The 115,343-nt window shown below is 59.3% G+C and carries 101 protein-coding genes and 2 pseudogenes (1 of these 103 running past the window's edge); 53 read left to right on the plus strand and 50 right to left on the minus strand.

Going from position 1 to position 115,343, the window contains the following annotated elements; all coding sequences use genetic code 11:
- From ACQ4OE_RS10145 to ACQ4OE_RS10160, 4 genes and pseudogenes are all read left to right on the plus strand, one after another.
- Positions 1–163 (plus strand): annotated as a pseudogene (locus ACQ4OE_RS10145) (type VI secretion system tip protein VgrG); the annotation flags it as partial.
- Positions 150–1,049, plus strand: a complete 900-nt coding sequence (locus ACQ4OE_RS10150) for a DUF4123 domain-containing protein (RefSeq protein WP_430946564.1) — start codon at positions 150–152, stop codon at positions 1,047–1,049. The pseudogene ACQ4OE_RS10145 and the gene ACQ4OE_RS10150, both read left to right, overlap by 14 nt.
- The gene (locus ACQ4OE_RS10155) at positions 1,046–4,726 is read left to right on the plus strand and encodes a toxin VasX (protein ID WP_430946565.1); all 3,681 of its coding nucleotides are present in this window, start codon (positions 1,046–1,048) and stop codon (positions 4,724–4,726) included. The genes ACQ4OE_RS10150 and ACQ4OE_RS10155 overlap by 4 nt, the downstream gene beginning before the upstream one ends.
- On the plus strand, positions 4,719–5,849 hold the full coding sequence (locus ACQ4OE_RS10160; RefSeq protein WP_240999276.1) for a hypothetical protein: 1,131 nt from the start codon (positions 4,719–4,721) through the stop codon (positions 5,847–5,849). The genes ACQ4OE_RS10155 and ACQ4OE_RS10160 overlap by 8 nt, the downstream gene beginning before the upstream one ends.
- 52 nt (positions 5,850–5,901) lie before the next feature.
- Here the strand turns inward: ACQ4OE_RS10160 and ACQ4OE_RS10165 are convergent, their stop codons facing one another.
- The gene (locus tag ACQ4OE_RS10165; RefSeq protein ID WP_430946566.1) at positions 5,902–6,624 is read right to left on the minus strand and encodes a tellurite resistance TerB family protein; all 723 of its coding nucleotides are present in this window, start codon (positions 6,622–6,624) and stop codon (positions 5,902–5,904) included.
- 177 nt (positions 6,625–6,801) lie between these two features.
- On the opposite strand from ACQ4OE_RS10165, the gene ACQ4OE_RS10170 reads away from it, so the two are divergent.
- The 10 genes from ACQ4OE_RS10170 to ACQ4OE_RS10215 all read left to right on the plus strand — a co-directional run bounded on the left by ACQ4OE_RS10170 (position 6,802) and on the right by ACQ4OE_RS10215 (position 18,310).
- Positions 6,802–7,716, plus strand: a complete 915-nt coding sequence (locus ACQ4OE_RS10170; protein WP_430946567.1) for a LysR family transcriptional regulator — start codon at positions 6,802–6,804, stop codon at positions 7,714–7,716.
- Positions 7,717–7,847: 131 nt separating this feature from the next.
- Positions 7,848–9,305, plus strand: coding sequence for a gamma-aminobutyraldehyde dehydrogenase (locus tag ACQ4OE_RS10175; protein ID WP_430946568.1), 1,458 nt, complete (start codon positions 7,848–7,850; stop codon positions 9,303–9,305).
- Positions 9,306–9,388: 83 nt separating this feature from the next.
- A complete protein-coding gene (gene ydcS, locus ACQ4OE_RS10180) occupies positions 9,389–10,540 on the plus strand; it encodes a putative ABC transporter substrate-binding protein YdcS (RefSeq protein WP_122598075.1) in 1,152 nt (383 codons plus the stop codon).
- Between the two features lie 271 nt (positions 10,541–10,811).
- Positions 10,812–11,849, plus strand: coding sequence for an ABC transporter ATP-binding protein (locus ACQ4OE_RS10185; RefSeq protein ID WP_127925966.1), 1,038 nt, complete (start codon positions 10,812–10,814; stop codon positions 11,847–11,849).
- A 16-nt stretch (positions 11,850–11,865) separates the two neighbouring features.
- Entirely contained in the window at positions 11,866–12,786 is a 921-nt protein-coding gene (locus ACQ4OE_RS10190) for an ABC transporter permease (protein ID WP_400754107.1), read from the plus strand.
- Positions 12,776–13,603: an ABC transporter permease gene (locus ACQ4OE_RS10195; RefSeq protein WP_034154841.1), complete on the plus strand. Its 828-nt coding sequence runs from the start codon at positions 12,776–12,778 to the stop codon at positions 13,601–13,603. The genes ACQ4OE_RS10190 and ACQ4OE_RS10195 overlap by 11 nt, the downstream gene beginning before the upstream one ends.
- A gap of 165 nt (positions 13,604–13,768) precedes the next feature.
- Entirely contained in the window at positions 13,769–15,193 is a 1,425-nt protein-coding gene (locus ACQ4OE_RS10200) for a gamma-aminobutyraldehyde dehydrogenase (protein ID WP_430946569.1), read from the plus strand.
- Positions 15,194–15,430: 237 nt separating this feature from the next.
- Positions 15,431–16,915 carry an APC family permease gene (locus ACQ4OE_RS10205; protein ID WP_430946570.1) on the plus strand — a complete coding sequence of 495 codons (1,485 nt, stop codon included), beginning with the start codon at positions 15,431–15,433 and terminating at the stop codon, positions 16,913–16,915.
- A 598-nt stretch (positions 16,916–17,513) separates the two neighbouring features.
- Positions 17,514–18,020, plus strand: coding sequence for a BRO-N domain-containing protein (locus ACQ4OE_RS10210; protein WP_430946571.1), 507 nt, complete (start codon positions 17,514–17,516; stop codon positions 18,018–18,020).
- Between the two features lie 83 nt (positions 18,021–18,103).
- Complete coding sequence (locus tag ACQ4OE_RS10215) at positions 18,104–18,310, plus strand: hypothetical protein (protein WP_430946572.1); 207 nt, start codon at positions 18,104–18,106, stop codon at positions 18,308–18,310.
- Here ACQ4OE_RS10215 and ACQ4OE_RS10220 read toward each other — a convergent pair.
- Positions 18,307–18,492, minus strand: coding sequence for a hypothetical protein (locus tag ACQ4OE_RS10220; protein ID WP_053117475.1), 186 nt, complete (start codon positions 18,490–18,492; stop codon positions 18,307–18,309). The two genes, ACQ4OE_RS10215 and ACQ4OE_RS10220, sit on opposite strands and share 4 nt — an antisense overlap.
- 403 nt (positions 18,493–18,895) lie before the next feature.
- Between ACQ4OE_RS10220 and ACQ4OE_RS10225 the strand changes: the two genes are divergently transcribed.
- Positions 18,896–20,524: a glucan biosynthesis protein D gene (locus tag ACQ4OE_RS10225; RefSeq protein ID WP_122853546.1), complete on the plus strand. Its 1,629-nt coding sequence runs from the start codon at positions 18,896–18,898 to the stop codon at positions 20,522–20,524.
- 203 nt (positions 20,525–20,727) lie between these two features.
- Here the strand turns inward: ACQ4OE_RS10225 and ACQ4OE_RS10230 are convergent, their stop codons facing one another.
- The 3 genes from ACQ4OE_RS10230 to ACQ4OE_RS10240 all read right to left on the minus strand — a co-directional run bounded on the left by ACQ4OE_RS10230 (position 20,728) and on the right by ACQ4OE_RS10240 (position 24,410).
- A complete protein-coding gene (locus ACQ4OE_RS10230; RefSeq protein WP_430946573.1) occupies positions 20,728–21,834 on the minus strand; it encodes an NADH:flavin oxidoreductase/NADH oxidase in 1,107 nt (368 codons plus the stop codon).
- A 268-nt stretch (positions 21,835–22,102) separates the two neighbouring features.
- Positions 22,103–23,812, minus strand: a complete 1,710-nt coding sequence (gene recJ, locus ACQ4OE_RS10235; protein ID WP_430946574.1) for a single-stranded-DNA-specific exonuclease RecJ — start codon at positions 23,810–23,812, stop codon at positions 22,103–22,105.
- 55 nt (positions 23,813–23,867) lie between these two features.
- Positions 23,868–24,410 (minus strand): YaeQ family protein, encoded by a 543-nt coding sequence (locus tag ACQ4OE_RS10240; protein ID WP_007908961.1) that lies wholly within the window; start codon positions 24,408–24,410, stop codon positions 23,868–23,870.
- A gap of 146 nt (positions 24,411–24,556) precedes the next feature.
- Between ACQ4OE_RS10240 and ACQ4OE_RS10245 the strand changes: the two genes are divergently transcribed.
- The gene (locus tag ACQ4OE_RS10245; protein WP_430946575.1) at positions 24,557–25,756 is read left to right on the plus strand and encodes a CaiB/BaiF CoA transferase family protein; all 1,200 of its coding nucleotides are present in this window, start codon (positions 24,557–24,559) and stop codon (positions 25,754–25,756) included.
- Complete coding sequence (locus ACQ4OE_RS10250; RefSeq protein WP_430946576.1) at positions 25,683–26,663, plus strand: TIGR02285 family protein; 981 nt, start codon at positions 25,683–25,685, stop codon at positions 26,661–26,663. Before ACQ4OE_RS10245 ends, ACQ4OE_RS10250 begins: the two co-directional genes overlap by 74 nt.
- Before the next feature lie 177 nt (positions 26,664–26,840).
- Here the strand turns inward: ACQ4OE_RS10250 and ACQ4OE_RS10255 are convergent, their stop codons facing one another.
- The 7 genes from ACQ4OE_RS10255 to xerD form a co-directional block, all read right to left on the minus strand.
- The gene (locus ACQ4OE_RS10255) at positions 26,841–27,122 is read right to left on the minus strand and encodes a DUF3509 domain-containing protein (RefSeq protein WP_122595003.1); all 282 of its coding nucleotides are present in this window, start codon (positions 27,120–27,122) and stop codon (positions 26,841–26,843) included.
- A gap of 163 nt (positions 27,123–27,285) precedes the next feature.
- Positions 27,286–27,693, minus strand: coding sequence for a response regulator (locus tag ACQ4OE_RS10260; RefSeq protein ID WP_430946577.1), 408 nt, complete (start codon positions 27,691–27,693; stop codon positions 27,286–27,288).
- Between the two features lie 116 nt (positions 27,694–27,809).
- The gene (locus ACQ4OE_RS10265; protein ID WP_430946578.1) at positions 27,810–29,183 is read right to left on the minus strand and encodes a transporter substrate-binding domain-containing protein; all 1,374 of its coding nucleotides are present in this window, start codon (positions 29,181–29,183) and stop codon (positions 27,810–27,812) included.
- 120 nt (positions 29,184–29,303) lie between these two features.
- Entirely contained in the window at positions 29,304–30,713 is a 1,410-nt protein-coding gene (gene thrC / locus ACQ4OE_RS10270) for a threonine synthase (RefSeq protein WP_122595006.1), read from the minus strand.
- Between the two features lie 109 nt (positions 30,714–30,822).
- Entirely contained in the window at positions 30,823–32,127 is a 1,305-nt protein-coding gene (locus ACQ4OE_RS10275) for a homoserine dehydrogenase (protein WP_122595007.1), read from the minus strand.
- A 131-nt stretch (positions 32,128–32,258) separates the two neighbouring features.
- The gene (gene dsbC, locus ACQ4OE_RS10280) at positions 32,259–32,990 is read right to left on the minus strand and encodes a bifunctional protein-disulfide isomerase/oxidoreductase DsbC (RefSeq protein WP_064393252.1); all 732 of its coding nucleotides are present in this window, start codon (positions 32,988–32,990) and stop codon (positions 32,259–32,261) included.
- A 254-nt stretch (positions 32,991–33,244) separates the two neighbouring features.
- Positions 33,245–34,141: a site-specific tyrosine recombinase XerD gene (gene xerD, locus ACQ4OE_RS10285; RefSeq protein WP_430946579.1), complete on the minus strand. Its 897-nt coding sequence runs from the start codon at positions 34,139–34,141 to the stop codon at positions 33,245–33,247.
- A 108-nt stretch (positions 34,142–34,249) separates the two neighbouring features.
- On the opposite strand from xerD, the gene ACQ4OE_RS10290 reads away from it, so the two are divergent.
- Positions 34,250–36,058: a cation:proton antiporter gene (locus tag ACQ4OE_RS10290; protein WP_430946580.1), complete on the plus strand. Its 1,809-nt coding sequence runs from the start codon at positions 34,250–34,252 to the stop codon at positions 36,056–36,058.
- A 118-nt stretch (positions 36,059–36,176) separates the two neighbouring features.
- Here the strand turns inward: ACQ4OE_RS10290 and ACQ4OE_RS10295 are convergent, their stop codons facing one another.
- The 6 genes from ACQ4OE_RS10295 to ffh all read right to left on the minus strand — a co-directional run bounded on the left by ACQ4OE_RS10295 (position 36,177) and on the right by ffh (position 40,254).
- The gene (locus ACQ4OE_RS10295; protein ID WP_038357747.1) at positions 36,177–36,590 is read right to left on the minus strand and encodes an acyl-CoA thioesterase; all 414 of its coding nucleotides are present in this window, start codon (positions 36,588–36,590) and stop codon (positions 36,177–36,179) included.
- Between the two features lie 91 nt (positions 36,591–36,681).
- The gene (gene rplS / locus ACQ4OE_RS10300; protein WP_003175895.1) at positions 36,682–37,032 is read right to left on the minus strand and encodes a 50S ribosomal protein L19; all 351 of its coding nucleotides are present in this window, start codon (positions 37,030–37,032) and stop codon (positions 36,682–36,684) included.
- 45 nt (positions 37,033–37,077) lie between these two features.
- Positions 37,078–37,830: a tRNA (guanosine(37)-N1)-methyltransferase TrmD gene (gene trmD / locus ACQ4OE_RS10305; RefSeq protein ID WP_122598058.1), complete on the minus strand. Its 753-nt coding sequence runs from the start codon at positions 37,828–37,830 to the stop codon at positions 37,078–37,080.
- A gap of 2 nt (positions 37,831–37,832) precedes the next feature.
- Positions 37,833–38,369, minus strand: a complete 537-nt coding sequence (gene rimM / locus ACQ4OE_RS10310; RefSeq protein WP_077571259.1) for a ribosome maturation factor RimM — start codon at positions 38,367–38,369, stop codon at positions 37,833–37,835.
- Positions 38,370–38,374: 5 nt separating this feature from the next.
- Positions 38,375–38,626, minus strand: a complete 252-nt coding sequence (gene rpsP, locus ACQ4OE_RS10315) for a 30S ribosomal protein S16 (RefSeq protein WP_003185073.1) — start codon at positions 38,624–38,626, stop codon at positions 38,375–38,377.
- Between the two features lie 251 nt (positions 38,627–38,877).
- A complete protein-coding gene (ffh, locus tag ACQ4OE_RS10320; RefSeq protein ID WP_236427850.1) occupies positions 38,878–40,254 on the minus strand; it encodes a signal recognition particle protein in 1,377 nt (458 codons plus the stop codon).
- A 210-nt stretch (positions 40,255–40,464) separates the two neighbouring features.
- Between ffh and ACQ4OE_RS10325 the strand changes: the two genes are divergently transcribed.
- The 3 genes from ACQ4OE_RS10325 to ACQ4OE_RS10335 all read left to right on the plus strand — a co-directional run bounded on the left by ACQ4OE_RS10325 (position 40,465) and on the right by ACQ4OE_RS10335 (position 44,105).
- The gene (locus tag ACQ4OE_RS10325; RefSeq protein ID WP_430946581.1) at positions 40,465–41,277 is read left to right on the plus strand and encodes a cytochrome C assembly family protein; all 813 of its coding nucleotides are present in this window, start codon (positions 40,465–40,467) and stop codon (positions 41,275–41,277) included.
- Positions 41,278–41,289: 12 nt separating this feature from the next.
- Positions 41,290–42,531 (plus strand): transporter associated domain-containing protein, encoded by a 1,242-nt coding sequence (locus tag ACQ4OE_RS10330; protein ID WP_430946582.1) that lies wholly within the window; start codon positions 41,290–41,292, stop codon positions 42,529–42,531.
- A gap of 257 nt (positions 42,532–42,788) precedes the next feature.
- Complete coding sequence (locus tag ACQ4OE_RS10335) at positions 42,789–44,105, plus strand: MFS transporter (protein WP_430946583.1); 1,317 nt, start codon at positions 42,789–42,791, stop codon at positions 44,103–44,105.
- Positions 44,106–44,199: 94 nt separating this feature from the next.
- Here ACQ4OE_RS10335 and purT read toward each other — a convergent pair whose 3' ends face one another.
- The 5 genes from purT to ACQ4OE_RS10360 form a co-directional block, all read right to left on the minus strand.
- Entirely contained in the window at positions 44,200–45,381 is a 1,182-nt protein-coding gene (gene purT / locus ACQ4OE_RS10340; RefSeq protein WP_430946584.1) for a formate-dependent phosphoribosylglycinamide formyltransferase, read from the minus strand.
- Positions 45,382–45,481: 100 nt separating this feature from the next.
- Complete coding sequence (locus ACQ4OE_RS10345) at positions 45,482–45,949, minus strand: VUT family protein (RefSeq protein WP_122595013.1); 468 nt, start codon at positions 45,947–45,949, stop codon at positions 45,482–45,484.
- Between the two features lie 154 nt (positions 45,950–46,103).
- The gene (locus tag ACQ4OE_RS10350) at positions 46,104–46,319 is read right to left on the minus strand and encodes a DUF1289 domain-containing protein (protein ID WP_122595014.1); all 216 of its coding nucleotides are present in this window, start codon (positions 46,317–46,319) and stop codon (positions 46,104–46,106) included.
- On the minus strand, positions 46,316–46,840 hold the full coding sequence (locus ACQ4OE_RS10355) for a gamma carbonic anhydrase family protein (RefSeq protein WP_430946585.1): 525 nt from the start codon (positions 46,838–46,840) through the stop codon (positions 46,316–46,318). The genes ACQ4OE_RS10350 and ACQ4OE_RS10355 overlap by 4 nt, the downstream gene beginning before the upstream one ends.
- Before the next feature lie 44 nt (positions 46,841–46,884).
- A complete protein-coding gene (locus tag ACQ4OE_RS10360) occupies positions 46,885–47,484 on the minus strand; it encodes a CoA pyrophosphatase (RefSeq protein ID WP_430946586.1) in 600 nt (199 codons plus the stop codon).
- A 146-nt stretch (positions 47,485–47,630) separates the two neighbouring features.
- Here ACQ4OE_RS10360 and ACQ4OE_RS10365 point away from each other — a divergent pair, with 146 nt between their 5' ends.
- The 7 genes from ACQ4OE_RS10365 to nagE all read left to right on the plus strand — a co-directional run bounded on the left by ACQ4OE_RS10365 (position 47,631) and on the right by nagE (position 56,214).
- Positions 47,631–48,185 carry an NUDIX hydrolase gene (locus tag ACQ4OE_RS10365; protein WP_430946587.1) on the plus strand — a complete coding sequence of 185 codons (555 nt, stop codon included), beginning with the start codon at positions 47,631–47,633 and terminating at the stop codon, positions 48,183–48,185.
- 73 nt (positions 48,186–48,258) lie between these two features.
- Entirely contained in the window at positions 48,259–48,774 is a 516-nt protein-coding gene (locus ACQ4OE_RS10370) for a L,D-transpeptidase family protein (protein WP_430946588.1), read from the plus strand.
- Positions 48,775–49,058: 284 nt separating this feature from the next.
- Positions 49,059–49,790, plus strand: coding sequence for a GntR family transcriptional regulator (locus ACQ4OE_RS10375; RefSeq protein WP_339450008.1), 732 nt, complete (start codon positions 49,059–49,061; stop codon positions 49,788–49,790).
- Positions 49,791–49,820: 30 nt separating this feature from the next.
- A complete protein-coding gene (gene nagA / locus ACQ4OE_RS10380; protein WP_122595021.1) occupies positions 49,821–50,927 on the plus strand; it encodes an N-acetylglucosamine-6-phosphate deacetylase in 1,107 nt (368 codons plus the stop codon).
- Entirely contained in the window at positions 50,908–51,930 is a 1,023-nt protein-coding gene (locus ACQ4OE_RS10385) for an SIS domain-containing protein (RefSeq protein WP_122595022.1), read from the plus strand. Before nagA ends, ACQ4OE_RS10385 begins: the two co-directional genes overlap by 20 nt.
- Before the next feature lie 34 nt (positions 51,931–51,964).
- Complete coding sequence (ptsP, locus tag ACQ4OE_RS10390; protein WP_430946589.1) at positions 51,965–54,478, plus strand: phosphoenolpyruvate--protein phosphotransferase; 2,514 nt, start codon at positions 51,965–51,967, stop codon at positions 54,476–54,478.
- Between the two features lie 23 nt (positions 54,479–54,501).
- Positions 54,502–56,214: an N-acetylglucosamine-specific PTS transporter subunit IIBC gene (nagE, locus tag ACQ4OE_RS10395; protein ID WP_430946590.1), complete on the plus strand. Its 1,713-nt coding sequence runs from the start codon at positions 54,502–54,504 to the stop codon at positions 56,212–56,214.
- A 259-nt stretch (positions 56,215–56,473) separates the two neighbouring features.
- Here nagE and ACQ4OE_RS10400 read toward each other — a convergent pair.
- The 3 genes and pseudogenes from ACQ4OE_RS10400 to purL all read right to left on the minus strand — a co-directional run bounded on the left by ACQ4OE_RS10400 (position 56,474) and on the right by purL (position 62,159).
- A pseudogene (locus tag ACQ4OE_RS10400) lies at positions 56,474–56,835 on the minus strand (DUF6124 family protein).
- A gap of 1,095 nt (positions 56,836–57,930) precedes the next feature.
- Entirely contained in the window at positions 57,931–58,242 is a 312-nt protein-coding gene (locus ACQ4OE_RS10405; RefSeq protein WP_150617221.1) for a YqfO family protein, read from the minus strand.
- A gap of 20 nt (positions 58,243–58,262) precedes the next feature.
- Positions 58,263–62,159, minus strand: a complete 3,897-nt coding sequence (purL, locus tag ACQ4OE_RS10410; protein ID WP_430946591.1) for a phosphoribosylformylglycinamidine synthase — start codon at positions 62,157–62,159, stop codon at positions 58,263–58,265.
- Between the two features lie 285 nt (positions 62,160–62,444).
- Here purL and mltF point away from each other — a divergent pair, with 285 nt between their 5' ends.
- Positions 62,445–63,905: a membrane-bound lytic murein transglycosylase MltF gene (gene mltF, locus ACQ4OE_RS10415; RefSeq protein WP_122595028.1), complete on the plus strand. Its 1,461-nt coding sequence runs from the start codon at positions 62,445–62,447 to the stop codon at positions 63,903–63,905.
- Between the two features lie 127 nt (positions 63,906–64,032).
- Here the strand turns inward: mltF and pdxJ are convergent, their stop codons facing one another.
- From pdxJ to lptF, 8 genes are all read right to left on the minus strand, one after another.
- Positions 64,033–64,776, minus strand: coding sequence for a pyridoxine 5'-phosphate synthase (gene pdxJ, locus ACQ4OE_RS10420; protein WP_122595029.1), 744 nt, complete (start codon positions 64,774–64,776; stop codon positions 64,033–64,035).
- A 39-nt stretch (positions 64,777–64,815) separates the two neighbouring features.
- Entirely contained in the window at positions 64,816–65,505 is a 690-nt protein-coding gene (recO, locus tag ACQ4OE_RS10425) for a DNA repair protein RecO (RefSeq protein ID WP_430946592.1), read from the minus strand.
- A gap of 166 nt (positions 65,506–65,671) precedes the next feature.
- A complete protein-coding gene (era, locus tag ACQ4OE_RS10430) occupies positions 65,672–66,574 on the minus strand; it encodes a GTPase Era (protein ID WP_016771562.1) in 903 nt (300 codons plus the stop codon).
- Positions 66,567–67,256, minus strand: a complete 690-nt coding sequence (rnc, locus tag ACQ4OE_RS10435; protein WP_016986099.1) for a ribonuclease III — start codon at positions 67,254–67,256, stop codon at positions 66,567–66,569. The genes era and rnc overlap by 8 nt, the downstream gene beginning before the upstream one ends.
- Before the next feature lie 169 nt (positions 67,257–67,425).
- Positions 67,426–68,280, minus strand: a complete 855-nt coding sequence (lepB, locus tag ACQ4OE_RS10440; protein WP_122595031.1) for a signal peptidase I — start codon at positions 68,278–68,280, stop codon at positions 67,426–67,428.
- 5 nt (positions 68,281–68,285) lie between these two features.
- Complete coding sequence (gene lepA, locus ACQ4OE_RS10445) at positions 68,286–70,085, minus strand: translation elongation factor 4 (RefSeq protein WP_430946593.1); 1,800 nt, start codon at positions 70,083–70,085, stop codon at positions 68,286–68,288.
- A gap of 173 nt (positions 70,086–70,258) precedes the next feature.
- Positions 70,259–71,320, minus strand: coding sequence for an LPS export ABC transporter permease LptG (lptG, locus tag ACQ4OE_RS10450; protein WP_430946594.1), 1,062 nt, complete (start codon positions 71,318–71,320; stop codon positions 70,259–70,261).
- Positions 71,313–72,434 carry an LPS export ABC transporter permease LptF gene (gene lptF, locus ACQ4OE_RS10455; protein ID WP_430946595.1) on the minus strand — a complete coding sequence of 374 codons (1,122 nt, stop codon included), beginning with the start codon at positions 72,432–72,434 and terminating at the stop codon, positions 71,313–71,315. Before lptF ends, lptG begins: the two co-directional genes overlap by 8 nt.
- A 475-nt stretch (positions 72,435–72,909) precedes the next feature.
- Between lptF and ACQ4OE_RS10460 the strand changes: the two genes are divergently transcribed.
- The 6 genes from ACQ4OE_RS10460 (at position 72,910) to rlmF (ending at position 80,189) form a co-directional block, all read left to right on the plus strand.
- Entirely contained in the window at positions 72,910–74,400 is a 1,491-nt protein-coding gene (locus ACQ4OE_RS10460) for a leucyl aminopeptidase (protein ID WP_430946596.1), read from the plus strand.
- Positions 74,401–74,460: 60 nt separating this feature from the next.
- On the plus strand, positions 74,461–74,889 hold the full coding sequence (locus tag ACQ4OE_RS10465) for a DNA polymerase III subunit chi (protein WP_122595036.1): 429 nt from the start codon (positions 74,461–74,463) through the stop codon (positions 74,887–74,889).
- An 8-nt stretch (positions 74,890–74,897) separates the two neighbouring features.
- A complete protein-coding gene (locus ACQ4OE_RS10470) occupies positions 74,898–75,293 on the plus strand; it encodes a DNA polymerase III subunit chi (RefSeq protein WP_122595037.1) in 396 nt (131 codons plus the stop codon).
- Positions 75,294–75,490: 197 nt separating this feature from the next.
- Entirely contained in the window at positions 75,491–78,337 is a 2,847-nt protein-coding gene (locus ACQ4OE_RS10475) for a valine--tRNA ligase (RefSeq protein WP_430946597.1), read from the plus strand.
- Positions 78,338–78,500: 163 nt separating this feature from the next.
- Positions 78,501–78,977: a hypothetical protein gene (locus tag ACQ4OE_RS10480; protein ID WP_430946598.1), complete on the plus strand. Its 477-nt coding sequence runs from the start codon at positions 78,501–78,503 to the stop codon at positions 78,975–78,977.
- Positions 78,978–79,169: 192 nt separating this feature from the next.
- Positions 79,170–80,189 carry a 23S rRNA (adenine(1618)-N(6))-methyltransferase RlmF gene (gene rlmF, locus ACQ4OE_RS10485; protein WP_122595040.1) on the plus strand — a complete coding sequence of 340 codons (1,020 nt, stop codon included), beginning with the start codon at positions 79,170–79,172 and terminating at the stop codon, positions 80,187–80,189.
- 95 nt (positions 80,190–80,284) lie between these two features.
- Here the strand turns inward: rlmF and ACQ4OE_RS10490 are convergent, their stop codons facing one another.
- On the minus strand, positions 80,285–80,566 hold the full coding sequence (locus ACQ4OE_RS10490) for an HU family DNA-binding protein (RefSeq protein WP_003221909.1): 282 nt from the start codon (positions 80,564–80,566) through the stop codon (positions 80,285–80,287).
- A 395-nt stretch (positions 80,567–80,961) separates the two neighbouring features.
- On the opposite strand from ACQ4OE_RS10490, the gene yejK reads away from it, so the two are divergent.
- Both yejK and ACQ4OE_RS10500 read left to right on the plus strand, forming a co-directional pair.
- The gene (yejK, locus tag ACQ4OE_RS10495) at positions 80,962–81,966 is read left to right on the plus strand and encodes a nucleoid-associated protein YejK (RefSeq protein WP_007909053.1); all 1,005 of its coding nucleotides are present in this window, start codon (positions 80,962–80,964) and stop codon (positions 81,964–81,966) included.
- A complete protein-coding gene (locus tag ACQ4OE_RS10500; protein ID WP_430946599.1) occupies positions 81,966–82,316 on the plus strand; it encodes a glutaredoxin family protein in 351 nt (116 codons plus the stop codon). The genes yejK and ACQ4OE_RS10500 overlap by 1 nt, the downstream gene beginning before the upstream one ends.
- Before the next feature lie 116 nt (positions 82,317–82,432).
- Here ACQ4OE_RS10500 and ACQ4OE_RS10505 read toward each other — a convergent pair whose 3' ends face one another.
- The 5 genes from ACQ4OE_RS10505 to ACQ4OE_RS10525 form a co-directional block, all read right to left on the minus strand.
- Positions 82,433–83,368 (minus strand): glutathione S-transferase family protein, encoded by a 936-nt coding sequence (locus tag ACQ4OE_RS10505; protein ID WP_430946600.1) that lies wholly within the window; start codon positions 83,366–83,368, stop codon positions 82,433–82,435.
- Positions 83,369–83,452: 84 nt separating this feature from the next.
- A complete protein-coding gene (locus tag ACQ4OE_RS10510; protein WP_122595043.1) occupies positions 83,453–83,755 on the minus strand; it encodes a GIY-YIG nuclease family protein in 303 nt (100 codons plus the stop codon).
- Between the two features lie 39 nt (positions 83,756–83,794).
- Positions 83,795–84,265: a nuclear transport factor 2 family protein gene (locus ACQ4OE_RS10515; RefSeq protein ID WP_430946601.1), complete on the minus strand. Its 471-nt coding sequence runs from the start codon at positions 84,263–84,265 to the stop codon at positions 83,795–83,797.
- Positions 84,266–84,375: 110 nt separating this feature from the next.
- Positions 84,376–85,680 (minus strand): CynX/NimT family MFS transporter, encoded by a 1,305-nt coding sequence (locus ACQ4OE_RS10520; RefSeq protein ID WP_122595045.1) that lies wholly within the window; start codon positions 85,678–85,680, stop codon positions 84,376–84,378.
- Positions 85,670–86,329 carry a FadR/GntR family transcriptional regulator gene (locus ACQ4OE_RS10525; protein ID WP_430946602.1) on the minus strand — a complete coding sequence of 220 codons (660 nt, stop codon included), beginning with the start codon at positions 86,327–86,329 and terminating at the stop codon, positions 85,670–85,672. The genes ACQ4OE_RS10520 and ACQ4OE_RS10525 overlap by 11 nt, the downstream gene beginning before the upstream one ends.
- A gap of 166 nt (positions 86,330–86,495) precedes the next feature.
- Between ACQ4OE_RS10525 and ACQ4OE_RS10530 the strand changes: the two genes are divergently transcribed.
- Both ACQ4OE_RS10530 and ACQ4OE_RS10535 read left to right on the plus strand, forming a co-directional pair.
- Positions 86,496–86,807: a type II toxin-antitoxin system MqsR family toxin gene (locus ACQ4OE_RS10530; protein WP_430946603.1), complete on the plus strand. Its 312-nt coding sequence runs from the start codon at positions 86,496–86,498 to the stop codon at positions 86,805–86,807.
- Positions 86,804–87,289, plus strand: a complete 486-nt coding sequence (locus ACQ4OE_RS10535) for a type II TA system antitoxin MqsA family protein (RefSeq protein ID WP_430946604.1) — start codon at positions 86,804–86,806, stop codon at positions 87,287–87,289. The genes ACQ4OE_RS10530 and ACQ4OE_RS10535 overlap by 4 nt, the downstream gene beginning before the upstream one ends.
- Positions 87,290–87,339: 50 nt before the next feature.
- Here ACQ4OE_RS10535 and ACQ4OE_RS10540 read toward each other — a convergent pair whose 3' ends face one another.
- The 4 genes from ACQ4OE_RS10540 to ACQ4OE_RS10555 form a co-directional block, all read right to left on the minus strand.
- The gene (locus ACQ4OE_RS10540; RefSeq protein WP_008080191.1) at positions 87,340–88,104 is read right to left on the minus strand and encodes an amino acid ABC transporter ATP-binding protein; all 765 of its coding nucleotides are present in this window, start codon (positions 88,102–88,104) and stop codon (positions 87,340–87,342) included.
- 13 nt (positions 88,105–88,117) lie between these two features.
- Complete coding sequence (locus ACQ4OE_RS10545; protein ID WP_008080192.1) at positions 88,118–89,215, minus strand: amino acid ABC transporter permease; 1,098 nt, start codon at positions 89,213–89,215, stop codon at positions 88,118–88,120.
- A gap of 10 nt (positions 89,216–89,225) precedes the next feature.
- Positions 89,226–90,407 carry an amino acid ABC transporter permease gene (locus ACQ4OE_RS10550; protein ID WP_122595049.1) on the minus strand — a complete coding sequence of 394 codons (1,182 nt, stop codon included), beginning with the start codon at positions 90,405–90,407 and terminating at the stop codon, positions 89,226–89,228.
- Positions 90,408–90,473: 66 nt separating this feature from the next.
- Entirely contained in the window at positions 90,474–91,505 is a 1,032-nt protein-coding gene (locus ACQ4OE_RS10555; protein WP_064118413.1) for an amino acid ABC transporter substrate-binding protein, read from the minus strand.
- 468 nt (positions 91,506–91,973) lie between these two features.
- Here ACQ4OE_RS10555 and ACQ4OE_RS10560 point away from each other — a divergent pair, with 468 nt between their 5' ends.
- From ACQ4OE_RS10560 to ACQ4OE_RS10580, 5 genes are all read left to right on the plus strand, one after another.
- The gene (locus ACQ4OE_RS10560) at positions 91,974–92,630 is read left to right on the plus strand and encodes an alpha/beta hydrolase (protein WP_122595050.1); all 657 of its coding nucleotides are present in this window, start codon (positions 91,974–91,976) and stop codon (positions 92,628–92,630) included.
- A gap of 97 nt (positions 92,631–92,727) precedes the next feature.
- Positions 92,728–94,206 (plus strand): ATP-dependent RNA helicase RhlB, encoded by a 1,479-nt coding sequence (rhlB, locus tag ACQ4OE_RS10565; protein ID WP_430946605.1) that lies wholly within the window; start codon positions 92,728–92,730, stop codon positions 94,204–94,206.
- A gap of 135 nt (positions 94,207–94,341) precedes the next feature.
- On the plus strand, positions 94,342–95,286 hold the full coding sequence (locus ACQ4OE_RS10570) for an ornithine cyclodeaminase family protein (protein ID WP_430946606.1): 945 nt from the start codon (positions 94,342–94,344) through the stop codon (positions 95,284–95,286).
- Between the two features lie 164 nt (positions 95,287–95,450).
- Positions 95,451–96,578 (plus strand): NAD(P)/FAD-dependent oxidoreductase, encoded by a 1,128-nt coding sequence (locus ACQ4OE_RS10575; protein WP_430946607.1) that lies wholly within the window; start codon positions 95,451–95,453, stop codon positions 96,576–96,578.
- Between the two features lie 92 nt (positions 96,579–96,670).
- The gene (locus ACQ4OE_RS10580) at positions 96,671–97,297 is read left to right on the plus strand and encodes a helix-turn-helix transcriptional regulator (RefSeq protein ID WP_064393297.1); all 627 of its coding nucleotides are present in this window, start codon (positions 96,671–96,673) and stop codon (positions 97,295–97,297) included.
- A 106-nt stretch (positions 97,298–97,403) separates the two neighbouring features.
- Here ACQ4OE_RS10580 and ACQ4OE_RS10585 read toward each other — a convergent pair whose 3' ends face one another.
- The 6 genes from ACQ4OE_RS10585 to ACQ4OE_RS10610 all read right to left on the minus strand — a co-directional run bounded on the left by ACQ4OE_RS10585 (position 97,404) and on the right by ACQ4OE_RS10610 (position 102,737).
- Positions 97,404–98,180, minus strand: a complete 777-nt coding sequence (locus ACQ4OE_RS10585; protein WP_007914314.1) for an ABC transporter substrate-binding protein — start codon at positions 98,178–98,180, stop codon at positions 97,404–97,406.
- A gap of 291 nt (positions 98,181–98,471) precedes the next feature.
- Positions 98,472–98,924, minus strand: coding sequence for a molybdopterin synthase catalytic subunit MoaE (gene moaE / locus ACQ4OE_RS10590; RefSeq protein WP_038357637.1), 453 nt, complete (start codon positions 98,922–98,924; stop codon positions 98,472–98,474).
- Positions 98,925–98,927: 3 nt separating this feature from the next.
- Positions 98,928–99,170, minus strand: coding sequence for a MoaD/ThiS family protein (locus ACQ4OE_RS10595; protein ID WP_430946608.1), 243 nt, complete (start codon positions 99,168–99,170; stop codon positions 98,928–98,930).
- Positions 99,167–99,640, minus strand: a complete 474-nt coding sequence (gene moaC, locus ACQ4OE_RS10600; RefSeq protein WP_430946609.1) for a cyclic pyranopterin monophosphate synthase MoaC — start codon at positions 99,638–99,640, stop codon at positions 99,167–99,169. The genes ACQ4OE_RS10595 and moaC overlap by 4 nt, the downstream gene beginning before the upstream one ends.
- A 240-nt stretch (positions 99,641–99,880) precedes the next feature.
- Positions 99,881–101,275: a PhoH family protein gene (locus ACQ4OE_RS10605; protein ID WP_122595057.1), complete on the minus strand. Its 1,395-nt coding sequence runs from the start codon at positions 101,273–101,275 to the stop codon at positions 99,881–99,883.
- A gap of 337 nt (positions 101,276–101,612) precedes the next feature.
- Positions 101,613–102,737: a polysaccharide deacetylase family protein gene (locus tag ACQ4OE_RS10610; protein ID WP_430946610.1), complete on the minus strand. Its 1,125-nt coding sequence runs from the start codon at positions 102,735–102,737 to the stop codon at positions 101,613–101,615.
- Positions 102,738–103,010: 273 nt separating this feature from the next.
- Between ACQ4OE_RS10610 and yaaA the strand changes: the two genes are divergently transcribed.
- From yaaA to ACQ4OE_RS10655, 9 genes are all read left to right on the plus strand, one after another.
- A complete protein-coding gene (gene yaaA, locus ACQ4OE_RS10615; RefSeq protein WP_122595060.1) occupies positions 103,011–103,790 on the plus strand; it encodes a peroxide stress protein YaaA in 780 nt (259 codons plus the stop codon).
- An 809-nt stretch (positions 103,791–104,599) separates the two neighbouring features.
- The gene (locus ACQ4OE_RS10620; protein WP_008087506.1) at positions 104,600–105,916 is read left to right on the plus strand and encodes a nucleotide sugar dehydrogenase; all 1,317 of its coding nucleotides are present in this window, start codon (positions 104,600–104,602) and stop codon (positions 105,914–105,916) included.
- Between the two features lie 99 nt (positions 105,917–106,015).
- A complete protein-coding gene (gene alg8, locus ACQ4OE_RS10625) occupies positions 106,016–107,497 on the plus strand; it encodes a mannuronan synthase (RefSeq protein WP_163005317.1) in 1,482 nt (493 codons plus the stop codon).
- Between the two features lie 35 nt (positions 107,498–107,532).
- Positions 107,533–108,702 carry a PilZ domain-containing protein gene (locus tag ACQ4OE_RS10630; protein ID WP_430946611.1) on the plus strand — a complete coding sequence of 390 codons (1,170 nt, stop codon included), beginning with the start codon at positions 107,533–107,535 and terminating at the stop codon, positions 108,700–108,702.
- Between the two features lie 9 nt (positions 108,703–108,711).
- Entirely contained in the window at positions 108,712–110,220 is a 1,509-nt protein-coding gene (algK, locus tag ACQ4OE_RS10635) for an alginate biosynthesis TPR repeat lipoprotein AlgK (protein WP_430946612.1), read from the plus strand.
- The gene (locus ACQ4OE_RS10640) at positions 110,217–111,698 is read left to right on the plus strand and encodes an alginate export family protein (protein ID WP_430946613.1); all 1,482 of its coding nucleotides are present in this window, start codon (positions 110,217–110,219) and stop codon (positions 111,696–111,698) included. The genes algK and ACQ4OE_RS10640 overlap by 4 nt, the downstream gene beginning before the upstream one ends.
- A gap of 26 nt (positions 111,699–111,724) precedes the next feature.
- Positions 111,725–113,311 carry a mannuronan 5-epimerase AlgG gene (gene algG / locus ACQ4OE_RS10645; protein ID WP_430946614.1) on the plus strand — a complete coding sequence of 529 codons (1,587 nt, stop codon included), beginning with the start codon at positions 111,725–111,727 and terminating at the stop codon, positions 113,309–113,311.
- Positions 113,312–113,321: 10 nt separating this feature from the next.
- Positions 113,322–114,782 (plus strand): alginate O-acetyltransferase, encoded by a 1,461-nt coding sequence (locus tag ACQ4OE_RS10650; protein WP_430946615.1) that lies wholly within the window; start codon positions 113,322–113,324, stop codon positions 114,780–114,782.
- Between the two features lie 8 nt (positions 114,783–114,790).
- Positions 114,791–115,343, plus strand: the 5' portion of a protein-coding gene (locus ACQ4OE_RS10655) for a mannuronate-specific alginate lyase (RefSeq protein WP_122595066.1). 572 nt of this gene lie beyond the right edge of the window; the window shows 553 of its 1,125 coding nt (coding positions 1–553); its start codon is at positions 114,791–114,793; its stop codon lies off the right edge, out of view.

Consider the following 115,343-nt stretch of genomic DNA (forward strand, 5'->3'; position numbering starts at 1 on the left):
CACCGGCGCCGCGCCATTAATCCCCGGCATTCTGAAACAGGCCGATGCCGACAAGGCCGGGCAATTGTTGGTGCCGGCGCAGCGGCAGGCGTTGATGCAGAAGAAGCCGATTTGTGCGGTGTGCGAGAAGGCCCGGTTGGAGACATCAAATGCAAACGCCTGACAGGTCGCTAGCAGACCAACTGCCCCGTGACCTCCCTTGGGGAAAAACAGTCGCGTTGTTACTGGATGGCGTCAGTGTCGAACAGTTGCCCAGACAGCTGTATACGTGGTCGAGCTCACCGGATTTCGAGCCTCTTTACTTGGGCACTCGTTGGAGCGGGTTGAACGATATTTCGCCGTATCTCATACGTCTGAGCGGACAGAGCGACCCGATTTTTCAGCAATTTCTGACGTACGCAGATCAGGAGTGGGGTTATCTGGTATTCAGTGATCAATCTTTGGATTCCTTGGCGGATCACTTTCGTTGGCTGATCTGCGTCACCCACCCACAGGGCGCCGAAGTGCTCCTGCGCGTGGCCGACCCTGCCGTCGTGCACGCCTTGCTCGATCAAGCAGAACAGCATCAGGATGCCCGACTGTTCGGCCCCTGCTCAGAGATACTGACTGCGGATGCGGCGCTGCGATGCTGGCATCAACACCACAGACCCGCAAATTCCCCTACGATTTCTCATGCAAAACCGTATCCACTTAACGACTCACAAATCGCGCTGCTGGACGAAGTTAATTTCAGATCCGTGGTCTTGCGCCTTGACCAGCATATGAGTGAATACTTCCCAAGCTTTCAAGCGCATCTGCAAAAACCGCAACGCTGGATCTACTTGAACGAGCTTGCATCAGAGTCCTATGAGCGAGGTTTTTGTAGCGAACTGGACATCACCCTCTACGCCAACCTCCATGGATTTCTCGGAGTAACGGCTTTGACGGACCATCCGGACATCGATGTGTTGCTTCAAACGCCATCTTCGCAAACACCCACACAACGATTGGAACATATCGCCGATATTGCCAAGGAAAGGGCTGAACGCCTGCAAAGGAATCCAGGATGACGACCACAGCCTCCTCAGGAAAGAACCCGAATAACGTCAGTGTCAGCCGCGAAGATGCCAAGAGCTCCACAGGCACCTGTTGGCTGATGAAAGGCAAGATTCAATTGATTCCTTTGCGCTACGGGCTGGTCGACGGCAAAGCGTTGGATCCCTCAAGTGAAATACCTGTTCCTTACTCACTCGCCACCCGCCCTGTGGGCATACGTTTGTTGCGCGATGGCTGGCTCTATGTGATCGACAGCCAGAACGGCGAGCTGTCGGAATATCGAGTCGTTGATGGACTGATCAGCGCAATGCTGTGGCAAGGAGCTGACGTTCCAAGCGACACGCGGGACAAGCCGATCAAGAAGCCTGTATTGGCGTATTCAACCCGTAGCACGCTCTATGTCACGTACTCCGAAGTTCAATGGACGGCAAAAAAGTGTCGCCAGGTTTTAAACAGTGAATCTGAACGCAAGTTCTTCATGCAGGCTGTCAAACTGAGCCAAGCCAATTGCGAAACGGGCGGTCCAAGTCTATTGACGCCCGCGCTCGCCGAGCGTTGGCTTGCCGAGGTGGCGACCGCTCGCGTACAGAGCGAGCAGATTGCACAAGAAGAGGCCGAGTCAAACACCGCCGAGGATGCCGCAAACGCTGAGCGGCGCCAACGCAATGAGCCGGAGGAAAAAGCCACGTTCATTCCTACGGTCAAGGTCTACCCCTATCCGGAAGAGGAACGAATCCCATATCTGTGGGAAAAGCCTGCGCATTTTCGTGAATCGTCAATGAATCCTCTGAGCGGCTGTGTCGAAGCCGAATATCAGCAGGACGTCCTCTACCTAGTGGTCGAGGATCATATTGGAGTGCTTCGTGACCTGGCCAATTATCAAGATCAGGTCGCCGACTGGATAAACGCATGGGCCGAGGGTGGAACGCAGGCGCGAGCCAACGAGCGTGACTATCTGCTTGCCTGCTATATCGAATCCCTGACCCAACTGACCCGCGTGGATATGGGAAGCCTGGGAGACTCAAGCGACGATCCAGGCATCAAGCTGATGCTCGGCGATCTGGAGAGGATGAAAGAGCCAGAACAGGGCACTACACGCCAGGCCATGCTCGAATACCTTAATAAAGGGGGGCTAATGACCCCGCCAAAAGGAAGCCCGGTTCCGCCGAAACTTGCCAGCCTGCAACAGCAGGCGCTGGATCATGCGTCGCAAATTGCCATGTATGGTGGTTCCTCCGCTGGCCAGATCGTTGCCAGTCAAGGTATCGAGGACACCGATCGCAGTTACTACACACGTGAACACTTCAGCGGCTGTCCGCAAGACTTCGTCGATAAACACTTCGAAGCGCTGCTGAAACTCGGTAAAGAGCAAGATCGCCGAATCAAGGACGCCCTCAATGGCGCAAAAATGGGCCAACGTGGCATCAATGATCTGGTTGATCGTCAAGCAATGGAAAACGCGTTGTTCGAGCACCGTTCATCCATCCAGCGCTGGAACAAACTGTTAGAGCGCATTACCGCTGACCGAACGGCCATGCTGTGCGCCGGACGCTTTCACAAAAGTGCCTGGTATTACGATGCTCAGAACGCCAAACAGGTTGGCCAGTCGTTTGCGACCGAATACGCCTGCCTCAAAGATATTTGCCGAACCGATGAAGCCTGCGATGCGGTTCTCAAATTCCTTGAAACAGAACCACAATTCAGCCGCCCCATGTTTTACGCGTTGCCTTACAGTGAACAGACGGCTGTCTGGGTTCAGTATGCTTTCGCGCAGGCCGCGGGCATTACGTTGTTCAACAGCGTGCCCGAGTTTGTGAAAAGCCTCAAAAAGATCGAAGAGCATCGTTTGCCAGCCCTCGATCAGTTACCGGAGGATACTCGCGCGGTGGCCGATGCCGCCCAGCAAACGATGAGCCCGGCACTGAGCCGGGGGATCGAGAAGGTGCTGGCGGACTTTGATCAACTGCTCAAAGGTCAGGCGATGCCTGATCTTGATCAACTGTTCCGGCGCCTCCCCAAGGCACTGCCGACCCGAATTCTGGATGCCGCCAAGCGCGAGGGCGTGACCTTTACCGTTGCATCAGACGCCGAGAAAACTGCGCTCAGAAGCACGCTGAAGGATCTGTTTGAAGAACAGGCTCATCTACAAAAACTCAATCGCGAGCGCAACCGGGTCAAACGCCAGTCAGGTCACAAGTCGCCCAAAGCGCAACAACTGCAGGCTGAAATAGACCTCGCGCGAAACCAGCTGAAGGCCACCGAAGCTCGACTGGCAGGCGGACTCAGTCCTATTGGCGACTTATCGGATAACAGCGTTCGCTTGTATGGCGCGACTCCCGTACGCGCTGGCATCACTGTCGTATTTCCCCCGGCGAGCCAGCAAGAAATATCGGGGTTGATGAAGAACTTCAGAAACGGCGTAAAAGCTGCACACACACAGAGTGTGGTGGGTGATGGAGCGGCGTTATTGTTATTTGTTGTGCAGGCTCTGAATTTGCGGCAGGTGGCATCGGAGACCTTCGGCAAAGGTAAAAACCCGGAAACGTATTTACCTTTTTTCAATGCCTTCATGGCCACAGGCGCAGCTGGTTTCGCTGCAGCCCAAGGCATATTCGATACTGCATTGAGCGCGCGCAGCGCGGTTCTCGCCAAAGGATTGCAGAATTATGCCATCGGCCATCTACAGGTTCAGATGGGCAAGTTGCATATCGGTTTGGGAACGATGACCTACCTATTCGGGACTTACTCTGCCGGCGCTAGCTTTTATGGTTATCAAAGCAGCTGGGAGCAAGCTGTTCGCAGTGGGAATGAAGGTGCTCAGGCCGGCGCAATGATGTCACTGGCTGGTTCAGGTGGGTTGTTGGCAAGCAATCTGTACGGATTAGGCAATACACTTTACTCCACCTATACCGTAGTTGCGGCCGAGCAAGGGGCTGTGAGAACAGCTGCATGGGCCGCATCGGGTGTCAGATTATCTAGCGTCTTTTTCCGTGCGAATCTGGCCGGTGCTCTATTTACCGCACTGGAGCTAGGTGGAAACTATGCCTACAACTACTACAACACGACTCCGCATGACCAATGGCTACAAAGTACTCCATGGGGAAAGGACGCGAGCAAACGCAAATCTTTAAGTCTTGCTGAATATCAAAGCTCCCTGATATCCATAGTAAAAACACCTTCCGTACAAGTCGGTTCTGTCGAATATGACTCTTGGTGGAAGAACCTGCTGTTAAGGGCCAAAATCGGCGATATTCATTTGCTATTACCCGGACTTGACGCAGGAGCATTCACGGCCCCCTTGGGAATGAAGCCCAGTTACCAACTGAGAATTGGAGCGTACCGCATCAACACGATCCTTGTAGATGCCAGGCAAACCACAGAACGTTGGGAAATTCTAAGCGAGCCCGTCGACGCCAAGCTTCGTCGTATTGATGACAAACAGATTGTTCTCTGCGTCGGTTATCCAGAGACCAATGAACGGATTGTAGGTAAATCTCGAGAGGAGTTGATGCTGGTTGTGGCCATTCAAAACATTGATTCTAATGGACTAACTCAGGAGAAAACTCACTATATCCGCCTTGATCCAAGGGGAAGTGGCGCTTTTCCTTCGGTAGATAGAACCCCACCGCCCCCTCACGCACCTCTGCTCCAAGTAGAGCCTCTGATGCTGGAATTGGCTTCGCATGTCTAAAATTTTTGATATCCAATCGATGAATTCGGAAGCAACGAAAGTGCACTGTGCAGGAGATGTCGAACAGTTCTCTTCGGGCTACATAACGTACTTGGCGCCTTTACCTCTTCCTACAGAGACACCGCCACATAGCCCTTACGTGAGCGAACTCAATGATACGTATCTGGACTTTGGAGGCGGCAAACCGCAAGTATTTTCATGGCAGATGACGCTGGGTGGCCCTTTCACTGCTGCGATGTTGATGGTACTGGGAGGTCCGATTGTCATCGCGCTCTTTGGTGCGAGCTTCGGTTACGGTCGGGAGGATATTTGGGATGCGATGCAAGGCGTCTACCTCGTTGCTCGCCAACCCGCCATCTGGATGTTCCTAGGCGGTCTGAGCGTCGGCCTCGCCGTATGGCTCTACGCCCACAACAAATTTACCAGCGTCATTCCTACTCGATTCAACCGTCAACGTCGCGAAGTCTGCTTCATGCCCACGGGCGCTGAAGTGCCGGTCTTCGTCCCTTGGGAATCACTTTCCGCCTGGGTTGTCCAGGCACAAGGTGCTACCCAATACGGTGTGCGCCGCCAATACGGCATGGGCATGGGTTTTCAGCATCAAGGGCGATTGGTCAGTGTCGAATTCATGTGCGGTGGCATGCCCTTGGCGATTGCTCACTGGGAAGCGGTTCGCGCTTATATGGAGTACGAAGTCCACGACCTCAAAAGCATTCAAGACCCCATGGACTTGCAAGGCCCCAATGATCCCCCCCACGAAGGCCTCCACACTTTCCGCAATGCGCGAGCCGGCCTGCATCGCCGTATACGTGAAAAAGACGTGGGTTGGATTTACGCCTTTTTCTGGTACCTCTACCACGTCATGACGTTCTGGACCTTGCCCAATCTCCTTGTCGAATGGGAAATTCGTCGAATCGCAAAAGTCGGGCGTAGAGTGTTGCCCGATGCCATGCGTGCTTGGTCTGAGACATTGCCTCAAGCGCAATGGGCAAAGCCTGGGGAAGACCTGATTCGCCTGAGCAAGGAGGTCAGAACGCTGAAGCAGCGCTCGCCAAAACAAGCCATTACAGAGATCTTCGCCGAAGTTTATTTGAATGAGCGAAGTGGCAAGAAACGGGCATAGTCCGGCCCTTCAAAACAACAGGGCTGCACTGATGCAGCCCTGACTCATCGACCTAAACAGTCGCCAACCGCACCTGCTTCTCCAGCTCCACCTTCAACCCCGGCTCCAGCTTCAACTGCCGCGCCAGTTCATCCAGATAGCTCTTCTCCATAAAGTTCTCCTCGTCCACCAGCATCACACTGGCGATGTACATCTCCGCCGCCATTTCCGGCGTACTCGCGGCGCGGGCGACGTCGGTGGGGTCGAGGGGTTTGTTGAGTTCGGCGTGCAGCCAGTGCTGCAACTCTTGGTCGTTGTCGAGTTTGGTGAATTCGCCTTCGATCAATTGCCGTTCGCGGTCATCGATATGCCCGTCAGCCTTGGCGGCAGCGACCAGCGCTTTGAGAATGGCTTGGCTGTGTTCCTCGGCCTGCGCCGGTGGCAAGCGGTCGAGGGTCTGCGGTTCGCGTTGTGGGGCTGTGCCCTTCTGCGCGTTGTAGTTGCCGTAAGCCTTGTAAGCCAGCACCCCCAACGCCGCGAGGCCACCGTAGATCGCGACTTTGCCGCCGACCTTGCGCACTTTCTTGTTACCGAGCAGCAGGCCCATCGCGCCAGCCGCCAGCGCTCCGCCGCCCGCGCCTGACAACAGAACGCCGAGGCCACCAGAGCCAGCAGCGCCGCCGAGTAAACCGCCCAAGCCACCACCAGCCGATTTGTTCTGCGTTCCACCAGCCTTGTTCTGCAGCAGATCCTGGCCGGATTTGAGCAGTTGATCGAGCAATCCACGGGTGTTCATGTTCCGCCTCCAAAACAGGGGTTCTCTGGATCTATAAGGCCTCCAGCCTAGTTCGAAAGTGCCCCAGCCCTGTCTGCGAGTGTGCTTCCAGATGTTGCTCAGCAGGCGCAGGCCGTTCGCGAAAATAGATATACACTCAGGGCAATCTATAAAAACCGCCCACTGGGTACCCTTGTCATGATGACCCTGCGTCAGATTCGTCACTTTATCGCCGTGGCCGAGACCGGCTCGATCTCCGCCGCTGCACAAACCGCGTTTATTTCTCAGTCGACCCTGACCCTGGCGATCCAGCAACTGGAAGAAGAAATCGGCGTCAGCCTGTTTAGCCGCCACGCCAAGGGCATGACCCTTACGCATCAGGGTCATCAATTCCTACGTCAGGCGCACCTGATTCTCGCGACCGTGGACAACGCCAAACGCAGCCTGCAGCAGAGCACTGACCAAGTTGCCGGGCAGTTGATCGTCGGCGTGACCAGTCTGGTCGCCGGTTATTACCTCGCGGATCTGCTCACCCGTTTTCAACGCGCCTATCCCAACGTCGAGATCCGCGTGATGGAAGACGAGCGCCCGTATATCGAACATTTGCTGGTCAGCGGCGAGATCGATGTCGGCGTGTTGATCCTCTCCAACCTCGAAGATCGCCATGCCTTGCAGACGGAAGTGTTGACTCACTCGCCGCACCGTTTGTGGCTCCCGGCCCAGCATCCGCTGCTGGAACACGACAGCATCAACCTCGCCGACGTCGCCCGCGAGCCGTTGATTCAACTCAACGTCGATGAAATGGATCGCAACGCCCAACGCCTGTGGCGTGGCGCCGGGCTGCAACCCAAAATCACCCTGAGAACCGCGTCCACCGAGGCTGTGCGAAGTCTGGTCGCCGCCGGGTTGGGCGTGTCGATCCAGCCGGACATGACGTATCGCCCATGGTCACTGGAGGGCGACATCATCGAAGCGCGGCCCATCGCCGACCTCAACCAGACCCTCGACGTCGGCCTGGCTTGGCGCCGTGGCACCGCGCGCCCGCCTCTCGTCGATCCATTCCTGACCGTGGCCCGCGAACAGCCCCACGGTGGACGCAAGCCATCTATTTAATCGAACGCAGCCTTCAGTATTTAGAATTTGTCGACCTCGGAGCCGCGCACTAGTCTTGCTGCATCTATAAGACGGTCGGCTCCTGGTTCAAGGGAGCAACAATGGCCACACAAGAAAAGAGATCGCGGAAAATGGCTGGCGCGCAGACCCCGATGTGTACCGCGTTGTTGATCGATGGCGAATTGGTCGCCGGGGAAGGTTTCGTCGAGCCGATTCTCAATCCGGCCACCGGCGAAATCCTCACGCACATCGCCGAGGCCAGCACCGAGCAAGTCGAAGCCGCCATTCTTGCCGCCCACCGCGCCTTCGCCGAATGGTCGCGCACCACGCCGCAGCAACGTTCGAATCTGTTGCTCGACATCGCCAACGCCGTCGAAAAACACGCCGACCACCTCGCCCGCCTCGAATCGCTGAACTGCGGCAAGCCGCTGCACCTGGCGCGCCAGGACGATGTGACCGCGACCGTCGATGTGTTCCGTTTCTTCGCCGGCGCCGTGCGATGCCAGACCGGCCAGCTCAGCGGCGAATATCTGCCCGGCTACACCAGCATGGTCCGTCGTGATCCGATTGGTGTGGTCGCCTCGATTGCGCCGTGGAATTACCCGATCATGATGGCCGCGTGGAAGATCGCACCGGCCCTCGCCGCCGGTAACACGCTGGTGTTCAAACCGTCCGAACACACGCCGCTGTCGATCCTTGCACTGGCGCCAGCGCTGGCCGAAATCCTCCCACGCGGGGTGATCAACATCATCTGCGGTGGCGGCGAAGGCGTCGGCAGCCATTTGGTTGGCCACGCCAAAGTGCGCATGGTTTCGCTGACCGGCGATATCGTCACCGGCCAGAAAATCCTCCAAGCCGCCGCGAAAACCCTGAAACGCACGCACCTTGAACTCGGCGGCAAAGCCCCGGTGATCGTCTGCAACGACGCTGACATTCAAGCCGTGGTCGACGGCGTGCGCACCTATGGTTACTACAACGCCGGGCAGGACTGCACCGCCGCGTGCCGGATCTACGCGCAGGCCGGGATTCACGACAAACTGGTCGCCGAACTCGGCGCCGCCGTCAGCAGCCTGCGCTTCGCCGGCAAACGTGACGCTGACAATGAAATCGGCCCGCTGATCAGCACCCGCCAACGCGACCGCGTGGCCAGTTTCGTCGAACGCGCCCTCGGACAGCCGCACATTGAACGGGTGACCGGTGCGGCCGTGCATTCCGGCGCCGGTTTCTACTATCAACCGACCCTGCTCGCCGGTTGCAAACAGAACGATGAAATCGTCCAGCGCGAAGTGTTCGGCCCGGTCGTCACGGTGACCCGTTTCGACGAACTCTCGCAGGCTGTCGACTGGGCCAACGATTCCGAGTACGGCCTCGCGTCGTCGGTGTGGACACAGAATCTGGACAAGGCCATGCAGGTTGCCGCGCGTTTGCAGTATGGCTGCACGTGGATCAACAGCCATTTCATGCTGGTCAGCGAAATGCCCCACGGTGGCCTGAAACGTTCGGGCTACGGCAAAGACTTATCCAGTGATTCGCTTCAGGACTACAGCGTGGTGCGGCACATCATGGCCCGCCACGGCCAGCATCTCTGACTACGCTAATAACAAGCCGCCAACGGCATGCTTCACCGCGTTCACAACTGCCCCGACCATAATTTAAAGAAGAGGGTTCAACCATGTTCGTGCACAAGACCGCACTGCTCAGTGCAATCACCACGGCCCTGCTGGCCAGCGCCAGCCTGCAAGCCGCCGAGCCGTTGAAGGCTGTCGGTGCCGGCGAAGGTCAGCTGGATATCGTTGCGTGGCCGGGTTACATCGAACGTGGCGAGAGCGATAAAGCCTACGACTGGGTAACCGGTTTCGAAAAAGAAACCGGCTGCAAGGTCAACGTGAAGACAGCGGCCACCTCTGACGAAATGGTCAGCCTGATGGCCAAGGGCGGCTACGACCTGGTCACCGCGTCGGGCGATGCGTCGTTGCGATTGATCGTCGGCAAGCGTGTGCAACCGATCAACACTGCGTTGATCCCGAACTGGAACACCCTCGACCCACGCCTCAAAGACGCGCCGTGGTACGTGGTCAACCAGCAGACTTACGGCACCCCGTACCAGTGGGGCCCGAACGTGCTGATGTACAACACCAACGTGTTCAAAACCGCGCCGACCAGCTGGAACGTGGTGTTCGCCGCGCAGGATCTGCCCGATGGCAAACCGAACAAGGGTCGCGTCCAGGCCTATGACGGCCCGATCTACATCGCCGATGCGGCGCTGTATCTGAAGTCGACCAAGCCTGAACTGGGCATCAAGGACCCGTACCAACTCACCGAAGATCAGTACAAAGCCGTGCTCGACCTGTTGCGCGCGCAGCAGCCGTTGATCCACCGCTACTGGCATGACACCACGGTGCAGATGAGCGACTTCAAAAACGAAGGCGTGGTGGCGTCGAGCGCGTGGCCGTATCAGGTCAACGGTTTGATGAACGAGAAGCAGCCGATCGCGTCGACCATTCCGAAAGAAGGCGCTACGGGTTGGGCCGATACCACCATGTTGCACGCCGAGGCCAAGCACCCGAACTGTGCGTACAAGTGGATGGACTGGTCGCTGAAACCGAAAGTCCAGGGCGATGTGGCGGCGTGGTTTGGCTCTTTGCCGGCGGTTCCGGCGGCGTGCAAGGAGAGCGAATTGCTCGGCGCTGAAGGGTGCAAGACCAACGGTTTCGACCAGTTCGACAAGATCGCCTTCTGGAAAACCCCTCAGGCTGAAGGTGGCAAGTTTGTGCCGTATAGCCGCTGGACGCAGGACTACATTGCGATCATGGGCGGTCGATAAGCCCGAGAGCATCTCGGTCGAGCTCCCTTTCCCCTTTCCCAGACGGAGAGGGAGCTAAAAGCGGATCGCATAACTGTTAGATGCCGATCGTTCCCACGCTCTGCGTGGGAATGCATCACCGGACGCTCCGCGTCCATTCGCACGAGTTGACGCAGAGCGTCACAGGCTGCATTCCCACGCAGAGCGTGGGAATGATCATTCGGAAGACTGTTTTTTCAAAAGGCTGGGCAGGGCCGCTGCGACGGCCTTCGCCTTTTTGGAGCACCGCACCATGACGCTTGCAGTCCAGTTCACCAACGTTTCCCGGCAGTTCGGCGAGGTAAAGGCCGTTGACCGGGTTTCCATCGATATCGAGGACGGCGAGTTCTTCTCCATGCTCGGCCCTTCCGGCTCGGGCAAAACCACCTGCCTGCGCCTGATCGCCGGGTTCGAACAACCGAGCGCTGGCTCGATTCGCATTCACGGCGCTGAAGCGGCCGGATTGCCCCCGTATCAACGCGACGTCAACACTGTGTTTCAGGATTACGCACTGTTCCCGCACATGAACGTCCTCGACAACGTCGCTTACGGATTAAAGGTCAAAGGCGTCGGCAAAACCGAACGGCACAAACGCGCCGAAGAAGCTTTGGACATGGTCGCCCTCGGCGGTTACGGCGCCCGCAAACCGGTGCAGTTGTCCGGCGGTCAGCGCCAGCGCGTGGCCCTCGCCCGCGCCCTGGTCAATCGTCCGCGCGTGCTGTTGCTGGATGAGCCTTTGGGCGCACTCGACTTGAAACTGCGCGAACAAATGCAAAGCGAACTGAAGAAGCTACAACGCCAGCTCGGCATCACTTTCATCTTTGTCACCCACGATCAAACCGAAGCGCTGTCGATGTCCGACCGCGTCGCCGTGTTCAACAAGGGCCGCATCGAACAGGTCGACACGCCGCGCAATCTGTACATGAAACCGACCACCACATTCGTCGCTGAATTCGTCGGCACCTCGAACGTGATTCGCGGCGATCTGGCCCGTGAGATCAGCGGCCATCCGCAGCCGTTTTCGATCCGCCCGGAACACGTGCGTTTCGCCGAAGGCCCGCTGGCCAGCCACGAAATCGAAGTCAGCGGCCTGCTCCACGACATCCAGTATCAGGGCAGCGCCACTCGCTATGAATTGAAGCTGGAGAACGGCCAGACCCTGAGCATCAGCCACGCCAACAATCAGTGGATCGACAGCAGCGCGCAGCATCAGACCGGCCAGCGCCTGAGCGCACGTTGGGCGCGGGAAGCGATGATTCCGCTGCACGACACCGTGGCGAGCGGGGTGTGATATGAGCACCATCGCGATGACAACATCGCCGCCGTTGCGCAGGTTTTCCAACCTGCTCTACCGCAAGCCGAACCTGTATCTGTCGATGCTGCTGGTGCCGCCATTGCTGTGGTTCGGCGCGATTTATCTCGGCTCGCTGCTGGTGCTGTTGTGGCAGGGTTTCTACACCTTCGACGACTTCACCATGGCGGTCACCCCTGACCTGACCCTGGCGAATTTCGCCGCGCTGTTTCAGCCATCGAACTTCGACATCATCCTGCGCACGCTGAGCATGGCCATCGTCGTGTCGATCGCCAGCGCCATCGTCGCGTTCCCGATTGCCTACTACATGGCGCGCTACACCACGGGTAAAACCAAGGCGTTTTTCTACATCGCGGTGATGATGCCGATGTGGGCCAGTTATATCGTCAAGGCGTATGCGTGGACGTTGCTGTTGGCCAAGGGCGGCGTGGCGCAGTGGTTCGTGCAGCACTTGGGATTGGAGCCGGTGTTGCAGTTCATTCTGGGGATTCCCGGCGTCGGTGGCAGCACGTTGTCGACCTCGCATCTGGGGCGATTCATGGTGTTTGTGTACATCTGGCTGCCGTTCATGATTCTGCCGATTCAGGCCTCGCTGGAACGTCTGCCGCCGTCGCTGTTGCAGGCCTCCGCTGACCTTGGCGCGAAGCCGCGTCAGACCTTTATGCAGGTGATTTTGCCGCTGTCGATTCCGGGCATTGCCGCCGGTTCGATCTTCACGTTTTCGCTGACCTTGGGCGACTTCATTGTGCCGCAACTGGTTGGGCCGCCGGGCTACTTCGTCGGCAGCATGGTCTACGCGCAGCAAGGGGCGATCGGCAACATGCCGATGGCGGCGGCGTTCACGCTGGTGCCGATTGTGCTGATCGCGGTGTACCTGTCCATCGTCAAACGACTGGGGGCCTTCGATGCGCTCTAATTCAGAAAAGCAGGGGGAGAAAGCCTCTCTAGGTTTGAAAATCGCGGCCTGGGGCGGGTTGGTGTTTCTGCACTTTCCGATCCTGATCATCTTCCTTTACGCCTTCAACACCGAAGAAGCTGCGTTCAGTTTTCCGCCGAAGGGCTTCACGCTTCATTGGTTCAGCGTGGCGTTTTCGCGGCCAGATGTGCTGGAGTCGATCAAGCTTTCATTGCAGATCGCCGCCATCGCCACGTTGATTGCGATGGTGCTCGGCACGCTCGCATCGGCCGCGTTGTATCGCCGTGATTTCTTCGGCAAACAGGGCATTTCGTTGATGCTGATTTTGCCGATTGCGTTGCCGGGGATCATTACCGGGATCGCGCTGCTGGCGACGTTCAAAACGCTGGGGATCGAGCCGGGGATGTTCACCATCATCGTCGGCCACGCGACCTTCTGCGTGGTGATCGTCTACAACAACGTCATCGCCCGCCTGCGCCGCACTTCGCACAGTTTGATTGAGGCTTCGATGGACCTCGGCGCCGATGGTTGGCAGACCTTTCGCTACATCATCCTGCCGAACCTTGGCTCGGCATTGCTAGCGGGCGGCATGTTGGCGTTTGCGCTGTCGTTCGACGAAATCATCGTCACCACGTTTACCGCCGGGCATGAACGCACGTTGCCGTTGTGGCTGCTCAATCAACTGAGCCGGCCACGGGATGTGCCGGTGACCAACGTCGTCGCGATGCTCGTGATGATGGTGACGATGCTGCCGATCCTTGGCGCGTATTACCTGACGCGTGGTGGCGAAAGCGTCGCCGGCAGCGGCGGCAAATAAATATCTAACAAACACCAAAAATCCCCGTGGGAGCGAGCCTGCTCGCGAAGAGGCCGTCACATCCGACATTGATGTCGACTGACACAGCGCTTTCGCGAGCAAGCTCGCTCCCACAGGGTTCTCGATTTGGCCAGAACAATAAAAGTGTTAGTGAGGACAACAGACATGCAAACCAAACTCTTGATCAACGGCCAACTGGTCACCGGCGAAGGCCCGGTGCAACCGGTGCTCAATCCTTCGCTTGGCGAAGTGCTGGTAGAAATCAACGAAGCCACTGAAGCCCAGGTCGACGCCGCCGTACGCGCTGCCGACAACGCCTTCGCCGAGTGGTCGCAAACCGCGCCGAAAGACCGCTCGCTGCTGCTGCTCAAACTCGCCGACGCCATCGAAGCCCACGGCGAAGAGCTGGCCAAACTCGAATCCGACAACTGCGGCAAACCCTACAGCGCTGCACTCAACGACGAGATTCCGGCGATTGCCGACGTGTTCCGTTTCTTCGCCGGTGCCAGCCGTTGCATGAGCGGTTCGGCCGGTGGCGAATACCTGCCCGGCCACACCTCGATGATCCGCCGCGATCCAGTCGGCGTGATCGCCTCCATCGCGCCGTGGAACTACCCGCTGATGATGGTCGCCTGGAAAATCGCCCCGGCGCTGGCCGCCGGTAATACCGTGGTGCTCAAGCCGTCAGAACAAACCCCGCTGACCGCGTTGCGTCTGGCCGAACTGGCGTCGGAAATCTTCCCGGCCGGTGTACTCAATCTGGTGTTTGGTCGTGGGCCTACTGTTGGTGGTCCGTTGGTCACCCACCCGAAAGTGCGCATGGTTTCGCTGACCGGCTCGATTGCGACTGGCGCCAACATCATTTCCAGCACTGCCGACAGCGTTAAACGCATGCACATGGAACTGGGCGGCAAGGCGCCGGTGATCATCTTCGATGACGCCGATATCGATGCGGCGGTGGAAGGTATTCGCACGTTTGGTTTCTACAACGCCGGGCAGGATTGCACTGCCGCGTGCAGGATTTATGCGCAACAGGGCATCTACGACAAGTTCGTCGAGAAGCTCGGCGCGGCGGTCAGCAGCATAAAGTACGGTTTGCAGGACGATCCTTCGACTGAGCTGGGGCCGTTGATCACTGCACAACATCGCGACCGTGTTGCCGGGTTTGTCGAGCGTGCTGTGGCGCAGCCGCACATTCGTTTGATCACTGGCGGCAAGGCTGTTGATGGCAATGGTTTCTTCTTCGAGCCGACCGTGTTGGCCGATGCGCAGCAGGACGACGAAATCGTTCGCCGCGAAGTGTTTGGGCCGGTGGTTTCCGTGACCAAATTCACCGATGAAGCGCAGGCGCTGGAATGGGCCAACGATTCGGACTACGGCCTCGCGTCCTCGGTGTGGACAGCGGATGTAGGACGCGCGCATCGCATGTCGGCACGCTTGCAGTACGGCTGCACGTGGGTGAACACGCACTTTATGCTCGTCAGCGAAATGCCCCATGGCGGTCAGAAATCGTCCGGGTACGGGAAAGACATGTCCATGTATGGGCTGGAGGACTACACCACGGTTCGGCATGTGATGTTCAAGCATTAAGCCTTTAAAAGCTTCGCGAGCAGGTCGAATCGTCGCACCGTCGCTCCCACAGGGGTAAGTATTCCAAATGTGGGAGCGAGCCTGCTCGCGAAGGCGTCACCCCGGTGTCAGGAAGGAAACCGGCACTACGCACCACCAGGATCCCAAAACAATAACTACCGAACCGGGCGGCGCCCACAAAGCCCCGCCACGGCCTCGGCCACCCGAAATCTGCCGATTTCACGGAGCAAAACACACATGAGTTCCTCACCCGATCTCGCCACAGCCGTTGCCGACAGCGATGCCGAACAACTGCGCCAACTGGGCTACACCTCGAACTTCAACCGCAGCATGAGCCTGTGGGAAAATTTCGCTTTGGGCTTCACTTATCTGTCACCGGTCGTAGGGGTTTATACCCTCTTCGGCCTGTGCCTCGCCGCTGGCGGGCCACCGATGTTCTGGGCGTATTTGCTGGTCGGTTGCGGCCAGCTGCTGGTGTGCCTGATCTTCGGCGAAGTGGTTTCGCAGTTCCCGATTTCCGGCGGCGTTTACCCTTGGGCACGCCGATTGGTCGGTAAAAAATGGGCATGGATGGTCGGCTGGATCTACTCCATCGCCCTCTGCGTCACCATCGCTGCGGTCGCCGTCGGCGCTGGCCCGTACCTGGCCGCCATGCTTGGTTTCGAGCCGAGCAACAACACCAACATCGTCATCGCCCTGGTGCTGACCCTGTTCGCTACCCTCGTCAACCTCAGCGGAACCAAAGTGCTGGCGCGTATCGCCATGTTCGGCTTTCTTTGCGAACTGGTTGGCGCGGTGATCGTCGGCGTTTACTTGTTGGTGTTCGAGCGCCACCAACCGCTCAGCGTGCTGTTCAACACCTTCGACATCAGCGTCGATGGCTCTTACCTGCCGGCGTTCCTCACCGCATCGCTCGCGGGGATGTTTCTCTACTACGGCTTCGAGGCCTGCGGCGACGTCGCCGAAGAAACCCCGAACCCGAGCGCAAAAATCCCGGTGGCCATGCGCATGACCATCTACATCGGCGGCATCGCGGCGATGTTCGCCTGCCTGGCGCTGATCCTCGCCGTGCCGGACATGCAAGCGGTGATCAACGGCACCGACAAAGACCCGGTCACCACCATCCTCAACAACGCCTTCGGCCCGGTCGGTTCGAAAGTAGTGATGGGCGTGGTGATGATTTCCTTCATCTCCTGCGTCATCAGCCTACAAGCCGCAGCGAGCCGTCTGCTGTACTCCTACGCTCGCGATGAAATGGTCATCGGCAGCCGACTGCTGAAAAAGATTTCTCCTACCACCCAAGTACCGGTTGCCGCGCTGTTCGTGTCTGGCGTCCTGCCAGCACTGATCATCGCCCTCGGCTTCTTCCTGCAAGACGCCGTGGCCACCATCGTCAGCTTCGCCGCCATCGGCATCTACCTCGCGTTCCAGATGATCGTCCTGGCCGCGCTGTACGCCCGCAGCAAAGGCTGGAAACCGAGCGGCAAATTCACCCTCGGCGCATGGGGCTGGCCGGTGAACATTGGCGCGCTGGTGTACGGCGTTGGCGCAATCATCAACATGGCCTGGCCACGTACGCCGGATGCGCCGTGGTATGTGAACTATGCGATGGTGTTGAGCACGGCGATCGTGATTGGCTTGGGCTTGGTTTATATGTGGATTGGCAAGCCGTATGACCATGGCAAGGCCCCGGCTGGGGATGCTTGGAAGGTAAGTCGCTAAGAAGAATCACCCCGGAATCGAGATTTGATTCCGGGGTCTCCTCGAAGGACTGTCATCAATTCATCAGTACGCCATTTGATATCGGCTTTACCTCTAACAGCTTCGAAGCGATCCAGATCGATCACCTTTCTCTTTTTACCCTTCGCTTTATCTTTGCTCACAGAATTGCTTCTCCCTTTTCCCGATTGCTAACTCATAAAGGAAAATCTTGAGTGCAGGGATGGTTTAGCAGCGGAATCTAAAAAAACAGGCATTTCCTACAGACGCAGCCTTCCTGAAAAAGCCCCATTTCCTACGCTGTGCGTCGAAAGAGTAGACTTGTCGCCGCAAGCGCCTGACCGATAGGCTTTATCCCGTCGCTGTTAATTCAGCGATCCGGGGTCGAAGCCGGAAACTGTCAAAACGGTGCTTGCATGCCCTCCATTGAACTGCGGCTTTTTCACAACTTCAGTTCTGCTTTATGGCGGGCCGTGTGGCGCGGGCCTTCCGGCTTTACCGTTTCGACAGGAAGTAACCCGACTTCGAACGCCACTCGGCTCGCCACCCAATTTTTCGAAGAATTGGTGGCGACTTTCCAACTCGAAACGGAAGTCACTACATGTCTACGCAAATCCAGAATCCACCTTCAACGCACTTCACCCCCATCATCTTCACCCGCCACAACCGCTTCCTCCACGCCTTCATGCAAGACCACGAAGCCTGGTTCTGCGTGCAAGATCTCGGTCGCTTGATGGGTTACCCACTGAACGAACGCCTCACCCTGAAACTCGATCCCGACCAGCGTCGCCATGTCCTCCTACGTCGGGACGGCGAAATCATCGATTGCGCGATGGTCAGCGAGTCCGGACTGTTCGCGCTGCTCGTCCATCACGTCGTCCCGGAAAACCGCTACCTGCGCCAATGGCTGAGCCATGAAGTCATCCCGATGCTGCGGGAAACCCAATCAAGCCCTGTGGAAAACCACCCGAGCATGAGCTCGATGCATTGGGCGGGCGTCACCGTGCCGCTGCTGCACTGGCAACAGCAGGCGTGGGTCAAATGGCGGGATGTTCCAGAGTTGATGCACGGCCAACGGCCGTATCCGGTTCTGGGCACTTGCAGCTAAGCCTCATAAATAAAAAACCTGTGGTGAGGGAGCAAACTCCCTCGCCACAGGTTTAGCGCGTCCCTCTAACGAGTTGAATTCAAATGAGTAGAACCGTACTCAAATTTCCTCAGATTGAGGAAGTCATTCCCCGTGATGAAAGCTTTGCGATCTCTTACCTGAAACTAAACGACGATACCGAGCTTCAGAAAGCCATTCACGTCGGCATCGCCGATGCCGACGCAGGCAAATTGATTGATCTGGCCACCGTAAAAGCCAAATGGCTTTCACGGTGGCCACACCAGCGTTAAAACCGCGAAACACTCCGCATCGCATCCACCAGATACCGCATCGCAATCCGGTCACTTTCCGAAAGCTCGCGATAACGCTCCACCAGCTTCAGCTCCTCCGAGTTCAGCCGACGCCTTCTGCGCCCGCTGCCCAAGCAAGGAAAGATGCCCAACATGTCGGTAATGCCTTGTATTTTTGCCATGGACGATGTCCTTCTCTAGTACCGCAAAGAATTGCTTAAACACCACATCGCCCTGCCCCTTACAGCAGCGCCTTGTGCCCTGCCGGCCAAATGGGTCGCGCCGGTCATGCCCATAGAATAGAAATTTATTCGGCGCTGAAAAGCAGTTTTTAGAGTAATTAGTCGAAAAAAGCAGATATGCCATGTAAATCAGACAGGCCTGTCAGATTTTTAACCGACATGTCTTGTTTCATTGACACCCTGTCGTACTGAATCAACGAATTTTGCATTGCGAGCGAACGGTTTAAGCTAGCGGGCATCTGTTTATAGTCCGTTGCGTTTGGCCGAAGGCTTGTCCGAACCGTAATTTCTGATCCAGCACGTGCCAGGAACGGCGCGGGATTGCACACGACAGGTTGTATCTATGCACCGCAGGAATTTGCTCAAAGCGTCCATGGCCATTGCGGCTTACACCGGTCTTTCGGCCACCGGCCTACTGGCGACCCGCGCATGGGCGGCCAGTGGCGGCGCCGCTGATGGCGAGGCGCAGGCCTTCGATTTCGAAGCGCTCAAGCGCCAGGCCAAGCAGCTCGCTGGCAGTGCCTATCAGGACACTAAACAGGTGCTGCCGCCAACGCTGGCGACCATGACTCCGCAGAATTTCAATGCGATCCGCTACGACGGCGATCATTCGTTGTGGAAGGAGAACAAAGGCCAGCTCGACGTGCAGTTTTTCCATGTCGGCATGGGTTTCCGCCAGCCGGTGCGCATGTACAGCGTCGACCCGAAGACCCGCACCGCGCGCGAGGTGCATTTCCGCCCGACGCTGTTCAATTACGAGAACACCTCGGTCGACACCCAGCAGCTCAAAGGCGATTTGGGTTTCGCCGGTTTCAAGCTGTTCAAGGCGCCGGAGCTGGATCGCCATGACGTGGTGTCGTTCCTCGGCGCCAGCTATTTCCGTGCGGTGGATGCGACTGGCCAATATGGCCTCTCCGCGCGCGGTCTGGCGATCGACACCTACGCCAAGAAGCGCGAAGAATTTCCTGACTTCACCAAGTTCTGGTTCGAGACGCCGGATCAGAACGCCACGCGTTTTGTGGTCTACGCCCTGCTCGACTCGCCGAGTGCCACCGGCGCGTACCGCTTCGACATCGATTGCCAGGCCGAGCGCGTGGTCATGGAAATCGACGCACACATCAATGCGCGCACTGCCATCGAGCAACTGGGCATCTCGCCAATGACCAGCATGTTCAGTTGCGGCAACCACGAACGGCGCATGTGCGACACCATTCACCCGCAGATCCACGATTCGGATCGTCTGGCCATGTGGCGCGGTAACGGCGAGTGGATCTGCCGTCCGCTGAACAACCCGGCGACGCTGCAGTTCAACGCCTTTGCCGACACCAATCCGAAGGGCTTTGGTCTGGTGCAGACCGACCATGAGTTCGCCAACTATCAGGACACCGTCGACTGGTACAGCAAGCGCCCGAGCCTGTGGGTAGAACCGACCACCGCGTGGGGCGAAGGCTCTATCGATCTGCTGGAAATTCCTACCACCGGCGAGACCCTCGACAACATCGTGGCGTTCTGGACACCGAAAAAACCGGTGGCTGCCGGCGATTCGCTGAACTACGGCTACAAGCTTTACTGGAGCGCGCTGCCGCCAGTGAGTACGCCGCTCGCGCGAGTGCAGGCGACCCGTTCCGGCATGGGTGGGTTCGTTGAAGGCTGGGCACCGGGCGAGCATTACCCGCCGGTGTGGGCGCGTCGTTTTGCCGTGGACTTCACTGGCGGTGGCCTGGATCGACTGCCGCAGGGCACCGGGATTGAGCCGGTAGTGACGTGTTCGAACGGCAAGGTGCAGGACTTCAGCGTGCTGGTGCTGGATGACATCAAGGGTTACCGGATTCTGTTTGACTGGTACCCGACCAGTGACAGCGTTGAGCCGGTGGAGCTGCGGTTGTTTATTCGCACCAACGATCGCACGTTAAGCGAGACGTGGTTGTACCAGTACTTCCCGCCGGCGCCGGATAAGCGCAAATACCCTTAGGGTTCTCTAGCGCTTGGGCAGGCCTCTTCGCGAGCAGGCTCGCTCCCACAGTTGATCTCGGTCGACCACAAAAGTCATGACCGGCATTGAATCCATGTGGGAGCGAGCCTGCTCGCGAAGGAGGCCCAGGCAAAACAACATTCAGCAGACAAAACAAAGCCCCGGCCATCACTGACCGGGGCTTTTGCTTTACCGCTACTGACTCAATCGCGCAAATCAGACTCATGAATCGGCTGATCCCGATGGGTCGCACGCTGATACTGCGCCGGCCACACCGCTTGGCGCCCACCCAGATCATCATCGGCATGCAGCGGCCAGTACGGATCGCGCAGCAGCTCACGGGCGAGGAAGATGATGTCGGCCTGACAGGTGCGCAGAATGTGTTCGGCCTGCGCCGGCTCGGTAATCATTCCCACCGTGCCCGTGGCGATGCCTGACTCCTTGCGTACGCGTTCGGCGAAGCGCGTCTGATAACCCGGCCCCACCGGAATCTCGGCGTTGGCTGCGGTGCCACCCGAAGAGACGTCGATCAGATCCGCGCCAAGGGTGTGCAGACGGCACGCCAGCTCGACGGTTTCATCCGGGTTCCAGCCATCCTCAACCCAGTCTGTGGCCGAAACGCGGACAAATAGCGGCAACTCCTCAGGCCAAACCGCCCTCACCGCTTCAGTCACTTGCAGCACCAGACGAATACGGTTTTCGAAAGAACCACCGTACTGATCCCGGCGTTGATTGCTCAGCGGCGAAAGAAACTGATGCAGCAGATAACCATGCGCCGCATGCACCTCAACCACACTGAAACCCGCCTTCAACGCGCGTTTGGCCGCATCGACAAAGGCCTGAATGACGTCGGCAATCTGCCCTTCATCGAGCTGTTTCGGTTGAGTGTGTTGTGGATCAAAGGCAATCGGCGATGGCCCGACCGGTGTCCAGCCGCCATCATCGGGTTTGACGCTGCCATGCTTGCCGATCCACGGCCGATGGGTGCTGGCCTTGCGCCCGGCGTGGGCCAGTTGAATGCCGGCAACGGCGCCCTGGGCGGTGATGAAGCGGGTAATGCGTTGCAGCGGTTCGATCTGTTCGTCGTTCCACAGACCGAGGTCTTCGGCGGTGATCCGCCCGTCGGCGGTCACCGCCGTGGCTTCAGTGAAGATCAGGCCGGCGCCACCCACCGCGCGGCTGCCGAGGTGCACCAGGTGCCAGTCGTTGGCCAGGCCGTCGACGCTCGAGTATTGGCACATTGGCGAGACGGCGATGCGGTTGGGCAGGGTCAGTTGGCGAAGGGTGAAGGGTTCAAGCAGCAGACTCATGGGGCACCTCTCAAATCAGTGGGCAGGCTCCAGGGTTCTGTTTGAATAGTCGACGAGTGACAGGAAAAAGGTGCAGCACCCGCCCCCGCGGGCAAAAAATTCGACAAGACGTCACAAGGCCAATCAAGCAGTGCTTAGAGCCTAGTCGACAACGGGGGATGAGGGAGGGTTCAGAGTGATTCAGTGTGTGAAAGGACGCTTTCGCGAGCAGGCTCGCTCCCACAAGGACAACACCGTACCTGTGGGAGCGAGCCTGCTCGCGAAGGGGTCAACGCGGTTCGATATGGGCAATCATCAGTTGTACCGTCTCATTACCCCGAAACTCGTTAACGTCGAGCTTGTAAGCCAGCTCAACCCACTGAATCGTCGGATTTGGCCAGATATCCCGGTCAATACCGAACGCAATACCGTCCAGCTTCACCGAACCACATTCGCTCTTCAGCACCACTTTCAGATGCCGCTCGCCAACAACACGCTGCTCGACCAACTGAAACACACCGTGAAACAGCGGCTCCGGGAAGTGCTGCCCCCAAGGTCCGGCATGGCGCAGGGCGCGGGCCAGTTCGAGGTGAAATTCTTCCACCGCCAGCGTGCCGTCCGACAACATTCGCCCGGTCAGGTCTTCTTCGCGAAGTTGCCTACGCACTTCAGCGTCGAATGCCTCGGCGAACAGCGGAAAATTCTCCTGAGGCAAGGTCAGACCGGCCGCCATCGCGTGGCCGCCGTACTTGGCGATCAGGGTCGGATGCTGCGCTGCAACGACGCTCAGCGCATCACGAATATGAAAGCCCTGCACCGAACGCCCCGAACCCTTGAGCAACCCATCACCGGCATCAGCAAAGGCAATGGTCGGACGGAAATAACGTTCTTTCATCCGCGACGCGAGGATACCGATCACCCCCTGGTGCCATTCCGGATCGAACAGACACAAGCCAAACGGCATCGACTCCACCGGCAAGTCCTTGAGCTGCGCCAACGCTTCACGCTGCATGCCCTGCTCGATGGATTTGCGATCCTGGTTCATGCCATCCAGTTGCGCGGCCATTTCACGGGCCGCATTAGCGTCGGCGGTGAGCAGGCATTCGATGCCCAGGCTCATATCATCGAGTCGGCCGGCGGCGTTCAGACGCGGGCCGACGATAAAACCCAGATCCGTGGAAGTAATGCGAGTGGCGTCACGCTTGGCCACTTCAAGGATCGCTTTGATCCCCGGCCGTGCGCGACCGGCGCGAATCCGTTCCAGGCCTTGATGCACCAGAATCCGGTTGTTAGCGTCCAGCGGCACCACGTCGGCAACGCTGCCCAGCGCCACCAGATCAAGCAATTCGCCGATGTTCGGCTGCGGCTTGTTTTCGTACCAGCCGAGGCTGCGCAAACGCGCACGCAATGCCATCAACACATAGAAGATCACGCCGACGCCGGCCAGTGCCTTGCTTGGGAATTCACATCCGGGCTGGTTCGGGTTGACCAATGCATCGGCCTGCGGCAGTTCATCGCCCGGCAAGTGATGGTCGGTGATCAGCACTTTGAGCCCGGCCTTCTTCGCCGCTGCCACGCCTTCGACGCTGGAGATGCCGTTGTCGACGGTGACCAACAATTGCGGCTCACGAGTCAAGGCGACTTCAACGATTTCCGGGGTCAGGCCGTAGCCATATTCGAAGCGGTTCGGCACCAGATAATCAACATGCGCCGCACCGAGCAAACGCAAACCGAGCATGCCGACCGTACTCGCCGTCGCACCGTCCGCATCGAAGTCGCCGACGATGAGGATGCGCTGGCGTTGCTCCAGCGCTGTCACCAGCAAGTTCACCGCCGCATCAATGCCCTTGAGCTGCTGAAACGGGATCAACCGCGCCAGGCTCTTGTCCAGCTCCGCCTCGGACTGCACGCCCCGTGCCGCGTACAAGCGGGTCAGCAGCGGAGGAATATCACCCAGAAAGGGCAGCGTGGCAGGCAGTTGACGAGGTTCGATGCGCATGGGGTGACGGAGACTTCTCTTTAATACGTGGGATTATTCAGTTGAAGGCGCGGGATCAGCCGCGCTCACCTTGCAGCCATTGCAACTGGACTTCGTGCTGACCACGGTCGTCGGTGACGAAGATCGTCCCTTCGCTGATCATCACGTCCCACTTGATAACGCGGGGCATGTCCTTGGCCAGGGTTTCCAGCACTTCTTGCGGGACGGCGGCGATGTTGACGTTTTTCAGGTTCTTGATCGCCGGGATCACCTTGGTTTCCCAGACGCGCAGGCTGCCGTAGGCCAACAGGCTGGTACGCTCGGTACGACGCGAGCACCAGGTCAGACGATCGGCGTCTGGCTGGCCGACTTCGATCCAGTGCAGAACGCGGTCGTCCAGGCTCTTTTCCCACAGCGCAGGTTCATCCACGTCTGACAGACCGCGACCAAACGACAACTGCTCGTTGTACCAGAGGGCGTAAGCCAGCAGCCGCACGGTCATGCGTTCTTCGGTTTCCGAAGGGTGACGGGCGATGGTCTGCTTGACGCTCTCGTAGACGCTGCGGTCGAGGTCGGTGAGGTTCAGTTCAAACTTGTAAGTGGTCGAAGGCTGGGCCATGAACGGGCTTCTTGATACGAGGAAAGTCGGCAAGTCTAACCGATGCGGTAGGCAATCATCGAATTGATGGCGATCAACCTGCGGCGTCTGACAGCCGGCTATGTTAAAACGCTGTATCTGCACAGACTTGTCCTACAGGATTCAGTATGCCGTTCGCCAACAAACCGCTCTCAGGTGTGAAAGTCATTGAATTGGGTACGTTGATTGCCGGCCCTTTTGCCTCGCGTATTTGCGGCGAATTCGGCGCTGAAGTGATCAAGATCGAATCGCCTGACGGCGGTGATCCCTTGCGCAAGTGGCGCAAATTGTACGAAGGCACGTCCTTGTGGTGGTTCGTCCAGGCGCGCAATAAGAAGTCGTTGACCCTGAATCTGAAACACCCCGACGGTTTGGCGATTCTGAAAAAACTCCTCAGTGAAGCCGACATTCTCATCGAAAACTTCCGCCCCGGTGTGCTGGAAAAACTCGGCCTGAGTTGGCAAACCCTGCACGCGCTCAACCCCAAACTGGTGATGGTGCGTCTGTCCGGTTTCGGTCAGACCGGGCCGATGAAAGATCAGCCAGGCTTCGGCGCGGTCGGCGAATCCATGGGCGGCTTGCGCTACATCACCGGTTTCGAAGACCGCCCACCGGTGCGCACCGGGATTTCCATCGGCGACTCGATTGCTGCGCTGTGGGGCGTGATCGGCGCGCTGATGGCGCTGCGTCATCGCGAAGTCAACGGTGGTCTCGGCCAAGTGGTCGACGTGGCCTTGTACGAAGCGATTTTCGCGATGATGGAAAGCATGGTCCCGGAGTTCGACGTGTTCGGTTTTATCCGCGAGCGTACCGGCAACATCATGCCCGGCATCACGCCCTCCTCCATCCACACCAGCGCCGATGGCAAACACGTGCAGATCGGCGCTAACGGCGATGCGATCTTCAAGCGTTTCATGCTGATCATTGGCCGCGAAGATTTGGCTAACGATCCGACGCTGGCCAGCAACGACGGCCGCGACAGTCGTCGTGACGAGCTGTACGGCGTGATTGATCGCTGGGTCAATTCGCAGCCATTGCAAACCGTGCTCGACCTGCTCAATCAGGCCGAGGTGCCGGTCAGCCGGATTTTCAGTGCCGAGGACATGTTCAACGATCCGCAATACCTGGCCCGGGAAATGTTCCTGCAGGCCAAGCTGCCGGACGGCAAGGACTTCAAGATGCCCGGCATCGTGCCGAAACTCTCTGAAACGCCGGGCTCTTCCGAATGGGTCGGACCGCAGCTCGGCGAACACAATGCGCAGGTACTTAACGATCTTGGCTACGACGAGACACAGATCGCCCGACTGCGCGAAGACGGAGCTATCTAAGCTGAAGCGCCGGCCGACATTACACGCCAACCACGCCCACTATGGGTGGATCTGGAAGCTGTTCGGCTTGTTGTTGCTGCTTGCCCTGTCGACCGGAGCGCAGGCGAAACCGACGTTGATCTGGTTGCTGCGCGACTTGCCGCCCATGACGATTTTTGAAGGCCCGAAAAAGGGTCAGGGCGTGATCGATCAACTGATGCCCATGCTGATGGCCGGCATGCCGCAATACGAACACAAGGTGATGCGGGTCAATCGCGCTCGCGGCCTGCAAATGCTTCATGAGAACCCCTTCGCCTGCGACCCTGCCTTGCTGTGGAGCAAAGAGCGCGCGCAGTGGGTCGCGTACTCGATCCCGGCGATTCGCGCGGTGGGCAATGGCCTGGTGGTGCGCCAGCAAGATCGCGCGGTGCTCGAACCGTATCTGGTCGACGGTGAAGTGGATTTGTCGGCGTTGCTGGCCGCGATGGACAGGAAAGTCGGCGTCGTTGCCGAACGCAGCTATGGAGAGTTCATTGACACTGAGTTGCATCAGGCACCCAGTGGCGCCCTGACGGCGCATTACGGCAACGATGCACTGAGCAATCTGCTGTCGATGCAGCGACTGGGCCGCTTGCAGGTGGTGCTGGGCTATTGGCCGGAGATTCGCTATCAGGCCAAACAGGCGCAGATCAATGAGGATGAGCTGGAGTTTTACCCGATTCAGGGGAACGGGAAATATCTCTCAGGCTACGTCGCCTGTTCCGACACCACGCAGGGACGTCAGGCGATCGCCGAGATCAACCATCTGCTGCGCACCCTGCCCCACGAGCGCCTGAACGAGCTGTACGCCGCATGGCTGGACCCCGACAGACGCGAGGATTATCTCGAGCACGCCCGGCTTTTTTTCGAGCATCAGGCCGCGCAATAGGCAAACGCCGGACAAAAGAAACCCCGAGAAGTGGGGAGACGACTCGGGGTTAAACGTGGTCTATATCAAAGACCCGTAGCAGCAAGCGACAAGCACCGGAGCACAATGCTTGATCCTGCTGTTATGGGGTCTGACTGACAGGGATGCAGGAAGGTTCCCACAAAATAAATTTCATCTTCACAGCGCCGGACGTTTATCCAGCGCCGCATTGCGCAAAGCCGCGATCACACAAGGCTCAAGCCGGCCTTCGGCGATCAGGACATCACGATGCAAACCGTCAACCACATCGGTCAGCAAGCGCTTGTCGCTTAACTGGGCCTGATTGAATTCGCGCTCCACCACGATCGCGCCGCTGCTGTTCTTCAACGTCACCAGGCATTCGCCATGGCTGCCGCGAGGGGTCAACGTCACTTGATACGGGCTCAGAGCCTCACCGAGCAATAGACTGATACTTTCCATCTCGATCTCCACTCATTAGTCCGAAAACTGTGTGCCTGGGGCGTGTTCACCATAAATGACCGCCGGCCCGAGAAGAAAGTTCTGTATACCGGGCGTCTTCCTTGAGCGTCACCGGTCTTTCAGAGCATGCCGAGTGAAGATGACAGAAACATAACGGCTCGGGTCAAACGCTGGCAGCCCGTCGGGTCGACAGCACGTAATCGTCGACCAGACCGCGCATCAGCACGGCCGAGACCGGCGTTTGCAGGCGCCCGAGCAAATTGATCTCGTGTTCGAGCAGAATGAAGTCGAGGCCTTTCACCAGGCTCGGGGAGGCGCGACCCAGCAGAATCAAGGCATGGGCCTGTCGTCGCTGGGACAGATGCCGGATCAGTGCTACACCGTCACCGCCTTCGAGTTGCGGGTCGCAGATCGCAATGTCGACGGCGCCGCGATGCTCCAGTGAGCGCAACGCCGAGGCAAGTGTGGGCGCCGTCAACACGTCATAGATGCCCATGGCATTGACCATCTGATGCAAGGCCATCAACTGAAACGGATTGTGTTCAAGGATCAGGACTTTTAGCGAACGCATGAGCGACCTCTGAGCGACATTCGCGGTGTGCCACCGCAGTGGCTGTCCACTCTAGGACAGCCATCCTCAGCCTCCCATCGGAAAAGGCGTCACGTCACATAGGACTTTTCCCAACTTCATTGCAGACATCGACAACCATTCTCGGCGCGACGCTGGCTGATGTCTGTCCAGCCGCCGAGCAGGCCACGCAATTTGCCGTCGGCGCTGTAGAACGGCACCGTCCATTGATAGATATCACGGGAGCCGTTCTTGAACAGCAACTGGCGTTTGCTGAAGCGCGTCTTGCGCGTTTGCAACTGCGCCATGAACTCGTCATGCAGCATCATGGCCGTTGCTTCGGGCAACGCGTCGATCTCGAACAGCAAACGGCCCTGAACCTGATCCTGGCGCACCGAAAGTGCTTCCTCGTAACTGCGATTGCACATGATCAGCCGTCCCTCGAGGTCACGGACGAACATCGGATCAGGCATCGCATCGATCAGCGCATGCTGGAACGCCAACTGATCACTCAGGCCACGCTCGGCTTCGCGGCGCTGCTTGATCAAAGCGGTCAAGCGGCGATTCCAGACCATCGACAGCAGTCCGAAAAACCCGACGACGCCCATCGCCCAGCAACCCGGCTCGATGATTCGCTGCCACAGCGAAGGCTCCGATGGCGGTGCGATGCCATCCAGCCATTTCAGGCGAATGGCGCGCAAATCCGCCGCAGAAAACGCACTCAACGCTTTGTTGATAACGCTCAGTAGCTCTGGCTGCCCCTTGCGCACCGCCAGGTGATCCGCTTCCCATTTGCCATCGAGCACATCACCTACCTTGAGCAACCCGGAGGGATACAACTGGGCGCCGATTTCATTCTCGATCGTGGCGTAGGCTTCGCCACTCTCCACGAGTGCGCGGGCCTCCGCATAGGTTTTGACCAGCCGAAGTTCGATAGAGGGATATTCGCGTCGGATAAGCTCCTCCAGCGCATGCCGAGCGGGCAGTACCAATACACGCTTGGCCAATTGCTCCAGCGAACTCAAGCGCGGCTCTCCCGCCCGACCGACAAACACCCAACCCGCGCCGCCGAACGCATGACTGAATTCGAGGAATTCCTTGCGTGCCTCCGTCATTGCCAGCGTGGTGCTCAAGTCCGCCGCACCACTCTCCAGGCGCTCGAGCATCTGGTCGGTGGAGAACGACTCTTCATGCTCGAAGCGCAGACCGGTCATGCCGCTGATGCGCTGCAGTACGTCGTTGTTCAGTCCGCTCCAGCGGCCATGCTCGTCCTGAAACAGATACAACGGGTACTGCACCGAGGCGACGATGACGCTCGGGTTGTCACGTATCCACTGACGCTCCCGGGCATCGAGCGCAATCGGTTCGATGTTCGATAATCCGTTCGCGTCGTGCAGCATCATTTGCGCAGCGCTGCTGCTGGTTCCCAATGCCAGCCAGCCTAAAAAAAACAGCCAGTTCAAGACTGGTCTCAATCCTTGCTCAAACCACATTGCCACTTCCTTCGTGATCGACTCACCCGTGTTTCGTGGGTGAAAACCCGAGCAGTGTGGCAGCAGAAACAAAAAAGCCCGTCAGGAGACGGGCTTCAAAATGTGACAGCTTTTAGGGGCTTACAGCGGCTTGCCGCGGTTGCCATGCTGGCTGACAAAGGCTTGCACGGCTTTCAGCTCGTTTGGCAGAACGGTGCAGCGCTCGTTTCGCTCAAACAAATCAGAAAGATGTGCAGGTAGCTCGAGCGCTTTTCCTACACCGGCTTTCTCTACCGCCTCGGGGAATTTCACCGGGTGAGCGGTGCCGAGGATGACCATCGGGATATCGAGGCTGCGGCGGCATTCGCGCGCGGCTTTGACGCCGATGGCGGTATGCGGATCCAGCACTTCACCGGTCTGCTCGTAGACTTCGGCGATGGTTTCGCAGGTCTGCGCGTCATCCACGGCCAGCGAGTCGAACAGTTTGCGCGCTTCGGTCCAGCGCTCTTGCTCGACGCTGAAACCACCGCCCTGCTTGAACGAATCCATCAAACCGGCAATCGCCGCACCGTTGCGACCGTGCAGGTCGAACAGCAGGCGTTCGAAGTTCGACGAGACCATGATGTCCATCGACGGCGACAGCGTGGCGTGCAGGGTTTCCTTGACGTACTGATTGCCGCTCATGAAGCGGTGCAGGATGTCGTTGCGGTTGGTGGCGACGATCAACTGGTTGATCGGCAGCCCCATGTTGCGGGCCAGGTAACCGGCGAAGATATCGCCGAAGTTGCCGGTTGGCACCGAGAACGACACCGAACGTGCCGGGCCGCCCAACTGCAGGGACGCATGGAAGTAGTAGACGATCTGGGCCATGATCCGCGCCCAGTTGATCGAGTTCACCGCGACCAGACGCGTGCCTTTGAGGAAGCTCTGGTCGGCGAAGCTGTTCTTGACCATTTCCTGGCAGTCATCGAAGTTGCCTTCGATGGCGATGTTGTGGATGTTCTCGCCGAAGATGGTGGTCATCTGGCGACGCTGCACTTCCGACACGCGCTTGTGCGGGTGCAGGATGAAGATGTCGACGTTTTCGCAGTGCTTGCAGCCTTCGATGGCGGCCGAACCGGTGTCACCGGAGGTTGCGCCGACGATCACCACGCGTTCGCCACGCTTTTCCAGCACGTAGTCGAGCAAGCGACCGAGCAGTTGCAGGGCGAAGTCCTTGAACGCCAGGGTCGGGCCGTGGAACAGCTCCAGCACCCATTCGTTGCCGTTCAGCTGACGCAGCGGCGCGACGGCGCTGTGGGCGAACACGCCATAGGTTTCTTCAAGAATCTTTTTGAAGTCGGCGTCCGGAATGCTGCCGGTGACGAACGGGCGCATCACCCGGAAGGCCAGCTCGTGATACGGCAGGCCGGCCCACGAAGCGATTTCTTCCTGGGTGAAACGTGGCAGGTTTTCCGGAACGTACAGACCGCCGTCGGTCGCCAGACCAGCCAGCAGGACGTCTTCGAAATTCAGGGCCGGTGCCTGGCCGCGGGTACTGATATAACGCATGATTTCAAACCTTCGGTTTGAGCTTCAAGCTACAAGCTACAAGCTGCAAGTAAAAGCCAGACCGCTTTTCTCTTGCCGCTTGCAGCTCGAAGCTTGCAGCTGCTTCTGTTTAGTTCAGGTGCTCGACGCGGATCCGCACAACCGGACCATTCACGCCGGCCAGCGCTTCGAGGGCGGCGATGGCATCGTTGATGCGCTGCTCGACCACACGGTGGGTCAGCAGGATCATCGGCACCAGACCGTCGTGTTCCTCGACTTCCTTCTGCATGATCGACTCGATGTTGATGCCGCGCTCCGAGAGGATGCTCGCCACCTGAGCGAGTACGCCCGGATGGTCCTTGGCCTGAATGCGCAGGTAGTAGGCGCTTTCGCAGGCTTCGATCGGCAGGATCGGGTGGGCCGACAGCGAATCCGGCTGGAAGGCCAGGTGCGGCACGCGGTTTTCCGGATCGGAGGTCATGGCGCGAACCACGTCGACCAGATCAGCGATCACCGACGAAGCGGTTGGCTCCATGCCAGCGCCCGCGCCGTAGAACAGCGTCGAACCGGCGGCGTCACCGTTGACCATCACCGCGTTCATCACGCCGTTGACATTGGCGATCAGGCGATCGGCCGGAATCAGCGTCGGGTGCACGCGCAACTCGATACCGGCAGCGGTGCTGCGCGCCACGCCGAGGTGCTTGATGCGGTAGCCCAGCGCTTCGGCGTAGTTGACGTCGGCAGTGGTCAGCTTGGTGATGCCTTCGGTGTAAGCCTTGTCAAACTGCAGCGGAATGCCGAACGCGATGGAAGCCAGAATCGTCAGCTTGTGCGCGGCGTCGATGCCTTCAACGTCGAAGGTCGGATCGGCCTCGGCGTAACCCAGTGCCTGCGCTTCGGCCAACACGTCTTCGAAGGTACGGCCCTTCTCACGCATTTCGGTGAGAATGAAGTTACCGGTGCCGTTGATGATCCCGGCGACCCAGTTGATACGGTTGGCAGACAGGCCTTCACGGATTGCCTTGATCACCGGAATGCCACCGGCGACGGCCGCTTCAAACGCCACGATCACGCCTTTCTCGCGTGCCTTGGCGAAAATTTCATTACCGTGAACGGCAATCAGAGCCTTGTTCGCGGTGACCACATGCTTGCCATTCTCGATGGCCTTGAGTACCAGCTCGCGGGCAACGGTGTAGCCGCCCATCAGCTCTATGACGATGTCGATCTCAGGGTTTGTGGCCACGTCGAAGACATCGTTGGTAATCGCAATACCGGTCGTCTGGAACTGAGGCTTTGGCGTGCGCATGGCAATTTGTGCCACTTCGATTCCACGCCCGGCACGACGAGCAATTTCCTCGGCGTTGCGCTGAAGTACGTTGAAGGTACCGCCACCGACGGTCCCTAACCCACAGATGCCTACTTTGACCGGATTCACTGTGAACTCCCCATAAAACGGCCGACTCAGGGTCGGCCGGAAAACAACCGCGTACTCGCGGCTCTCTATTAATGGCCCGGCGATGTCGCTGCCGGACCATGATCGTCAAAGGCTGACCGTGACGATGCGAATTACTTGGCGCCCAGCGCCAGTTTGGCGACTTGTGGCGCTGGCTGGTAGCCCGGAATGACTTGTCCGTCAGCCAAAACGATGGCCGGTGTGCCATTCACGCCGATCGACTGACCGAGGGCGAACTGTTTGGAAACCGGGTTCTCGCACTTGGCGGCCTTGATTTCCTTGCCATCGACCATTTTGTCCATGGCGGCTTTCTTGTCTTTCGAGCACCACACGGCTTGCAGTTGCTCGTCACCCGGCGAGCCGAGGCCCTGGCGCGGGAACGCGACATAACGCACTTCGATGCCGCGCTTGTTCAGCTCCGGCACTTCGGCGTGCAGCTTGTGGCAGTACGGGCAGGTGGTGTCGGTGAACACGGTGATGTGCGATTTGGTCTCGCCCACGGCCGGGTAAACCACGGTCTCGGCAACCGGAATGTCATTGATCAGTTTGGAGATGCCCAGGCGCTCGGTCTTCTCGGTCAGGTTGACCGGCTTACCGTCCTTGAGCTGGAACAGATAGCCTTGAACAACGTATTGACCGTCGGCGCTGGCGTACAGCACACGGCTGCCCTTGAGCTTGACTTCGTACATGCCCGGCAACGGGCTGGCGGAAATGCTCTCGACCGGAACTTCGAGCTGGAGGTTTTCCAGGCTTTTACGAATAGCTTTGTCGGCCGCGTCATCGGCGACGGCAAAGGTGCTGACCAACGCAATGGCTGCGGCGGCGAAAATCTGGGTCAGACGCATGAGAACTCCTGAAGGCGGACAAATGAAACGATCAGAACGCCCGTGCCATCACACCGGGTCATAACCGTCCATCGTGCAAACCGGCAAAGCCTAACACATAAGGCCACGGTGGCCGAATGCGCCTGTCGCCACACTTTCAGGACTGCGCAGATCTTGTGAGAGCGAGCCTGCTCGCGAAAGCGGAGGGTCAGCTAAATGAGCGCTGACGGACATGCCCTCTTCGCGAGCAGGCTCGCTCCCACAAGGATTGTTTTTCAGCCGCGCGGGTGATGTTTCGCATGCAGTTCCTGCAGTCGGGCGCGGGCGACGTGGGTGTAAATCTGCGTGGTGGAGAGGTCGCTGTGGCCAAGCAGCATCTGCACCACCCGCAAGTCCGCGCCGTGGTTGAGCAGGTGCGTGGCAAACGCATGGCGCAAGGTGTGCGGCGATAGCGACTTGCCGATCCCGGCGACCTTCGCCTGATGCTTGATCCGGTGCCAGAACGTCTGACGGGTCATCTGCTCGCCGCGCTGGCTGGGGAACAGCACATCGCTCGGCCGCCCCCCGAGCAGTTCGCCGCGACCATCACGCATGTAGCGCTCGACCCAGACAATCGCCTCCTCGCCCATCGGCACCAGCCGCTCCTTGCTGCCCTTGCCCATCACGCGCAACACGCCTTGGCGCAGGTTGACCTGTTCCAGCGTCAGGCTGACAAGCTCGGTCACTCGCAAACCACAGGCGTACAACACTTCAAGCATGGCCCGGTCACGTTGGCCGATGGCTTCGCTCAGATCCGGCGCCTTCAACAGCGCCTCCACGTCAGCTTCCGACAGCGATTTGGGCAATGGCCTACCCAGTTGCGGCATATCGACGCGTAACGTCGGGTCGATACTGATCAGCTTTTCCCGCAGCAGATAACGATAAAAGCCACGCACACCCGAGAGAAATCGGGCGGTTGAGCGCGGTTTGTAGTTCTGCTCGAGACGCCAGGACAAGTGATCGAGGATCAACTCACGGCCAGCATTGATCAACTCCAGGTTCTTCTCCTGCAACCAGCCATTGAACAGCGCCAGATCGCTGCGATAGGCGCCACGGGTGTTATCGGACAGGCCTTTCTCCAGCCATAGAGCGTCGAGGAATTGGTCAATCAGGGGATGGTCGATGGCAGGCATGGGCGCTCAAGACACACAGCCTCTAAGACCGTGCGCAAATGTGGAGTGAACTGTAGGAATGGGCGCTAGTCTTTCATAGCCCGCTAATTCAAGGAACAGGGAGCATCAATGAACGAGCAGCAAATTCTCTTGGCGTTTGGCGGGATCGGCGCAGCGGCGCTGGGTTGCCAATGGCTGGCCTGGCGCCTGAAGCTGCCGGCGATTCTGTTTCTGTTGCTGACCGGCATTCTGGTCGGCCCGGTGCTTGGCTGGCTCGATCCGCAGGAAATGTTCGGGCCGCTGCTGATGCCGCTGGTGTCGTTGGCGGTGGCGCTGATTCTGTTCGAGGGTAGCCTGACCTTGCACCTGTCGGAGTGGAAAGAGATCGGCAGCGTGGTTCATCGCCTGGTGACCATCGGTGCGATTTCGACCTGGATCGTCATCGCCGTCGCCACACACTATCTGCTCGGTTTCGACTGGATGCTGGCCATTCTCTTTGGCAGCCTGACGCTGGTCACCGGCCCGACCGTGATTGTGCCGATGCTGCGCGTGGTGCGGCCGAAAGCCTCGATCGCCAACATTCTGCGCTGGGAAGGCATCGTCATCGACCCGATCGGCGCCCTGCTCGCCGTTGTGGTTTATAGCTTTATTATTGCCAGTGCCGAGGGCCATGGCCTCAAGCAGAGTCTGTTTACGTTTGGCGGGGTGATTCTGTGTGGCGCGGTGTTCGGGATTGTCGGTGGCTGGGTGCTCGGGACCATTATTCGTCGCCAATGGTTACCGGAATACCTGCATAACCTCGCCTCATTGGCGGCGGTGCTGGGGATATTCATTGCCGCCAACGAAGTGATGCACGAATCCGGTCTGCTGGCCGTGACGCTGATGGGCATGTGGCTGGCGAACATGAAGGGCGTCGATGTGCGGCACATCCTGCACTTCAAGGAAAACCTCAGCGTGCTGCTGATCTCCGGGCTGTTCATTCTGTTGGCGGCGCGGCTCGATCTGTACGCGTTGATTGGTTTGGGACCGCTGGTGTTGATTCTGCTGCTGGTGATTCAGTTGATCGCCCGGCCGTTGAACGTGCTGCTCAGCACCGCCGGCTCGAGCCTGAGCTGGCGTGAGCGCGCGTTGCTGTGCTGGATTGCGCCGCGCGGGATCGTCGCGGCGGCGGTCTCGGCAATTTTTGCGATTCGCCTGCACGAGGCCGGGCATGAAGGTGCGTTGCTGCTGGTGCCGCTGACGTTTGCGGTGATCATCGGCACCGTCGTGTTGCAAAGCGCGACTGCACGACCGCTGGCACGCCTGTTAAAGGTTGCCGAGCCAGCGCCAAGTGGTTTCCTGATCGTCGGCGCGAACGGCCCGGCGCGGGAGCTGGGCAAATCGCTGCAGCAACTGGGCAGCCGCGTGCTGCTGACCGATTCGAGTTGGGAAAACATTCGTGCCGCACGCATGGAAGGCCTGCCGACGTATTTCGGCAACCCGGCTTCGCAGCATGCCGACGCGCATCTGGATCTGGTCGGGCTGGGGCATTTGCTGGCGCTGTCGCCTTCGGGTGAGCTGAATACCTTGGCGGCCATGCGTTTTCGTCACGACTTCGGCCATCAGCGTTTGTTCGGGTTGGCCAGTGGTCATGAGAGCCGGCGTAGCGACAAGCATCGTGCGAGCCTGGAGCATCGCGGCAATCAGTTGGGCAGCGAGGCGTTTACCTACGCGAAACTCGCCAGCCAGATGGGACAGGGTGCCGAGTTGTACAGCACGACGCTGACGGACGGATTTGGCTGGGAGGATTACCGGGCGCTGCATGGAAACCGCGCGACGCTGCTGTTCATGCGCGATGACAGCGGTTGGGTGCATGTGGTGACGCCGGAGACGGCTGTGAAACCTGGGGCGGGGTGGACGTTGTTGGCGTTGATTCAGCCGGAGAACGGCGGCGTCTGATCTGACGCTTTCGCGAGCAAGCTCGCTCCCACAGTGACCGGGTTGAACACAATATTTGTGTCCGGCAAGGAAACTGTGGGAGCGAGCCTGCTCGCGAATGGCGCGACTGGGTATCAGATCAAGCCGCAAACCCCGGCAGCACCGGCACCGGTCGCTTGTCGTCGTCGATGGCAACAAAGCTGAACTGCCCGTGAATCGCCTTTTCGCGGCCATCGCAGCTCATGCTTTCGACAAACACTTCCACCTCAACCTTGAGGCTGGTGTTGCCGACCTTGATCACCTTACCCACCAATTCAACAATGGAGCCTGCCGGGATCGCGTGGTTGAAGTCGATGCGATCAGTAGACACGGTCACCAGCGGCAAGCGGCAGAATCGCGTAGCGGTGATGAACGACACTTCGTCCATCCACGCCAGCGCGGTGCCGCCGAACAGCGTGTTGTGGTGGTTGGTAGTCGGCGGGAAGACGGCTTTGGTTACGCGGGTCACCGAGAGTTCGGTGCGGCGTTCGATTTCCTGGTCGCGGGTGGTCATGGTTCTGGCCTGTCACAAAATGGCTGTGGATAAATTTCGGGCAACAAAAAAGCAGCCCGTAGGCTGCTTTTTTCTGCATCGGAAGCTGGACTTAAGCCAGTTTTTCCTTGATGCGAGCTGCTTTACCCGACAGGTCGCGCAGGTAGTACAGCTTGGCTTTACGTACGTCACCGCGACGTTTAACAGCCATGCTGTCGATCTGCGGGGAGTAGGTCTGGAAAGTACGTTCTACGCCAACACCGTTGGAGATTTTACGAACGGTGAACGCACTGTTCACGCCGCGGTTACGCTTGGCGATTACAACGCCTTCGAACGCTTGCAGACGGGAACGATCGCCTTCCTTCACTTTCACCTGAACGACAATAGTGTCGCCTGGGGCGAAGGTAGGGATTTCTTTGGTCATCTGCTCTGCTTCGAGTGCAAGGATGATTTTGTTGGTCATGCTGTGCTCCTAAGGTAAATCGTTCGATCTACCATCGATACGTTGTTAACTATCGTCCCGCTCGCGGATGTATTCCTCGAGCAGCTTCTTCTCTTCTCCAGAAAGCGAGCGGCTTTCCAGAAGATCGGCGCGTCGTTCAAAGGTCCTACCAAGGGACTGCTGTAAACGCCAACGCCGGATATGCGCGTGATTGCCACTCAGCAACACGTCGGGAACACGCTGATCCGCATACACCTCAGGTCGGGTGTAGTGCGGGCAATCCAGCAGACCATCCGTAAAGGAATCTTCCTCGGCGGAATCCGCATGCCCTAAAGCTCCAGGCAGCAGTCGTGTAACCGCATCGATCAGGACCATCGCCGGCAGCTCGCCGCCAGACAGTACATAGTCGCCAATCGACCACTCTTCATCGACATGAGCCTCAATAAAGCGCTCGTCAATGCCTTCATAGCGGCCGGCAATCAGGATCAATGCATCCGATTGTGCCAACTCGCGTACCGCCGACTGAGTCAGTTGACGGCCTTGGGGGGACAGGTAAATCACCTTCGCCGCCTCCCCGGCTGCTGCTTTGGCCTGAGCCAGCGCATCTTCCAGGGGCTTGATCTTCATCACCATGCCCGGACCACCGCCAAACGGGCGATCGTCTACAGTGTGATGCCGATCCGTCGTGTAATCTCGCGGATTCCAACAGGTCAGCTGCAAGAGCCCCTGTTTGACCGCACGACTGGTGATGCCGTAGTCGCCAATGGCGGAAAACATCTCGGGAAACAAACTGATCACTTCTACGCGCAAGTTAGCCACGCTTAGAAGTCCGCGTCCCAATCCACCTTCATCTCGCCCGCTGCCAGGTCGATGGCCAACACGCATTGCTCCGTATAGGGCAACAAGCGTTCGCGATCATCCAGGCTGCCAGCGCAAGGCTTGACTACCATTACATCATTGGCGCCGGTTTCCAGAAGATGATCGATTTTCCCGAGCAATTGCCCCAGTTGATCAATAACCTTCAGACCTTCCAGCTGGTACCAGTAGTACTCGCCTTCGGTCAATTCAGCGAACAGATTGCGCGGCACGCAGATCTCATAACCGGCCAGAAGACGAGCTTCTTCACGATCATCAAGACCCTTGAGCTTTGCGACCAGGAACTTGTCGCTCCCGCGTCCACTGACCAGCTCGACCTGTTTCACATTACCTTCGCGCTTGAGCGTCCAGGTTTTGTACTGCAACAGGTTTTCAGTCGGATCAGTAAAGGAATAAACCTTCACTTCGCCGCGAACGCCATGAACAGAATAAATTTTGCCAATAACGATCAAATCATCGGCAACAGCAGGCGTCGCGTTCATATTGCTCAGGCCGCAGCCTTTGCAGATTCCTTCAGCAACTGAGCAACACGCTCAGAAGGCTGTGCACCAACGCTCAGCCAGTAGGCTACGCGCTCTTGGTTCACGGACAGACGGATTTCCTGACCACGGGCAACAGGGTTGAAGAAACCAACCTGTTCTTTGTGGGAGCCGTCACGCGGGTTACGCGAGTCGGTTACGGTCAGGTGGTAAAACGGGCGCTTTTTGGAGCCGCCAAGGGCAAGACGGATTGTTAGCATGTGAACATCGTTCCTGTAGTCGGTGCTGCAAATCTAAATGCACAGCGGGCATGGGTGCCCGAAAGGCCGCATATTCTAAGGAATATCCGGACTTTTGCAAATGACTTTTTCCGGCGCCTATGGCATGCCGTGCAGATCTGCATATAGAGCCGTCGATGAAAACGGCCAGTCAGCTCCCGCCGAGTGCGGGTTTGCTGTTGATCCTGCGTCCTTGCAGGGTCTGCGCCGGTGCGACGACCGGCGCGGATTCTTTACATTTTCGGCATGCCGCCGCCGGGCAACATTCCGCCCATGCCGCGCATCATTTTCGCCATTCCGCCTTTGGCGGTGAATTTCTTCATCATCTTCTGCATCTGCTTGTGTTGCTTGATCAAGCGACCGATGTCCTGCACCTGCGTGCCGGAACCCATGGCGATCCGACGCTTGCGCGAACCGCTGATCAGCTCCGGGTCGCGGCGCTCGGCCGGGGTCATGGAATTGATGATGGCTTCCATCTGCTTGAACTGTTTCTCTGCGGCGTTCTGGGCATTGCCCATTTGCGAAAGATTGACGCCGCCGATGCTCGGCAGCTTGTCCATGAGGCCGCCGAGGCCGCCCATGTTTTTCATCTGTTGCAGCTGATCGCGGAAGTCTTCGAGGTCGAAGCCCTTGCCCTTCTTCAGCTTCTTGGCCAGTTTGTCGGCCTTGTCCTTGTCGAGGGTCGCTTCGGCCTGTTCGATCAGGCTGAGCACGTCGCCCATGCCGAGGATGCGCGAGGCGATACGCTCAGGGTGGAACGGATCGAGCGCTTCGCTCTTCTCGCCCATACCGATGAACTTGATCGGCTTGCCGGTGATGGCGCGTACCGACAGCGCGGCACCGCCACGGGCGTCGCCGTCGACCTTGGTGAGGATCACGCCGGTCAGCGGCAGTGCATCACCGAAGGCCTTGGCCGTGTTGGCCGCGTCCTGACCGGTCATGGCGTCGACGACGAACAGGGTTTCGACCGGGCTGATCGCGGCGTGCAGCGCCTTGATCTCGCCCATCATCTCTTCGTCGATGTGCAGACGACCGGCGGTATCGACGATGACCACGTCGATGAATTTCAGCTTTGCTTCTTTAATAGCTGCGGTGGCGATGTCGACCGGCTTCTGGCTCAGATCGGACGGGAAGAACGTCACGCCGATGTCGTTGGCCAGGGTTTCCAGCTGTTTAATAGCTGCCGGGCGATAAACGTCCGCCGACACGACCATGACCGACTTCTTCTTGCGCTCTTTAAGGAAGCGCGCGAGTTTGCCGGCGGTGGTGGTTTTACCGGCACCCTGCAGACCGGCCATCAGAATGACGGCTGGCGGCACGGCGCTCAGGTTCAGATCTTCGTTGGCCGCGCCCATCAGGCTTTCGAGTTCGGCCTGGACGATCTTCACGAATGCCTGGCCCGGCGTCAGGCTGCGCGACACCTCGGTGCCGACAGCGCGCTCCTTGACCGAATTGACGAAGTCCTTGACCACCGGCAGGGCGACGTCGGCTTCGAGCAACGCCATGCGCACTTCACGCAGGGTGTCTTTGATATTGTCCTCGGTCAGCTTCGCCTTGCCGGTGACATGGCGCAGCGTCTGCGAGAGACGGTCGGTTAAGTTTTCAAACATTGCGCGATCCTTTCAGGCCCTGTGTAGACCGGGATAATGGCGGCCCAGACCGGAATCAACATGTGCTCGGCGAGCCTGCGGCGTGGGCAGGTCGCGGATTATAGCGAAGACTGCGGCTGGCGGACACCTCGCTGTCAGCTTCCTGAGTCTTTCGTGCCGTAGCCGTTCTATGCCAAACTCAGCCCCTTTCGGGCTTGCCTAACAGGATTTATGCTCCCCTTGTCACCCAGTTTGCTGACCACCCTCGCCGCCGCCCTTCTCTATGCCGCTGCGACCTTTTATCAGAGCACCCGCTTGGCCACCGGCGCCAAGGCGAACAAGCGCCTGCTGGTTGGCCTCGGAGTTTTCGCCGTCATGGCCCACGCCGCCAGCCTGCTCACCCACCTGCTGACGCCAATTGGTCTGGGCCTGGATTTCTTCAGCGCCTCCAGCCTGATCGCAGCGGCGGTGATTGCCCTGACGCTGATCGCCTGTTCGCGCATTCCGGTGGAAAACCTGCTGGTACTGCTGTTCCCGCTCGGCGCAGTCACGGTGTTGCTGGCGCAATTCGCGCCGGCCGGCACGGTGCAGATCATCGACGAAGAGCCGGGCATCCTCGCGCACATCCTGTTGTCGATCCTCGCCTACGGCATGTTCACCATCGCGGTGTTCCAGGCCTTGCTGCTACTGGTGCAAGACCACCAGCTCAAGCACAAGCATCCGTCCGGGCTGATCAAGAACTTCCCGCCGCTGCAAACCATGGAAAGCCTGTTGTTCGGTTTCCTCTGGGCCGGCTGGACGCTGCTGTCGCTGTCGCTGATCTCCGGCTGGCTGTTCGTCGAGAACCTCTTCGCCCAGCATCTGGTGCACAAGACCCTGCTGGCGTGCCTGGCCTGGATCGTGTTCAGCGTGCTGCTATGGGGGCGCAACCGTCTCGGCTGGCGCGGTCACAAGGCGATTCGCTGGACCCTCGCCGGTTTCTGTCTGCTGATGTTGGCGTATTTCGGCAGCAAACTGGTTCGTGAATACATTCTGCACATCTGACGGGCGGCATAAATGGACGGTTTGCCCTTAGGGCCGATGCTCGCGGTATTTGTCCTGCTGATTTTATGGTCGGGGCTGTTTACCGCCGTCGAAATCGCGCAGCAACATTTGCTCGCGCAACGTACCGCCTCACGCGCCAGCGATAAACCGCTGGCGAAGCTGAGCTTCCCGCTCGACAGCCTGATCCTCTGCAACACCCTGTGCCGCGCACTCGCGGTCGTTATCGCGACCTTGCTGGCGATTTTCCTCTGCGAAGAAAATGGCCCGTGGGCGGCGTGCCTCGGCGCCGGGGCAATCCTCCTGGTGTTTGCCGATTATTTCCCGCGCACCGTCGCCCAGCGTTATCCCGATGCCGTGCTGGCCTTCGGCAACTCTTTGCTGGCGGTGCCGCTGAAGATTGTTTATCCGTTTGCCTGGCTGTTCAGCCGTATCAGCGCCCTGCTGATCCGCCCGTTCGCGCGCAAGACTCGAGTGGTGCAGCAGAGCGAGGACGATGCGCCCTCCGACCGTCTCGACGATCCGGAACACCCCGTTCACGCGCACCCGGTTTCAGGGATCCACGCGCTGGACAACATCACCGTCAACGACATTCTGGTCCCGCGCAGTGAAGTCGACGGCATCAACCTCGACGACTCGATCGAAGAGATCATCGAGCAGCTGCGCCACAACAAGCGCACGCGTCTGCCGATGTTCCACAGCGACATCAATCAGGTTGAGGCCGTACTCAATACCCGTCAGATCCGCCATCTGCTGAGCAGCGCTGATCTGACGCTCGAAGCCTTGCTGGCCGCCAGTTACGAGCCGTACTTCGTGCCGGAAAGCACGCCCCTGCAACTGCAACTGCTGAACTTCCACAAGCAGCAGCGGCGGCTGGGCATGGTCGTCGATGAGTACGGCGAAGTGCTCGGCATCGTCACCCTGGAAGACATTCTCGAAGAGATCGTCGGCGAATTCGAAAGCGAACACAGCCTGGATAATCCGCATATTCATCCGCAAGAGGATGGGCGGATGATGATTGAGGGTGCGGCGTCGATCCGCGAATTGAACAAATGCCTTGGCTGGCATTTGCCGAGCGATGGCCCGAAGACCCTGAATGGCTTGGTGACCGAGGCGCTGGAGACGATTCCCGAGAGCGCAGTGTGTTTGAAGATCGGGCGTTATCGCCTCGAGATTCTCGAGACTGAAGAGAACCGGGTGAGCAAAGTCCTGATCTGGCATACCTCGTCTGTACCAGCCCTGGTGCCTGCCAGGTAAAAGATCAAAAGATCGAGCCGCCTTCGGACGATCTTTGGTCTTGTTTGATTGTTAGCCCCCTTCCTATAATCGAATCCGCTTACCCAAGCCCCGCCAACCCTGGTGCTTACCCCGCACTCAACAGGTTTCGGCTATTTTCCGCTGCACTCCGACGACTGTTCCTACCGGTTACAGCGATCGCGCCTCATCCCACATCCCTGGGTGTTCGACCATAATAATTCGCTCCCACGGAGCTCATGACTGTCAGGGATCACCGCATGACGACCAGTACCGCTTACAGCGACACCGCGCCTGCCCAACCGACCAACTCCGCCACCCGCGTTGCCACGGCGAGTTTTATTGGCACGGCGATCGAGTTCTACGATTTCTATGTTTACGCCACCGCCGCTGCGCTGGTGATCGGGCCGGTGTTCTTTCCGCAGACCTCCGGCACCGCGCAGATGTTGTCGGCGTTTCTGACTTTTGGTATCGCCTTCCTCGCCCGACCGCTGGGATCGGCGTTGTTCGGCCACTTCGGCGACCGCATCGGGCGCAAGTCGACGCTGGTTGCTTCGCTGCTGTTGATGGGCGTGTGCACGACGCTGATCGGCGTGTTGCCGGGGTACGCGACCATCGGCGCGTGGGCGCCGATTCTGTTGTGCGTGCTGCGCTTCGGCCAGGGCTTGGGATTGGGCGGCGAATGGGGCGGCGCGGCCCTCCTCGCCACGGAAAACGCGCCGAAAGGCAAACGCGCGTGGTTTGGCATGTTTCCGCAGCTCGGCCCTTCGATTGGTTTTCTCGCGGCCAACGGCTTGTTCCTGACGTTAGCCATGACCCTCGATGACGAGCAATTCCGCAGTTGGGGCTGGCGGATTCCGTTTCTGCTCAGCGCCGCACTGGTAATGGTCGGCCTGTATGTGCGACTGAAACTGCACGAAACGCCAGTGTTCGCCAATGCCATGGCCCGTCAGGAACGGGTAAAAATGCCGCTGGTCGAGCTGTTCAGCCAGTATTGGGCACCGACCTTGTTGGGCGCGGCGGCCATGGTCGTTTGCTATGCGCTGTTCTATATCTCGACGGTATTTTCCCTGAGTTACGGGGTGTCCACCCTCGGTTATAGCCGCGAGACTTTCCTCGGATTGCTGTGCTTCGCCGTACTGTTCATGGCGGCCGCGACGCCGCTGTCGGCTTGGGCCAGCGACCGTTATGGGCGCAAACCGGTGCTGATCATCGGTGGCGTGCTGGCGATTCTTTCCGGGTTTCTGATGGAGCCGCTGCTGACTCAGGGTTCGACCTGGGGCGTGGCGCTGTTCCTGTGCATCGAACTGTTCTTGATGGGCGTGACGTTCGCGCCGATGGGGGCGCTGTTGCCTGAGTTGTTCCCGACCCACGTGCGCTACACCGGCGCTTCAGCGGCGTATAACCTCGGCGGGATTGTCGGGGCCTCGGCGGCGCCGTTTTTTGCGCAGAAACTGGTGGCGATGGGGGGTTTGAGTTATGTCGGCGGGTATGTGTCGGGGGCGGCGGTGCTGAGTTTGATTGCGGTGCTGTGCCTGAAGGAAACGCGTGGCAACGATCTGAATCGGGTTGCCTGACAGAAAGATCAAAAGCTTCGCGAGCAGGCTCGCACCCACATTGGAATGCACTTCCCTGTGGGAGCGAGCCTGCTCGCGAATGTCGCGACGCGGTTTAGAGTTCTACGACAACCGCCTGAGCAGCGCGGGTCGCCTTGGCACGAGCGGCCTCGATCGACTCATCCCGCGCCAGCGCCACGCCCATGCGGCGCTGACCGTTCACTTCTGGCTTGCCAAACAGACGCAGTGCCGTGTCCGGCTCGCTCAACGCAGCGCCGAGGTTGGCGAATGCAGTCTGGGTCGACTGCCCTTCCACCAGAATCACCGCCGAAGCCGAAGGCCCGAACTGACGGATCAGCGGCACTGGCAGGCCCAGAATTGCCCGAGCGTGCAAAGCGAACTGCGACAGATCCTGAGAAATCAGCGTGACCAGACCGGTGTCGTGCGGACGCGGCGAGACTTCGCTGAACCACACCTGATCACCTTTGATGAACAGCTCGACGCCGAACAGACCACGGCCACCCAGCGCCTCGGTCACCGCTTTGGCAACGCGCTCGGATTCAGCCAGAGCAATCGGGCTCATGGCTTGTGGCTGCCAGGATTCCTGGTAGTCGCCCTTCTCCTGACGGTGGCCGACTGGCGCGCAGAACGTGGTGCCGCCGATGTGGCGTACGGTCAGCAGGGTGATTTCGTAGTCGAAATCGATAAAGCCTTCGATGATCACCCGACCTTTGCCAGCGCGACCGCCCTCTTGCGCGTAATCCCAGGCCTTCTGCACGTCATCGACGCTGCGCAGCAGGCTCTGGCCCTTGCCCGACGAGCTCATCACCGGTTTGACGACGGATGGGAAACCCAGGTCTTCAACGGCTTTGCTGTAGTCCTCGAAGGTGTCGGCGAAGTGGTACGGCGAGGTCGGCAGGTCCAGCTCTTCAGCGGCCAGACGACGGATGCCTTCACGGTTCATGGTCAGTTGCGCCGCGCGCGCGGTCGGGATCACGGTGAAGCCTTCGGCTTCCAGTTCGACCAGGGTGGCAGTGGCGATGGCTTCGATTTCCGGCACGATGAAGTGCGGCTTCTCGGCTTCGATCACCGCACGCAGGGCGGCGCCGTCGAGCATGTTGATCACATGGCTGCGATGGGCAACCTGCATGGCCGGCGCGTTGGCGTAGCGGTCAACAGCGATCACCTCAACGCCCAGGCGTTGCAGCTCGATCACCACTTCCTTGCCCAACTCACCACAGCCACACAGCAATACGCGGGTCGCGGTTGGCGACAATGGAGTTCCGATACGGGTCATCTCAGGTCCTCAAAGAAGCGGATCATCGAGGAAAGCAACGCCAGACGCGCTTTCCATGGGGAGAAAGCGCGGCATTTTACATGAACCTGAGGCTTTGGCTTCAGCCGGCGACGGCCTGTTTGCGATCGCGCCAGGCCATGATCAGCCAGACGGCGGTGACGCCGGCGAATTTCGACAGCAACGCGGTGATGATCACCGGTGGCGTCAGCAGGTCGATCATGCCAAAGAAGATGAAGGTATCGAGGGGAATGCTCAGCGCCGAACTGATCCACAAGCGGTCGCGCAGTGGCCGCTTGGTGACGCTGAACACCAGCCAATCGATGATTTCCGACACCGCGAACGCCGTGGCGCTGGCCAGCGCGATGGAGGGGTCGGAAGTGACGTAAGACAACACCAACGCCGCCAACATCGCTACGAGTGCGCCGTGGCCGAAGCGGGTTTGCACCATGTCGCGCAGCACGAACACCAAACCGCCCCAGGCCGACCAGATGATGTCCAGGTGCGGCGCGGTGGAGAAGGCGAAGTTGATCAGCACGACGCTGCTGATGTAGGCGATGAGGAAAATCATGGAGGCGACCTGTCAGATTGGCGCACAGGTTACTTGAGCGATGGTATCGCGCCAATAGTTGCAGTGACAGTAACGACCTCTTCGCGAGCAGGCTCGCTCCGACCTTTGAAATGCATTCCAATGTGGGAGCGAGCCTGCTCGCGAAAGCGGTGGTTCAGGCGCCTGGTTTCCCAGGGATCATCCACACCAACCCACTCGCCTTCGCCCGTTCATGACACAAGCCCAACACCACGCGACGCTCGTCATTGCTCATGCGGCTCCAACGGGTGATTTCTGCCACCGTACGCTGGCACCCGGTGCAAATATCATCGTCATCCAGCGCACAAATATTCACGCACGGCGAGGCAACGGGTCGTTCGGCGGTCGTCATTCTTCTTGCTCAACCAGATCACGCGCATAACGCTGTGAGTTATGCACATAGTGCGAGGCGCTGGCTTCGAGCATCTTCTTCTGCGGCTCGGTCAGCTCGCGCACGACCTTGCCCGGCGAGCCCATCACCAGCGAACCATCAGGAATCTCTTTGCCTTCGCCAATCAGCGAGTTGGCGCCGATGATGCAATTCTTGCCAATTTTCGCGCCATTGAGAATGACGGCGTTGATGCCGATCAGACTGTAATCGCCGACGGTGCAGCCATGCAGCATGGCGTTGTGGCCGATGGTTACGCCGGTGCCGATGGTCAGCGGAAAGCCCATGTCGGTGTGCATGACGGTGCCGTCCTGCACGTTGCTGTTCTTGCCGATCAGGATCAGTTCGTTGTCGCCACGCAGCACGGCGTTGAACCAGACGTTGGCGCCCTCTTCGAGTTTGACCTTGCCTACCAGCACGGCATTAGGTGCGACCCAGCTCTGTGGATGGGTTTCGACACGGGCGTCGCCCAAGCGGTATTTCATCTTGTTTTCCTCAGGGCTCACGGTATGGCCATTCGAACGATGGCTCAGGTGTTGATAAAGCTTTTCGGCGGTTGGTGCAGGCTGATCTTGGCGTCATAGAGCAGATTGATCAACTCGACGATCATGATCGCCGTCAGGCCCCAGATCTTGTATTCACCAAATCGATAACTCGGCACGTACCAGCTGCGACCCTGGTAGTCGATACGATGGGTGTGTTCGCGGGGGTCTTTACGGAAGAATTCAAGCGGTACGCTGAACACCGCGGCGATCTCGGCATCATTGGGCTGATACTCGACGAAATCAGGAATCACAGCGACATAGGGCGTGACCTTGATGCCATGCAGGGAGATCAGCGGGCTGAGCGGGCCGATCACTTCGACCAGTCCGGGCGGCAGACCGATCTCCTCTTCCGCTTCGCGCAGGGCGGTGAAAATCAGATCCGGGTCTTCCGGATCACGGCGCCCACCGGGGAAAGCGACTTCGCCGCCGTGGGTCGAGAGCCCGCTGGCGCGCAGGGTCAGTACCAGTTCCGGCTCGTCACTGCGGGTGATCGGCACCAGAACGGCGGCCTCGGGGAAACGTTTGTCGGTCTCCAGCGTGCGCGGTGTGTGGTTGCTTACCCGATGCAGTAGCTCGTCCAGCATGAGTGTTCTCGATCAGTGCCTTACCCTGCATCATGCACCAATCATTGCAGGCGCCCAAGCCCCGAAACTCGCCATGTCGCGAAACGACAACTTGCCGACCGGCACCGCTGCACGCCAAGATAGGCGCAGCATTCAGGAAGCCCAGCATGAAATTTTGCAGCCACTGCGGTAACCCGGTCACCCAGCGCATTCCCGAAGGCGATTCGCGGCTGCGATTTGTCTGCGACAGCTGTCAGACCATTCACTATCAGAACCCCAATATCGTCGCCGGCTGCGTGCCGACCTGGGGCACCAAAGTGCTGTTGTGTCGTCGCGCCATCGAACCGCGCCTCGGTTACTGGACGTTGCCTGCCGGATTCATGGAGAACGGCGAGACCATCGAGCAGGCCGCCGTGCGCGAAACCGCCGAAGAAGCCTGCGCCCGCGTGCGCAACCTGAGCATCTATACGCTGATCGATGTGCCGCACATCAGTCAGGTGCACGTGTTCTTCCGTGCCGAACTGGTGGATCTGGACTTTGCCGCCGGCCCCGAGAGCCTCGAAGTGCAACTATTCGACGAAGCCGACATCCCGTGGGACGAGCTGGCTTTCCGCACGGTGGGGCGTACCTTAGAATGCTTCTTCGCTGATCGGCGTATCGAGGCGTATCCGGTTCGTACGGAATCGATTCCGCCGCTGGTGCAGCCGGTCATTGTTGGTTAGAAGATCAAAAGATCGCAGCCTGCGGCAGCTCCTACACAACACTTATCTGCTTCATTCTTGGGGAATCGTTTCAATGCGCTGGTTGCTTGCCCTGTTCTGCCTGTCGTTCGTTACCGTCTCCCAAGCGTCATTCGTGACCACCGTGACGCCGTCGAATACCCCGCTCATCGAGAAAGTCCTGGTGCTTAAATCCGAACATCGACTGCAGTTGATCGCCGACGGCAAGCCACTCAAGACCTATCGCATCTCGTTGGGCAAGGGCGCGAAAAAAGGTCCGAAACTGATTGAAGGCGACAAACGCACGCCGGAAGGTTTCTATTGGATCGACTGGCGCAAGACCAGCGACAAATTCAACCTGTCGATGCACATCTCCTACCCGAACATCACCGACTCGGCCCGCGCCCGTCGCGAAGGCGTCGAACCTGGCGGGATGATCATGATCCACGGTACGCCGGATTCCGAAGACAACCCGGAGATCCTGCTCCACACCCTGGACTGGACCGACGGCTGCATCGCCATGCGTAACGTCGACATGCGCGAAGTGTGGAACATGGTGCCAGACGGCACGATGATCGAGATTCGCCCTTAATCAGCGACCGCTGGTCACCCGCAAAAAAAATAAATCAGAAGATCGCAGCCTGCGGCAGCTCCTACAGAGGTGATACCACTTCAACCTGTAGGAGCTGCCGCAGGCTGCGATCTTTTGCTTTTCGATACCCGCCTGTAATACCACTTCAGACCACCCCCGCTCAAAGCCCCGATATACGCGGGCTACAGACGATTTCACTGCGTTGACATGGTATTCAAGTGGTATTAGCTTTCGCCCGACAACCGACTTAAAACAATCCTACATCGGTGCCGGAAACGACTGACATGAATGACCTCCAGGCCTTACGCCCTGACGACACTCAACCGACACCGTTGTACCTGCAATTGGCGCGCAACCTTGAAGCCGCCATTCATGCCGGCCAGTGGAAGTCCGAGCAGGCGATGCCTTCGGAGCGCAACCTCAGCGAACTGCTGGGCATCTCCCGAGTGACCGCGCGCAAGGCGCTGGAAGTCCTCCTCGATCAAGGCCTGATCCGCCGCCTGCAAGGTTCCGGCACCTTTATCACCCCGCGCTTGGAACAACCGTTGTCACGCCTGTCGGGCTTCAGCGAAATGCTTCGCCTCAAAGGCTTCGTGCCCAGCTCACAGTGGCTGGAACGCGAAATCACCCTGCCAACCCACGAAGAATTGATCCGCCTCGGCCTGTCGCCGAACGACAAGGTCGCGCGCATGAAACGTCTGCGCAAAGCCGATGACACGGTGATGGCCATCGAGATGAGCACCCTGCCCGCCTCGATCATGCCCAAACCACAGCAGGTCGGCGATTCGCTCTACGAATACCTCGACGGCATCGGCAAACCGATCGTCCGCGCCTTGCAGCACATTCAGGCGATCAACGCCTCGGACGAGTTTGCCGCGCTGGTCGGCATTGCCCCCGGCACCGCCATGTTGCTGATGACCCGGGTTGGCTATCTGGAAGACAACACGCCGATCGAAGTCACCGACACCTATTGCCGCAACGATTACTACGACTTTGTTGCAGAGCTTCGCCGCTGATCAGCAGCTGAGCCAAACGAGAGAAGCGAAATGTCCGAAGACAACATCCTCACCGCTGACGGCTGGATTCGCGGCCGGCTGATCCACGCACACGGCAAAGTCGTGTCGATCGAAGGCGTGCCCTGCGACCCGGCCGACAATGACCTGCCGTATCTGCTCCCGGGTTTCATCGACCTGCACGTGCATGGCGGTGGCGGCAAAGACATCATGGAAGGCGCCAGCGCCTTCGAGACCATCACCAGAACCCACGTGCGGTTCGGCACCACTTCGCTGCTGGCCACCACCATGACCGCGCCGAGCGCGGAGATCTCCAGCGTCTTGAAGGAAGTAGGAGAGTTCTGCGAACAGCGTCCGAAAGGTGCCGCGCGAGTGCTCGGCGTACACCTCGAAGGCCCGTACATCAATCCCGGCAAACTCGGCGCACAACCGAATTTCGCCCACACCGCGCTGATGGCCGAAGTCGAAGACTATCTGGCGCTGGCGCCGATCCGCGTTATTACGATTGCCCCAGAGATTGCCGGTCACGATGCGTTGATTCGTGAACTGAGCAGCCGTGGTGTACGCATGCAAATCGGCCACACCCTCGGCAGCTACGAAGAAGGCGTCGCCGCACTGGAGGCTGGCGCGACCAGTTTCACCCACCTCTACAACGCCATGAGCCCGTTGCATCACCGCGAGCCGGGCATCGTCGGCGCGGCACTGGCTCACGCCAAATTCGCCGAGCTGATCCCCGATTTGCTGCACGTGCATCCCGGCGCCATCCGCGTGGCTCTGCGCTCGATCCCCTGCCTGTATTGCGTCACCGATTCGACCGCCGCCGCCGGCATGCCCGACGGTGAGTACAAGCTCGGCAGCCACACCGTGACCAAATGCCTGGGCGGCGTGCGCCTGCCCGACGGCACCTTGGCCGGCAGCACGCTGACCATGGATCAGGCCCTGCGCAACCTGGTGAAAATCGGTTTGCCGATCGCCGAGGCCTCGCAGCGTCTGTCGCAATTTCCCGCCGATTACCTCGGCATCACCGAACGCGGGCGCCTGCAACCGGGTGCCTGGGCCGACTGCGTGCGGCTGGATCGCTCACTCACACTGACCGCCGTCATGGTCGAAGGAGAAGACATTGACTTCAAAAATGCTTGAGGAGGCGCTGTCCTCGTTCGAGGCCGTGCAAGCCCAACTGCAACAGCTCGACCCGCAAATGATCGAGATCGCCGGGCGCCTGCGCCGTCAGCCGCCGCAAGTGGCGATGACCGTTGCACGCGGCAGTTCCGACCACGCGGCGAGCTACTTCGCCTACCTGACCATGCAGCAATTGGGTGTGCCCGTGGCGTCGTTGCCGATGTCGGTGGTGACCATGCAGCAGGCGCCGCTGAAGGTCAGCGGTCAGGTCGCGTTCGCCTTTTCGCAATCGGGGCAGAGTCCGGATCTGGTGAATAGCCTGCGTCTGCTGCGCAAGCGTGGCGCGCTGAGCGTGTCGATGGTCAACGCCGCCGATTCGCCGCTGGAAGCCGCATGTGAATTCAGCGTGCCACTGCTCGCCGGGACTGAAAGCAGCGTCGCCGCGACCAAAAGTTTTATCGCCACCCTCAGCGCCAGTGCTCGTCTGATCGCGCACTGGAAAGAGGACAGCGAATTGCTCGAGGCCGGTAACGCCCTGCCTGAAGGCCTGCGCGAAGCCGCCAAACAGGACTGGAGCGCGGCCATCGAAGCGCTACGCGATTGCGAACGTCTGATGGTAATCGGTCGCGGCGCCGGTTTTGCCATCGCCCAGGAAGCGGCTTTGAAATTCAAGGAAACCTCGGCGATTCAGGCCGAAGCGTTCAGCAGCGCCGAAGTCCGTCACGGCCCGATGGCGCTGATCGACGAACACTATCCGCTGCTGGTTTTCGCCCCACGCGGCGCCGAGCAGGCTGGCCTGCTGAGTCTGGCGGCGGAAATGCGTCAACGCGGCGCCCGTGTATTGCTGGCCGCGCCGGACGATGTCAGCGAACGCGACCTGACCCTGACCCGCGCCGAACACCCGGCCCTCGATCCGATTCTGGCGATCCAGAGTTTCTACGTGATGGCTGCAGGCCTGGCCGTGGCCCGTGGCATGGACCCGGATCAGCCGCGTCACCTGAGCAAAGTAACCCGTACGCACTAAGCCCGAATGACTGCAGACCTGATGAGACCGAGCCATGCACAACAACAATAATGAGCTGACCCTCAGCGCCCCGCTCAGCGGCCCGGTGCTCACGCTCGCCAAAGTCCCGGACGCGGTGTTCGCCAGCGGCGCGATGGGCGACGGCATCGCCATCGACCCGATCAACGACACACTGTATTCGCCGTGCGCCGGGGTGATCATTCACGTCGCGCGTACCGGCCACGCACTCACCGTACGTGCCGACAACGGCGCGGAAATCCTTCTGCACCTGGGCCTCGACACCGTGGAGTTGAACGGTGAAGGTTTCTCGATGCTGGTCAAGGAAGGTGGCCGCGTAACTCAGGGCCAGCCGTTGTTACGCTATGACCTGGACAAGGTCGGCCAGCAATGCAAAAGCCTCGTCAGCCTGTTGATCCTGACCAACAGTCAGGATTTCCAGGTACGCCCGATCACGCTTAAAGCGGTGAAAGTCGGCGAACCGTTGCTGCACATTGTGGCGCGCAATGATTCGGCAGCGAGCGCTGAAGTCGTCGGCGGGCCGGAGGTTCAGGGTCATGTGTTGGTGGCTCATCGCGGCGGTTTGCATGCGCGCCCGGCAGCGCTGGTTCGGCAGACGGCGCAAGGTTTCAAAAGCCAGTCGCAACTGCACTTCGCCGGTAAATCAGCGCCGTGCAACAGCCTGATTGGTTTGATGGGCCTGGCGATTGGCGAGCAGGACGAAGTGCAGGTCAGTTGTCAGGGGCCGGATGCTGAAGCGGCGCTGCAAGCGTTGCTCACGGCATTGGCCACGGCGCTGCCGGATGAGCATCACGCGGCGGCACCGGTCAGTGTTGCCCCTCTTAAGCGCCCGGCCGAGGCTGGCGTGTTGCACGGGGTTTGCGCTGCGCCGGGATTCGTCGGTGGGCAGCTGTTTCGCTTGAACGCGATCAGCTTGCCGGTGGACACGGGCAATCACGATCCGCGGCAACAACAGCAAGTGCTTGAAGCTGCACTGCAACAGGTCAGCAGCGAAATCAACGGCACCCTCGCCCAAGCGAAAAAACACAAGAACGCCGACGAAGAAGCGATCTTCGCCGCGCACTTGGCGTTGCTTGAAGACCCGGCGCTGCTCGACGCGGCACAGCAATCCATCGAACGAGGCACTGCGGCGACTCACGCCTGGAGCCAGTCGATCGACGTGCAATGCGAAGTGCTGCAACACACCGGCAGCGCACTCTTGGCCGAACGCGCCAATGATCTGCGCGACCTCAAACAACGGGTGTTGCGCGCGTTGCTCGGTGAGGCGTGGAATTACGACGTGCCTGCCGGCGCCATCGTCGCCGCGCATGAATTGACGCCGTCGGATCTGCTGCAACTCAGCGCTCAAGGTGTCGCCGGGTTGTGCATGGCCGAGGGTGGCGCGACGTCGCACGTGGCGATTCTCGCTCGCGGGAAGGGTCTGCCGTGCATGGTTGCACTGGGTTCGGCGCTGCTGGATCAACCGCAAGGGCAATCGGTGGTGCTCGATGCCGACGGAGGTCGCCTCGAACTGACGCCCAACGCTGATCGTCTGGCTGAAGTTCAGCAGGCGCAAATCGATCGCCAACAACGTCGCGAAGCTCAACAAGCCAAAGCGCACTTGCCGGCCGAAACCCGCAATGGTGTGCACATCGAAGTCGTCGCCAATGTCGCCTCCAGCGCTGAAGCGGCGGACGCCTTTGCCAATGGCGCCGATGGTGTAGGCCTGTTGCGCACCGAGTTTTTGTTCGTTGATCGGCAGACTGCTCCGGACGTCGAGGAACAGCGCAGCGCCTATCAAGCCGTGATCGATGCGATGGGCGACAAGTCGGTGATCATCCGCACCATCGATGTCGGCGGCGACAAGCAACTCGACTACCTGCCGCTGCCCATCGAGGCCAATCCGGTGCTCGGTCTGCGTGGCATTCGTCTGGCTCAGGCGCGTCCGGAAATCCTTGATCAGCAACTGCGCGCGCTGCTGCAAGTCAGCCCGTTGCGCCGCTGCCGGATCCTGTTGCCGATGGTCACCGAAGTGGATGAACTGCTGCACATCCGCCAGCGCGTCGATGCCTTGTGCATCGAGCTGGGCATGAGCCAACGCCCGGAAATCGGCGTGATGATCGAAGTCCCGGCCGCCGCGCTGCAAGCCGAACAACTCGCCGAACACGCCGACTTCCTCTCGATCGGCACCAACGATTTGTCGCAATACACTTTGGCGATGGATCGCGATCACGCTGGGTTAGCCGCCCGCGTCGACGCCCTGCACCCGGCGCTGCTGCGCCTGATCGCCATGACCTGCGAGGGCGCGGCGGTGCACAAGCGCTGGGTCGGCGTCTGCGGCGCCCTCGCCTCCGATCCGCTGGCCACGCCAGTGTTGATCGGGCTCGGTGTCAGCGAACTCTCCGTCAGCCCGGTGCAGATCGGCGAGATAAAGGATCGCGTGCGCCAGGTGCACGAAGCCGAATGCCAGCGCCTCAGTCGCGACCTGCTCAAGCTGAGCAGCGCCGCCGCCGTGCGCCACGCCTGTCATCAACATTGGCCTCTGCGCTAACAAAAACAACAAGGACAAACGCCATGTATCAACTCTTCATCGAAGGCCTGCAACGCCTCGGCCGCGCACTGATGCTGCCAATCGCGATCCTGCCGATTGCCGGACTGCTGCTGCGGCTGGGTGACACTGACCTGCTGAACATCGCGATCATCCACGATGCCGGCCAGGTGATCTTCGCCAACCTCGCGATGATCTTCGCCATCGGCATCGCCGTCGGTTTCGCCAAGGACAACAACGGCACCGCCGGCCTCGCCGGGGTGATCGGTTATCTGGTGATGATCTCGACGCTGAAGGTGCTCGACTCGACCATCAACATGGGCATGCTCGCCGGTATCGTCAGCGGCCTGATGGCCGGCGCGCTGTACAACCGCTTCAAGGACATCAAGCTGCCGGAGTATCTGGCGTTCTTTGGCGGGCGGCGTTTTGTGCCGATTGTCACCGGGTTCGCGGCGGTCGGCCTCGGCGTGGTGTTCGGCTACATCTGGCCGCAGATCCAGCACGGCATCAACGCTTTCGGCGCGCTGATGATGGAAAGCGGCAGTATCGGCGCGTTCGTGTTTGGCGTGTTCAACCGCCTGCTGATCGTCACCGGCCTGCACCACATCCTCAACAACATGGCGTGGTTTGTGTTCGGCAACTTCACCGATCCAACCACCGGGGCATTGGTGACCGGCGACCTGTCGCGCTACTTCGCCGGCGATCCGAAGGGCGGCCAGTTCATGACCGGCATGTTCCCGATGATGATCTTCGGCCTGCCGGCGGCGTGTCTGGCGATGTACCGCAACGCCCTGCCGGAACGCCGCAAAGTCATGGGCGGGATTTTCCTGTCGATGGCACTGACTTCGTTTTTGACCGGGGTGACTGAGCCGATTGAATTCGCCTTTATGTTCCTGGCACCGCTGCTGTATCTGCTGCATGCGCTGCTGACCGGGTTGTCGATGGCAATCACCAATGCCTTGAACATCCATTTGGGCTTCACTTTCTCCGGCGGATTCATCGACATGATTCTCGGCTGGGGCCGCTCGACCAATGGTTGGCTGGTGATTCCGGTCGGCCTTGCCTATGCGGTCATTTACTACTTCGTCTTCGACTTCTGCATTCGTCGCTTCAATCTGAAAACGCCGGGGCGTGAGGATGTGGCTACTGCTGAGAAAGCCGTGCTCACTGAAAACGAGCGCGCCAGTGCTTACATCAAGGCATTGGGTGGTGCTGAAAATCTGCTAACGGTTGGCGCGTGCACCACGCGGCTGCGACTGGAGATGGTTGATCGCAATAAAGTGTCGGATGCGGATCTGAAAGCGCTGGGTGCGATGGCGGTGGTGCGTCCCGGCAAGGGCGGCAGTTTGCAGGTTGTGGTCGGGCCGATGGCGGACAGTATTGCCGATGAGATTCGCCTGGCGATGCCTGCTCTCGGACGTGCAGTTTTGGTTGAGACGGCTGTTGTTGATGAGCCGAAAGTTGTAGCCGTTGCGGGTTCCGAGGCGCAGCAATGGCTGAATGCGTTGGGCGGTGGCGACAATGTGCTGCAACTGGATTGCATTGCGATGACGCGGATTCGCCTGCAATTGGCGGATGGCAAGGCGTTGTCTGAGGCGCAATTGAAAGAGCTGGGTTGTCACGGTGTCAGCCAGTTGGATGGCGGGGTCTGGCATTTGCTGGTGGGGGATAAGGCGGCGAGTTTGAGTGGAGCGCTGGAAAGTCTGGTGAATCGTAGCGAAGTTAGCGCCAAAGTCTGACCCCACACATCACCCATGTAGGAGCTGCCGCAGGCTGCGATATTTAGATTTTGCTTTTTACAATCATAAGCAAGATCAAAAGATCGCAGCTTCGTTTCACTCGACAGCTCCTACAGGGAAGCTATCTATCCGAAGAATCAGGTCGGCCATCAGGCCGCCATCGCTGGCAAGCCAGGCTCCCACTGGTTCTTCACTGATCTCAAAATCGTGCACGACTTTGTGGGAGCCAGCCTGCTGGCGATGAACGATGACGCGGTCGTCAGGTTTGTGGATCGACTCGATCCAGCGCGCGGTTTACTGCGAGTTCGGCGAGCATGATGATTTGCTGGATGGCCAGTGCCGTGCTGCGTTGCAAGCCGCCTAGCTCGGTTGCGAAGTTGCTGGCCATGGCGTTTGCTGAGGCCAACGATTCACAGGCGTGGGCGAGCAGGCTTTCGGTGTCGACGCTGGGGTGGACGAGGAACATCGTGCTCGGTTGACGCGGCTTTTGTGGTTCGGGGCTGAGGTAGAAATCGAGGGCGCGCTTGATGGCTTCGCGGTTTTTGGCGAGGTCTTCGGCGTGGATGGCGGCTTCGAGTGGGGTGGTGGTTTCGGGGGTGGATCTGGTATTAGCTTGTCCAAAGTTCAACTCCTGCTACTGCAAGTGGGGATGCCATCGTTCGCCGGATCTCACGCGGCGAAGAGGTGGCAGCTATGTGCAGGGTGAGATCCACCGGAGCAGGCAACCGGCCAGACCGAAGTCTGCCCGCACACAGCCGCCATAAAACAGGCAGCAGATTGAGCTGGCGCCAATTATCGTGGTGTTGGCGCTAGTTGCAAGCATTCCGGGGATCTCACGCCCGGTCGCTGAATTGGCAGCGACAGGCGAAGACTAGAGAGCGCGCGTCCGACGGACAACCTGAAAACCTTGTGGGAAGGTTCTGGCTATTCGACACATCATTAAACAGCCAAAAGCAAACCCTCACCCTAGCCCTCACCCAGAGGGAGAGGGGACTGACCAAGGTGTTCGGGCGAGATACACCGACGTGAAAGACCGAGCCGAACTCAGGTTTTGAAAAGCCCATAAATCCGTCACTCTCCCTCCCCTAGCCGAACTCAGTTTCGCCCCCCACAAATCGGCCCGCTCTCTCCGAATCAAACTCAGGCTTGAATAGCACACAAATCGGCGCCCTCTCCCTCGGGAGAGGGCTGGGCGGGGGGCCGCGTTCCGATGAGGGGCGAATCCAGCACAAAACCCAAGTCGATCACACACCACTCGAACAGGATGAGCGTTAGCTCGGCTGCTGCTCTTGATCTTGATCCACAGGCCCCGTCGGCAGGCTGAGTGGAGGGATTTATCCGGGGGTGGGAGCGCAGCGACCGTTTGGCGTAGCCAAATGCATCGAGAGGAGGTGCAGCGAAGCAAACCGTAGGCGATGCGCCCGGATGGATCCCGGAGCGAAGGAACCCCGAGCTTTAGCGAGTGGGCCGAACGTTGGGGCAAGCGTTTTTTGCTTACTTTTTTAGGCGTTTGTAAAAAAGTGAGTCGCCGTAAGGGCGAAACCGCCAGCCGCAGCAACCGAAGAAACGGATACTCACTCAGCCAGACAGAGCATGGTCGCCTGTCAGGGCGCCATCGCGAGCAGGCTCACTCCTACAGAAAAGCAAATCGGGGGCAACAAAAAACCCGCAGACAATCACTCATCTGCGGGTTTCCCATTTCAGCAGCAAGAAAGGTCAGAAATCTTCGAGCCGCCACACTTCATAAGCCGGCGTCTCGTACGGATGACTGAGCTTCAAAGCCGCCACAACAGCAACGATCAACTCATCCGCCACCACAAGCTCAACCTTCCATTCCTCAACCTGCTCAACCTGCCCCGCCTCACCAATGAACGGCTGACTCCCGTCCAAAGGTCGAAACTGGCCCAGACCGAGCACCTGCCAGGCACAGTGGTCATAGTCACCGATCCGCCCACCACCGGCGGCGAACACGGCCCCTTTGACCACCTCGACATGACTGTCAGGAACAAAAAAAGCGAGCTTGTACACAGACCTTAGTTCACCCGCTTTTAGTTTACCCAGACCCGCGCATTACGGAACATACGCATCCACGGTGCATCTTCGTTCCAGTCTTCCGAACGCCACGAGTTCTGCACCGCACGGAACACACGCTCCGGGTGCGGCATCATGATCGTTACACGGCCATCACGGCTGGTGAGACCGGTAATCCCGCGCGGCGAACCGTTCGGGTTGGCCGGATACGACTCAGTGACCTTGCCATGGTTGTCGACGAAACGCATCGCCACGCAACCCGACAGATCGGCTTCCAGCAGTGCTTCTTCGCTGGAGAACTCGGCGTGACCTTCACCGTGAGCAATGGCGATCGGCATACGCGAACCGGCCATGCCCTGCAGGAAGATCGAGTTCGACTCCTGGATCTGCACCATCGCCACGCGCGCTTCGAACTGCTCGGAGCGGTTGCGCACGAAGTGCGGCCAGAACTCGCTGCCCGGGATCAGCTCGTGCAGGTTGGACATCATCTGGCAACCGTTGCACACGCCGAGGGTGAAGCTGTCGTTACGTTCGAAGAAGCCCTGGAACGCATCGCGGGCACGGCTGTTGAACAGTGCCGACTTGGCCCAGCCTTCACCGGCGCCGAGCACGTCGCCGTAGGAGAAACCACCGCACGCCACCAGACCTTTGAACTCGTTCAGGTCGACACGGCCAGCGAGAATGTCGCTCATGTGTACGTCGATCGCGTTGAAACCGGCGCGGTCGAACGCGGCCGCCATTTCCACCTGACCGTTGACGCCCTGCTCACGCAGCACGGCAACCTGTGGGCGGATGCCTTTCTTGATGTAAGGCGCGGCGATGTCCTGATTGACGTCGTAGCTGAGCTTGACGCTCAGGCCCGGGTTGTCTTCTTCCAGCAGCACGTCGAACTCTTGCTCGGCGCAGTCGGCGTTGTCGCGCAGACGCTGGATCTGGTAGCTGGTCTCGGCCCACTGACGTTGCAGCAGACGACGCTGACCTTCGAACACGGTGTCACCGTTGAAGGTGATGTTGATCTGGCCATTGTTGATCGGCTGACCGATCACGGAAACGCAGTCGCCCAGACCGGCGGCGCTGAATTGCGCGAGGATGTCTGGCGTGGCGTCCTGACGAACCTGGATCACTGCGCCCAGTTCTTCGTTGAACAGGATTGCAGCGATTTCCGCCGAGGACTCGGCAACGCTGTCGAGGTTCAGGCTCAGACCGCAGTGGCCGGCGAAGGCCATTTCCACCACGGAAGTCAGCAGACCACCGTCGGAACGGTCGTGGTAAGCCAGCAGGTGACCGTCGGCGTTCAAGCCCTGGATCACGGCGAAGAAGGCTTTCAGGTCTTCGGCGTCATCGACGTCCGGCGCGTGTTTGCCAAGCTTGCCGTGAACCTGTGCAAGGATCGAAGCACCCATACGGTTCTGACCGCGACCGAGGTCGATCAGGATCAGGTCGGTGGTGCCCTTGTCCATGCGCAGTTCCGGGGTCAGGGTCTGACGGATGTCAGCCACTGGCGCGAAACCGGTCACGATCAGCGACATTGGCGAGGTCACGGTTTTTTCTTCGCCGTTATCGTTCCAACGGGTGGCCATGGACATCGAGTCCTTGCCCACCGGAATGGTGATGCCCAGCTCAGGGCACAGCTCCATACCGACCGCTTTCACGGTGTCGTACAGACGCGCGTCTTCGCCCGGGTGGCCGGCGGCCGACATCCAGTTCGCCGACAGTTTGATGTCGGAGAGCTTGTTGATGCGCGACGCAGCAATGTTGGTCAGGGTTTCGCCGATGGCCATGCGGCCCGACGCCGGAGCGTCGAGCAGTGCCAGCGGAGTGCGCTCGCCCATCGCCATGGCTTCACCGGTGTAAACGTCGAAACTGGTCGCGGTGACGGCAACGTCGGCCACCGGGACCTGCCACGGGCCGACCATTTGGTCACGGGCCACGAGGCCGGTGATGGTGCGGTCGCCGATGGTGATCAGGAAGCTTTTGCTCGCCACGGCCGGGTGGTGCAGAACGCGCTCGATGGATTCGCTGATGTCGAGGTTCGACGGATCGAAGTCATCGCCCAGCTCAGCTTCGCGCACTACCGAACGGTGCATGCGCGGGGCTTTGCCCAGCAGCACTTCCAGTGGCATGTCCACCGGGTTGTTGCCGAAGTGGCTGTCGGTCACGGTCAGTTGCGGCTCGGCAGTCGCCTCGCCCACTACGGCAAACGGGCAACGCTCACGTTCGCAGATCGCCTGGAAGCGCTCGAAGTCTTCCGGGCCGACCGCCAGAACGTAGCGTTCCTGGGATTCGTTGGACCAGATTTCGTGCGGGGCCATGCCCGGCTCGTCGTTGGGAATGTTGCGCAGTTCGAAACGGCCACCGCGGTCGCCGTCGTTGACCAGTTCCGGGAAGGCGTTGGACAGACCGCCCGCACCGACGTCGTGGATGAAGCTGATCGGGTTCTTGTCACCCAGTTGCCAGCAACGGTCGATGACTTCCTGGCAACGACGCTCCATTTCAGGGTTTTCACGCTGTACGGAAGCGAAGTCCAGATCCGCCGAGCTGGTGCCGGTGGCCATCGAGGAAGCAGCGCCGCCGCCCAGACCGATCAACATCGCCGGGCCACCGAGGACGATCAGCTTGGAGCCGACCACGATCTCGCCTTTCTTGACGTGTTCTTCGCGGATGTTGCCCATGCCGCCAGCGAGCATGATCGGCTTGTGGTAACCACGAACTTCATCACCGTGCGGGGTAGTGATTGATTGTTCGAAGGTACGGAAGTAGCCGGTCAGGGCCGGACGACCGAATTCGTTGTTGAACGCGGCGCCGCCGAGCGGGCCTTCGATCATGATGTCCAGCGCGGTGACGATGCGCTCAGGCTTGCCGTACGGCACTTCCCACGGCTGTTCAAAGCCCGGGATCTGCAGGTTCGACACGGTGAAACCGGTGAGGCCAGCCTTTGGCTTGGCGCCGCGACCGGTTGCACCTTCGTCACGGATCTCGCCGCCGGAACCGGTCGACGCGCCCGGGAACGGAGCGATTGCGGTCGGGTGGTTGTGGGTTTCAACCTTCATCAGGATGTGCACCGGCTCCTGCACCGCGCCGTACTGACGGGTTTCAGGGTTCGGGAAGAAACGGCCGGCTACGTTGCCGACGATCACCGAGGCGTTGTCCTTATAAGCCGACAGAACGCCTTCGCTGTGCATCACGTAGGTGTTCTTGATCATGCCGAACAGGCTTTTTTCCTGGTTCTCCCCATCAATATCCCAACTGGCGTTGAAGATCTTGTGGCGGCAGTGCTCGGAGTTGGCTTGGGCGAACATCATCAGTTCGATGTCGTGCGGGTTGCGCTTCAAACCGTTGAAGGCGTCGACCAGATAGTCGATCTCGTCTTCCGCCAGGGCCAGGCCCAGCTCGGTGTTGGCTTTTTCCAGCGCGGCGCGACCGCCACCGAGGATGTCGATTGCAGTCAGCGGCTTCGGCTCGGCGTGGCTGAACAGACCGGCGGCCTGTTCGAGGTTGGCCAGCACAATTTGCGTCATGCGGTCATGCAGCACGTCGGCAATCTGTTGCGCTTCAGATTCGGTGAACTGACCGGCCACGTAGAAGGCGATACCGCGCTCCAGACGCTGGATCTTGCTCAGACCGCAATTGCGGGCGATGTCGCTGGCCTTGCTCGACCATGGCGAGATGGTGCCGAAACGCGGCAACACCAGAAACAGACGACCGGTCGGCTCTTGTACCGGAACGCTTGGACCGTACTTCAGAAGGCGCGCAAGCACCTGCTGTTCGTCGCCGGTCAGGTCGCCGGTGACTTCGGCGAAGTGAGCGAATTCAGCATACAGGCCACTGACAGCTGGAACCTTCTGGCTCAGTTGCTCAAGGAGTTTGCTGTGGCGAAAGGCAGAAAGGGCAGGAGCGCCGCGCAGGATCAACATCTTCGGGACAGCCTCGGGAAGGGGTGTGCTTTGAGGCCGTGCATTCTAGCCTAAACCGCCCTCAACATCACCCGAAACGCTACGCACGGTTGCACTCGGACACCAATCTGTGTTTCTGCCTCCAGAGTCAGATAAATCGACTGCATTCCGAAGCCTTATTTTTTCGGTAACAAAAAGCTGCGCAGGCCCATTCCTGTGGGGTTTCGCTCGATTTTGTGACCAATAGCAGACTCGTCCTACGCTGTCGAGATATGGCGCCCGTGGCCGTTTGCGTATACTGCGCAGATGTTTTTCCCAACGGCTTTGCGTCCGCGGTACGCCAAATGGCTGATCGCAACCGGACTCTTCCTGATGCTCGGTGGTTGTGTTGATAAACCCAACACACTCGAGCGCGTAAAGGAGGATGGTGTGCTGCGGGTGATTACCCGTAACAGCCCTGCCACCTACTTTCAGGATCGCAGCGGCGAAACCGGCTTCGAGTACGAGCTGGTGAAGCGCTTCGCCGACGATTTGGGTGTCGAACTGAAGATCGAGACCGCCGATAACCTCGACGACCTGTTCAACCAGATCGGCAAACCGAACGGCCCGGTGCTGGCGGCGGCCGGTCTGGTCAGCAGCGAACAGCGCAAGAAGCAGGTGCGGTTCTCGCACTCCTACCTCGAAGTCACCCCACAGATCATCTACCGCAACGGTCAGTCACGGCCCACCGACGCCGGTGATCTGGTCGGCAAGAAGATCATGGTGCTCAAGGGCAGCACCCACGCCGAGCAACTGGCCGAGCTGAAACAGAAATTTCCCGGCATCGAGTACGAAGAGTCCGACGCGGTCGAGGTGGTCGACCTGCTGCGCATGGTTGATGAAGGCCAGATCGACCTGACGCTGGTCGATTCCAACGAAGTGGCGATGAATCAGGTGTATTTCACCAACATCCGCGTGGCTTTCGACCTCGGCGATGCGCGGAGCCAGAGCTGGGCCGTCGGCCCGGGCGAAGACAACAGCCTGCTCAACGAAATCAACGCTTACCTCGACAAGGTGCAGAAGAATGGCACCCTGCAACGCTTGAAGGATCGCTACTACGGCCACGTCGACGTTCTCGGCTACATGGGCGCCACCACCTTCGCCCAGCATCTGCAGCAGCGCTTGCCGAAATACGAACAGCACTTCAAGAGTTACGCGAAGAAAGAAAAAGTCGACTGGCGCTTGCTGGCGGCGATCGGCTATCAGGAATCGTTGTGGCAGCCGACTGTCACTTCGAAAACCGGTGTACGCGGGCTGATGATGCTGACCCAGAACACTGCACAGGCAATGGGCGTGTCCAACCGCCTCGATCCGAAGCAGAGCATCATGGGGGGCGCCAAGTACCTGGCTTATATGAAGGATCAGCTCGACGATTCGATCAAGGAACCGGATCGCACCTGGTTTGCTTTGGCAGCGTACAACGTCGGCAGTGGCCACTTGGATGACGCGCGCAAACTGACGGCCAAGGAAGGGTTGAACCCGGACAAGTGGCTGGACGTGAAGAAGATTTTGCCGCGTCTGTCGCAGAAGCAGTGGTACAGCAAGACGCGTTATGGCTACGCCCGAGGCGGCGAGCCTGTGCATTTTGTGGCGAACATTCGTCGTTACTACGACATTTTGACCTGGGTTACGCAGCCGCAGCTTGAGGGCGATCAGGTGGCTGAAGGCAATTTGCATGTGCCGGCGATCGACAAGTCAAAACCCGCTCAAGAACCTGCCCCGCTCTAACCAACACCCCAAAACAAATTGTGGGAGCGAGCCTGCTCGCGAAGGCGTCGTGTCAGTCGACATCATCTTTGACTGATACAACGCTTTCGCGAGCAGGCTCGCTCCCACAGTTGTTATGCGGTGACCTTTAGGGCTTGGCAGCGGCCAGAATCAGCGCCTTCATTTCGGACACGGCAGACTTGAAGCCCACGAACAAAGCATGCGCCACCAGCGCGTGGCCGATGTTCAGTTCGTTGATGCCCTTGATCGCCGCCACCGCTTCAACGTTGTGGTAATGCAAGCCATGACCGGCATTGACGATCAGGCCCTGGGCCAGACCAAACGCCACACCGTCCGCCACACGCTTCAACTCTTCTGCCACTTCGGTCGGGGTTTCAGCATCGGCGTAACGCCCGGTGTGCAGCTCGATGGCTGGAGCGCCCACGCGCTTGGAGGCCGCAATCTGACGCTCGTCGGCATCGATGAACAGCGACACTTCGCTGCCGATCTTCGACAGTCGCTCAACCGCAGCCCTGATGCGCTCTTCCTGCCCCGCCACATCCAGACCGCCTTCGGTGGTCAGTTCCTGACGGGTTTCCGGGACCAGGCAAATGTGCGCCGGACGGATGCGCTCGGCGAACGCCATCATTTCTTCGGTGACGCCCATTTCGAAGTTCATGCGGGTTTGCAGCACGTCCTTGAGCAGCAGAACGTCGCGTTCCTGAATGTGCCGGCGGTCTTCACGCAGGTGCACGGTGATGCCATCGGCGCCCGCCTCTTCCGCGTCCAGCGCCGCCTTGACCGGATCCGGATAGCGCGTGCCACGGGCCTGACGCAGGGTGGCGACGTGGTCGATGTTCACGCCAAGAAGAATGCGATTGCTGGTGGTCACGGATGCGCTCCTGAATTGAGAGATTCGGCGCACAGCATATCAGGGCTTGCGAAACAGCTCGCGGCTTACGAGGGGGCGACCGCCCAGGTGAACGGCCAACGCCTGACGCATCAGGCGCTTGGCGGCGGACAGCGCGCCGGGGGCAGTCCAGTCGGCTTCGGCCATGGCCAGCAATTCAACGCCGTTGAACAGGCCCGGTTGCAGCAAGTAAACACGCTCGAGCCCGGCATCCACTTGCAGGCGATAGAGGCCATCCGCCGCGATTGGCTCGCCGTGGATATCGGTGTTCAGCGAGAAGCCATAACCGAGATCGTCCAGCAGGCGCCATTCGAAAGAGCGCAGCAGCGGCTCCAGCGGTCGACCTTCGGCGAGTGCCAGCAACGTTGCGGCGTAGTGATCGAATACGCCCGGATGGGGATCTTCAGCGGGCAGCAAACGGATCAGCAATTCATTCAGGTAGAGGCCACTGAACAGCGCTTCGCCGTTTAGCCAAGCGGAGGTTCCGGAGCTTTCCATGCGCCCGACATTTTTCAATTCGCCCTTGCCACGAAACTCGACTTCCAGCGCCACAAACGGCCGCGCCAATGTCCCGGCCTTGCCCCGCGCGCTGCGCAACACCGCCCGCAGCCGACCTTGCGGCGTGAGGAAGTCGACCAACGCGCTGGTTTCGCGATAGGCGCGACTGTGCAGGACGTAGGCGGGTTGGGCGGGAGGCGGGTTTTGCGACATTGAGTTCTCGATGAAGAAACGCGGTTTTACACTCACCCCAAAACCACTGTGGGAGCGAGCCTGCTCGCGAAGGCGGAGTGACAGTCAACATCAATGCTGAATGTTACATCCTCTTCGCGAGCAGGCTCGCTCCCACAGTGGGTAATCGGTGTTATCTGAATCGGGTTTACAGGTCGCCGTAACCCAGCGAACGCAGTGCACGTTCGTCGTCGGACCAGCCGCCCTTCACCTTGACCCACAGGTTGAGCATGATCTTGGAGTCGAACAACAGCTCCATGTCCTTGCGCGCTTCGGTGCCGATGCGTTTGATGCGCTCGCCCTTGTCGCCAATGATGATCTTCTTCTGACCGTCACGTTCAACGAGGATCAAAGCATGGATGTGCAGGGTTTTGCCCTGCTGCTTGAACTCTTCGATTTCCACGGTGATCTGGTACGGCAGCTCGGCCCCCATCTGGCGCATGATCTTCTCGCGCACCAGTTCAGCGGCGAGGAAACGGCTGCTGCGGTCGGTGATCTGGTCTTCCGGGAAGAAGTGATCGTTCTCCGGCAGATGATCGGCGATGACTTTTTCCAGCGCTTCGAGGTTGTGCCCGTGCTGCGCCGAAATCGGGATGATCTGCGCGTTCGGCAGTTGTTCCTGCAACCACGACAGATGCGGCATCAGCTCGGCTTTGTCTTCGATGCGATCGGTCTTGTTCAGTGCGACGATCAGCGGGCCGGTCACGTATTGCACGCGCTCGAGAACCATCTGGTCTTCATCGGTCCACTTGGTCCGATCAACCACGAAGATCACCACGTCGACGTCTTTCAACGCCGCCGAAGCGGTCTTGTTCATGTAACGGTTCAGGGCCTTTTCGCCACCCTTGTGCATGCCCGGGGTGTCGACGTAGATCGCTTGCACGTCACCCTCGGTCTTGATCCCGAGCATGTTGTGGCGCGTGGTCTGCGGCTTGCGCGAAGTGATCGCGAGCTTCTGGCCGAGGATGTGGTTGAGCAGCGTCGACTTACCGACGTTGGGACGGCCGACGATGGCAACATAGCCACAGCGAGTTGCGTTTGTATCAGTCATTGCCATTCTCCACGCCCAGGGCAATCAGTGCTGCAGCGGCCGCTACCTGTTCGGCAATACGACGGCTGACACCCTGACCTCGGCTTTTTTCATTCAGTAAGACAACTTCGCACTCGACGAAGAAGGTTCGGCAGTGCGGCTCGCCCTGGATATCCACCACTTCGTAGCGTGGCAGATCGCAACCGCGCGATTGCAGGTGTTCCTGCAAACGGGTTTTCGGATCCTTGTTGGTGTCGACCAGCGTCAGGCCTTCGAACTCGCCAGCCAGCCAGGCCAGCACGCGCTCGCGTGCCATGTCCATGCCGGCGTCGAGGTAGATCGCGCCGATCAAGGCTTCGAGGGCGTCGGCGAGGATCGATTCGCGACGGAAACCGCCGCTCTTCAGCTCACCGGAACCCAGTCGCAGGTAATCGCCAAGGTCGAAACCACGAGCCAGTACGGCCAGCGTCTCACCTTTCACCAGGCGTGCGCGCAAACGCGACAACTGGCCTTCGCGGGCCAACGGGAAGCGATCGAACAGCGCCTCGCCAGCGACGAAGTTGAGGATGGCATCACCGAGGAATTCCAGGCGTTCGTTGTTACGCCCGGCAAAACTGCGGTGCGTGAGGGCCAGCAGCATCAGCTCCTGATCCTTGAAGGTGTAACCGAGCTGGCGCTCGAGACGGCTTAGAGAAACGCTCACGGTTTACCCACGCTGAGTTCGTGGCTGGATTCCACTGCCATCGCCGGGATACGGCGCAGGCCTGGGACAATTAACGCTGTGTTCAAAAATTAAATCCTGGCGATAGCGAAGCCGATTGTGCCGGCTCCAGAAATGCATTCGGCGCTGTGTTCAACAGCGCCGTGTGTAATTACTTGATCAGGCCAACCCGCGAGAAATTCGGCAGGTGACTGAGTTTCGGCTCCGGCCAGCTCATCCAGACCGCGAAGGCCTTGCCGACGATATTCTGGTCGGGAACCATGCCCAGCAGATCCTTGGGAATGTTCGGATCATCCCAGTAGCGACTGTCGTTCGAGTTGTCGCGGTTGTCGCCCATCATGAAGTAGTGCCCGGCGGGCACGGTCCATGTGTGATCCGGGGTGGCGCGGTAGCGGCTCATTTCCTTGCGGATCAGATGCTCGGCGGCGCCCAGTTTCTCTTTATACAGCTCGGCGCTGCCCAGCGTGCCTGGCTCGGAGCCGATCATCTGCTCGGCAATCGACTCGCCGTTGACGAACAGATGCTTGTCAGCGGTGTAGCGAATCGTGTCGCCAGGCAGGCCGACTACACGCTTGATGTAGTTGACGTTCGGGTCGCTCGGGTAGCGAAACACCATGACATCGCCGCGTTGCGGATCACCGACTTCGATGATTTTCTTGTCGATCACCGGCAGGCGGATCCCGTAAGAAAACTTGTTCACCAGAATGAAGTCGCCGACGTCCAGGGTCGGTTTCATCGAGCCGGACGGGATCTGGAACGGTTCCACGAGGAACGAACGCAGCACCAGCACGATGAACAACACCGGGAAGAACGACTTGCCGTACTCAACCAGCAGCGGTTCTTTGTTCAGTTTTTCAACGACCACCACATCGGGCTGGCTGACGCTGCCTTGATAAGAGGCAATGGCAGCACGCCGACGCGGTGCGAGGATCAACAGATCAAGCAACGCCAACAGGCCGCAGACGAACACGGCGATGACCAGCAACAGCGGGAAATTTAGTGACATAGGACCTAACTATCCAACCTGAGCACTGCAAGGAAGGCTTCTTGTGGAATTTCCACGTTGCCGACCTGCTTCATGCGTTTCTTACCGGCCTTTTGCTTCTCGAGCAGTTTCTTCTTACGGCTGACGTCACCACCGTAGCATTTGGCCAATACGTTCTTTCTGAGTGCCTTGACGGTGGTCCGGGCGACGATCTGACCACCAATGGCGGCCTGAATCGCTACGTCGAACATCTGACGAGGAATCAGTTCTTTCATCTTCTCGGTCAACTGGCGACCTTTGTAGTGCGAGTTGTCACGGTGCACGATCAATGCGAGGGCATCGACCTTGTCGCCGTTGATCAACACGTCCAGTTTCACCAGATTAGCCGATTGGTAACGGTCGAAATGGTAATCCAGCGAAGCATAGCCACGGCTGGTGGATTTGAGACGGTCGAAGAAGTCGAGCACCACTTCGTTCATCGGCAGGTCGTAAGTGACTTGCACCTGATTGCCGAGGAACAGCATGTCGACCTGAACGCCACGCTTCTCGATGCACAGGGTGATGACGTTGCCCAAGTGTTCCTGTGGCACCAGGATATTGGCGCGCACGATTGGCTCGCGCATGTCTTCGATCGACGACACATCCGGAAGCTTGGATGGGTTGTCGACGTAAATCGTTTCACCGGTTTTCAACACCAGCTCGAAAATTACCGTTGGCGCTGTGGTGATCAGGTCCAGGTCGTACTCGCGCTCGAGGCGCTCCTGGATGATCTCCATGTGCAGCATGCCGAGGAAGCCGCAACGGAAGCCGAAGCCCAGTGCGTCGGAGCTTTCCGGGGTGTATTGCAGCGACGAGTCGTTGAGGGTCAGCTTTTGCAGCGCTTCGCGGAAATCTTCGAAGTCGTCGGAGCTGACCGGGAACAGACCGGCGTAAACCTGTGGCTGGATGCGTTTGAAGCCGGGCAGCACTTCAACGTCCGGGGTGGAGCTGAGGGTCAGGGTGTCACCGACCGGTGCACCGTGAATGTCCTTGATGCTGGCGATGATGAAGCCCACTTCGCCGGCCTTGAGGTCAGCGGTAGCGGTGTGTTTCGGGTTGAACACGCCCACGCTGTCGACCAGGTGCACCTTGCCGGTGGACTTGACCAGAATCTTGTCGCCCTTCTTCACGCGGCCATGACGTACGCGCACCAGGGAGACAACGCCCAGGTAGTTGTCGAACCAGGAGTCGATGATCAACGCTTGCAGCGGATCTTCGATGTTGCCGGTCGGCGCAGGAATGGTGTGCACCAGACGCTCGAGCACTTCGTCGACACCCAGGCCGGTTTTGGCGCTGCAGGTGACGGCGTCGGTGGCGTCGATGCCGATGATCTTCTCGATCTCTTCCTTGACGCGATCAGGATCGGCCTGTGGCAGGTCGATCTTGTTCAATACCGGCATGACCTCAAGGCCCTGCTCGATCGCGGTGTAGCAGTTGGCCACGGACTGGGCTTCAACGCCTTGACCGGCGTCGACCACCAGCAAGGCACCTTCACACGCGGCCAGGGAACGGCTGACTTCGTAGGTGAAGTCAACGTGGCCCGGGGTGTCAATGAAGTTCAGCTGGTATTTGATGCCGTCTTTGGCGGTGTAATAGAGAGTAACGCTGTGGGCCTTGATGGTGATCCCGCGTTCACGCTCCAGATCCATGGAATCCAGTACCTGGGCTTCCATTTCACGCTCGGCCAGGCCGCCGCACATCTGGATGAAGCGATCGGCCAGCGTCGACTTGCCATGGTCAATGTGGGCGATGATGGAGAAATTGCGGATATGACTCAAATCACTCACGGATCAACACTCAAAAAGGCTGCAGGCATAGCCCGCCGAAAAATAGCCGGGAATTGTACCTGATACACGGCGCAAGCGTCACGTTCGCCTGTCACCCGGATTGCATGCAAAAACGCCCCGATCTGTCGACCGGGGCGTTTTCGAGGTTCAAAGCACTGGCAAACGTGCGTGCATCAGCCGGCTCTTCGCAACAACCAGACACCCGCCAGCGCACACACGCCGGCCGGCACCAGCACCGCAAACAGTGGCGAGAAACCGAACACCAGACTCGAAGGCCCGAGCAAATCCTGAACAATACGGAAGGTGAAGCCGACCAGCACGCCAGTGAACACGCGCTGACCGAGGGTCACCGAACGCAGCGGACCGAAGATGAACGAGATCGCCATCAGTACCAGCGCGGCGGTCACCAGCGGCTGCAACACCTTGACCCAAAATGCCAGCCAGTAGCGACCGTTGCTCAGCCCTTGCTCGGACAGATAGTGGATGTAACCCCACAGACCACTGATCGACAGCGATTCCGGGGCCATGACCACGGTGCTGAGCAGTTGCGGGCTCAACGATACGTCCCAACGCTCGGTCGGCGCGCTGACCACTTCAGTGCTGCGCTCGTGGAAAACCGTGGTTGCCACATCAGTGAGCTGCCAGTGATTGCCGTCGAACTCGGCCTTCTTGGCGAAGCTGGAGCTGAGCAAGTGACGCTCTTTATCAAAGTGGTAACGGGTCACGCCATACAGCAGACCATTGGGCTGAACGGCGTTGATGTGGATGAACTCGTCACCCTGGCGGTGCCACATCCCGTGCTTGGCACTTTGCGCATCGCCACTGCCTTGCGCCAGCGAGCGATTGGCCTGGGCCATGCTTTCGGTAGCCGGGGCAACGTATTCGCCGATCAGCACGCCGGCCAGCATCAGCACCAGCATCGGCTTCATCACGGCCCAGACGATGCGGCCGATGGAAACGCCCGCCGCACGCATGACCGTCAGCTCACTGCTGCTGGCCAGACTGCCGAGGCCGATCAGACAGCCGATTAACGCTGCCATTGGCAACATTTCGTAAAGACGCCGCGGCGCGGTCAGCAGTACAAAACTGAGCACGTCAACCAAGGTGTACGTGTCGCTGACGTCGCCCATCTCATCGATGAAGGCAAACAGCGTCGCCAGACCGAGGATGATCGCCAGCACAGCGATGATCGCCATGAATACGCTGCTGCCGATGTAGCGGTCGAGTTTAACCACGAGTCACCTCCAGCGCAGCAGAGCGACGGCTGGCCATCTTCAGGCGCATCGGCTCCCAATAAAGCAGGCCTAGACCGATGACGAGGAAGATCGCATGCACCCACCACAGGCCGAGGGCCGGCGGGATCTTGCCTTTTTCAAGGGCGCCGCGGGCGGCAATCAGGATGGTCAGGTAAGCCATATAAAGAAGAATCGCCGGCAGCAGCTTGAGGAAACGCCCCTGGCGCGGGTTGACGCGCGAAAGCGGCACAGCCATCAGGGTCACGATGAAGACCAGCAACGGCAGGGACAAACGCCATTGCAGCTCAGTGCGGGAACGAATGTCGTCGCTGCCCAGCAGAGTCGAAGTCGGCATGGCATCACGGTCGGTGACTTCTTCGCTGACGTCCGGCTTGGGCAGTTGCACACCGTACAGTTCGTAATGGATCGCCCGATAATCGGCCTGACCCGGGCTGCCGTCGTAGCGGTAGCCATTGTCGAGAATCAGGTAGCGCGTGCCATCCGGGCGAACTTCCTGACGGCCCTTTTCGGCCACCAGTACGGAAATACCGCGATCTTTCTGATCGGCACCGAGGTTTTTCTGCGAGATGAACACGCTGCCCAAATTGACGCGATCGTCGCTCAGGGTCTCGGTGTACGTCACCCGAGTGCCATCACGCAGCGCCTGGAAGCGGCCCGGTTCGAGGGTATCGAACTCGGTCAGGGCGTCCTGCTTGTTCAGCAGCAACTGAAACTGGTTGGCACCTTGCGGGGCCAGGCCGAGGCTCAGCCATGCCACCACCAATGCCACCAGCGTTGCCGGGAACAAGGTCATGCGAAACAGCTTCTGCTGGCTCATGCCGGTGGCCGAGAGCACGGTCATTTCGCTTTCGAGGTACAAGCGACCGTAGGCCAGCAGGATCCCGAGGAACAGGCCCAGCGGCAGAATCAGTTGCAGGAAACCCGGCAGACGATAGCCCATGATCAGGAACAAGGAACCCGGATCGAGCTGGCCGGCAGCGGCCTGAGCGAGGTATTTGATGAAGCGACCGCTCATGATGATGACCAGCAACACCGCACTTACGGCGCTGAGGGTCAGCAGGACTTCGCGGGACAGATAACGGAAGACGATCAAACCAGACACTCCAGGGTTGTCAGGCTAAGGCGGCCAAACAAGCAAACACATCGACCGGCCCGCAACGCAGAGCCGTCGAAAAAAGATGCGGCATTATCCTGTGATTGAGGGCGCCTGTCACTGCGCACACTCATCCATCTCGGTAATCCGTTACAGATCGTACAACCTAGGGAGCGTTCTCAATTAGTTTTCACACCGCGCCGGGTTGTGCCTTAAAGCCGGCCAGTCTGCGTTGCAGGCCTTGGAAAGGGAACAACCATTCCCAGCGGCCTGCGCCTTGCCTGGCTGGCTTTAAGGCGACAACGCGGTGTGGAAACTAATTGAGAACGCCCCCTAGGGTTGTCAGGCGCGGGGGGCGAGGTTCAAACTGCGGCCCTTGTCGCAGGCTTTGGCCTGCGCCTCTTCTATTTATAAGCAGGCGACTGCGGACACCGTCGAGCGCCTGCGTGTTGACCATTCATTCAGGGATCCGGACATGGAACTGGTTGTAAAAAGCGTTAGCCCAGAAACGTTGAAAACCGCCACCCTGGTGGTTGCCGTCGGCGAAGGCCGCAAACTCGGTGTTGCCGCCAAACTGGTCGACGAACTGAGCGGTGGCGCGATCAGCGCCGTACTCAAGCGTGGCGATCTGGCCGGCAAAGTCGGTCAAAGCCTGCTGCTGCACAGCCTGCCAAACCTCAAAGCCGAGCGCGTGCTGCTGGTTGGCGTAGGTAAAGACGAAGAACTGGGCGACCGTCCATTCCGCAAAATCGTTGCCGGCATCCTCAATACGCTGAAAGGCCTGAACGGCAGCGATGCCGTGCTGGCGCTGGACGAAGTCATTGTCAAAAACCGCGACAGCTACGGCAAAACCCGTCTGCTGACGGAAACCCTGGTGGACGGCGAGTACACCTTTGACCAGTTCAAGAGCCAGAAAGCCGAACCTCGCGCGCTGAAGAAAGTCACCCTGCTGACCATCAAAGCTGCACAAGCCGAAGTGCAACGCGCCGTGAATCACGCCACCGCAATCGCCAACGGCATGGCCTTCACCCGCGACCTGGGCAACCTGCCGCCGAACATCTGCCACCCGACGTTCCTTGGCGAACAAGCCAAGAACCTCGGCAAAGAGTTCAAGGATCTGAAAGTCGAAGTCCTCGACGAGAAGAAGATCAAATCCCTCGGCATGGGTTCGTTCTACGCCGTCGGCCAAGGCAGCGAGCAACCGCCACGCCTGATCGTCATGCAATACAACGGCGGCAAGAAATCCGAAAAACCGTACGCGCTGGTCGGTAAAGGCATCACCTTCGACACCGGCGGCATCAGCCTGAAGCCAGGCGCCGGCATGGATGAAATGAAGTACGACATGGGCGGCGCGGCCTCCGTGTTCGGCACCCTGCGTGCCGTGCTTGAGCTGAAACTGCCGATCAACCTGGTGTGCATCCTCGCTTGCGCGGAAAACATGCCGAGCGGCAATGCGACCCGCCCGGGCGACATCGTCACCACCATGAGCGGTCAGACCGTGGAAATCCTCAACACCGACGCCGAAGGCCGTCTGGTGCTGTGCGATGCGCTGACCTACTCCGAGCGTTTCAAGCCGCAAGCGGTGATCGACATCGCTACCCTGACCGGCGCCTGCGTCGTGGCACTGGGTGCACACACCTCGGGTCTGCTGGGCAACAACGACGAACTGATCGGCCAACTGCTCAGCGCCGGCAAGACTGCTGATGACCGCGCCTGGCAACTGCCGTTGTTCGATGAGTACCAAGAGCAACTGGACAGCCCGTTCGCTGACATCGCCAACATTGGCGGGCCGAAAGCCGGCACCATCACGGCGGCGTGCTTCCTGTCGCGCTTCACCAAAAACCTCAACTGGGCGCACCTGGACATCGCCGGCACCGCATGGACCAGCGGCGGCAAGGATAAGGGCGCCACTGGCCGTCCAGTGCCTCTGCTGACCCAGTACCTGCTGGACCGCGCCAAAGCCTGAACCCGCTGATGGGCGGCGGCGTCACTTTGCGGTGACGCCGCTAGCCGCTCTGGAACCGCAATGACCAAAGTCGACTTCTATATCCTGCCCAGCGCCGACCCATCGGCTCGCCTGGACTTCGCCTGCAAGCTCACCGAGAAAGCCTGGCGCATGGGCCACCGCATCTACCTGCATTGCAGCGATGCCGCCCAACGTGATGATCTCGATGCACGCCTGTGGGCGTTCAAGGGCGAAGCGTTCGTGCCGCACGGCCCCGCCGACAGCGAGCCGGACGGTTTGATCGTGCTGGGACTGGGCGATGACTGCGGTCAGCATCAGGACTTGCTGGTCAATCTCGACCTGAAAGTCCCGGCCTTCGCCAACAAGTTCGCCCGAGTGGCGGAAGTGGTGGTGGAAGATCCGACGATTCGCGCTGCCGCGCGGGAGAGTTTTCGTTTCTACCGCGAACAGGGCTATCCTCTGCAAGATCATCGTTTACAGCGACTCTGAGCATTCCAATGGACACTCCGAAACCGCAGCAAAAGTCCGCACATCTGCTGGACGATCTCGAATCGATCCGCCAGTTGCTCGGCGACGACAACCTGCAACCGCCACTGCTGACCGACACGGTCGATGACGGCGATCAGGAACAGATTCCGATGCTGTTCGATCCGGTCGGCAACGAGCCGAAAGCCGTCGAACCACCTCCCGCGCCTACCCCGACACCCGCCGCGCAACCGGCGGCGTCTGTGAATAAAGGCCCGGACGCCCTGCTCCACCTCGACAGCGAACTGCGCGCCGCCGCGCAATTGATCATGCAAGACGTGATCGACGACTTCGCCCCGCACATCGAAACCGAAATCAAACGCCGCCTCGATGCGCGGATGGAACGCCTCCTAAGCCAATACGAATAGCACCGCACTCCCTGTGGGAGCCAGCCTGCTGGCGATAGCATCACCGCGGTTTCCTGAAAACCCGCAGCGCCAGCATCGCGAGCAGGCTCACTCCTACATTTAGATCCCCACCGGACCCGCCCCGCTCGCCCTCGGCCCCATGCCCCGCTATACTTCCCGGCTTTTCCTGAATAAATGCCAATAGGGTCCCGCCGCGCATGGATAAGACCTACCAGCCGCACGCCATTGAAACTTCCTGGTACAACACCTGGGAGTCCGAGAACTACTTCGCCCCGCAAGGCGCGGGCGACTCCTACACCATCATGATCCCGCCGCCGAACGTCACCGGCAGCCTGCACATGGGTCACGGTTTCAACAACGCGATCATGGACGCCTTGATCCGTTTCCGCCGCATGCAGGGTCGCAACACCCTGTGGCAGCCGGGCACCGACCACGCCGGTATCGCCACGCAGATGCTGGTGGAGCGTCAACTCGAAGCCCAAGGCCAGAATCGCCACGATCTGGGCCGCGAAAAATTTCTGGAGAAGGTCTGGGAGTGGAAGGATCAGTCCGGCGGCAACATCAGCCGTCAGATCCGCCGCCTCGGCTCGTCCGTCGACTGGAGCCGCGAGCGCTTCACCATGGACGACGGCCTCTCGGATGCGGTTAAAGAAGCGTTCGTGCGCCTGCACGAAGACGGTCTGATCTACCGCGGCAAGCGCCTGGTCAACTGGGACACCAAACTGCACACAGCGATTTCCGACCTCGAAGTGGAAAACCACGACGAGAAAGGTTTCCTGTGGAACCTGAAGTACCCGCTGGCCGACGGCGCGAAAACCGCTGAAGGCAACGACTTCCTGATCGTCGCGACCACCCGTCCGGAAACCATGCTTGGCGACTCCGCCGTCGCGGTAAACCCGAACGATGAGCGCTACAAATCCCTGATCGGCAAATTTGTCGAGCTGCCATTGGTTGGCCGCCGCATTCCGATCATCGCCGACGATTACTGCGATCCTGAATTCGGCACCGGTTGCGTGAAAATCACCCCGGCCCACGATTTCAATGACTACGAAGTCGGCAAGCGCCATAACCTGCCGCTGCTGAACATCTTCGACAAGAACGCCAACGTGCTCCCGGCAGCCCAGGTGTTCAACCTCGATGGCACGCTGAACGACAGCATCGACGGCAAGATTCCGGCGGAGTACGCCGGCCTTGAGCGTTTCGAAGCGCGCAAGCAAATCGTTGCCGCGTTCGATGCCGCCGGCCTGTTGGTCATCGTCAACGACCACGGCCTGAAAGTGCCGAAAGGCGACCGCTCCGGCACCATCATCGAGCCGTGGCTGACCGACCAGTGGTACGTGTCGACCAAGCCGCTCGCCGAGCCTGCGATCGCTGCCGTTGAAGATGGCCGTATCCAGTTCGTGCCGAAGCAGTACGAAAACATGTACTTCTCGTGGATGCGCGACATCCAGGACTGGTGCATCAGCCGTCAGCTGTGGTGGGGCCACCGGATTCCGGCGTGGTACGACGAGTCGGGCAAAGTCTACGTCGGTCGCGACGAAGCCGAAGTGCGTGCCAAGCACAACCTCGGCCCGGATGTTGCGCTGCAACAGGACAACGACGTACTCGACACTTGGTTCAGTTCGGGCCTGTGGACGTTCTCCACCCTGGGCTGGCCGGAAAAGACCGAGTTCCTGAAGAAATTCCACTCGACCGACGTACTGGTGACGGGCTTCGACATCATTTTCTTCTGGGTTGCCCGGATGATCATGCTGACCATGCACCTGATCAAGAACGAGGACGGCACCCCGCAGGTGCCGTTCAAGACCGTTTATGTGCACGGTCTGGTGCGTGATGGCCAGGGTCAGAAGATGTCCAAGTCCAAGGGCAACGTCCTTGACCCGCTGGACATCATCGACGGTATCGAGCTGGAAGAACTGGTGCAGAAACGCACCTCGGGCCTGATGCAGCCGAAACTGGCGAAGAAGATCGAGAAGCAGACCCGTGACGAGTTCGCCGACGGCATCGCCAGCTATGGCACCGACGCCCTGCGCTTCACCTTCTGCTCGCTGGCCTCGACCGGTCGCGACATCAAGTTCGACATGGGCCGCGTCGAAGGCTATCGCAACTTCTGCAACAAGATCTGGAACGCCGCGCGTTACGTTCTGGACAAGGGCGAAGACTGCGGCCAGAACGGCGAAGCCTACGAGCTGTCGCTGGCGGATCGCTGGATCATCTCGCAGCTGCAACGCACCGAAGCCGAAGTGACCCGTCAACTCGATCAGTTCCGTTTCGACCTGGCAGCACAAGCGCTGTACGAGTTCATCTGGAACCAGTACTGCGACTGGTACCTGGAACTGTCCAAGCCTGTGCTGTGGGACGAGAACGCGCCGGTTGAACGTCAGCGCGGCACTCGCCGTACGCTGGTACGTGTGCTGGAAGTGGCGCTGCGTCTGGCGCATCCGTTCATGCCGTTCATCACTGAAGAAATCTGGCAGCGCATCGCGCCGCTGGCCGGCATTCAGGGCAAGACGATCATGCTGCAACCTTGGCCAGTGGCCAACGAAGAGCGCATCGATCCGGCCGCCGAGAACGACATCGAATGGCTGAAGGAACTGATGCTCGGCACGCGCAACATCCGTGGCGAAATGAACATCGGTCCGGGCAAACCTCTGCCGATCTACCTGAAGAACGTCAGCGCTGAAGACCAGCGCCGCCTGACCGAGAACGAAGCGCTGCTGAAGAAGCTCGCGCGTCTGGAATCGATCACCGTTCTGGCGGCTGGCGAAGAAGCACCGTTGTCCGCCACCGCACTGGTTGGCGAGATGGAAGTGCTGGTGCCGATGGCCGGTCTGATCGACAAGGGCGCCGAGCTGGCGCGTCTGGACAAGGAAATCCTGCGTCTGCAGGGCGAAGTCCAGCGCGTTGGCGGCAAACTGTCCAACGCCGGTTTCGTTGACAAGGCCCCGGCCGAAGTCATCGACAAGGAACGCGCCAAGTTGGCAGAAGCTGAACAGGCGTTGGGCAAACTTGCGGAACAACACGCGAGAATCTCCAGCCTGTAATAAACTTTTTGCAACTTAGTCAAAACTTGAAAACGCCCCGAACTCCGGGGCGTTTTTTATTGGTTATTTACTTAATATTTAATTTCGCCCGCACCCTGTAAAAAACCGATAACCTGCGACCGCAACATCAACTTCCCCTATTAATACTGAAAAGGAATTCAGCATGATCACCAATCGACAAAAATCTTTTCTCGCAACCTTGAGCGTCGGCAACCATCCCGTACGACTGACGACACGCTACGCTCGCGAGGCCGTGGTATTGGCGAAAACCTATACCGGTATTGCAGACACCTTTTACTTCCGCTGCACGGGGGATCAGTACACCCTTTACGTCCGTTCGGAAGGTGAACACTTCGGCAAGGTTATCGATCAGCATGGCATTGCCTTTACTGGCAGCAACACGCAAAGCCATGTCAACTTCAACCTGCTCGACATTAATGGCAAGAAAATTACACTCAACGACATCACTGGCGACACTCAAGTGATTCAATTATCCACACAAGGAAAGATTCTACGCTCTGAATTTGGCTGGGCTGACTTTCCAGCACGCTTTGAGTTGGGCGGACAACTACCACTGCAACTTAACTTGAATATTCTGGAACGCAACGCACCCTACTTGAGCAATCCAGAGGAAGTTTGATTGGCCCTCTTTCCCTGATCAACCAGTTGCAAACAAACAGAAGAAATCATTTCATCAGACCTGATTCACTCTGAAGAATCGGCGCGGCGGGCGGGTTCACTCCTCATACGGGAAAACTCGATCAACCGCGCTAACGGCTTTTATGTGGGACAATAGCCGCCACTTTCAGCCATACCCGAATCGACCACGCCCATGAACGCCCCCCGCACCCCCAAACCTGCGCGCAAGAAGCCTGACACCGCGACCCCGGCCAAAGCCGTTGAGCCGCGTGAAAAGGCCAGCCTGCACCCGCGCAATCGCCATCAGGGTCGCTACGACTTCCCGGCGCTGATCAAGACCACGCCAGAGCTGGCGAAGTTCGTGATCACCAACCCGTACGGCAAGGAAAGCATCGACTTCGCCAGCCCGGATGCGGTGCGCGTGTTCAACCGGGCGCTGCTCAAGTCGTTTTACGGCATCCAGCATTGGGACATTCCGGCGGACTACCTCTGCCCACCGGTTCCGGGCCGTGCCGATTACGTGCACTTCCTCGCGGACCTGTTGGCGAGCATGAACGACGGCAAAGTCCCGCGTGGCGCGATCGTCAACGTGCTGGACATCGGCATGGGCGCCAACTGCGTGTATCCGCTGATCGGCAACAGCGAATACCGCTGGCACTTCCTCGGCTCGGAGATTGACCCAACCGCCGTGGCCGCTGCCAAGGCCATCGTTCAGTCCAACGATCTGAGCAAAGTGATCCAACTGCGCCAGCAGGAGAATCGCAAGCACATCCTGATTGGCTTGCTGGAGCCTGGCGAACGTTTCGACCTGACCATGTGTAATCCGCCGTTCCATGCCTCGATGGATGAAGCGACCAAAGGCAGCGAGCGCAAATGGCGCGCACTGGGCAAGGCCGATCCGAAACGCAAACTGCCGGTGCTGAACTTCGGCGGTCAGTCGGCGGAGTTGTGGTGTGAAGGCGGCGAAGCGCGCTTCGTGACGCAACTGATCGCGGAGAGCGCGAACTTCCAGCACAAAGTGCTGTGGTTCAGCACCTTGGTGTCGAAAGCGTCAAACCTGCCAGCTATCGAAACCGCGCTGAAAAAGGCCGGCGTGCTGGAAAGCCAGGTTGTGGAGATGTCGCAAGGGCAGAAGCAGAGCCGTTTCGTGGCGTGGACGTTCCAGACCAAGTCCGAACAGCAGATCTGGCGCCGCGAGCGTTGGGTTCGCTAACACACCGCAGATCCCCTGCGAGTCAGCCGACAAATCGCAGACACAAAAAAACCGTGCCCGGATCGCTCCGGTGCACGGTTTTTTATTGCTGCGTCTTACTTGTTCACAGCGTCGGTCAGGCCTTTGGCCACAACCAGCTTGATCACTTTCTTCGCAGGGATTTCGATGGCAGCGCCAGTCGAAGGGTTACGGCCAGTGCGGGCAGGACGCTCGGTCACTTTCAGCTTGCCGATACCTGGCAAGGTGATTTCGCCGCCGTTTTCCAGCTGATCGGCAACGATTTGGCCCAGTTGGTCCAGAGCGTTACGCGCGGTGGTTTTCGGCGCGTCGATAGCTTCAGCGATGTCGGCGATCAGTTGGTCTTTAGTAAGAGCCATGTAGTGTTCCTTCCCTATCAAATTCATATGGATTGCAGAGTGCAGTGTCAGCCATCGAGCCCGATCTTCTGGATCTGGCACCCTCGGCGATAACCACGACGAGTCGGGTTATAGATGCCGAAATCAGGGTTTGGTTCGACCTGACAAATGCTGATTGCACGCTTAACGCAGTGACTTCGCGTAAGACCGGGCAAAACTAGCACAGAGACGGGGAAATATCCGCCTCTAGCTACCCATTTGGTCAGCTTTATTGCTCTAAACCGGTAAAAAACTGCATAAGCGCCAAGGCGCGTCCCGGTTTTGCCCTGCAACCCGCGCCAAATCCAGTGGTTGCGGTACACTGGGCGCTTTTTCGGGGGAGCCTGCCCTCCCCTCTTCCAACAGCCGAGAAGCCCATGCCGATCCGTCATTGCATCGTCCACCTGATCGACAAAAAACCCGACGGCACGCCCGCAGTTCTGCACGCCCGTGACACGGAACTGGCCGAGTCTGCAGCCATCGAAAACATGCTCGCCGACCTCAACGAGAGCTATAACGCCAAACAGGGCAAAGCCTGGGGCCTGTTCCACCCGGAATCCGGCGCGTTCCCGTTCAGCGGCTGGCTGAAGGAATACATGGAAGGCGGCAAGGACTTCACCGCGTTCAGCAAAGTGGCGGTCGAGCACCTGCAGAAGCTGATGGAAGAATCGAACCTGTCGGTCGGCGGCCACGTGCTGTTCGCCCACTATCAGCAAGGCATGACCGATTACCTGGCGATCGCCCTGCTGCACCACAGCGAAGGCGTGGCGGTGACCGATGAGCTGGACGTGACCCCGTCGCGCCACCTCGACCTCGGTCAACTGCATCTGGCAGCGCGGATCAACGTCTCCGAGTGGCAGAACAACAAACAGTCCAAGCAGTACATCTCGTTCATCAAGGGCAAGAACGGCAAAAAGGTTTCGGAGTACTTCCGCGACTTCATCGGATGTCAGGAAGGCGTCGACGGCCCGGGCGAAACGCGTACGCTGCTCAAGGCCTTCAGCGACTTCGTCGAGAGCGAAGACCTGCCCGAAGAGTCCGCCCGCGAGAAGACCAAGACCTTGGTGGATTACGCCAGCAGCCAGGCCAAACTCGGCGAACCGATGGGCCTGGAAGAACTCTCGGAGCTTATCGACGAAGAGCGCCCGAAGGCCTTTTATGATCACATCCGCAACAAGGATTACGGACTTTCGCCAGAGATTCCGGCGGACAAACGCACCTTGAATCAATTCCGCCGCTTCACCGGTCGCGCCGAAGGCCTGTCGATCAGCTTTGAAGCACATCTGCTGGGCTCCAAGATCGAGTACGACGAAGAGGCTGGCACTTTGGTGATCAAAGGCCTGCCAACGTCGCTCACCGATCAGTTGAAGCGCCGTAACTGATGCTCGGCAATGTGCTGAAGAAGTTTGCGCTGGTTCTGCTGGTGGTCGTGGTGTATCAGAACTGGGGCAAGATCGAGCGGGTCTTCAATCCGTCGCAAATGGTTGCCGAGCAGACCCGGGCGCAAGCCAATGTCGTGCTGTATGCCACGGACTGGTGCGGCTACTGCAAGCAGACCAAACGCTTTCTCGACAGCAAGGGGATTCCCTTCAAGGAGTTCGATATCGAGAAGGATGCCGAGGCGCGCAAGGCGTATGAGGCATTGGGTGGACGCGGGATTCCGTTGATCGACGTTAACGGCACGTTGATTCGCGGGTTTGATCCGGACGAGATTCTCGCTGCTCTGAAGTAACCCATGTGGGAGCGAGCCTGCTCCGGGCGGCGTTCCGACGAAGACGGCTGATCATTCAACACTGTTGTTGTCTGACACACCGCTTTCGCGAGCAGGCTCGCTCCCACAATGGATCTTTAGCGGGCTTCGATACGGAAACCAAAACGCGGGAAGTGCACATGCACCACGCCGCCGCGTTCGTCTTCGCGACGAATGATCAGCTCTTCGCGACCGGCAAACAGCAGCTCGCCAACCACCGGATCAACCCCGTAATCCGTCGCCGAGATCGCCACTTGCTGGCCAGCCTTGAAACCGTTCGGATCAACGAATTGCTCATCCGGCAATGCCGCCGGCGTCGCGTTACGCGCCACCTCCAGCGCCTCTTCCGAGCTCATCTCGCTCGCCGCACCGTGACCAAAGCCCAGCACCCGACCCAGCCACGTGGAGACAGCCGGATACTCATCCACCAGCGGCGCAGTGACGTGCGTGGCCTTGAGGAACCACAGCGGATGCGCCAATGCGAAGTCAGCAATCGACGGCTCACCGAACAGGAAGTCGCCCTGCTCGCGCTGCAACTGCTGCTCCAGTCGCGCCATGATCGTCGGCCATTGATGCTTGGCTTGCTCGGCAGACAAACGGGTGGCGCTGCCGCCGCTGAACAGACCGGCGCGGTCAGCCATAAATGCCTTGATCGCTTCCGGCGGCAATTTTCCAAAACGTACGGCGACCGATTCCGGCTGGAACACCAGGCTCACGGCATGTTGAAACACCACCGAATCAACCCAGGTGGCGAAACTGGCGGTGGTCATCTCCTGACCTTCAGGGAAGAACGTCGGTGAAGCTTTTTCCTGCTCCAGTCGACGGGCAATCAGCGAAGTGTCGCAGTAGATGTCGGCGCCGATTTGCAGCACCGGGGTCTTGCGATAGCCGCCGGTCAGGGCGGTCAGGTCCGGTTTCGGCATCACCGGCGAGATGTGCACCGAGCGCCAGGACAAGCCTTTGAAGCCCAGCAGCAGGCGGGCCTTCTCGGCAAATGGAGAGGTCGGGTAATGATGGAGAATCAACTCGGACATGCTCGGCTCCGCCGCTCAGATAGTGAGTCGGCAGCTTAGCGTGCATTTGCTTAGCAGCCTACAGATCTGGCTGATGGGAACCGATCAGTCAGATTGATAAGACGCAACCAGGCATTCCTTGGCGCTCTTCTTGAGTTTTTTGATCAGCCGTTCCTGGCGCAACGCATCACTTTTGTCGCGGCACAGCTCGGTGTAAACCAGCGCCATGGCTGGGCTTGAGAGGAAGAATCGCGCGCCTTTGCCGCTTTGATGCTTGGCGAAACGGCGCAGCGGATCGTCGCTGATCCCGCAATACAGTGAACCGTTGGCCGCACGCACGAGGTAGACGAACCAGGACTTGCTCACTGGTTCGGCAACATCGACAGATTTTTCGCTAAGGCTGGTCACTTCGGGATCAAGACGTGTAGGAAACAGGCCGCGATCTTATCAGCGACCGGCCTGAAATGCCTTCAGTCCCTTCAACGCCTGCGCACGTACGGCGTTGCGCACCACCGGCGTCCAGCCCAAGAGCAGGCCTTTGAAACCCAACGCCTGACGCGACCAGCGCCACAGATCGAAGTGGTCGTGGTGCTCGCAGATCTTGCCGTCACGGAAGACGAAACGTGCCTGAATATCGTTGATGACGATATTGCCAGTCTGGCTGAAAAGATAAGTTGCGACCCAGTGCGCGCCGCCGCTGCGCTCATCGGCGCGGACGTTGTCGAAGGTCAGGGAGAAATCCTTGGCCCGGGTGGTGAGCATGCGCCACATGTCGCCGGCATCGCGCCCGCGCAGTTCGCCGAAGGCTGGATCGCTGAACACCACGTCATCGGTGTAGCACGCGGCCATGGCCTCGGCGTCGAGCCGTTTGAAGGCCTCGTAGAAGCGGGTGATCAATGCGGCGTGGACTTCACTCATGGGCAATCTCCAGGATAGGTACAGATTGCCAGCACGATAATCCGCAATCAGCGGAAACACTATCGGCATTCGCCCACCGAATACCAACAACACACAAAACCAATGTGCTGTCAGATCTTCTCGCTTTGTACTTGCACATACAGCGCCCGACCGGCACCCAGCCCGGCAATGATCGCGCCCGCACCAATGATGCCAAAAATCCAGCCCACGGCATTCCAGCCACCGGTCCAGTCATGCACCACGCCGACCGCGAACGGCCCCATCGACGCCAGCGTGTAACCGAAGCCCTGGGACATGCTCGACAGGTTCGCCGCGACATGGGAATCACGCGAGCGCAGGACGATCAAGGTCAACGCCAGACTGAACGTCCCGCCCTGCCCCAGCCCGAGCAGAATCGCCCAGCCCCACAGGCCTTCGATCGGCGCATAGAGACAGCCGAACAGGCCACCCAGGGTCAGCGCCATCACCACGACGATTGCCAGACGCTGATCCTTGCCCCGCGTCGCCAGCCACGGCGCGGCCAACGAACTGGCGAGCTGGATGATCACCGAGCCGGACAGCACCAGCCCCGCTTGGGTCGGCGTCAGCCCGCGACCAATGAGGATCGATGGCAACCAACCAAAAACGATGTAGGCCAGCGACGATTGCAGGCCCATGTACAACGTCACCTGCCAAGCCAGCGGATCACGCAGTAGACCTCGCACGCGGTAGGCGACATTGTGCGCGCCGTGTTTTTGCCCCACTTGCGGCAACCAGAACAGCGCAGCCACCAGCGCCGGGATGACCCAGAAACCGAGGCCGACCTTCCAGTCACCACCAAAGTGTTCGCTCAACGGCACACTCGTGCCCGCCGCCATCGCCGCGCCCAGGCACAGCGCCATGGTGTAGACGCCGGTCATGGTGCCGGCGTGTTTGGCGAAGTCGCGTTTGACGATCCCCGGCAACAGCACGCCGACGATGCCAATGCTCGCGCCGCCCAACACGCTGCCGGCGAACAAACCGATTTCACCGAAGCTACTGCGCAGAATGATGCCGCAGGCCAAGGTCAGCAGAATCCCCAACACGACCCGTTCGGCTCCAAAACGTCGCGCCAGAATCGGCGCCAACGGGGCGAACAAACCAAGGCACAACACCGGCAACGTGGTCAGCAAACCGGCCTGAGCCGCCGACAAGCCGAGGCTTTTCGACACCTCGCTGAGCAGCGGCGCCATGCTCGACAGCGCCGGGCGCAGGTTCAACGCCACCAGAATCAGCCCCAGCAGCAACAGCCACGGTCGGCGCACCAGCGGATGGCTTTGCTGGACTTGTTCGTCGTCGGCCTCGGCGTCGATCAGCAGTTCTTCAAGCTCTGCCGAGCGCTTCGGGGTTGTGGATAGCTCACTGCGGGACATGGATTTCTCGGTTTCAAGGTTCATTGATCAACTGCCTCGACAAGGCTTTGGCCCGCTCCGGGTCGCGTTGTTCGACCGCATCGAGCAACTCGATGTGCAGGTCGAACACTTCCTGACGGCGCGGCACGATGTTCAGGGTCTGGCGCAATTGCGCGCCGACGATGCTGGAGAAATAGCGATACAGCTCGCTGAGGGTCGGGTTGTGCGCGGCGTCGACCAGACGGCGGTGGAACACCAGATCGCAGGCGATGTAGGTGTCGAGGTCGCCATGGTAGTGGCTGCCGCTGGTGCCAAGGGCTTCGCGCAACGCGGCGAGGTCTTCTTCGGTGCGGCGCAACGCCGCCAGACCAATCGCCTCGACCTCAAGGATGTGCCGGGTTTCCCGCGCCTGTTCCAGCGAGCATTGCGACAGCGCTTTCAGGGTGTCCATCGGATCGACCACTGCGCGCAGATAACTGCCGTCGCCCTGACGAATCTCGATCAACCCGGAAAACGCCAGAACGCGCATGGCTTCACGCACGGTGTTGCGGCTGATGCCCAGCTCGGCGCAGAGCTCGGGTTCGGTCGGCAAACGCTCGCCGACCTGCCAGGCACCGCTGTTGATGCGCTGACGAAGCTGATCCAGGGCCTGATCGACCAAAGATCGCTTAATGAGTGGAGAAATGTCTGACATAGGATTCGCCCTTTCATCCAATCATAGGATGAATTTTCTGACATGTTAGTCAGACCCACGTAGGACGGCAACCACCTAGGGTGAATCGGAGACACATGGAGCGGTATTTTCGATTGGTCAAAATTACCCTTTAAGGGTAATTTCAGGGACAGGGTTTTGCTTTCTTATGGAAAAGAACACACCCCATTACGACTTGACGGTGATCAAGGCGGACATCAGGCGACTCGGCTGGAGAGCATTCACGCACACGGCAAGAAAGACGGGAACTGAACTCAAACTGACGCTCGAAGAGATGCAAGAAATCGTTCTCAAACTACAGCGCGGCATGCTGTACAAATCGATGACGACTTATGACGATCACCGTATTTGGCAGGACGTGTATCACATCCAATCACATGGCTTGGAGATTTACATCAAGGTGTCATATCACTACGACAGGCGCCCACCCGTGATCTCTTTCAAGGAGAACAATTCATGAACACGCAGCAGTGTGTCAGTTGCGGTGCCCCGGTAGGCATGGTGCATTTCGAGGGTCGAGGCGAAACCTTGAGCGCCAAGGGAATGGAGCGTCGGATCGACGACTTGTCGGGCTGGGAGTGCCAGAAGTGCGGTGAAGTGGAACTGGATGACGAGTGCGGGCAGCGGTATTCGGACGCATGCGATGAGCTCGTTATTGCCTGTAGAAAAATGGTCGGTAACGAAATGAAAAAGATCCGTCGCAAACTGCACCTGACTCAAAAGGAAACGGTGCAATTGCTTTCAGGGGGCGGGCACAACGCATTTTCACGCTACGAACGCGGTGAGGTACTTCCGCCGAAGGCATTGATGCTGCTTATGCGCCTACTGGATCGCTATCCTCACTTACTCGCCGATGCGAGAGTTTTGGCCGAAGGGGCTGATTTGAGAGGGGCATTCAAGTTCACTGAGCACAAAGAGCAGGAACCGCTCACCGTCTCCTGACCCAAAAAACAAACCCGGCACAAGGCCGGGTTGGTTTTACCCACAATCCATCAATGCAAAATCTGACTCAAGAACAACTTCGTCCGCTCATTCTGCGGGTTATCGAAGAAGTCGTTCGGCGCCGCTTGCTCAACGATTTCGCCTTTGTCCATGAAGATCACGCGGTTGGCCACGGTGCGCGCAAAGCCCATTTCGTGGGTCACGCAGAGCATGGTCATGCCGTCTTCCGCCAGACCGATCATGGTGTCCAGCACCTCTTTCACCATCTCCGGATCGAGCGCTGAAGTCGGCTCATCGAACAGCATGATTTTCGGTTTCATGCACAGTGCACGAGCAATCGCCACACGCTGCTGCTGACCGCCGGACAGTTGCCCCGGGAATTTGTGCGCCTGCTCTGGAATGCGTACGCGTTCCAGGTAATGCATGGCGATTTCCTCGGCCTTGCGCTTGGGCATCTTGCGCACCCACATCGGCGCCAGCGTGCAGTTCTGCAAAATAGTCAGGTGCGGGAACAGGTTGAAGTGCTGGAACACCATGCCGACTTCGCGGCGGATCGCTTCGATCTGCTTGAGGTCGTTGGTCAGTTCCACGCCGTCAACGACGATGCGGCCCTGCTGGTGCTCTTCCAGACGATTGAGGCAACGAATCGTCGTGGACTTGCCGGAACCCGACGGGCCGCACAGGACGATCCGCTCGCCCTGCTTGACGTTGAGGTTGATGTCTTTCAGCACGTGGAACTGGCCGTACCACTTGTTGACGCCCTGCATCTGAATAATGCCTTCAGGGCCCACTGGCTTTTTGATTGCTTCGCTCATTTACAGAGAACTCCTAACGCTTGTGGCCAGTGTCGAGCTTGCGTTCCAGATGCATGGAATAGCGCGACATACCAAAACAGAAAATCCAGAACACGAGGGCGGCGAACACGTAGCCTTCGGTGGCCATGCCCAGCCATTTCGGATCGGCAGCGGCTTGTTTGACGCTGTTGAGCAGGTCAAACAGGCCGATGATGATCACCAGGCTGGTGTCCTTGAACAGCGCAATGAACGTGTTGACGATGCCCGGGATCACCAGCTTCAGGGCTTGCGGCAGAATCACCAGGCCCATCGAACGCCAGTAACCGAGGCCCATCGCAGCAGCGGCTTCATATTGACCTTTGGGAATCGCTTGCAGACCGCCGCGCACCACTTCAGCGACGTAGGCCGACTGGAACAGGATCACGCCGATCAGTGCCCGCAGCAGCTTATCGAAGTTCATGCCTTCGGGCAGGAACAGCGGCAGCATCACCGAGGACATGAACAGCACGGTGATCAACGGCACGCCGCGCCAGAATTCGATGAAGGTCACGCAGACCACACGAATCGCCGGCATGTTTGAGCGTCGGCCCAGCGCCAGCACAATCCCCAACGGCAAGGCACCGGCGATACCAACGGTGGCGATCACCAGGGTCAGCATCAGGCCGCCCCATTGGCTGGTCGCCACCTGTGGCAGGCCGAACACGCCGCCGTGCAGAAGGCACCAGGCAACAATCGGGTAGATCACCAGGAAGCTCAGCCCGTACACCGCTTTACGCGGGAAGCGCGAGATGAACAGTGGCGCCACGCCGATCACCGCCAGCCACACGGTCAGGTCGACGCGCCAACGCCATTCAGCCGGGTAATAGCCGTACATGAACTGGCCGAAACGCTGCTGAATGAACACCCAGCAGGCGCCGTCCTTGGTGCAGTCGGCGCGGGTGGTGCCGACCCAGTTGGCATCGATGATTGCCCAACTGAGGATCGGTGGCACGACAAGATAAATCAGGTAGAACGCAAACAGGGTCAGCAGGGTGTTGAGCCAGCTGGAGAACATGTTCGCGCGCATCCACGCCACCACGCCGATGCTGCTGTTCGGTGGGGGCATGTCGGGTTTGAAAGTATGAGTACTCATGCGCTTTTCCTTACCGCTCGATCAGCGCAATGCGCTTGTTGTACCAGTTCATCAGCAGGGAAATGCTGATACTGATCGCCAGGTACACGCTCATGGTGATGGCAATCACCTCGATCGCCTGACCGGTCTGGTTGAGCACGGTGCCAGCGAACAGCGAAACCATTTCCGGGTAACCGATTCCGGCCGCCAGCGAAGAGTTTTTCGCCAGGTTGAGGTATTGGCTGGTCAGCGGCGGAATGATCACGCGCAACGCTTGCGGGATGATCACCTTGCGCAGGGTCGGGCCGTTGCGCAGGCCGAGCGAACGCGCCGCTTCGGTCTGGCCGTGGCTGACCGACTTGATGCCGGAACGCACGATCTCGGCGATGAACGCTGCGGTGTACACGGTCAGGGCGAGGGTCAACGCGAGCAGTTCCGGGATCAGCACCCAGCCACCGACGAAGTTGAAACCTTTGAGCTCGGGCATTTCCCAGTGCAGCGGAGCGCCGAAGATCAGTGCGCACAAGGTCGGGATCACCAGCAGAATCGCCAGGCCCACCCAGAACTTGTGGAACGGCACGCCGGTCGCTTCAAAGCGTTTGTTGGCCCAACGGCACATCAGCACGATGCCGACGATGGCCACCACGATGCTGATCACGAACGCCCAGAAACCATCAGCGGCCAGCGCGGCCGGCATGTTCAGGCCACGGCTGCTGACGAAGAAGGTGTCGCCGAAGTTATGGCTGTTGCGCGGCCCCGGCATGGTCAGGAATACCGCGAAGTACCAGAACAGGATTTGCAGCAGCGGCGGAATGTTGCGGAAGACTTCCACGTACACCGTCGCCAGTTTGCTGATGATCCAGTTCTGCGACAGCCGCGCCACACCGATGATGAAGCCGAGAATCGTCGCCAGAACCACGCCGATCACCGTCACCAACAGGGTGTTGAGCAGACCGATGACGAAGACACGGGCATAGCTGTCCGCTTCGGTGTAGTCGATCAGGTGTTGAGCGATGCCGAACCCGGCACTGCGCTCGAGAAAGTCGAAACCGGAGGTGATACCCCGGTGTTGCAGGTTGGTTTGCGTGTTGTCGAACAGAAACCAGCCCAGCGAGACCACCGCCACGATGGTGATGATCTGGAATAGCCACGCACGCACTCGTGGATCGCTGAGGCTGAGCCTCTGCTTTGGTGCGCCGATTGAATTTTGCATGAAGTGCCCCGGAAAAAATGGAACAAGAACATCACCCGGCGGTTGGCCCGCCGGGCGATAGAACCATTAGCGCACTGGTGGTGCGTACTGAATGCCGCCGTTGTTCCACAGGGCGTTCAGACCACGGTCGATCTCCAGCGGAGTGCTCTTGCCGAGGTTTTTCTCGAAGATTTCGCCGTAGTTGCCGACTTGTTTGACGATCTGCACAACCCAGTCTTTCGGCAGTTTCAGGTCTTTGCCGTATTCGCCGTCAGCGCCGAGCATACGGGCGACGTCCGGGTTCTTGGTCGACTTGGCTTCAGCTTCGACGTTCTTCGAAGTGATGCCGGCTTCTTCGGTGTTGAGCAGCGCGTAGCCAACCCAACGCACGATGGCCAGCCACTCGTCGTCGCCGTTACGTACGACCGGGCCCAGTGGTTCTTTGGAAATGGTTTCTGGCAGAACCACGTAGTCCTTCGGCGAGGCCAGCTTGCTGCGCTGGGCGAACAGCTGGGACTTGTCGGAGGTCAGCACGTCGCAACGACCGGATTCCAGCGACTTGGCGCTTTCATCGGAGGTGTCGAAAGTGATCGGGGTGTATTTCAGACCGTTGCCACGGAAGTAGTCGGAAACGTTCAGCTCGGTGGTAGTACCGGCCTGGATGCAGATGGTTGCACCGTCCAGCTCTTTGGCACTTTTCACGCCCAGCTTGTTGTTAACCAGGAAGCCGATGCCGTCGTAGTAGGTAATGAAGCCCGGGAATTTCAGGCCCATGCCCGCGTCACGCGAACTGGTCATGGTGGTGTTGCGCGACAGAATGTCGATCTCGCCGGACTGCAGCGCGGTGAAGCGCTCCTTGGCGTTCAACTGGCTGAATTTGACCTTGTTGGCGTCGCCGAATACGGCAGCGGCCACAGCACGGCAGACGTCAGCGTCGATCCCGAGGATCTTGCCGGTCGCGTCCGGTACCGAGAAACCCGGCAGACCGTCGCTCACGCCACATTGCACGAAACCTTTCTTCTGCACTGCATCCAGGGTTGCACCCGCCTGAGCGAACCCGCTGACGCCGAGTACTGTTGCTGCAGTCACGATCGCCAGGGTGGATTTCAACATCTTCATTCAAACCTCCAGTTTTGCTCTTGTTGTGTCGGAGCTTGAGTCCAGTCGCACCCTTTTGAGGCATTGTCGACCCGTGTTGGCTTTTTTTGGGGTCAACCGACATCAGGACCTTCGCTATGAGTCTTTCAGGAGAAAATCCACATCATGGACAACTCACTTCTCACCAATCGGCCGAACGGGCTGTAGCCCTTTCACGTTCGCTAAGCCCGTAGCGGCCATTGGCGAACATCCATCACCGGATTCTTTGCATCCCGTCCCGAGGGGTACACTGATAGTGTTACCGCCAGGCGCGGGATCGGTTGCACGCTTGAAGCCATAGCAAAGCCCGTACCACACCGGCCGCTGAAGCGTTTGAGCGACAGGTCAATAGCAAAACTTGTACCCTTGCGACATCTTCTTAACGGATCAACCGGGCGCGCACGCAAATCACGCACTCATTGAGAGCGCCCGCACATATTTGGAGCAGCCATGACCGAGCCCTTGATTCTTCAGCCTGTTAAGCCCGCAGACGCCTGCGTGATCTGGCTGCACGGCCTCGGCGCCGACCGCTACGACTTTCTGCCGGTGGCCGAGGCGCTGCAGGAAAGTCTGCTCAGCACGCGTTTTGTATTGCCGCAGGCGCCGACGCGTCCAGTGACGATAAATGGCGGATATGCCATGCCGAGCTGGTACGACATCAAGGCCATGAGCCCGGCCCGCGCGATCGATCGTGATGAGCTGGAAGCGTCCGCCGATCGCATCATCGAATTGATCGAAAACGAGCGCGCCAGCGGAATAGACGCCTCGCGGATTTTCCTCGCAGGTTTTTCCCAGGGTGGCGCCGTGGTGTTACACACCGCGTTTGTGAAATGGCAGGGACCTTTGGGGGGCGTGCTGGCCTTGTCGACGTATGCGCCGACCTTCAGTGATGAACTGGAGTTGTCCGCCAGTCAGCAGCGCATTCCCGCGATTTGTCTGCACGGCCAGTTCGACGGCGTGGTGCAAAACTCGATGGGCCGCAGTGCCTATGAGCATTTGGTGAAGCATGGTGTCACCGTGACATGGCAGGAATACCCAATGGAGCACGAAGTGTTACCCGAGGAAATTCGCGACATCGGTGTCTGGTTGAGTGAACGCTTGCGCTAAGCGTCGTGTTTAAAATCACCCTTTGATCCCTCCCCCTACGCCGCGCCCGATTCTTGCATTACACTGGCCGGCGTACATTCCTTAATCAATTGATGAGATGACCGTGCTCAAAGCACTCAAGAAAATGTTCGGTAAAAGCGAGGCTGAGCAGCTCGCGCCAGTTCCCAGTGCGCCGTCGCACGCCCCCGGTCATCGCAACGATGCACCGCAGGCCGACCGCCCCGCTCCCGTAGCGGCACCGAAGCAACAAACAACTTCTGCCCCGGAAACCGCCCTCGCCGCCGAACCTGGGCGCAGCGAAGCGCCGAAACCGGCCCGGCCACGCCGCGAACCAAAGCCCAAGGCTCCGGTCATTCCGTGGAAACTCGAAGATTTCGTTGTCGAGCCGCAGGAAGGCAAAACCCGCTTTCACGATTTCAAGCTGTCGCCAGAGCTGATGCACGCCATCCAGGATCTGGGCTTTCCTTATTGCACGCCGATTCAGGCACAGGTGCTGGGTTTCACCCTCGCCGGCAAAGACGCCATTGGCCGTGCGCAGACCGGTACCGGCAAAACCGCCGCGTTCCTGATCTCGATCATCACTCAGCTCCTGCAAACACCGCCGCCGAAAGAACGCTACATGGGCGAACCCCGTGCGCTGATCATCGCGCCGACCCGTGAGCTGGTGGTGCAGATCGCCAAGGACGCCGCTGACCTGACCAAGTACACCGGCCTCAACGTCATGACGTTTGTTGGCGGCATGGACTTCGACAAGCAACTCAAGCACCTCGAAGCGCGCCACTGCGACATTCTCGTCGCGACCCCGGGCCGCTTGCTCGACTTCAACCAGCGCGGCGACGTGCACCTGGACATGGTCGAAGTGATGGTGCTGGACGAAGCCGACCGCATGCTCGACATGGGCTTCATCCCGCAGGTACGCCAGATCATTCGTCAGACGCCGCCAAAGTCCGAGCGCCAGACCTTGCTGTTCTCCGCAACCTTCACCGAAGACGTGATGAACCTCGCCAAGCAATGGACCACCGATCCGTCCATCGTCGAAATCGAAGTCACCAACGTCGCCAGCGAAAACGTCGAGCAACACATCTACGCCGTGGCCGGGGCCGACAAGTACAAACTGCTCTACAACCTGGTCAACGATAATGGTTGGGAGCGGGTGATGGTCTTCGCCAACCGCAAGGACGAAGTTCGCCGCATCGAAGAGCGTCTGGTGCGCGACGGTGTGAATGCTGCGCAGTTGTCCGGCGATGTGCCGCAACACAAGCGCATCAAGACCCTGGAAGGTTTCCGCGAAGGCAAGATTCGCGTGCTGGTCGCCACCGATGTGGCCGGTCGCGGCATTCACATCGACGGCATCAGCCACGTGATCAACTTCACCCTGCCGGAAGTGCCGGACGACTACGTGCACCGCATCGGCCGCACCGGTCGCGCGGGCGCCGATGGCGTGTCGATCAGCTTCGCCGGTGAAGACGACTCCTATCAGTTGCCGTCCATCGAAGAAAAGCTCGGTCGCAAGATCAGCTGCGAAACGCCACCGACGCACCTGCTGCGTGCGGTTGAGCGTAAACGTCCGCAGTAAGAGACGTTTAACCAAAAAGCGCAGCCGGCAACGGACTGCGCTTTTTTTTCACCCGGGATTTGATCGGCGCTTGCGGGAGAAAACTAAAAGTCCATAATGGACAAATAAGTTTATATCCAGACGCCGGAGCCTGACATGTCCACTACGCCCTATGTGATCGACCAGCATCAGGCCCGCGAGCTGCTGGCACGCATCGATGTGCCGCAGATCCTGCGCAAACTGTTCCGAGATCTTGCAGCGGGTAATGCCGTGCAACCGGCGCAACAATTAGTGGAATTCCCCAAGGGTGCCGGCGACTTCATCAATTATCTGGGTGTGCTGGCTGAAGACGGCGTGTATGGCGTAAAGACTTCGCCCTACATCGTTGGCGAGCAAGGTGCGCTGGTGACGGCATGGACCTTGTTGATGTCGATGAAAACCGGCCAGCCGCTCCTGCTCTGCGATGCCGGTGAACTGACCACCGCGCGCACCGCCGCGACCACGGCCGTGGCGGTCGACGCCCTCGCGCCATTGAATGCCACGCGACTGGCGATCATTGGCAGCGGCAAGGTTGCCCAAGCGCATCTGCATTACGTGAAGTCGCTGCGTGACTGGCAGAGCATCAGCCTGTATTCGCCAAGCCTGGCCGCCGACGCGCAGACCCAGGCACTGTTGAAAGCCATTACGCCCAATCTGAAAATTACCGACCGCCGTGAAGCGGCCCTCGCCGAGGCTGATGTGATCATGCTTTGCACCTCGTCCGCCGGGCCGGTGATCGATCCGGCGGAGCTGAGTAAACCGGCGCTGATCACCTCGATCAGCACCAACGCCCCACGCGCCCATGAAGTACCACCGCAGAGCCTCAACGACATGCAGGTGTTCTGCGACTATCGTCTGACCACGCCGGGGTCGGCCGGGGAGATGTTGATTGCCAGTGAACAACATGGCTGGAGCAAGGATTCGATTGTCGGCGACCTCCCCAATCTGCTCAGCGAAAAAGTGCAGCGCCCGGATTACGATCGCCACGTGTTTTTCCGCTCGATTGGTTTGGGGCTGGAAGACATAGCCCTCGCCAATGCGGTTTATCACTTAACCCACTAACGCCAAAAATCCCCTGTGAGAGCGAGCTTGCTCCGGGCGGCGTTCCGACGAATGCGGTTTGACACTCACCGAAGATGTCGACTGATATACCGCTTTCGCGAGCAGGCTCGCTCCCACAGGGAACTAGCGAACGCCTTGATATTGCGTACCCACTGGAGACCTTCATGAGCCAGGCAGATTTCATCATCATCGGCGGCGGGATTGCCGGCGCTTCCACCGGTTTCTGGCTGTCGCCCCACGGCAAAGTGATCGTGCTCGAACGTGAATCGCACCCGGCCTATCACTCCACCGGACGCTCCGCCGCGCTGTTCACCGCCGCTTACGGCACACCGCAAGTGCGCGCGCTGACTCAGGCCAGCCGGGCGTTTTTCGACAATCCCCCAAGCGGCTTCTGCGAGCATCCCTTGCTGACTCCGCGCGGCGAAATGACCGTCGACTTCAGCGGCGACAACGCCGAACTCAACAATCAATACCTCAGCGCCAAAGCCACGGTGCCCGAGATGCAGTTGCTCACTGCCGACGAAGCCTGCGCGCGATTGCCGATCCTGCGTCGAGAAAAGGTCCACGGCGCAATCTACGACCCGAGCGCCAGCGACATCGACACCGATGCCTTGCATCAGGGCTACCTGCGCGGGATCCGTCGCAACAACGGTGAAGTGCATACAGATTGCGAAGTGATCGGCCTGAGCCGTGATGCCGACGGCCTCTGGCACATACAAACCAACGGCCAGACCTTCAGCGCCCCGGTGATCATCAACGCCGCCGGCGCCTGGGCTGACAAGATCGGTGCATTGGCCGGCGCCAAAGCGCTGGGCCTGCAACCGAAACGCCGCGCCGCGTTCATCTTCGCCGGCCCTGAAGGCGTCGACATTCATCACTGGCCGATGCTGGTCAGTCTCGATGAGTCCTTCTATATGAAGCCCGACGCCGGCATGTTCCTCGGCTCGCCGGCCAACGCCGACCCGGTGGAACCGCACGACGTGCAGCCGGAAGAACTCGACATCGCCATGGGCATCTACCAGATCGAAGAAGCCACCACGCTGACCATCCGCCGCCCGACCCGCACGTGGGCCGGGCTGCGCAGTTTTGTCGCGGACGGTGATCTGCTCAGCGGTTTCGATCCGCAGGTGCCCGGGTTGTTCTGGGTGGCGGCGCAGGGCGGTTACGGCATTCAGACGTCGCCAGCGATGGGCCTGGCCAGTGCGGCGCTGGTGCGCGGCCATCCCCTGCCCGAGCACTTGCAGCAGTTTGGACTCGACAGCGCCATGCTCTCCCCCGCCCGCCTCGCCTGACGTCCCTCCGGATGACGCGCCCAACGGATTGCGGCACACTCGCAGCGCCTCCTGCTCACGGAGGCGTTGACGCTGCCTGGAGTTCCACTGTCATGACCGCCCCTGAATTCGACCCGGCCCTGGATAACTTCCGCGCCATCGCCGATGCCATCGCCACGCTGTTCTTTCCCCACGCCGAAGTGGTGCTGCACGATCTGCGCACGCAGAAGGTCGATTACATCGCCAACAACCTGTCCAAGCGCGAAATCGGCGACGACTCGTCGCTGGAAGACATGCTCAGTGAAGATGTCAGCGACCGGAACATCGGCCCGTATGAAAAGCTTAATTGGGATGGTCAGAAGATTCGCAGCTTGAGCAGCGTCCTGCGCGACAGCGAAGGTTTGCCGTTGGCGGTGCTGTGCATCAATCTGAATATTTCGCTGTTCGAGAATGCCAAGGCGGCGCTGGATCTGTTCCTCTCGCCGAGCAAACTGATCCCGCAACCGGACTCACTGTTTCGCGATGACTGGCAGGAGCGCATCAACACCTTCCTCCACGCCTGGCTGCGCGAGCGGCAGTTGAGCCTGAACGTGCTGACCCGCGATCACAAACGCGAACTGGTGCTGGCGCTGCACGCCGAGGGCGCGTTCAAGGGCAAGAGCGCTTCGAACTACGTGGCCAACGTGCTGAACATGGGGCGGGCGACGGTGTACAAGCATTTGAAGGAAATGAAGGGTTAGGATCCAGGATTTGTATTGTCTGGAATGACCTCTTCGCGAGCAGGCTCGCTCCCACAGGGGAATGCATTCCAAATGTGGGAGCGAGCCTGCTCGCAATAGCGGAGTATCAGTCGCCGTAGATATCGGACTTGAAATACTTCTCGGAAATCTTCTGGTACTCGCCGCTCGCACGAATGCCATCAATCGCGCCATTCAACTGGCTGACCAGTTCAGCATTGCCCTTGCGCACCGCAATCCCCGCGCCCTCACCGACGTACTTCGGATCCTTCAGCTCCGGCCCGACAAACGCATAGCCCTTGCCACGCGGCATCGACAAAAAGTCATTCAACGGAATGGTGTCGGCAAAGATCGCATCGAGGCGCCCCGCCGCCAAGTCCATGTAGATCTCTTCGTTGTTGCTATAGCGCTTGACGTTAATGCCCTTCGGCTCGAACACCTCGGTGGCGTAACGATCGGTGGTGGTCGCACGCTGCACGCCGACGTTCTTGCCCTTGAGGCTGGCGTATTGATCGTCAACCGTGGCGCCTTCCTTCATCACCAGTCGCGACGAAGTGAAGTAGTACTTATGAGTGAAATCCACCGACTTCTTGCGGTCTTCGTTGATGGTCATGGATGACAGCGCCATGTCGATCTTCTTCACTTTCAGCGAAGGAATCAGACCATCAAACTCACCTTCGACCCACACACACTTGACCTTCATCTGCGCGCACAGAGCGTTGCCGATGTCGTAGTCGAAACCGACGATTTCGCCTTTGTCGGTTTTCGAAGCGAACGGTGGGTAAGCGGCTTCGATGCCGATGCGCAGGGTTTGCTCGGCGGCGAACACGCTGGCCGAGGCCAACAGGCTCAGGGCCAGACCGGTGATGAGGGGGAGTTTCTTCATGTTCGTTCTCTCGCGGGTTGTTGTTGGTTTGGCAAGATGAAGAAGAGCAGCTGCTAGCAGGGAGCTACGAGCGGCAAGATTGAAGCTTTTTGTACTTTGAAATCCATATTGGACTTATACGTACAAATCGTCAATCGGGCCAGAGAGGCAAGATTGTGGTGATTCAGATGACGCTTCCGCGAGCAGGCTCGCTCCCACAGGGATCTGTAGCGAACACAATATCTGCGTTCATGGAGATCCAATGTGGGAGCGAGCCTGCTCGCGAAGGCGTACTGAGGGACGCTACAGGAATTACTTTTTCCAGCGATCCGCCGCCGCATGATCACTGTCCCGCCCTTCAACCCAACGCGGGCCGTCGCTGGTATTTTCTTTCTTCCAGAACGGTGCACGGGTTTTCAGGTAGTCCATGACGAAGGCGCAGGCATCGAATGCGGCCTGACGATGGGCGCTGGCGGCGCCGACAAACACGATGGGTTCGCCCGGCTCCAGCGCGCCGATGCGATGCAGCACTTCCAGCTTCAGCAGCGGCCAGCGCTGTTCGGCTTCGATGGCGATCTTGCCGAGGGCTTTTTCGGTCATGCCTGGATAGTGTTCAAGAAACATCCCCGCCACATCCAGGCCGTCATTGAAGTCGCGCACGTAGCCGACAAAACTCACCACCGCGCCGACGCCGACATTGGCCGCGTGCATCGCGTTGACTTCAGCGCCCGGATCAAATGGCGTGGCCTGCACACGAATCGCCATGGCTCAGCCTCCGGTCACGGTGGGAAAGAATGCCACTTCGTCGCCATCGACTACCGGCTCGTCGAGCTGGCAGAGGTCTTCGTTACGCGCACACATCAAGTTCTGCTCGCTCAGCACTTCGGCGCCATCACGTTCTGCCAACAGCGCACGCACGTCATCGACGGTGGCAAAGTCGCCTTCAACCTTGACCGAGTCCACACCCAGCGCTTCACGGTAACGGGCGAAAAACTTCACGGTCAGGTTCATGGCTGCTCCGCCTGAAAGTGCCCGCTCTTGCCGCCGACCTTCTCCAGCAGACGCACGCTTTCGATGGTCATGCCGCGATCGACGGCTTTGCACATGTCGTAGATGGTCAGGGCGGCAACGCTGGCGGCGGTCAGCGCTTCCATTTCGACGCCGGTCTGCCCCGACAGCTTGCAGCGGGCAACGATGCGCACGGCGTCTTCGCCTTCGGCACTGAGTTCGACTTTGACGCCGGTGAGCATCAGCGGATGGCACAGGGGAATCAGATCACTGGTTTTCTTCGCCGCTTGAATGCCGGCAATACGCGCCACCGCAAACACGTCACCTTTGGGATGGCCGCCGTTGACGATCATCTGCAGCGTTTCGGGGAGCATGCGCACCAGCGCTTGGGCCGTCGCTTCACGGAACGTCACGGCTTTTTCGGTGACGTCGACCATGTTGGCGCGACCTTGGGAATCGAGATGAGTCAGCACGGGATTACTCCTGATCAGGAGCGGGGATTGTAAACCTGCGGGTCAAATTTCCGCACGCACGATTATCTGAACAGTGAAGAACCTTGTGGGAGCGAGCCTGCTCGCGAAGGCGATGCATCAGGCAACATCGTTGGCGACTGACACAGCGCATTCGCGAGCAGGCTCGCTCCCACAGGGGTTATGCATTTATCCAGAAAAAAACCGGGCGGCTTTAAGGGCCGCCCGGTTTTGGGTGAAAGGTTACAAATGGGTTTCGGCGTATTCCGCCAGAATCGAGCGAGGCACCCCTTGCAGGGTGATGTGCACACCGTTAGGGAAATCCTTGAAGCGTTCGGTCAGGTAGGTCAGCCCGGAGCTGGTCGCGGACAGGTAAGGGGTGTCGATCTGTGCGAGGTTGCCCAGGCACACCACTTTCGAACCGGCGCCGGCCCGAGTGATGATGGTTTTCATCTGGTGCGGCGTGAGGTTCTGGCATTCGTCGATCAGAATCAGGCTCTGCTGGAAGCTGCGACCGCGAATGTAGTTGAGCGATTTGAACTGCAACGGCACTTTGCTGAGGATGTAGTCGACGCTGCCATGGGTGTTTTCATCATCCATGTGCAAGGCTTCGAGGTTGTCGGTGATGGCGCCGAGCCAAGGCTCCATTTTTTCCGCTTCGGTGCCGGGCAGGAAACCGATCTCCTGGTCGAGACCCTGCACACTGCGGGTGGCGATGATGCGGCGATAACGCTTGCTGACCATGGTCTGCTCGATCGCAGCGGCCAGCGCCAGAATGGTTTTACCGGAACCGGCGGCGCCGGACAGGTTGACCAGATGGATGTCCGGATCCAGCAGCGCATACAGCGCCAGGCTCTGATAGATGTCGCGCGGTTTGAGCCCCCACGCCTCTTGGTGCAGCAGCGGTTCCTGATGCAGGTCGAGGATCAGCAGCTTGTCCTCTTCGATCTCTTTGATCCAGCCGACGAAGCCCTGTTCGTCAATGATGAACTCGTTGATGTGCACCGCCGGCAGGTTGTCGATCAGTTGCACCTGGTGCCAGGTGCGGCCGTGGTCCTGACGGGTTTCGACCTTGCTCACGCGGTCCCAGAAGGAGCCGGTCATGTTGTGGTAGCCGTTGGGCAGAAGGGACACGTCGTCGACCAGTTGGTCGGTGCTGTAGTCCTCGGAGGCAATACCGCAAGCGCGCGCCTTGAGGCGCATGTTGATGTCTTTGGTGACCAGCACTACCGGTTTCTTCGGCTCGCGGGTGTGCAGGTCAATCAGTTGGTTGATGATTTTGTTGTCGTTCAGATGCTCGGGCAGAATCAGGTTCGATTCGGCCTGCTTGCTCATCAGAATTGACAGCAAGCCCTTCGGACCGCCCTTGCCGCGCTGGATCGGCACACCCAGTTCGACATCTTCCGGGGACGCATCGCCCAGGGTCTTGTCGATCAGCCGGATGGCCTGACGGCATTCAGCGGCCACGCTGTGATGCCCGCTCTTGAGCTTGTCCAGCTCTTCAAGCACGGTCATCGGGATCGCGACGTGGTGTTCTTCGAAATTCAGCAGGGCGTTTGGATCGTGAATCAATACGTTGGTATCGAGTACATACAGGATTGGCTGGTTGGAGGAAGGGCTACGTCCGTGATCATCCATACTCGGTCACCTATGTCAGAGCCAGTAGACGCAATACCTGGGCGGTGCTGCGCCTCGAAGTGACTGCCGAAATCTCACCTGCGGAGATTCAAGTGACTGCAAACAAACGGGTCTTGGAAGACGCCACCTGTGTTGCAGGTTTCGGCGGTCTGTCTTCGTAATACTCCAAAACCCATGACATAAAAAAGCACTTTGACGGTTTTTTTAAGTTTATTTTGCAAAGTGACGAAAAGCCCTTGGCGGACTCAGTGGACACCGTTAGAGTCGGAAGTCCACCTGCAGCAAATCCCCTGAAAAAATCACCCCAAGCCCAATGTTTCCGGGCTTTTGCCGTTTCTCAGCGAAACGCGTCCTGACAGTCTTCCCAACCGATGCCGCTCTGTGCGGTTTGCGTGATCAGCCACGGCAACGAGGTCTTCACCGCATCCTGTTTCATATTGAAATTGATCACCCCGTGACGCCACAACAGCATCAGGGTCAGCACCCGTTGCGCGCTCGCTGCGCCCTTGAGCTTGCCGGCGCCGTCTTGGGCATCTATGTCCCACAGCGCCACTTGCAGGCCTTGGGCGTTGAAGAAACCTTGCGCGTCAGTGCGTCGTTGGCCTTCCGGCGGGCGGAACAGCGGCACGTAGTTTTCCGGCAGTTTGTTCTTCACCAGATCGGCGCTACGGCGCACCGAATCCTGCCAGTCCTGCCAGTGACTGTGGGAGCGGAACTCCCAGCCCTGCACACCGACGCACTGTTTCGAGAAGCCCGCTTGCAGGCTGGTGACCGAACGATCGGCCAGCCGCGCCTGAATATCCTTGCCCAAGACGAAGAACGTGCCGCTCAGGTTCGACTTGCGCAGGTACTCGGTGAGCCAGTCGGTATTGTCCGGTTGCAGATTCGCGGCGCTGTCGAAAGTCAGCAGAAACAGCCGGTCGTGCATCTCGTCGCCATTGCGCTCGTAGTCGCCGAAACGATCGAATTCGTTGCTGGTTTGCGGCGACAGCGCGGCCTTGCGCATCAACTCGTCGAGATACTGCAAATGGAAGATGCGGCTCGGTTCGGCCCACTTGGTGTAATAACTGTCGTCGCTGACCACGAACTTGGCGGCTTGCTCACGCAGGGTCGGCAAGTCTTCGACGAGGAAGCAGAACGAGGCATCCTGATCGCAGCTTTGCTGGGCGTAGTTGTAGTTGGCCAACAGGCGCTGCCAGAGGCGCTGGCGTAGCTCGTTGATCGCGTCGATATTGACCGTGCGCAGGCCCAGACGCTGCGCCAGTGCGGCGTCGGTCATCGATTCGGTGCCGAGCAGGCCACGGGCGAACATGAGGATTTCTGCCCGCGAGGCGACATCAAACAGAGTCGGGCTGCTCAACTGCTCAGGCCAGGTGCTGCGATCCAGCGTCGCCGCATCGCCCGGCGCCGCCACGGCACCGAAGCTCAACAGCCACGCGGTGAATAAAAGAACAATGCGCAAAGGGATGTCTCCGTAACAAAACCCGCGCGGCACTATAGCTGATCCCACACGATTCCCCTTAGCCACGGATGATCGTTCCCACGCTCTGCGTGGTAGCGCCTCCCCGGACGCTCCGCGTCCAGCTCGACGATGACGCAGAGCGTCACAGGCGGCATTCCCACGCAGAGCGTGGGAACGATCATTGCCCAGCCGTCGATCACCTATGGGCTTGATAGCTGGAGTCAACCCGGACAACCCCCTAGAATCGCCCCCACGATTAAAGGAGACGACTTCATGCTGATGGTGATTTCCCCCGCCAAGACCCTCGATTACGAAACACCGCCGGCGACCCAGCGCTTCACTCAGCCGCAGTATCTCGACCATTCTCAGGAACTGATCCAGCAGCTGCGCGACCTGACGCCGGCGCAGATCAGTGAGCTGATGCACGTGTCCGACAAGATCGGCGGGCTCAACGCCGCGCGTTTCGGCAGCTGGACGCCTGCGTTCACACCGGAAAACGCCAAGCAGGCGCTTCTCGCGTTCAAGGGCGATGTGTACACCGGTCTCGATGCGCAATCCTTCAGCGAAGCCAATTTCGACTACGCGCAAAAACACCTGCGCATGCTCTCCGGTCTTTATGGCCTGCTGCGTCCGCTGGATTTGATGCAACCGTATCGCCTGGAAATGGGCACCAAACTGGCCAACGCCCGTGGCAAAGACCTTTACGCTTTCTGGGGCACGCGCATCAGCGAATGGCTGAACGAAGCCCTGGCCGAGCAAGGTGACGACGTGCTGCTCAACCTGGCCTCCAACGAATACTTCTCGGCGGTCAAACGCACGGCGTTGAACGCGCGGATCATCAACACCGAGTTCAAGGATCAGAAGAACGGCCAGTACAAGATCATCAGTTTCTACGCGAAAAAGGCTCGCGGCCTCATGAGCCGTTTCGTCATCCAGGAAAAAATCAACGATCCGGCCCAGCTCAAGCACTTCGACGTGCAGGGTTATCGTTACAGCGCCGAACAGTCGAAACCCGACAATCTGGTGTTTCTGCGCGATCACGCCCCGGAATAAAGCATGCCCAATGCACGACTCTTTCTTTGAAGAGTCGTGCACCTCGCACGATGTCAAAAATCCCTCGCTCGTTTTCGCCAGTTTAATGGCGCCAGAAATTCTTCCCTGTCTTTTCTAAGATTAGTTTCACTCGACACTGATCATTTTTTTCAGTAGTGGCACCTAAATTTTTTAACGGTAGTGGCACAAAACTATCGACCGCGATCATCTCCCTATCAATAAAGGGCGAAACGGAAAGTGCTATCAAATTGAGACCAGTGCCATCTTCGTCAATATTTCAAGAAATTTCAGATGGCGCGATGAGCGGACTGGAACTATGTCCAAATGCGTAGCTCATACCACCGGTAACGATTCTCGCCGAGTTTGTACGAGATAACTTACGTAGGACAAAAAGCCATGTAACCAAGTTGTCACAGCAACTTGCCTAGATGACTAACTAGTCTGAAAACACACTGAAGGACGGGAGATAGGCAACATCAATATCCCCTACAAGGCCATGGCCGCGCCCCTATAAACGTGCTCGCCTGAGCACCCAACCGCTTGATCTACGGGCCTTTCTCCCGACATCGAGCGCATATGACGAATGCACCAGAGTCTTCCACCAAGAAGATCCGCTGCATAACAGGGCAAGTCATAACTACAAGGCCTGGTTGCGCACATCTTGAGTGCACTTATTTAGACACTCGGAACTTTGTATGCCTGCACACGGCATTGTGGCGCCTGTAAGCCGCACTTTCGAGTGCACTAGTGAACGCTGAACACCATTAACTCCGGCCTTCTAAGGCCTGATATATACAGAGGTAATTGCGATGCGCATCAGCATATTTGGTTTGGGTTACGTTGGCGCAGTATGTGCCGGTTGCCTGTCTGCACGGGGCCATGACGTAGTTGGCGTCGATGTTGCCAAAGACAAGATCGACATGATCAACGCTGGCAAATCCCCCATTGTTGAACCGGGCCTGGGCGAACTTCTGCAACAGGGTATTCAGACCGGTCGTCTGCGTGGCACGACCAACTTCGCCGAAGCGATTCGTGACACCGACCTGTCGATGATCTGCGTCGGTACGCCAAGCAAGAAGAACGGTGACCTCGAACTGAACTACATCGAGGCCGTGTGCCGCGAGATCGGTTTTGTTCTGCGTGAAAAAACCACCCGCCACACCATCGTCGTACGCAGCACTGTACTGCCGGGCACCGTCGCCAACGTGGTGATCCCGATTCTCGAAGACTGCTCGGGCAAGAAGGCCGGTGTCGACTTCGGCGTTGCGGTCAACCCTGAGTTCCTGCGTGAATCCACCGCCATCGCCGACTACGACCTGCCACCGATGACCGTTATCGGCGAGTTCGACAAGGCTTCGGGCGACGTTCTGCAATCGCTGTACGAAGAACTCGACGCACCGATCATCCGCAAGGACATCGCCGTTGCCGAGATGATCAAGTACACCTGCAACGTCTGGCACGCGACCAAAGTGACCTTCGCCAACGAGATCGGCAACATCGCCAAAGCGGTCGGCGTCGATGGCCGCGAAGTGATGGAAGTGGTCTGCCAGGACAAGACCCTTAACCTGTCCCAGTACTACATGCGCCCGGGCTTCGCCTTCGGCGGTTCGTGCCTGCCGAAAGACGTGCGCGCCCTGACCTACCGCGCCGGCTCCCTGGACGTCGAAGCACCGCTGCTCAACTCGCTGATGCGCAGCAACGAATCGCAAGTGCAGAACGCCTTCGACATCGTTGAAAGCCACGACAAGCGCAAAGTCGCCCTGCTCGGTTTGAGCTTCAAGGCCGGCACCGACGACCTGCGCGAAAGCCCATTGGTTGAGCTGGCCGAGATGCTGATCGGCAAGGGTTACGACCTGAGCATCTACGACAGCAACGTCGAGTACGCCCGTGTTCACGGCGCGAACAAAGACTACATCGAGTCGAAAATCCCCCACGTATCGTCCCTGCTCAACGCGGACTTCGATTCGGTGATCGATAACTCCGACGTGATCATCCTCGGCAACCGCGACGAGAAATTCCGTGCCCTGGCCCAACAAGCGCCGCACGGCAAACAGGTCATCGACCTGGTCGGCTTCATGGCCAAAGCCACCGACGCCGGTACTCGCACCGAAGGTATTTGCTGGTAACTCAGCGCCAAGCGACAAGCTTCGAGCTGCAAGTCAAAGCGATTTGCTTGCAGCTCGAAGCTTGCAACTTGAAGCCTCTCTTACCTTCGGATGACGTTGATGAGCAAGCTCAAACATTTTTTTCTGCAATCCGCCGGCTGGCTTTTTTATCTCAGTCTGCTGATGGGCCTGGCCTTGATGCTGCCCACGTCCACATTCGACTCCGAGTCGAAGGACTTCATTTTCCTGATTGGCGCCGTGGGTATCTGGCGCTACTCGATGGGTGCAACGCACTTTGTGCGCGGCATGATTTTTCTCTACATCGTTTACCCGCACCTGCGCCGCAAAGTGCGCAAGCTGGGTAAAGCGGCGGACCCGTCGCATGTGTTCCTGATGGTCACCAGTTTCCGTATCGACGCGCTGACCACGGCGCAGGTCTACAGCTCGGTGATCCGCGAAGCCATCGACTGCGAACTGCCGACCACCGTGGTCTGCTCGATCGTCGAAATGTCCGATGAGCTGCTGGTCAAGGCGCTGTGGGCGCGGATGAATCCACCCGACCGCGTCAAGCTCGACTTCGTGCGCATTCCCGGCACCGGCAAACGTGATGGCCTGGCCTACGGTTTCCGCGCGATTTCCCGTCACCTGCCGGACGACCGCGCCGTGGTGGCCGTGATCGATGGCGACACCGTGCTCGGCGAAGGAACCGTGCGCAAAACAGTGCCGTGGTTCCAGCTGTTCGGCAACGTCGGCGGCCTGACCACCAACGAATTCTGCGAAGTGCGCGGCGGCTACATCATGAGCGAATGGCACAAGCTGCGTTTCGCCCAGCGCCACATCAACATGTGCTCGATGGCCCTGTCCAAGCGCGTACTGACCATGACTGGCCGTATGTCGGTGTTCAAAGCGTCCGTGGTGACCAATCCGGAATTCATCGCCGACGTTGAAAGCGACTCGCTGCAACACTGGCGTCTGGGCCGCTTCAAGTTCTTGACCGGCGACGACAAGTCGAGCTGGTTCAGCCTGATGCGTCTGGGCTACGACACCTTTTACGTGCCTGATGCGGCGATCAACACCGTTGAACACCCGCCGGAAAAGAGCTTCATCAAGGCCAGCCGCAAACTGATGTTCCGCTGGTACGGCAACAACCTGCGCCAGAACTCGCGAGCGCTGGGCCTGGGTGTGAAACGCCTCGGCGCCTTCACGTCGGTGGTGCTGTTCGACCAGCGCGTATCGATGTGGACCTCTTTGCTCGGCCTGACCGTGGCGATCATCGCCAGCTTCAAATACGGCACCGCGTTCATCCTGGTTTATCTGCTGTGGATCGGCATCACCCGCCTGATCCTGACCCTGCTGTTGTCGTGCTCCGGTCACCGCATCGGCCCGGCTTACCCAGCGATTCTTTATTACAACCAGATCGTCGGCGCGCTGGTGAAGATCTACGTGTTCTTCCGCCTCGACCAACAATCCTGGACGCGCCAACCCACATCCCTGACCCGTGATCTCGCCAGCTTTCAACGTTGGTTCAACACCTGGTCGTCTCGGACCATGACCTTCTCCGCCGGCAGCATTTTCGTCGCCGTGCTGCTGATGATGGTCTGACCCGCCCCTATTGAATTAACAAGGAAATCGCCCCTATGAATACCGCCGTCAACGCCAACGTAGTGCATGAATCCGAAGCCCAGCGCCAACACGCCCGTGTGAAAATCCCGGCCAAACTGCGTTTCTTCGGTCCCGACCGGACACCGGTTGAAGCGCGGGTTCTCGACCTGTCCGCCGGTGGTCTGGCGTTCAACGCCGGGCAAATGCCGCTGACCATCGGCGAGGTGTACAAGGCGCGTCTGCAATTCGTCATCGACAACCTCGGCTTGGCGATGGACGTTGAACTGCAAGTGCGTTCCTACGACCGCCCGACCGGCCGCGTCGGTTGCCAGTTCCAGAACCTCGAGCAGCAGGACATTTCCACCCTGCGCCACTTGATCACTTCGCACCTGGCCGGCGACATCGTCAGCATCGGTGAAGTGCTGGCGACCCTGCAGCGCGATAACTTCACCAAGGCGCGCAAGGTCAAGGACGGCGGCTCTGGCATGACCCCGTTCGGTCGCTTGAAGGCCGTGACGTTCAGCGCCGGTGTGTTTGTCATCGGTCTGGTTGCGGCGGGTTTCATTTTCAAATCGGTGTACGGCATGTACTTCGTCAGCCACGCGCAGGCCGGCCTGGTCAGCGTGCCGGGGATGAACATCACCATGCCGCGCGACGGCACCGTGCAGAGTCTGGTCAAGTCCGACGGCGTCGCCGCGAAGGGCGCGCCACTGGCGACCTTCAGCACCAGCATGCTCGACGTCCTCAAGGGCCATCTGGAAGAAGATCAACTGTCCCCGGCCAAGGTTGAAGAACTGTTCGGCAAGCAAATGACCGGCACCCTGACTTCGCCGTGCGATTGCACCGTGGCCCAGCAACTGGTGGCTGACGGTCAATACGCGAGCAAGGGCGACGTGATTTTCCAACTGGTGCCGCGCAACACCCTGGCCAACGTTGATGCGCGCTTCTCCTATCGCCAGTTCGGCGACGTGCGCCCGGGTACTCCGGTGAGCTTCCAGATCGCCGGCGAAGACAAGACCCGCACCGGCAAGATCGTCAGCAGCACCAGCCTGAAAAGTGAAGACCTGTCCTCCGACATCCGCGTGCAGATAAAGCCTGACGAGCCGCTCGACAGCAGCCTCGCCGGTCGCCCGGTGGAAGTGAACAGCGACCGTGGTCCGAACCTGAACTGGCTGATCGACAAAGCCATGGCTGCCGGTCTTTAAGTCGAGGACATGCCTGTGACTACTCATATCTTCAACACACCGCTGACCCTGTGGGAGCGAGCCTGCTCGCGAAAGGGTCAGCACGGTTTGTCTGATGTACCGAGTCGACTGCTTCGCGAGCAGACTCGCTCCCACATGGGACTAGTGGTGTGCTCGCTGGCGCTGGCAGTGTCTCTGGCCGGTTGTGCCGGCCTGCCCGATCAGCGTCTGGCCAACGAAGCGCTCAAGCGTGGCGACACCGCCACCGCCGCGCAGAATTATCAGCAACTGGCCGATCTCGGTTACAGCGAGGCGCAAGTCGGTCTGGCCGATATCCAGGTCGACAGCCGCGACCCTGAGCAAATGAAACAGGCCGAAGCGACTTACCGCGCCGCCGCCAGTGTTTCGCCGCGTGCTCAGGCGCGTCTGGGCCGCTTGCTGGTGGCCAAACCGGGTTCCACCGAAGCCGAGCATCAGGAAGCCGAAAGCCTGCTGAAAAAAGCCGCCGCCAATGGCGAAGGCAACACGTTGATCCCGCTGGCGATGCTGTACCTGCAATACCCGCACAGCTTCCCCAACATCAACGCCCAGCAGCAGATCGATCAGTGGCGCAAATCCGGTTACCCGGAAGCGGGTCTGGCCCAAGTGCTGCTGTATCGCACCCAAGGCACCTACGACCAGCATCTGGATGACGTGGAAAAGATCTGCAAAGCCGCGATCAACACCACCGACGTCTGCTACGTCGAACTGGCCACCGTGTACCAGAAACGCGCGCAGCCTGAGCAACAAGCCGAGCTGATCAAGCAGATGCAGGCCGGTTACAGCCGTGGCACCGTCACCGCACAGCGCGTCGATTCCGTGGCCCGTGTACTGGCCGATTCGACCCTGGGCAAGCCCGACGAAAAAACCGCGCAGTCGCTGCTTGAGCCGATCGCTCCGGGCTACCCGGCGTCGTGGGTCACCCTCGCGCAATTGCTTTACGACTATCCCGAACTGGGCGACGTCGATCAGATGATGAAGTACCTCGACAACGGCCGCGCCGCCGACCAGCCGCGCGCCGAACTGTTGCTGGGCAAGCTCTACTACGAAGGCAAAATGGTCCCGGCCGACGCCAAAGTCGCCGAAGAACATTTCCAGAAAGCCGTTGGCCGCGAAGTCGCCGCCGACTACTACCTCGGCCAGATCTATCGCCGAGGCTACCTCGGCAAGGTCTATCCGCAGAAAGCGCTCGACCACTTGCTGACCGCTGCGCGCAACGGCCAGAACAGCGCCGATTTCGCCATCGCCCAGCTGTTTTCCCAAGGCAAGGGCACCCAGCCCGACCCGGTCAACGCCTACGTCTTCAGCCAACTGGCCAAGGCGCAAAACACCCCGCAAGCCGATGAGCTGGCGACCACCCTCGCCGCGCAATTGCCGCCCGAGCGTCTGGCCGAAGCCCAACGTCTGCTGCAACAGGAGCAAGCCAGCCGTGGCGCTCTGAACCAGAACACGCTGCAACTGCACGCCCTGCAAGAAGAAGACGGCGAGGAAAAATTATGAAGTTGAACCCATTCGTGAAGGCCGGTATTGGCCTCACTTTCGCGCTGATCTGGTCTTGCCCGACACTGGCCGCGATGACTGAAACCAAGAACTTCGGCCTCGAAGTTAAAGTCACCGGCCAGTCCGAAGACGACCGCGACCTCGGCACCGCCAGCGGCGGCGACGTCAACGGCGTCGGCCTCGACCTGCGTCCGTGGATCTACGGCGAAAGCGGCGCGTGGAGCGCTTACGCCATGGGCCAGGCCGTGACCTCGACCGACATCATCGAAACCGACACCCTGCAACAATCCGACGGTGAACAAACCACCGACAGCGGTGATCGCAAAACCAAGAAAAACTACCTGGCGATGCGCGAGTTCTGGGTCGGCTACAGCGGCCTCACCCCGTACCCGGGCGAAATGTTCAAGTTCGGTCGCCAGCGTCTGCGCAATGACGACGGCCAATGGCGCGACACCAACATCGAAGCGCTGAACTGGACCTTCGACACCACCCTGCTGCGCGCCAACGCCGGTGTCGCCGAACGCTTCAGCGAATACCGCACCGACCTCAAAGAGCTGGCGCCGAAAGACAAGGATCGCCTGCACGCCTACGCCGACGCCGCTTACCAGTGGACGCCGGGGCAATGGGTCGGGATTCGCGGTCATCACACCCACGATGACGGAAAACTCGATTACGCCGAACCGGGTGTGGCGCGCGACTCGCTGGATAAAACCGAGAACGGCGACATCAGCTGGCTCGGCCTGACCGCCGACAGCGACGCCTACAACTGGCGCAACACCAACACCGTCAATTACTGGGGCAGCATCACCGGCATGAGCGGCGACCGCGACACGGTCAACGCGCTGAATGCCGACGGGTCGCGCCCGGCACAAGCCAAGCGCAGCGATGACGTCAACGGCTGGGCCACCGACATCGGTGTACGTCTGCGCCTCGATCCGCAATGGCAAGTCGGCGGTGCCTATGCCCGCGCCAGCGCCGATTACGAGCAGAACGGTCTGGAGAGCAACCGCTCCAACTACACCGGCACGCGTTCGCGCGTTCACCGTTTCGGCGAAGCGTTCCGTGGCGAAATGAACAACATGCAGACCGCGACCCTGTTCGGTTCGTGGATGGTCAACGACGAATACGACGCCAGCCTGATCTACCACAAATTCTGGCGCGTCGACGGCAACAAGCCAGTCGGCAGCAACGGCATCAACGCCGTGGAAAACAACACCGACGACGTCACCGGCGCGATCCTTTCCAGCACCTCGCTGCCGCTTGAAGACGGCAACAAGGATCTCGGTCAGGAGATGGACCTGGTCGTCACCAAGTACTTCAAGCAAGGCCTGTTGCCGGCGGCGTTGAGCCAGTCGATCGACGAGCCTTCGGCCCTCGTGCGCTTCCGTGGCGGTGTATTCAAACCGGGCGATGCCTACGGCAAGCAGGTTGATTCGTACATGCACCGCGCGTTCATCGACGTGATCTGGCGCTTCTGATGCAAACCGCCAAGGGAGTGCCCGACATGATCAGCACCAGGATAGGCTCACTCAGCCTGCTGGCCGGCGCGATGCTGCTGGCCAGCGCCGGCGCCTTCGCCAGCGTGGAACCGGCGGCCCCTCAATCGGGCAAGCCGGCCACCGTGGCCAAAGAGCTGCAACAAGCCAAGACCTACACCGTCAGCAGCGCGCCAACCGACGCGCTGAATCTGGCCGCGCCGAAATTGCCTGACCTGTCCGGCTTCACCGCCGAAGCCGCTGCGGCGAAAATCGTCCGCAGCAAACCGGGCAAGATCAGCGTGCGCCGGATGATGCAGGAAGACGCGCTGAAGGACTTTATCGGCGGCGACAACAAGATGGCCGAATGGGTGGTGCGTCAGCACGGCATCCCGCAGGCGATCTTCGTCGACGACGGCTACATCAACCTCAAGGATCTGGCGAAGAAGCTGCCCAAGCAGTACTTCAGCGAGACCTCGCCGGGCGTGTACCTGTCGAAGCTGCCAATCGTCGTCGGCCGTAAAGGCATCCTCGAAATCGACGGCCAGACCCAGGAACTGCGCCTGTCGCAAGAGGCCGGCTCGTTCCTGGTCAACGACGGTCAGTTGTTCGTGCGTGATACCAAGATCACTGGCTGGCGCGAGAAGGACAAAGGCCCGGCAACCTTCCGTTCGCCGAAGGAATTCCGCCCGTTCCTGCTCGCCTGGGGTGGCACCGAGACCTATATCGTCAACAGCAAGATGGCCAGTTTCGGTTACGCCAACAGTAAGTCGTACGGCGTGAGTATTTCCCAGTACACGCCGAACATGGCCAAGGTGCTCAAGCGTCCTGAACCGACAGGCTGGATCGTCGGCTCCGAGTTCTCCGACATGTGGTACGGCTTCTACTGCTACGAGACCCGCGACTTCGTGGTCAAGGGCAACACCTACAAAGACAACATCGTTTACGGCATCGACCCGCACGACCGTTCCCACGGCCTGATCATTGCCGAGAACACCGTGCACGGCACGAAGAAGAAGCACGGGATCATCATTTCCCGTGAGGTCAACGACAGCTTCATCTTCAACAACAAGAGCTTCGACAACCACCTCTCGGGCCTGGTGATCGACCGGAACAGCGTCAACAACATCATTGCCTACAACGAGATCTACAAGAACCACACCGACGGCATCACGCTTTACGAGTCCGCCGACAACCTGCTGTGGGGCAACAAGGTCATCAGCAACAAGCGCCACGGCATCCGCATTCGTAACAGCGTGAACATTCGCCTCTACGAAAACGTCGCCATGGCCAACGGTTTGACTGGCGTTTACGGCCACATCAAAGACCTCACCGACACCGACCGTGACATCAAGCTCGACCCGTTCGATGCGCAGGTGTCGCTGATCGTCGTTGGCGGTGAACTGGCGGCCAACGGCAGCGGCCCGCTGTCGATCGATTCGCCTTTGAGCGTCGAGCTGTATCGCGTGTCGATGCTGGCGCCGACCAAATCCAGCGGCATCAGCTTCAACGGCATCCTCGGCGAGCGCCAGGATGAAATTCTCGACCTGTTGGTGCGCCAGCAGAAAGCCGTGCTGATCGACCCTGTCGAACGCCAGACCGAAATGCAGGACTGAGGATAATTTTATGCACCCACACTTGATCAAATTACTCAGCCTGTCGGCCCTGACCGTGGGCATTCTCGCGGCCAGCAACGGCGCCCGTGCCGATGAAAGCGCTGCCGCCACGCCGCCGAAGTTCAGCGCCGAACCGTGCTGCAACCTGTGCCCGGCTGCCCATGACGCGAAGAACTACACCACGCGTTATCAGCAGAACTTCACCACCCTGGTGCAGGCACAAGGCGACTGGTTGTTCCGGACGCAGGAAGACCTGCGCACCGAGTTCGACACCACCCCGGCAGGTTACAAACGTCTGCAACAACTGCACGATGCGTTCAAGGCCAAAGGCGTTGAGCTGGTGATCGTTTACCAGCCGACCCGTGGCCTGGTGAACCGCAACAAGCTCAACCCGCAGGAAAAAGCCGCGTTCGATTACGAGAAAGCGCTGGGCAACTACAAGACCATGCTCGGCCGTTTCGCCAAGATGGGTTACGTCGTGCCGGACCTGTCGCCGCTGACCAACGAATCGCTGCCGGACACCCTGCCCGCTCACGACTTCTACTTCCGTGGCGACCAGCACTGGACGCCATACGGCGCGCAGCGCACGGCGAAAATCGTTGCCGAGAAGGTCAAGCAGATCCCGGCCTTCGCCGACGTGCCCAAGCGTGAATTCGAAACCAAGCGCTCCGGGCGCATGGGCAAGACCGGCACCCTGCACAACATGGCCGGGCAACTGTGCGGCACCAGTTACGCGATTCAGTACATGGATCAGTTCACCACCGAGCCTAAGGGCGAGGCCGGTGATGGCGACCTGTTCGGTGATTCCGGCAATCCGCAAATCACCCTCGTCGGCACGTCGCACAGCGGCAAGAACTACAACTTCGCCGGCTTCCTCGAAGAGGCCATCGGCGCTGACATTCTCAACGTCGCCTTCCCCGGCGGCGGTCTGGAAGGTTCGATGTTGCAGTACCTCGGCAGCGACGAATTCCAGAAGACTCCGCCGAAAATTCTCATCTGGGAATTCTCGCCGCTGTACCGCCTCGACCAGGAAACCATCTATCGCCAGATGATGTCCCTGCTCGACAACGGCTGCGAAGGCAAAGACGCCCAGATGACCGCGAGCACCACGCTCAAGCCGGGCGGCAAACAAGAACTGCTGGTCAACAGCAAGAACCTGAACCTGCAGAACAGCAGCCATCAGGTCGACATCCGCTTCGCCGATCCTTCGGTGAAAACCCTGCAAGCCACCCTCTGGTACATGAACGGTCGCCACGAGGACATCAAGATCGAGAAACCGGAAACCTCCGACACCGACGGTCGTTTCGCCTTTGAGCTGCGCACGGACGAAGACTGGGCCTCGCAAAACCTGCTGGCGGTCGAAGTTCAGGGCCCGGAAGCGGGCACCGCGCCACAAAAAGTCGAAGCGAAAATCTGCAAACGCAACGTATTCCCGGGCGCTGGGCCACAAACCGCTCAGGTCGGGCAATGAGGTCTGCTATGCGAAATCCGAAACTCAAAAATCTGTTGGCACCGACGCTGCTGAGCCTGGCGATGTTCGCCGGGGCGACTCAGGCCGCCGCGCCACTGCGTCCACCTCAGGGCTATTTCGCGCCTGTGGATAAATTCAAGACCGGCGACCACAGCGAAGGCTGTGATGCGATGCCGGCGCCGTACACCGGCCCGCTGCAATTTCGCAGCAAATACGAAGGCTCGGACAAGGCCCGTTCGACCCTGAACGTGCAGTCGGAAAAGGCCTTCCGCGACACCACCAAAGACATCACCACGCTGGAACGCGGCACCGCCAAACGAGTAATGCAGTTCATGCGCGACGGTCGTCCGGAGCAGCTCGATTGCACGCTGAACTGGCTGACCGCGTGGGCCAAGGCCGATGCGTTGATGTCCAAAGACTTCAACCACACCGGCAAGTCGATGCGCAAATGGGCGCTGGGCAGCATGGCCTCTTCCTACATTCGCCTGAAATTCTCCGATTCGCATCCGCTGGCGCAGCATCAGCAGGAAGCGCAGGTGATCGAGGCGTGGTTCAGCAAAA

Source organism: Pseudomonas sp. WC2 (assembly GCF_050586545.1).
GTDB lineage: Bacteria > Pseudomonadota > Gammaproteobacteria > Pseudomonadales > Pseudomonadaceae > Aquipseudomonas.

Excerpts from the sequence above, each read along its gene's own strand:
- ACQ4OE_RS10150 (WP_430946564.1), top strand. The coding sequence starts at position 150 with ATGCAAACGCCTGACAGGTCGCTAGCAGACCAACTGCCCCGTGACCTC.
- ACQ4OE_RS10155 (WP_430946565.1), top strand. The coding sequence starts at position 1,046 with ATGACGACCACAGCCTCCTCAGGAAAGAACCCGAATAACGTCAGTGTC.
- ACQ4OE_RS10160 (WP_240999276.1), top strand. The coding sequence starts at position 4,719 with ATGTCTAAAATTTTTGATATCCAATCGATGAATTCGGAAGCAACGAAA.
- ACQ4OE_RS10165 (WP_430946566.1), bottom strand. The coding sequence starts at position 6,624 with ATGAACACCCGTGGATTGCTCGATCAACTGCTCAAATCCGGCCAGGAT.
- ACQ4OE_RS10170 (WP_430946567.1), top strand. The coding sequence starts at position 6,802 with ATGATGACCCTGCGTCAGATTCGTCACTTTATCGCCGTGGCCGAGACC.
- ACQ4OE_RS10175 (WP_430946568.1), top strand. The coding sequence starts at position 7,848 with ATGGCTGGCGCGCAGACCCCGATGTGTACCGCGTTGTTGATCGATGGC.
- ydcS (WP_122598075.1), top strand. The coding sequence starts at position 9,389 with ATGTTCGTGCACAAGACCGCACTGCTCAGTGCAATCACCACGGCCCTG.
- ACQ4OE_RS10185 (WP_127925966.1), top strand. The coding sequence starts at position 10,812 with ATGACGCTTGCAGTCCAGTTCACCAACGTTTCCCGGCAGTTCGGCGAG.
- ACQ4OE_RS10190 (WP_400754107.1), top strand. The coding sequence starts at position 11,866 with ATGACAACATCGCCGCCGTTGCGCAGGTTTTCCAACCTGCTCTACCGC.
- ACQ4OE_RS10195 (WP_034154841.1), top strand. The coding sequence starts at position 12,776 with ATGCGCTCTAATTCAGAAAAGCAGGGGGAGAAAGCCTCTCTAGGTTTG.
- ACQ4OE_RS10200 (WP_430946569.1), top strand. The coding sequence starts at position 13,769 with ATGCAAACCAAACTCTTGATCAACGGCCAACTGGTCACCGGCGAAGGC.
- ACQ4OE_RS10205 (WP_430946570.1), top strand. The coding sequence starts at position 15,431 with ATGAGTTCCTCACCCGATCTCGCCACAGCCGTTGCCGACAGCGATGCC.
- ACQ4OE_RS10210 (WP_430946571.1), top strand. The coding sequence starts at position 17,514 with ATGTCTACGCAAATCCAGAATCCACCTTCAACGCACTTCACCCCCATC.
- ACQ4OE_RS10215 (WP_430946572.1), top strand. The coding sequence starts at position 18,104 with ATGAGTAGAACCGTACTCAAATTTCCTCAGATTGAGGAAGTCATTCCC.
- ACQ4OE_RS10220 (WP_053117475.1), bottom strand. The coding sequence starts at position 18,492 with ATGGCAAAAATACAAGGCATTACCGACATGTTGGGCATCTTTCCTTGC.
- ACQ4OE_RS10225 (WP_122853546.1), top strand. The coding sequence starts at position 18,896 with ATGCACCGCAGGAATTTGCTCAAAGCGTCCATGGCCATTGCGGCTTAC.
- ACQ4OE_RS10230 (WP_430946573.1), bottom strand. The coding sequence starts at position 21,834 with ATGAGTCTGCTGCTTGAACCCTTCACCCTTCGCCAACTGACCCTGCCC.
- recJ (WP_430946574.1), bottom strand. The coding sequence starts at position 23,812 with ATGCGCATCGAACCTCGTCAACTGCCTGCCACGCTGCCCTTTCTGGGT.
- ACQ4OE_RS10240 (WP_007908961.1), bottom strand. The coding sequence starts at position 24,410 with ATGGCCCAGCCTTCGACCACTTACAAGTTTGAACTGAACCTCACCGAC.
- ACQ4OE_RS10245 (WP_430946575.1), top strand. The coding sequence starts at position 24,557 with ATGCCGTTCGCCAACAAACCGCTCTCAGGTGTGAAAGTCATTGAATTG.
- ACQ4OE_RS10250 (WP_430946576.1), top strand. The coding sequence starts at position 25,683 with ATGCGCAGGTACTTAACGATCTTGGCTACGACGAGACACAGATCGCCC.
- ACQ4OE_RS10255 (WP_122595003.1), bottom strand. The coding sequence starts at position 27,122 with ATGGAAAGTATCAGTCTATTGCTCGGTGAGGCTCTGAGCCCGTATCAA.
- ACQ4OE_RS10260 (WP_430946577.1), bottom strand. The coding sequence starts at position 27,693 with ATGCGTTCGCTAAAAGTCCTGATCCTTGAACACAATCCGTTTCAGTTG.
- ACQ4OE_RS10265 (WP_430946578.1), bottom strand. The coding sequence starts at position 29,183 with ATGTGGTTTGAGCAAGGATTGAGACCAGTCTTGAACTGGCTGTTTTTT.
- thrC (WP_122595006.1), bottom strand. The coding sequence starts at position 30,713 with ATGCGTTATATCAGTACCCGCGGCCAGGCACCGGCCCTGAATTTCGAA.
- dsbC (WP_064393252.1), bottom strand. The coding sequence starts at position 32,990 with ATGCGTCTGACCCAGATTTTCGCCGCCGCAGCCATTGCGTTGGTCAGC.
- xerD (WP_430946579.1), bottom strand. The coding sequence starts at position 34,141 with ATGCCTGCCATCGACCATCCCCTGATTGACCAATTCCTCGACGCTCTA.
- ACQ4OE_RS10290 (WP_430946580.1), top strand. The coding sequence starts at position 34,250 with ATGAACGAGCAGCAAATTCTCTTGGCGTTTGGCGGGATCGGCGCAGCG.
- ACQ4OE_RS10295 (WP_038357747.1), bottom strand. The coding sequence starts at position 36,590 with ATGACCACCCGCGACCAGGAAATCGAACGCCGCACCGAACTCTCGGTG.
- rplS (WP_003175895.1), bottom strand. The coding sequence starts at position 37,032 with ATGACCAACAAAATCATCCTTGCACTCGAAGCAGAGCAGATGACCAAA.
- rimM (WP_077571259.1), bottom strand. The coding sequence starts at position 38,369 with ATGAACGCGACGCCTGCTGTTGCCGATGATTTGATCGTTATTGGCAAA.
- rpsP (WP_003185073.1), bottom strand. The coding sequence starts at position 38,626 with ATGCTAACAATCCGTCTTGCCCTTGGCGGCTCCAAAAAGCGCCCGTTT.
- ffh (WP_236427850.1), bottom strand. The coding sequence starts at position 40,254 with ATGTTTGAAAACTTAACCGACCGTCTCTCGCAGACGCTGCGCCATGTC.
- ACQ4OE_RS10325 (WP_430946581.1), top strand. The coding sequence starts at position 40,465 with ATGCTCCCCTTGTCACCCAGTTTGCTGACCACCCTCGCCGCCGCCCTT.
- ACQ4OE_RS10330 (WP_430946582.1), top strand. The coding sequence starts at position 41,290 with ATGGACGGTTTGCCCTTAGGGCCGATGCTCGCGGTATTTGTCCTGCTG.
- ACQ4OE_RS10335 (WP_430946583.1), top strand. The coding sequence starts at position 42,789 with ATGACGACCAGTACCGCTTACAGCGACACCGCGCCTGCCCAACCGACC.
- purT (WP_430946584.1), bottom strand. The coding sequence starts at position 45,381 with ATGACCCGTATCGGAACTCCATTGTCGCCAACCGCGACCCGCGTATTG.
- ACQ4OE_RS10345 (WP_122595013.1), bottom strand. The coding sequence starts at position 45,949 with ATGATTTTCCTCATCGCCTACATCAGCAGCGTCGTGCTGATCAACTTC.
- ACQ4OE_RS10350 (WP_122595014.1), bottom strand. The coding sequence starts at position 46,319 with ATGACGACCGCCGAACGACCCGTTGCCTCGCCGTGCGTGAATATTTGT.
- ACQ4OE_RS10355 (WP_430946585.1), bottom strand. The coding sequence starts at position 46,840 with ATGAAATACCGCTTGGGCGACGCCCGTGTCGAAACCCATCCACAGAGC.
- ACQ4OE_RS10360 (WP_430946586.1), bottom strand. The coding sequence starts at position 47,484 with ATGCTGGACGAGCTACTGCATCGGGTAAGCAACCACACACCGCGCACG.
- ACQ4OE_RS10365 (WP_430946587.1), top strand. The coding sequence starts at position 47,631 with ATGAAATTTTGCAGCCACTGCGGTAACCCGGTCACCCAGCGCATTCCC.
- ACQ4OE_RS10370 (WP_430946588.1), top strand. The coding sequence starts at position 48,259 with ATGCGCTGGTTGCTTGCCCTGTTCTGCCTGTCGTTCGTTACCGTCTCC.
- ACQ4OE_RS10375 (WP_339450008.1), top strand. The coding sequence starts at position 49,059 with ATGAATGACCTCCAGGCCTTACGCCCTGACGACACTCAACCGACACCG.
- nagA (WP_122595021.1), top strand. The coding sequence starts at position 49,821 with ATGTCCGAAGACAACATCCTCACCGCTGACGGCTGGATTCGCGGCCGG.
- ptsP (WP_430946589.1), top strand. The coding sequence starts at position 51,965 with ATGCACAACAACAATAATGAGCTGACCCTCAGCGCCCCGCTCAGCGGC.
- nagE (WP_430946590.1), top strand. The coding sequence starts at position 54,502 with ATGTATCAACTCTTCATCGAAGGCCTGCAACGCCTCGGCCGCGCACTG.
- purL (WP_430946591.1), bottom strand. The coding sequence starts at position 62,159 with ATGTTGATCCTGCGCGGCGCTCCTGCCCTTTCTGCCTTTCGCCACAGC.
- mltF (WP_122595028.1), top strand. The coding sequence starts at position 62,445 with ATGTTTTTCCCAACGGCTTTGCGTCCGCGGTACGCCAAATGGCTGATC.
- recO (WP_430946592.1), bottom strand. The coding sequence starts at position 65,505 with ATGTCGCAAAACCCGCCTCCCGCCCAACCCGCCTACGTCCTGCACAGT.
- era (WP_016771562.1), bottom strand. The coding sequence starts at position 66,574 with ATGACTGATACAAACGCAACTCGCTGTGGCTATGTTGCCATCGTCGGC.
- lepB (WP_122595031.1), bottom strand. The coding sequence starts at position 68,280 with ATGTCACTAAATTTCCCGCTGTTGCTGGTCATCGCCGTGTTCGTCTGC.
- ACQ4OE_RS10460 (WP_430946596.1), top strand. The coding sequence starts at position 72,910 with ATGGAACTGGTTGTAAAAAGCGTTAGCCCAGAAACGTTGAAAACCGCC.
- ACQ4OE_RS10465 (WP_122595036.1), top strand. The coding sequence starts at position 74,461 with ATGACCAAAGTCGACTTCTATATCCTGCCCAGCGCCGACCCATCGGCT.
- ACQ4OE_RS10470 (WP_122595037.1), top strand. The coding sequence starts at position 74,898 with ATGGACACTCCGAAACCGCAGCAAAAGTCCGCACATCTGCTGGACGAT.
- ACQ4OE_RS10475 (WP_430946597.1), top strand. The coding sequence starts at position 75,491 with ATGGATAAGACCTACCAGCCGCACGCCATTGAAACTTCCTGGTACAAC.
- ACQ4OE_RS10480 (WP_430946598.1), top strand. The coding sequence starts at position 78,501 with ATGATCACCAATCGACAAAAATCTTTTCTCGCAACCTTGAGCGTCGGC.
- rlmF (WP_122595040.1), top strand. The coding sequence starts at position 79,170 with ATGAACGCCCCCCGCACCCCCAAACCTGCGCGCAAGAAGCCTGACACC.
- ACQ4OE_RS10490 (WP_003221909.1), bottom strand. The coding sequence starts at position 80,566 with ATGGCTCTTACTAAAGACCAACTGATCGCCGACATCGCTGAAGCTATC.
- yejK (WP_007909053.1), top strand. The coding sequence starts at position 80,962 with ATGCCGATCCGTCATTGCATCGTCCACCTGATCGACAAAAAACCCGAC.
- ACQ4OE_RS10500 (WP_430946599.1), top strand. The coding sequence starts at position 81,966 with ATGCTCGGCAATGTGCTGAAGAAGTTTGCGCTGGTTCTGCTGGTGGTC.
- ACQ4OE_RS10505 (WP_430946600.1), bottom strand. The coding sequence starts at position 83,368 with ATGTCCGAGTTGATTCTCCATCATTACCCGACCTCTCCATTTGCCGAG.
- ACQ4OE_RS10515 (WP_430946601.1), bottom strand. The coding sequence starts at position 84,265 with ATGAGTGAAGTCCACGCCGCATTGATCACCCGCTTCTACGAGGCCTTC.
- ACQ4OE_RS10520 (WP_122595045.1), bottom strand. The coding sequence starts at position 85,680 with ATGAACCTTGAAACCGAGAAATCCATGTCCCGCAGTGAGCTATCCACA.
- ACQ4OE_RS10525 (WP_430946602.1), bottom strand. The coding sequence starts at position 86,329 with ATGTCAGACATTTCTCCACTCATTAAGCGATCTTTGGTCGATCAGGCC.
- ACQ4OE_RS10530 (WP_430946603.1), top strand. The coding sequence starts at position 86,496 with ATGGAAAAGAACACACCCCATTACGACTTGACGGTGATCAAGGCGGAC.
- ACQ4OE_RS10535 (WP_430946604.1), top strand. The coding sequence starts at position 86,804 with ATGAACACGCAGCAGTGTGTCAGTTGCGGTGCCCCGGTAGGCATGGTG.
- ACQ4OE_RS10540 (WP_008080191.1), bottom strand. The coding sequence starts at position 88,104 with ATGAGCGAAGCAATCAAAAAGCCAGTGGGCCCTGAAGGCATTATTCAG.
- ACQ4OE_RS10545 (WP_008080192.1), bottom strand. The coding sequence starts at position 89,215 with ATGAGTACTCATACTTTCAAACCCGACATGCCCCCACCGAACAGCAGC.
- ACQ4OE_RS10550 (WP_122595049.1), bottom strand. The coding sequence starts at position 90,407 with ATGCAAAATTCAATCGGCGCACCAAAGCAGAGGCTCAGCCTCAGCGAT.
- ACQ4OE_RS10555 (WP_064118413.1), bottom strand. The coding sequence starts at position 91,505 with ATGAAGATGTTGAAATCCACCCTGGCGATCGTGACTGCAGCAACAGTA.
- ACQ4OE_RS10560 (WP_122595050.1), top strand. The coding sequence starts at position 91,974 with ATGACCGAGCCCTTGATTCTTCAGCCTGTTAAGCCCGCAGACGCCTGC.
- rhlB (WP_430946605.1), top strand. The coding sequence starts at position 92,728 with ATGACCGTGCTCAAAGCACTCAAGAAAATGTTCGGTAAAAGCGAGGCT.
- ACQ4OE_RS10570 (WP_430946606.1), top strand. The coding sequence starts at position 94,342 with ATGTCCACTACGCCCTATGTGATCGACCAGCATCAGGCCCGCGAGCTG.
- ACQ4OE_RS10575 (WP_430946607.1), top strand. The coding sequence starts at position 95,451 with ATGAGCCAGGCAGATTTCATCATCATCGGCGGCGGGATTGCCGGCGCT.
- ACQ4OE_RS10580 (WP_064393297.1), top strand. The coding sequence starts at position 96,671 with ATGACCGCCCCTGAATTCGACCCGGCCCTGGATAACTTCCGCGCCATC.
- ACQ4OE_RS10585 (WP_007914314.1), bottom strand. The coding sequence starts at position 98,180 with ATGAAGAAACTCCCCCTCATCACCGGTCTGGCCCTGAGCCTGTTGGCC.
- moaE (WP_038357637.1), bottom strand. The coding sequence starts at position 98,924 with ATGGCGATTCGTGTGCAGGCCACGCCATTTGATCCGGGCGCTGAAGTC.
- ACQ4OE_RS10595 (WP_430946608.1), bottom strand. The coding sequence starts at position 99,170 with ATGAACCTGACCGTGAAGTTTTTCGCCCGTTACCGTGAAGCGCTGGGT.
- ACQ4OE_RS10605 (WP_122595057.1), bottom strand. The coding sequence starts at position 101,275 with ATGGATGATCACGGACGTAGCCCTTCCTCCAACCAGCCAATCCTGTAT.
- yaaA (WP_122595060.1), top strand. The coding sequence starts at position 103,011 with ATGCTGATGGTGATTTCCCCCGCCAAGACCCTCGATTACGAAACACCG.
- ACQ4OE_RS10620 (WP_008087506.1), top strand. The coding sequence starts at position 104,600 with ATGCGCATCAGCATATTTGGTTTGGGTTACGTTGGCGCAGTATGTGCC.
- alg8 (WP_163005317.1), top strand. The coding sequence starts at position 106,016 with ATGAGCAAGCTCAAACATTTTTTTCTGCAATCCGCCGGCTGGCTTTTT.
- ACQ4OE_RS10630 (WP_430946611.1), top strand. The coding sequence starts at position 107,533 with ATGAATACCGCCGTCAACGCCAACGTAGTGCATGAATCCGAAGCCCAG.
- algK (WP_430946612.1), top strand. The coding sequence starts at position 108,712 with ATGCCTGTGACTACTCATATCTTCAACACACCGCTGACCCTGTGGGAG.
- ACQ4OE_RS10640 (WP_430946613.1), top strand. The coding sequence starts at position 110,217 with ATGAAGTTGAACCCATTCGTGAAGGCCGGTATTGGCCTCACTTTCGCG.
- algG (WP_430946614.1), top strand. The coding sequence starts at position 111,725 with ATGATCAGCACCAGGATAGGCTCACTCAGCCTGCTGGCCGGCGCGATG.
- ACQ4OE_RS10650 (WP_430946615.1), top strand. The coding sequence starts at position 113,322 with ATGCACCCACACTTGATCAAATTACTCAGCCTGTCGGCCCTGACCGTG.